The 114,946-nt window shown below is 73.5% G+C and carries 95 protein-coding genes and 1 pseudogene; 28 read left to right on the top strand and 68 right to left on the bottom strand.

Going from position 1 to position 114,946, the window contains the following annotated elements; all coding sequences use genetic code 11:
• Positions 1-305: 305 nt before the first annotated feature.
• Together LZG04_RS37560 and LZG04_RS37555 are read right to left on the bottom strand one after the other, a co-directional pair.
• Positions 306-1,505, bottom strand: coding sequence for a cysteine desulfurase-like protein (locus LZG04_RS37560; protein WP_233826339.1), 1,200 nt, complete (start codon positions 1,503-1,505; stop codon positions 306-308).
• A gap of 73 nt (positions 1,506-1,578) precedes the next feature.
• On the bottom strand, positions 1,579-2,226 hold the full coding sequence (locus tag LZG04_RS37555; RefSeq protein ID WP_233826337.1) for a dienelactone hydrolase family protein: 648 nt from the start codon (positions 2,224-2,226) through the stop codon (positions 1,579-1,581).
• Positions 2,227-2,332: 106 nt separating this feature from the next.
• Here LZG04_RS37555 and LZG04_RS37550 point away from each other — a divergent pair, with 106 nt between their 5' ends.
• Positions 2,333-2,569, top strand: coding sequence for a hypothetical protein (locus tag LZG04_RS37550; protein ID WP_233826336.1), 237 nt, complete (start codon positions 2,333-2,335; stop codon positions 2,567-2,569).
• 6 nt (positions 2,570-2,575) lie between these two features.
• Here LZG04_RS37550 and LZG04_RS37545 read toward each other — a convergent pair whose 3' ends face one another.
• Together LZG04_RS37545 and LZG04_RS37540 are read right to left on the bottom strand one after the other, a co-directional pair.
• Positions 2,576-3,544 carry a squalene cyclase gene (locus LZG04_RS37545; protein WP_374202972.1) on the bottom strand — a complete coding sequence of 323 codons (969 nt, stop codon included), beginning with the start codon at positions 3,542-3,544 and terminating at the stop codon, positions 2,576-2,578.
• 12 nt (positions 3,545-3,556) lie between these two features.
• Positions 3,557-4,870, bottom strand: a complete 1,314-nt coding sequence (locus LZG04_RS37540; RefSeq protein ID WP_233826333.1) for a PLP-dependent aminotransferase family protein — start codon at positions 4,868-4,870, stop codon at positions 3,557-3,559.
• Between the two features lie 93 nt (positions 4,871-4,963).
• Between LZG04_RS37540 and LZG04_RS37535 the strand changes: the two genes are divergently transcribed.
• Positions 4,964-5,746 (top strand): alpha/beta fold hydrolase, encoded by a 783-nt coding sequence (locus LZG04_RS37535; RefSeq protein WP_233826331.1) that lies wholly within the window; start codon positions 4,964-4,966, stop codon positions 5,744-5,746.
• 1 nt (position 5,747) lies between these two features.
• Here LZG04_RS37535 and LZG04_RS37530 read toward each other — a convergent pair whose 3' ends face one another.
• The 4 genes from LZG04_RS37530 to LZG04_RS37515 all read right to left on the bottom strand — a co-directional run bounded on the left by LZG04_RS37530 (position 5,748) and on the right by LZG04_RS37515 (position 8,225).
• Positions 5,748-6,590, bottom strand: coding sequence for a serine/threonine-protein kinase (locus tag LZG04_RS37530; RefSeq protein ID WP_233826329.1), 843 nt, complete (start codon positions 6,588-6,590; stop codon positions 5,748-5,750).
• 53 nt (positions 6,591-6,643) lie between these two features.
• Positions 6,644-6,946 carry a hypothetical protein gene (locus LZG04_RS37525; protein WP_233826327.1) on the bottom strand — a complete coding sequence of 101 codons (303 nt, stop codon included), beginning with the start codon at positions 6,944-6,946 and terminating at the stop codon, positions 6,644-6,646.
• Positions 6,921-7,193, bottom strand: coding sequence for a hypothetical protein (locus LZG04_RS37520; RefSeq protein ID WP_233826325.1), 273 nt, complete (start codon positions 7,191-7,193; stop codon positions 6,921-6,923). Before LZG04_RS37520 ends, LZG04_RS37525 begins: the two co-directional genes overlap by 26 nt.
• An 84-nt stretch (positions 7,194-7,277) precedes the next feature.
• A complete protein-coding gene (locus LZG04_RS37515; protein WP_233826323.1) occupies positions 7,278-8,225 on the bottom strand; it encodes a lysyl oxidase family protein in 948 nt (315 codons plus the stop codon).
• Between the two features lie 214 nt (positions 8,226-8,439).
• Between LZG04_RS37515 and wecB the strand changes: the two genes are divergently transcribed.
• The gene (gene wecB / locus LZG04_RS37510) at positions 8,440-9,612 is read left to right on the top strand and encodes a non-hydrolyzing UDP-N-acetylglucosamine 2-epimerase (RefSeq protein WP_233826343.1); all 1,173 of its coding nucleotides are present in this window, start codon (positions 8,440-8,442) and stop codon (positions 9,610-9,612) included.
• On the opposite strand, the gene LZG04_RS37505 is transcribed toward wecB, so the two are convergent.
• Both LZG04_RS37505 and LZG04_RS37500 read right to left on the bottom strand, forming a co-directional pair.
• Positions 9,530-10,840: an FAD-dependent oxidoreductase gene (locus LZG04_RS37505; protein ID WP_233826321.1), complete on the bottom strand. Its 1,311-nt coding sequence runs from the start codon at positions 10,838-10,840 to the stop codon at positions 9,530-9,532. The genes wecB and LZG04_RS37505 overlap by 83 nt on opposite strands.
• The gene (locus tag LZG04_RS37500) at positions 10,840-11,667 is read right to left on the bottom strand and encodes a glycosyltransferase (protein ID WP_233826319.1); all 828 of its coding nucleotides are present in this window, start codon (positions 11,665-11,667) and stop codon (positions 10,840-10,842) included. Before LZG04_RS37500 ends, LZG04_RS37505 begins: the two co-directional genes overlap by 1 nt.
• Positions 11,668-12,002: 335 nt before the next feature.
• On the opposite strand from LZG04_RS37500, the gene LZG04_RS37495 reads away from it, so the two are divergent.
• Positions 12,003-13,421: a sugar transferase gene (locus tag LZG04_RS37495; RefSeq protein ID WP_233826316.1), complete on the top strand. Its 1,419-nt coding sequence runs from the start codon at positions 12,003-12,005 to the stop codon at positions 13,419-13,421.
• Positions 13,403-14,983 carry a putative glycoside hydrolase family 15 protein gene (locus tag LZG04_RS42195; protein WP_308199649.1) on the top strand — a complete coding sequence of 527 codons (1,581 nt, stop codon included), beginning with the start codon at positions 13,403-13,405 and terminating at the stop codon, positions 14,981-14,983. The genes LZG04_RS37495 and LZG04_RS42195 overlap by 19 nt, the downstream gene beginning before the upstream one ends.
• Before the next feature lie 105 nt (positions 14,984-15,088).
• Here LZG04_RS42195 and LZG04_RS37485 read toward each other — a convergent pair whose 3' ends face one another.
• From LZG04_RS37485 to LZG04_RS37445, 9 genes are all read right to left on the bottom strand, one after another.
• Positions 15,089-16,225, bottom strand: coding sequence for a glycosyltransferase family 4 protein (locus tag LZG04_RS37485; protein ID WP_233826314.1), 1,137 nt, complete (start codon positions 16,223-16,225; stop codon positions 15,089-15,091).
• 265 nt (positions 16,226-16,490) lie between these two features.
• Entirely contained in the window at positions 16,491-17,573 is a 1,083-nt protein-coding gene (locus tag LZG04_RS42840; RefSeq protein WP_233826312.1) for a glycosyltransferase, read from the bottom strand.
• A complete protein-coding gene (locus tag LZG04_RS37475) occupies positions 17,570-19,048 on the bottom strand; it encodes an oligosaccharide flippase family protein (RefSeq protein WP_233826310.1) in 1,479 nt (492 codons plus the stop codon). Before LZG04_RS37475 ends, LZG04_RS42840 begins: the two co-directional genes overlap by 4 nt.
• A complete protein-coding gene (locus LZG04_RS37470) occupies positions 19,045-20,307 on the bottom strand; it encodes a glycosyltransferase 87 family protein (protein WP_233826309.1) in 1,263 nt (420 codons plus the stop codon). Before LZG04_RS37470 ends, LZG04_RS37475 begins: the two co-directional genes overlap by 4 nt.
• Positions 20,301-21,215, bottom strand: a complete 915-nt coding sequence (locus LZG04_RS37465) for a hypothetical protein (protein ID WP_233826308.1) — start codon at positions 21,213-21,215, stop codon at positions 20,301-20,303. The genes LZG04_RS37470 and LZG04_RS37465 overlap by 7 nt, the downstream gene beginning before the upstream one ends.
• Complete coding sequence (locus tag LZG04_RS37460) at positions 21,212-22,255, bottom strand: glycosyltransferase (protein WP_233826307.1); 1,044 nt, start codon at positions 22,253-22,255, stop codon at positions 21,212-21,214. Before LZG04_RS37460 ends, LZG04_RS37465 begins: the two co-directional genes overlap by 4 nt.
• Before the next feature lies 1 nt (position 22,256).
• Positions 22,257-23,426 carry an O-antigen ligase family protein gene (locus LZG04_RS37455; protein ID WP_233826305.1) on the bottom strand — a complete coding sequence of 390 codons (1,170 nt, stop codon included), beginning with the start codon at positions 23,424-23,426 and terminating at the stop codon, positions 22,257-22,259.
• Positions 23,423-24,376, bottom strand: coding sequence for a polysaccharide deacetylase family protein (locus tag LZG04_RS37450; RefSeq protein ID WP_233826303.1), 954 nt, complete (start codon positions 24,374-24,376; stop codon positions 23,423-23,425). Before LZG04_RS37450 ends, LZG04_RS37455 begins: the two co-directional genes overlap by 4 nt.
• Entirely contained in the window at positions 24,373-25,197 is an 825-nt protein-coding gene (locus LZG04_RS37445) for a hypothetical protein (protein WP_233826301.1), read from the bottom strand. The genes LZG04_RS37450 and LZG04_RS37445 overlap by 4 nt, the downstream gene beginning before the upstream one ends.
• Before the next feature lie 302 nt (positions 25,198-25,499).
• Here LZG04_RS37445 and LZG04_RS37440 point away from each other — a divergent pair, with 302 nt between their 5' ends.
• Positions 25,500-26,123 carry a cyclopropane-fatty-acyl-phospholipid synthase family protein gene (locus tag LZG04_RS37440; RefSeq protein ID WP_233826299.1) on the top strand — a complete coding sequence of 208 codons (624 nt, stop codon included), beginning with the start codon at positions 25,500-25,502 and terminating at the stop codon, positions 26,121-26,123.
• A 16-nt stretch (positions 26,124-26,139) separates the two neighbouring features.
• On the opposite strand, the gene LZG04_RS37435 is transcribed toward LZG04_RS37440, so the two are convergent.
• The 3 genes from LZG04_RS37435 to LZG04_RS37425 all read right to left on the bottom strand — a co-directional run bounded on the left by LZG04_RS37435 (position 26,140) and on the right by LZG04_RS37425 (position 29,043).
• Positions 26,140-27,030 (bottom strand): phenylalanine 4-monooxygenase, encoded by an 891-nt coding sequence (locus LZG04_RS37435; RefSeq protein WP_233826297.1) that lies wholly within the window; start codon positions 27,028-27,030, stop codon positions 26,140-26,142.
• A gap of 95 nt (positions 27,031-27,125) precedes the next feature.
• A complete protein-coding gene (locus tag LZG04_RS37430; RefSeq protein WP_233826296.1) occupies positions 27,126-27,998 on the bottom strand; it encodes an NAD-dependent protein deacetylase in 873 nt (290 codons plus the stop codon).
• Between the two features lie 10 nt (positions 27,999-28,008).
• Complete coding sequence (locus tag LZG04_RS37425) at positions 28,009-29,043, bottom strand: LacI family DNA-binding transcriptional regulator (RefSeq protein ID WP_233826294.1); 1,035 nt, start codon at positions 29,041-29,043, stop codon at positions 28,009-28,011.
• A 68-nt stretch (positions 29,044-29,111) separates the two neighbouring features.
• Between LZG04_RS37425 and LZG04_RS37420 the strand changes: the two genes are divergently transcribed.
• From LZG04_RS37420 to LZG04_RS37410, 3 genes are read left to right on the top strand one after another with little or no spacing between them, the layout of a single operon-like run.
• Entirely contained in the window at positions 29,112-31,046 is a 1,935-nt protein-coding gene (locus LZG04_RS37420) for a cellulase family glycosylhydrolase (protein ID WP_233826293.1), read from the top strand.
• Entirely contained in the window at positions 31,043-32,272 is a 1,230-nt protein-coding gene (gene manD / locus LZG04_RS37415) for a D-mannonate dehydratase ManD (protein WP_233826291.1), read from the top strand. Before LZG04_RS37420 ends, manD begins: the two co-directional genes overlap by 4 nt.
• 8 nt (positions 32,273-32,280) lie before the next feature.
• Complete coding sequence (locus LZG04_RS37410) at positions 32,281-32,853, top strand: dihydrofolate reductase family protein (RefSeq protein ID WP_233826290.1); 573 nt, start codon at positions 32,281-32,283, stop codon at positions 32,851-32,853.
• Between the two features lie 464 nt (positions 32,854-33,317).
• Here LZG04_RS37410 and LZG04_RS37405 read toward each other — a convergent pair whose 3' ends face one another.
• Positions 33,318-35,540 (bottom strand): M20/M25/M40 family metallo-hydrolase, encoded by a 2,223-nt coding sequence (locus LZG04_RS37405; protein ID WP_233826288.1) that lies wholly within the window; start codon positions 35,538-35,540, stop codon positions 33,318-33,320.
• Between the two features lie 66 nt (positions 35,541-35,606).
• Between LZG04_RS37405 and LZG04_RS37400 the strand changes: the two genes are divergently transcribed.
• The gene (locus tag LZG04_RS37400; RefSeq protein WP_233826287.1) at positions 35,607-36,548 is read left to right on the top strand and encodes a GNAT family N-acetyltransferase; all 942 of its coding nucleotides are present in this window, start codon (positions 35,607-35,609) and stop codon (positions 36,546-36,548) included.
• Between the two features lie 21 nt (positions 36,549-36,569).
• Here LZG04_RS37400 and LZG04_RS37395 read toward each other — a convergent pair whose 3' ends face one another.
• Both LZG04_RS37395 and LZG04_RS37390 read right to left on the bottom strand, forming a co-directional pair.
• Positions 36,570-38,141 carry a serine/threonine-protein kinase gene (locus LZG04_RS37395; protein ID WP_233826285.1) on the bottom strand — a complete coding sequence of 524 codons (1,572 nt, stop codon included), beginning with the start codon at positions 38,139-38,141 and terminating at the stop codon, positions 36,570-36,572.
• A 359-nt stretch (positions 38,142-38,500) separates the two neighbouring features.
• Positions 38,501-39,508, bottom strand: a complete 1,008-nt coding sequence (locus LZG04_RS37390; protein ID WP_233826283.1) for a hypothetical protein — start codon at positions 39,506-39,508, stop codon at positions 38,501-38,503.
• Positions 39,509-39,563: 55 nt separating this feature from the next.
• Between LZG04_RS37390 and LZG04_RS37385 the strand changes: the two genes are divergently transcribed.
• Positions 39,564-40,733 carry a cytochrome P450 gene (locus LZG04_RS37385; RefSeq protein WP_233826282.1) on the top strand — a complete coding sequence of 390 codons (1,170 nt, stop codon included), beginning with the start codon at positions 39,564-39,566 and terminating at the stop codon, positions 40,731-40,733.
• Between the two features lie 38 nt (positions 40,734-40,771).
• Here LZG04_RS37385 and LZG04_RS37380 read toward each other — a convergent pair whose 3' ends face one another.
• The 6 genes and pseudogenes from LZG04_RS37380 to LZG04_RS37355 all read right to left on the bottom strand — a co-directional run bounded on the left by LZG04_RS37380 (position 40,772) and on the right by LZG04_RS37355 (position 46,849).
• Positions 40,772-41,776: a sugar phosphate isomerase/epimerase gene (locus tag LZG04_RS37380; protein WP_233826280.1), complete on the bottom strand. Its 1,005-nt coding sequence runs from the start codon at positions 41,774-41,776 to the stop codon at positions 40,772-40,774.
• Complete coding sequence (locus LZG04_RS37375) at positions 41,773-42,912, bottom strand: Gfo/Idh/MocA family protein (protein WP_233826278.1); 1,140 nt, start codon at positions 42,910-42,912, stop codon at positions 41,773-41,775. The genes LZG04_RS37380 and LZG04_RS37375 overlap by 4 nt, the downstream gene beginning before the upstream one ends.
• A gap of 40 nt (positions 42,913-42,952) precedes the next feature.
• Complete coding sequence (locus LZG04_RS37370; RefSeq protein WP_233826277.1) at positions 42,953-44,113, bottom strand: ATP-binding cassette domain-containing protein; 1,161 nt, start codon at positions 44,111-44,113, stop codon at positions 42,953-42,955.
• Positions 44,110-45,321, bottom strand: a complete 1,212-nt coding sequence (locus tag LZG04_RS37365; protein WP_374202971.1) for an ROK family protein — start codon at positions 45,319-45,321, stop codon at positions 44,110-44,112. Before LZG04_RS37365 ends, LZG04_RS37370 begins: the two co-directional genes overlap by 4 nt.
• Positions 45,322-45,415: 94 nt before the next feature.
• Positions 45,416-45,583 (bottom strand): annotated as a pseudogene (locus LZG04_RS37360) (pentapeptide repeat-containing protein); the annotation flags it as partial.
• Between the two features lie 60 nt (positions 45,584-45,643).
• Positions 45,644-46,849, bottom strand: coding sequence for an ROK family transcriptional regulator (locus tag LZG04_RS37355; protein ID WP_233826272.1), 1,206 nt, complete (start codon positions 46,847-46,849; stop codon positions 45,644-45,646).
• Positions 46,850-46,967: 118 nt separating this feature from the next.
• Between LZG04_RS37355 and LZG04_RS37350 the strand changes: the two genes are divergently transcribed.
• From LZG04_RS37350 to LZG04_RS37330, 5 genes are all read left to right on the top strand, one after another.
• Positions 46,968-47,597 (top strand): LysE family translocator, encoded by a 630-nt coding sequence (locus LZG04_RS37350; protein ID WP_233826270.1) that lies wholly within the window; start codon positions 46,968-46,970, stop codon positions 47,595-47,597.
• Between the two features lie 212 nt (positions 47,598-47,809).
• Positions 47,810-48,895 (top strand): S-(hydroxymethyl)mycothiol dehydrogenase, encoded by a 1,086-nt coding sequence (locus LZG04_RS37345; protein WP_233826269.1) that lies wholly within the window; start codon positions 47,810-47,812, stop codon positions 48,893-48,895.
• Positions 48,892-49,521 (top strand): MBL fold metallo-hydrolase, encoded by a 630-nt coding sequence (locus tag LZG04_RS37340; RefSeq protein WP_233826341.1) that lies wholly within the window; start codon positions 48,892-48,894, stop codon positions 49,519-49,521. Before LZG04_RS37345 ends, LZG04_RS37340 begins: the two co-directional genes overlap by 4 nt.
• A 104-nt stretch (positions 49,522-49,625) precedes the next feature.
• On the top strand, positions 49,626-49,775 hold the full coding sequence (locus LZG04_RS37335; RefSeq protein ID WP_233826268.1) for a hypothetical protein: 150 nt from the start codon (positions 49,626-49,628) through the stop codon (positions 49,773-49,775).
• 801 nt (positions 49,776-50,576) lie between these two features.
• Positions 50,577-51,386 carry a transglycosylase SLT domain-containing protein gene (locus LZG04_RS37330; protein WP_233826266.1) on the top strand — a complete coding sequence of 270 codons (810 nt, stop codon included), beginning with the start codon at positions 50,577-50,579 and terminating at the stop codon, positions 51,384-51,386.
• Between the two features lie 36 nt (positions 51,387-51,422).
• Here the strand turns inward: LZG04_RS37330 and LZG04_RS37325 are convergent, their stop codons facing one another.
• Positions 51,423-52,817, bottom strand: a complete 1,395-nt coding sequence (locus tag LZG04_RS37325) for a BNR repeat-containing protein (protein WP_233826265.1) — start codon at positions 52,815-52,817, stop codon at positions 51,423-51,425.
• Between the two features lie 109 nt (positions 52,818-52,926).
• Between LZG04_RS37325 and LZG04_RS37320 the strand changes: the two genes are divergently transcribed.
• On the top strand, positions 52,927-53,466 hold the full coding sequence (locus LZG04_RS37320) for a hypothetical protein (RefSeq protein ID WP_233826264.1): 540 nt from the start codon (positions 52,927-52,929) through the stop codon (positions 53,464-53,466).
• 1 nt (position 53,467) lies between these two features.
• Here the strand turns inward: LZG04_RS37320 and LZG04_RS37315 are convergent, their stop codons facing one another.
• From LZG04_RS37315 to LZG04_RS37295, 5 genes are all read right to left on the bottom strand, one after another.
• On the bottom strand, positions 53,468-54,307 hold the full coding sequence (locus LZG04_RS37315; RefSeq protein WP_233826262.1) for a TauD/TfdA family dioxygenase: 840 nt from the start codon (positions 54,305-54,307) through the stop codon (positions 53,468-53,470).
• Positions 54,304-55,083, bottom strand: a complete 780-nt coding sequence (locus tag LZG04_RS37310) for an ABC transporter ATP-binding protein (RefSeq protein ID WP_233826260.1) — start codon at positions 55,081-55,083, stop codon at positions 54,304-54,306. Before LZG04_RS37310 ends, LZG04_RS37315 begins: the two co-directional genes overlap by 4 nt.
• A complete protein-coding gene (locus LZG04_RS37305; protein WP_233826259.1) occupies positions 55,076-56,092 on the bottom strand; it encodes a glycine betaine ABC transporter substrate-binding protein in 1,017 nt (338 codons plus the stop codon). Before LZG04_RS37305 ends, LZG04_RS37310 begins: the two co-directional genes overlap by 8 nt.
• 23 nt (positions 56,093-56,115) lie before the next feature.
• Positions 56,116-56,931, bottom strand: a complete 816-nt coding sequence (locus tag LZG04_RS37300) for an ABC transporter permease (protein WP_233826258.1) — start codon at positions 56,929-56,931, stop codon at positions 56,116-56,118.
• A 219-nt stretch (positions 56,932-57,150) separates the two neighbouring features.
• Positions 57,151-58,704 carry an MFS transporter gene (locus LZG04_RS37295; protein WP_233826257.1) on the bottom strand — a complete coding sequence of 518 codons (1,554 nt, stop codon included), beginning with the start codon at positions 58,702-58,704 and terminating at the stop codon, positions 57,151-57,153.
• A 244-nt stretch (positions 58,705-58,948) separates the two neighbouring features.
• On the opposite strand from LZG04_RS37295, the gene LZG04_RS37290 reads away from it, so the two are divergent.
• Positions 58,949-59,641, top strand: coding sequence for a response regulator transcription factor (locus tag LZG04_RS37290; RefSeq protein ID WP_233826255.1), 693 nt, complete (start codon positions 58,949-58,951; stop codon positions 59,639-59,641).
• 9 nt (positions 59,642-59,650) lie between these two features.
• Here the strand turns inward: LZG04_RS37290 and LZG04_RS37285 are convergent, their stop codons facing one another.
• From LZG04_RS37285 to LZG04_RS37175, 23 genes are all read right to left on the bottom strand, one after another.
• Positions 59,651-61,036 carry an NAD(P)/FAD-dependent oxidoreductase gene (locus LZG04_RS37285; protein WP_233826254.1) on the bottom strand — a complete coding sequence of 462 codons (1,386 nt, stop codon included), beginning with the start codon at positions 61,034-61,036 and terminating at the stop codon, positions 59,651-59,653.
• Positions 61,029-65,354, bottom strand: coding sequence for an amino acid adenylation domain-containing protein (locus LZG04_RS37280; protein ID WP_233826253.1), 4,326 nt, complete (start codon positions 65,352-65,354; stop codon positions 61,029-61,031). The genes LZG04_RS37285 and LZG04_RS37280 overlap by 8 nt, the downstream gene beginning before the upstream one ends.
• A 1-nt stretch (position 65,355) precedes the next feature.
• Positions 65,356-67,182 (bottom strand): non-ribosomal peptide synthetase, encoded by a 1,827-nt coding sequence (locus tag LZG04_RS37275; protein WP_233826252.1) that lies wholly within the window; start codon positions 67,180-67,182, stop codon positions 65,356-65,358.
• Positions 67,183-67,186: 4 nt separating this feature from the next.
• Positions 67,187-69,493, bottom strand: a complete 2,307-nt coding sequence (locus LZG04_RS37270; protein ID WP_233826251.1) for an excinuclease ABC subunit UvrA — start codon at positions 69,491-69,493, stop codon at positions 67,187-67,189.
• A 25-nt stretch (positions 69,494-69,518) separates the two neighbouring features.
• Positions 69,519-70,565: an FAD-dependent monooxygenase gene (locus LZG04_RS42835; RefSeq protein ID WP_233826250.1), complete on the bottom strand. Its 1,047-nt coding sequence runs from the start codon at positions 70,563-70,565 to the stop codon at positions 69,519-69,521.
• A complete protein-coding gene (locus tag LZG04_RS37260) occupies positions 70,562-71,749 on the bottom strand; it encodes a glycosyltransferase (protein ID WP_233826249.1) in 1,188 nt (395 codons plus the stop codon). The genes LZG04_RS42835 and LZG04_RS37260 overlap by 4 nt, the downstream gene beginning before the upstream one ends.
• Positions 71,746-72,591 carry an alpha/beta hydrolase gene (locus LZG04_RS37255; RefSeq protein ID WP_233826248.1) on the bottom strand — a complete coding sequence of 282 codons (846 nt, stop codon included), beginning with the start codon at positions 72,589-72,591 and terminating at the stop codon, positions 71,746-71,748. Before LZG04_RS37255 ends, LZG04_RS37260 begins: the two co-directional genes overlap by 4 nt.
• On the bottom strand, positions 72,584-73,627 hold the full coding sequence (locus tag LZG04_RS37250) for an acetylserotonin O-methyltransferase (protein WP_233826247.1): 1,044 nt from the start codon (positions 73,625-73,627) through the stop codon (positions 72,584-72,586). The genes LZG04_RS37255 and LZG04_RS37250 overlap by 8 nt, the downstream gene beginning before the upstream one ends.
• Positions 73,624-74,907: a class I SAM-dependent methyltransferase gene (locus tag LZG04_RS37245; protein WP_233826246.1), complete on the bottom strand. Its 1,284-nt coding sequence runs from the start codon at positions 74,905-74,907 to the stop codon at positions 73,624-73,626. Before LZG04_RS37245 ends, LZG04_RS37250 begins: the two co-directional genes overlap by 4 nt.
• Positions 74,908-74,943: 36 nt before the next feature.
• Positions 74,944-76,107, bottom strand: a complete 1,164-nt coding sequence (gene rffA / locus LZG04_RS37240; protein WP_233826245.1) for a dTDP-4-amino-4,6-dideoxygalactose transaminase — start codon at positions 76,105-76,107, stop codon at positions 74,944-74,946.
• The gene (locus LZG04_RS37235) at positions 76,104-76,844 is read right to left on the bottom strand and encodes a methyltransferase (protein WP_233826244.1); all 741 of its coding nucleotides are present in this window, start codon (positions 76,842-76,844) and stop codon (positions 76,104-76,106) included. The genes rffA and LZG04_RS37235 overlap by 4 nt, the downstream gene beginning before the upstream one ends.
• Positions 76,845-76,888: 44 nt before the next feature.
• Positions 76,889-77,674 (bottom strand): tryptophan 2,3-dioxygenase, encoded by a 786-nt coding sequence (locus LZG04_RS37230; protein WP_233826243.1) that lies wholly within the window; start codon positions 77,672-77,674, stop codon positions 76,889-76,891.
• Positions 77,671-78,867, bottom strand: coding sequence for an aminotransferase class V-fold PLP-dependent enzyme (locus LZG04_RS37225; protein ID WP_233826240.1), 1,197 nt, complete (start codon positions 78,865-78,867; stop codon positions 77,671-77,673). Before LZG04_RS37225 ends, LZG04_RS37230 begins: the two co-directional genes overlap by 4 nt.
• Before the next feature lie 129 nt (positions 78,868-78,996).
• A complete protein-coding gene (locus tag LZG04_RS37220) occupies positions 78,997-80,802 on the bottom strand; it encodes a gamma-glutamyltransferase family protein (RefSeq protein ID WP_233826238.1) in 1,806 nt (601 codons plus the stop codon).
• Positions 80,799-81,623, bottom strand: coding sequence for a PhzF family phenazine biosynthesis protein (locus tag LZG04_RS37215; RefSeq protein ID WP_233826236.1), 825 nt, complete (start codon positions 81,621-81,623; stop codon positions 80,799-80,801). Before LZG04_RS37215 ends, LZG04_RS37220 begins: the two co-directional genes overlap by 4 nt.
• A complete protein-coding gene (locus LZG04_RS37210) occupies positions 81,620-82,507 on the bottom strand; it encodes an LLM class flavin-dependent oxidoreductase (RefSeq protein ID WP_233826234.1) in 888 nt (295 codons plus the stop codon). The genes LZG04_RS37215 and LZG04_RS37210 overlap by 4 nt, the downstream gene beginning before the upstream one ends.
• Positions 82,504-83,406 carry an L-tyrosine 3-hydroxylase gene (locus LZG04_RS37205; protein ID WP_233826232.1) on the bottom strand — a complete coding sequence of 301 codons (903 nt, stop codon included), beginning with the start codon at positions 83,404-83,406 and terminating at the stop codon, positions 82,504-82,506. Before LZG04_RS37205 ends, LZG04_RS37210 begins: the two co-directional genes overlap by 4 nt.
• Positions 83,403-83,873 (bottom strand): VOC family protein, encoded by a 471-nt coding sequence (locus LZG04_RS37200; protein WP_233826230.1) that lies wholly within the window; start codon positions 83,871-83,873, stop codon positions 83,403-83,405. Before LZG04_RS37200 ends, LZG04_RS37205 begins: the two co-directional genes overlap by 4 nt.
• Before the next feature lie 62 nt (positions 83,874-83,935).
• Positions 83,936-85,405 carry an FAD-binding protein gene (locus tag LZG04_RS37195; protein WP_233826228.1) on the bottom strand — a complete coding sequence of 490 codons (1,470 nt, stop codon included), beginning with the start codon at positions 85,403-85,405 and terminating at the stop codon, positions 83,936-83,938.
• 476 nt (positions 85,406-85,881) lie between these two features.
• On the bottom strand, positions 85,882-88,074 hold the full coding sequence (locus tag LZG04_RS37190; RefSeq protein ID WP_308199650.1) for a TIR domain-containing protein: 2,193 nt from the start codon (positions 88,072-88,074) through the stop codon (positions 85,882-85,884).
• Positions 88,075-88,085: 11 nt separating this feature from the next.
• A complete protein-coding gene (locus LZG04_RS37185; RefSeq protein WP_233826224.1) occupies positions 88,086-89,936 on the bottom strand; it encodes a PQQ-like beta-propeller repeat protein in 1,851 nt (616 codons plus the stop codon).
• A 418-nt stretch (positions 89,937-90,354) separates the two neighbouring features.
• Entirely contained in the window at positions 90,355-92,127 is a 1,773-nt protein-coding gene (locus LZG04_RS37180; RefSeq protein ID WP_233826222.1) for a HAMP domain-containing sensor histidine kinase, read from the bottom strand.
• Positions 92,117-92,830 carry a response regulator transcription factor gene (locus LZG04_RS37175; protein WP_233826215.1) on the bottom strand — a complete coding sequence of 238 codons (714 nt, stop codon included), beginning with the start codon at positions 92,828-92,830 and terminating at the stop codon, positions 92,117-92,119. The genes LZG04_RS37180 and LZG04_RS37175 overlap by 11 nt, the downstream gene beginning before the upstream one ends.
• A gap of 101 nt (positions 92,831-92,931) precedes the next feature.
• Here LZG04_RS37175 and LZG04_RS37170 point away from each other — a divergent pair, with 101 nt between their 5' ends.
• The 4 genes from LZG04_RS37170 to LZG04_RS37155 all read left to right on the top strand — a co-directional run bounded on the left by LZG04_RS37170 (position 92,932) and on the right by LZG04_RS37155 (position 100,101).
• Positions 92,932-94,134 carry a serine hydrolase gene (locus LZG04_RS37170; RefSeq protein WP_233826213.1) on the top strand — a complete coding sequence of 401 codons (1,203 nt, stop codon included), beginning with the start codon at positions 92,932-92,934 and terminating at the stop codon, positions 94,132-94,134.
• Between the two features lie 90 nt (positions 94,135-94,224).
• The gene (locus tag LZG04_RS37165; protein ID WP_233826211.1) at positions 94,225-95,394 is read left to right on the top strand and encodes a serine hydrolase; all 1,170 of its coding nucleotides are present in this window, start codon (positions 94,225-94,227) and stop codon (positions 95,392-95,394) included.
• Positions 95,395-95,427: 33 nt separating this feature from the next.
• Positions 95,428-96,207, top strand: coding sequence for a MerR family transcriptional regulator (locus tag LZG04_RS37160; protein ID WP_233826210.1), 780 nt, complete (start codon positions 95,428-95,430; stop codon positions 96,205-96,207).
• A gap of 648 nt (positions 96,208-96,855) precedes the next feature.
• A complete protein-coding gene (locus LZG04_RS37155; RefSeq protein WP_233826209.1) occupies positions 96,856-100,101 on the top strand; it encodes a S8 family serine peptidase in 3,246 nt (1,081 codons plus the stop codon).
• Between the two features lie 39 nt (positions 100,102-100,140).
• Here the strand turns inward: LZG04_RS37155 and LZG04_RS37150 are convergent, their stop codons facing one another.
• From LZG04_RS37150 to LZG04_RS37130, 5 genes are all read right to left on the bottom strand, one after another.
• Positions 100,141-101,253 (bottom strand): choice-of-anchor A family protein, encoded by a 1,113-nt coding sequence (locus LZG04_RS37150; protein ID WP_233826208.1) that lies wholly within the window; start codon positions 101,251-101,253, stop codon positions 100,141-100,143.
• 199 nt (positions 101,254-101,452) lie between these two features.
• Positions 101,453-101,884, bottom strand: coding sequence for an SSI family serine proteinase inhibitor (locus LZG04_RS37145; protein WP_233826207.1), 432 nt, complete (start codon positions 101,882-101,884; stop codon positions 101,453-101,455).
• Positions 101,885-101,945: 61 nt separating this feature from the next.
• Positions 101,946-103,559: an ATP-dependent DNA helicase RecQ gene (locus LZG04_RS37140; protein ID WP_233826205.1), complete on the bottom strand. Its 1,614-nt coding sequence runs from the start codon at positions 103,557-103,559 to the stop codon at positions 101,946-101,948.
• Positions 103,556-103,978 carry a DUF2243 domain-containing protein gene (locus LZG04_RS37135; protein WP_233826204.1) on the bottom strand — a complete coding sequence of 141 codons (423 nt, stop codon included), beginning with the start codon at positions 103,976-103,978 and terminating at the stop codon, positions 103,556-103,558. The genes LZG04_RS37140 and LZG04_RS37135 overlap by 4 nt, the downstream gene beginning before the upstream one ends.
• 45 nt (positions 103,979-104,023) lie before the next feature.
• On the bottom strand, positions 104,024-104,875 hold the full coding sequence (locus LZG04_RS37130; protein ID WP_233826203.1) for a LysR family transcriptional regulator: 852 nt from the start codon (positions 104,873-104,875) through the stop codon (positions 104,024-104,026).
• Between the two features lie 70 nt (positions 104,876-104,945).
• Here LZG04_RS37130 and LZG04_RS37125 point away from each other — a divergent pair, with 70 nt between their 5' ends.
• The 5 genes from LZG04_RS37125 to LZG04_RS37105 all read left to right on the top strand — a co-directional run bounded on the left by LZG04_RS37125 (position 104,946) and on the right by LZG04_RS37105 (position 110,139).
• The gene (locus LZG04_RS37125) at positions 104,946-105,830 is read left to right on the top strand and encodes a DMT family transporter (RefSeq protein WP_233826201.1); all 885 of its coding nucleotides are present in this window, start codon (positions 104,946-104,948) and stop codon (positions 105,828-105,830) included.
• Positions 105,827-106,666, top strand: coding sequence for an alpha/beta fold hydrolase (locus tag LZG04_RS37120; protein ID WP_233826199.1), 840 nt, complete (start codon positions 105,827-105,829; stop codon positions 106,664-106,666). The genes LZG04_RS37125 and LZG04_RS37120 overlap by 4 nt, the downstream gene beginning before the upstream one ends.
• A 97-nt stretch (positions 106,667-106,763) precedes the next feature.
• Positions 106,764-108,425 (top strand): discoidin domain-containing protein, encoded by a 1,662-nt coding sequence (locus LZG04_RS37115; protein WP_233826198.1) that lies wholly within the window; start codon positions 106,764-106,766, stop codon positions 108,423-108,425.
• Positions 108,426-108,459: 34 nt separating this feature from the next.
• Positions 108,460-109,224: an SDR family NAD(P)-dependent oxidoreductase gene (locus tag LZG04_RS37110; RefSeq protein WP_233826196.1), complete on the top strand. Its 765-nt coding sequence runs from the start codon at positions 108,460-108,462 to the stop codon at positions 109,222-109,224.
• A gap of 48 nt (positions 109,225-109,272) precedes the next feature.
• Complete coding sequence (locus LZG04_RS37105; protein ID WP_233826194.1) at positions 109,273-110,139, top strand: TIGR02569 family protein; 867 nt, start codon at positions 109,273-109,275, stop codon at positions 110,137-110,139.
• Here LZG04_RS37105 and LZG04_RS37100 read toward each other — a convergent pair.
• From LZG04_RS37100 to LZG04_RS37090, 3 genes are all read right to left on the bottom strand, one after another.
• On the bottom strand, positions 110,028-111,533 hold the full coding sequence (locus LZG04_RS37100) for an NAD(P)/FAD-dependent oxidoreductase (protein WP_233826193.1): 1,506 nt from the start codon (positions 111,531-111,533) through the stop codon (positions 110,028-110,030). The two genes, LZG04_RS37105 and LZG04_RS37100, sit on opposite strands and share 112 nt — an antisense overlap.
• Before the next feature lie 782 nt (positions 111,534-112,315).
• Positions 112,316-113,050: a transglutaminase-like domain-containing protein gene (locus LZG04_RS37095; protein WP_233826191.1), complete on the bottom strand. Its 735-nt coding sequence runs from the start codon at positions 113,048-113,050 to the stop codon at positions 112,316-112,318.
• 58 nt (positions 113,051-113,108) lie between these two features.
• Complete coding sequence (locus LZG04_RS37090) at positions 113,109-113,792, bottom strand: class I SAM-dependent methyltransferase (RefSeq protein WP_233826189.1); 684 nt, start codon at positions 113,790-113,792, stop codon at positions 113,109-113,111.
• A gap of 78 nt (positions 113,793-113,870) precedes the next feature.
• Here LZG04_RS37090 and LZG04_RS37085 point away from each other — a divergent pair, with 78 nt between their 5' ends.
• Positions 113,871-114,905: a peroxidase family protein gene (locus tag LZG04_RS37085; RefSeq protein WP_233826188.1), complete on the top strand. Its 1,035-nt coding sequence runs from the start codon at positions 113,871-113,873 to the stop codon at positions 114,903-114,905.
• Positions 114,906-114,946: the final 41 nt, after the last annotated feature.

Here is a 114,946-nt window from a genome sequence, read left to right as displayed (position 1 = left end):
TGATCTGCCTGGCGCGGCGCCGCTGCGACGTGCTATTCGCCATGCTCCGCGACAAGACCTACTACCGGCACCCCGAACCCACTCCCGCCCCGGCTGCGGCTTGACAACCACATAGGGACACCCCCCGAAGGCCAGTTGCACCTGGAACAGCACGGCGGACGCACCATCGACGGCGTCGGAGTCCGCGTCGCACAACGACTACTGGCCTTGTCGCAATCCGGCACAACCGCGCCACCGGCCAACCCGTCACCCGATCCCCGACCTCCGACGACCACTGACCGACTTACGATTACTCGTCCAGACCGTCAGGCCGGACGCAGGAACGCGGCCAGGCCGGCGAGCAGCCGGTCCACCTCGGCCTCGGTCGAGTACGGCGCGAGGCCCACCCGCAGCCCGCCGGTGTCGCCGAGCCCGAGCCACCGGGACGTCTCGATCGCGTAGAAGGCGCCGGCCGGCGCGTTCACGCCCACCCCGGCCAGGTACCGGTACGCGTCGGCGGCCGCGTGGTCGGCGAACGTCACCAGCACGGTCGGCGTGCGCGACCCGGCCCTGGACCACACGGTGACGCCCGGCAGCTCGGACAGCCCCGCCTCGGCCCGTTCCCGCAACCGGTCCTCGTGCTCCCCCACCGCCGTCAACGACGCCACGATCCGCTCACGGCGCGTGCCGGTCGAGGGGACCAGGTCGGCGATGAAGTCGACCGCGGCCGTGCAGCCGGCCAGCAGCTCGTAGGGCAGCGTGCCCAGCTCGAACCGCTCCGGCACCGCGTCCGACGAGGGCAGCAGCTTGTCCGGCCGCAGGTCGGCCAGCACCTCGGGCCGCCCGGCGACCACACCGCAGTGCGGCCCGAAGAACTTGTACGGCGAGCACGCGAAGAAGTCCGCCCCGAACGCGGCCACGTCCACCGGGTGGTGCGCGGTCAGGTGCACGCCGTCCACGTAGCACAACGCGCCGCGCTCGTGCGCCAGGTCGGCGATCCGCGCCACCGCCGGACGGGTGCCGATCAGGTTGGACGCCGCCGTGACGGCCACCAGCCGGGTCCGCTCGGACAGCGCGTCGGCCACGTCGTCCAGCTCGCCGGTCGCGGGGTCGAACGCGACCCACCGCACGACCGCGCCGACCGCCTCGGCGGCCTGCACCCACGGCCGCACGTTGGCGTCGTGGTCGAGCCTGGTCACCACGACCTCGTCACCGGGCGACCAGGTGCGGGCGAGCGTGCGGGCGAAGTCGTAGGTCAGCTGGGTCATGCTGCGCCCGAACACCACGCCTTCCGGTGACGCGCCGAGCAGGTCGGCCAGCGCCCGTCGGGCGTCGAGCACGATCGCGTCGGCCGCGCGTTCGGCGGCGGTGACGACACCGCGGTTGGCCAGCGAGGACGTCATCGCGTCGCGCACGGCGTCCGCGACGGCGGCGGGCACCTGGGAGCCGCCCGGTCCGTCGAAGTGGGCGGTGCCGGTGGCCAGGGACGGGAAGCGGGCGCGGACGGACTCGACGTCGTAGGTCATGGCACCACTGTTACCGCCCGGCCGCGGCCGGTTCCAGCCCGCAAGTGGCTCGACCGCCCGCGGCGGCGCGCCGTCACAGGAAGTCGTGGAACCACGAGCCCGCCAGCCGGGCGACCTCGTCCAACGCGCCCGGCTCCTCGAACAGGTGCGTCGCGCCGTCGACGACCTCGATCCGCCACATCGCCGGCAGGTGCCCGGCCGCCGCGCGGTTGAGTTCGAGCACCTCCTCGTCACGGCTGCCGACGACCAGCAGCGTCGGCGCGCGCACGCGGGCCAGGGCGCGTCCCGCCAGGTCCGGCCGTCCGCCGCGCGACACGACCGCCCGCACCAGGTACGTCCCGGCCGCGGCCACCAGGGCCGCCGCGGCGCCCGTGCTCGCGCCGAACAGCCCGATCGGCAACCCCCGCGTGACAGGCGCGCGTGACGTCCACTCCACCGACCCCGCCACCCGTTCGGCCAGCAGCCCGATGTCGAACCGCAGCCGGCCGGTGACGCGGTCCTCCCGCTCCTCGCGCTCGGTGAGCAGGTCCAGCAGCAGGGTCGCGTACCCGTCGCGGCGCAGCGACCGCGCCACGGCCTGGTTGCGGCCGCTGTGCCGGGAGCTGCCCGACCCGTGCGCGAACACCACCACGCCCGCCGGGTCGGGCGGGACACCGAGGTCCGCGGCCAGTGCGACGCCCCAGGCGTCGACCGACACCGCCGTCGTGCCGCCCCTCGTCATGCCTTTCGGGGTTCACCGGCGCACGCGCGCACAAACGGGCCGTGTCCGCGCCGGCCGTCACGGGTAACCCGTCGGCGTGCCGTCCACCGGCGCGGGAGGAGCGACCATGGCCGATCACCGAGGACCGATGTCCGAGCAGCAGGAAGCGCTGGAGCCGCGTTGGGACGCCCGCGAGGGCCACGGCGCGCGGCCCGACCCCGAGGCGGTGGGCCCGCAGTTCACCGCACCGGACGAGGTCGTCGACGAGGAGTCCACGGCGATCGCCGAGGCGGCCGGGTCGCACTACCCCGTCGGCCCCGAGGACGCGGCCATGCACATCGAGGACGACCGGTCCGGCGACTGACGCCGACTAGGTCCGGGCGTCCCACCAGTCGAGCACGCGGGTGGCGTGCAGGGTCAGCCACTTCGACGGCTCCCCGGCGGGCGCGTCGACCTCGAACCACACGCGGCCGGGGTGGCGGCGGGCCTGGAGCCACGTGCCGTCCGGTTGGCGCTGGTCGCGGATCAGCTCGATCGCGTCGGCCATGCGCGGGTCCGGTGGCGTGCCGTCGAGCAGGGACGCCCGGCGGAAGTAGTCGGCCGCGTTGAGCACGCTGTAGAACCAGCGGAACGGGTAGGCGAAGCGCGTCACCCACGGCGCGACCGGCTCGCCGGTGGACAGGCGGCGGAACAGGCCGCGTTCCAGCAGGTACTCCTCGCCGCCGCGGCGGGCGGCCCGCGTCTCGTCCGTGCCGCCGGTCGCGGCCTCGTGGTCGAGGAGCCCTTTGAGCGAGTTCAGCGTGGAGTGGAACGACGACCGCGTCGACCCCTCGACCCACTCGCAGTTCCAGCCGCCGTCGGGCAGGCGGTGCGCCACGAACCAGTCGACGATGCCGGTGATGTCCGCGCCGAGCCACAGGCCGTTCTGGACGGTCCACGCGTTGATGCAGCAGTCGACCTCGCCGCCCCAGTACGGCAGGTCGTCGTACTCCCAGCGGCAGTGGCGCTCCAGCAGCTCGGCGGTCCGGCGTCCACGCAGGACCGCGGGGTCCATGCCCCACTCGCGCAACGAGTTCAGCGTCCACGTCGTCGCCGTCCACGGCTGCCCCCCGCCCTCGGCGGCCTCCGGACCGCGGAAGTCGAAGTCCGCGGGGAAGAACGCGCCGCCCGCCCACCGGCCGTCCGGGTCCTGCAACGCGAGCAGGCGCGCACCGAAGCCCTCGGTGGCGATCCTGGCGCGGGTCGCCTCCCACACCTCGGCCGGCGCGCCCACCAGGTCGCGTTCGACCTGCCAGCGCAGCGCCGGATCGGAGTCGAGGAGCCACGCGACGCTGCTCACCATGGCGCGACTCTAGTCGACCGGTTCGTCCTCCGGGCTGCCTTCGGCGAGGGTCGCGAGCACGTCCAGCGCGGCGGTCAAGGTCGGGGTCGGCGCGGAGGCCAGGGCGAGGCGGACGGCGTTCGGCGCGTGGCCGGGCACCACGGCGAACGCGGCGGCGGGCGTGACGGCGATGCCGCGCCGGGCCGCGGCGGCCACGAACGTCTCCGCCCGCCACCGGTCCGGCAGCCGCCACCAGCAGTGGTAGGCGCCGGGGTCGGCCCTGAGGTCGAAGCCCGCCAGGCGTTCACGCGCGAGCCGTTGCCGGTCCAGGGCCAGGGCGCGCTTGCGCTCCACCATGGAGTCGACGGTGCCGTCGGTGAGCCAGCCGGTGGCCGCGGCGAGCGCGAAGCGGCCCGCGGCCCAGCCCCCGGAGCGCGCGGCGGCGGCGACCCGGTCGACCAGGTGTCCGGGTGGGACGGCGAACCCGACGGTCAGGCCGGGCGCGAGGCGCTTGGACAGGCTGTCCACGACGGTGGTGCGCTCGGGGGCCAGCGGCGGCAGGTCGGGGCCCAGGAAGGCGTAGACGGCGTCCTCGATCACCTGCACGTCGAGGTCGCGGACGGTGTCGGCGAGGTCGGCGCGGCGGCGTTCGGGCATCGTGACGCCGAGGGGGTTGTGCAGGATCGGCTGGAGGTAGACCGCGCGCACGTCGGCCGCCCGGATCGCCCGCGGCAGCACGCCCTCCTCGTCCACCGCCAGCGGCACGAGCGTGACGCCCAGCCGGGCCGCGATCGCCTTCACCACCGGGTAGGTGACGGCTTCGACGCCGAGCCGCCCGCCGACCGGCGTCAGCGCCGACACGGCCGCGGCGATCGCCTGCCTGCCGTTGCCGGTGAACACGATCCGGCGCTCGTCGGGGGTCCACCCGCCGCGGGCCAGCACGCGGGCCGTGGCGGCGCGGGCTTCGGGCGTGCCGAGGACGCCCACGGGGGCGAGCGCGTCGGGCAGGCCGTGCCGGACGAGCCGGTCGAGACCGGGTGCGAGCAGGTCGGGCTGGTCGGGCAGCACGCAGAAGTTGAGCTCCAGGTCGACGCGTGCGCCACCCGGCTCGGCCGGCGCGGATTCGTCCGGCGGGCGTGCGGCCCGGACGAACGTGCCGCGGCCGACCTCGCCGACCGCGATCCCGCGCCGGACCAGCTCGCCGTAGACGCGGGCCGCCGTGGAGCCCGCGATGCCGTGGCGGCGGGCGAACGCGCGTTGCGGCGGCAGGCGGTCGCCGGGCTTGAGCCTGCCGGCCGCGACGTCGGCCGCGATCGCGTCGGCGATCAGGCGGTAGTCCGCCACGTGCACCCCACATTGCACCGAGAGCATTGTTTTGATTGCACCGAGCATGGTGACGTTCCTAGGCTGCTGACGTCAACGGAACGAGGGGGACGCATGCGGGTGGACGACATCGACATCGCCTACGACGACGAGGGCGACGGGCTCCCGGTCCTGCTCGTGCACGGCCACCCGTTCAGCCGCTCGATGTGGCGGCCGCAGGTCGACCGGCTCCGCTCCCGCTACCGGGTGATCGCGCCTGACCTGCGGGGATACGGTGAGACGACGGTGGTGCCCGGCAAGACGCCGTGGGCCGTCTTCGCCACCGACCTGATCGCGCTCCTGGACCGCCTCGACGTGGACCGGGCGGTGCTGTGCGGGCTGTCGATGGGCGGCCAGATCGTCATGGAACTGCACCGCGCGTTCCCGTCCCGGGTCCGTGCGCTCGTGCTGGCGGACACGTTCCCCGAGGCGGACACGCCGGACGCCGCCGAGGCGCGGCGGACGTTGGCGGCACGGGTGCGGCGCGAGGGCATGGGCCCCTATGCGGACGAGGTGCTGGACAAAATGATCTCGCCGCGCAACGTCGTGACGCAGCCGGCCGTCGCCGAGCACGTGCTGGGGATGATGCGCGGCACGTCGCCGGAGGGCGCGGCGGCGGGCTGGCGGGGCCGCGCGGAACGCCCCGACTACGTGGACTCGCTGTCCCGCGCCACCGTGCCCGCGCTCGTGATCGTCGGCGAGGACGACGAGTACACGCCGGTCACCGTGGCCGAGCGGATGCACGCCACCATCCCCGCCTCGACGCTCGCGGTGATCCCCGGCGCGGGCCACCTGCCGAACCTCGAACGGCCGCGGGAGTTCACCGACGCGCTGGAACGGTTCCTGGAAGGCGTCTGACTCAAGCGGGTCGCGCGCGGACACCGCAGAGCAACCGGCCGCGCGGCAGGGTGGTCGGTGCCGGGCGCAGCGCGTCGGCGACCTGGGCGGCGGTGGGGCGGCGAACCGGCGGCAGCGCGGTCATCGCCGCCAGCAGGCGGGCCAGGCGGGCGGGCACGTGGCGCGGGATGCCGGGCGGGCGGTGCAGGCGGGCGACGGCGGCCTCCACCCGGTCGCCCTGGTACTCGCGGTAGCCGGTCAGGCACTCCAGCAGGACCAGGCCGAGCGCGTAGACGTCCGCGGGCGGGCCGACCTCGTCGCCGCGCACCTGCTCCGGGGCCAGGTAGGCGGCGGTGCCGCGCGGCTCGCCGATCCTCGTGGTCCGGGGCGAGCCGAGCGAGCGCGCCAGGCCGAAGTCGGCCAGGTAGGCGGTGTCGGAGTCCTCGAGCAGGATGGTGGCCGGCGTCAGGTCCCGGTGCACGACGCGCTGCTCGTGCACGTGGGCCAGGATGTCGGCGACCTGGTGGCCGAGCGCGCGGGCCTGGGCGGGCGTGAACGTGCCGTCCACCAGCCGGTCGCGCAACGTCGTGCCCTCGACCAGCTGCATCACAACGAACGCCGTCCCACCGCACGTGCCGACGTCGTAGACCGACAGCAGCCCGGGGTGCGACAACCCGGCCAACGTGCGCACCTCGTCGTCGAACCGCCGCTCGTCCACCTCGTCCCCGTCGACCACCTTGACCGCGACGAACCGCCGCAGCAGCACGTCCCACCCCCGGTGCACCTCGGCCGCACCACCGGCCCGGAGCTTGCCCTTCAACTCGTAGCGACCGGCGAGGACGCGGCTTGCGGTGGCCAACGACATGGCCCCACCCTTCGGATCGCCTGTCCGGACGACCCCGAATTCCCGAACCGCCGCTACGCCAAACGCCCGAGGCACCCGTCAGAGGACGTCCAGGCTCGGCGGACCCGACCTGTGCCGCTCGGCCACGGCCAGCGCGCGTCGGCCAGGGCCGGCACCCGCTCCTCCGGGCGCAGGTGGCCGCTGACCGCGTCCGCGGTGTCGTGGCACTCCAGCACGTGGTCGTCGCCCAGTTCGGCCAGGAACTCCCGCCGCGGGTTCACCACCGTCACCCGCCGGTGGCTCAGCCGCTGGTGCAGGGCGTGCGTGTCGAGCCGGAACGGCACCGAGGCGTCACCGAGCTCCCGGACCCGGTCCATCGGCTCCAGCCGGCGTCTCGACCTCGGCCGCGAGCTGCCGACGTGTCGCGGTGAGCGTGCCGACCTCGTGCTCCCCCTGCTCCACCGCCGACCGCAGGCCACGCAGCTCGGCCTCCGACGCACCGGTCCCCGCGCCGCGCAGGTGGGCGACCCACCCCGGCGGCTCGGCGATCATGCCGTGCGCCGCGGCCAACCGCTGCTGGAGCGCGGTGACCTCCGCGCTCTCCTCGTTGCCGAACAGAGCCACCCCGGTCCTCTCCCGATGCCACGCCCGGGACCACACGCACGTGTGGTCCCGGGTCATGTCACCGTGGATCGCCCGCGTTGCACCTCAGCCGCGCGGGGTAGCGCACTGGAGCGCGCCCGGGCAGTTGCGGAGCAGGCGGACGTCCGGGGGGCGGGTGATCGTGGTCGGCGGGGTGGTGGCGTCGCCCGGCCAGCGGATCGAGATCGCCATGGACGAGGCGTTGTTCGCGTAGGACTTCTCCACCAGGGTGCGGTCGCCGTTGACGATGTTCACCACGTCGTACACGCCCGAGGGCACGGTGCTGATGTCGAGCCACTGGAAGTCGACCGTGTGCAGGTAGTCGTCGCCGTAGCCCACCGAGATGCCCTGCACCACGCTCAACGCCTCCGGCGCGTGGTGACCGCACCGGTTCTCCCGCAGGAACGCCGCCAACGCACCCTGCGGGCTCGAGGTCCCGACCGGGCGGTTCGCCAACCGGTCGGCGGTCGCGTAGCGGTCGCCCAGGCAGAAGCCGTTCTTCCGGTCGATCACCACCGTGTCGCCCGCCGGCGTGCGGAGCTGGAAGTGCTCGAACCCCAGCAGGTGCCAGTGCTGGTGCGCGGCCGCCGGTTCGTAGTACAGGGCCGCCGGGACGGCGTGCTGCGCCTGCTCGTAGGCCATCGGGATCGAACCGTCCACAGCGGACTGCAACGCCTGCCGCGCGGTCATCCGCTCCTGCCCGACGTCCGACCGCCGGCCGTGGATCACCAGCGGCCCGTCGCCGACGTTGTCCGCCGACGTGGTGAACCGCAGCCGGACCGCCCCGATCGGGCCGGACTGCACGCACGGGCCGTTCGGCGCGGCCGCGTCCGCGACCGGGCACACGTCCCAGTCGAGGCACCGCGCCGGGTCGCCGGGGTACCCGCCGGCGCACCCCACCGGGGCCTGCCGCAGGTCGGGCAGCAGCACCACCCCGACCGCCCGGGCCGGGGAAGGCCCCACCACCACCGCCACGAGCAGCGCCGCGGCGAACAGCGCCACGCGTCTTCGCATCATCGACATCCGTCCACTCCAGAATGATCCACTCACCAACCTACCGAGCCCCAACGACAACTCGGACCGACGACGGTCAAGTTCACTCGATCGACTGAGCCACAAGGGAAATCTCCCGCCGGGACTCTAACCTTCACCGCGATCGCGCCCCGGCGCGCGTCATCCGCGACTGGAGGTGGGTCCGATAGACCAGGGAGTTCCCGGCGCCGTCACGATGGTGTGCGGCACCAGGCCGGAACTGATCAAACTCGCGCCGCTGATCCGCGTGATGGGCGCCGACGCGACCGTCGTCTACACCGGACAGCACTACGACACCGCGATGTACCACCGCATCCGGCGGGACATCGGCCGACCCGGGCGGTTCCACGAGCTGGCCGTGGGCGGCGGCAGGCGGGGCGGCCAGCTCGGCGCGGCCATCTCCGCCGTGGACGAGGTGCTGGCCCGCCACCCCGCGAAGGCCGTCATCGTGCAGGGCGACACCACCTCGGCGCTCGCGGGCGCGCTGGCCGCCAACGCCAACGACGTGCCGCTCGTGCACGTCGAAGCGGGCCTGCGCAGCTTCGACCGGGCCATGCCGGAGGAGCACAACCGGGTGGCGATCGACCACCTCGCCGACCTGTGCTGCGCGCCGACGCCGCTCAACCGCACGAACCTGCTGGCCGAGAGCGTCCCCGACGAGCGCATCGCGATCACCGGCAACACCGTGGTCGAGGCCCTGGTGTCCGCGCTGCCCGACCGGGACGAGGAGGCGGTCGTCCTGGCCGCGCACGAGCTGGAGCGCGACGGCTACGTGCTGGCCACCGTGCACCGGCCGGAGAACGTGGACGACCCGGTCAACCTGGAGACGATCCTGCGCGAGCTCAACCGCCTGCCGCTGCCGGTGGTGCTGCCGCTGCACCCGCGCACGGCCAAGCGCGTGGAGGCGTTCGGCCTGACCGCGCTGCTGCGCCGGCTCAAGGTGGTCGAGCCGCAGGCGTACCCGGCGTTCCTGGCGCTGGCCCGGTGCGCCGCCGTGGTCGTGTCCGACTCCGGCGGCATCCAGGAGGAGGTCAGCGTCCTCAAACGGCCGGTCGTCGTGGTGCGCCGCAGCACCGAGCGACCCGAGATCGAGGGCACGTTCGGCACGCTCGTGCCGCCGGGGCCGCGGGTGTGCGCCGAGGTGCTGCGCTGGCTGGACGACGTGCCCGGCCACCGGGAGCGTTTGGAGCACATCCCCTCGCCGTACGGCACCGGCTCGCCGTCGGCCCGGATCGCCGCCGCGCTGCGGCAGCTGGTCCGCGGCGAGCCGGTGCACGCCCGCCGGCTCAGCCCGGAACAGGTTGTGGTGCCTGCGCCAGCGTCGCGGCGACCCGCCGCGCCAGTCCCACGCTCGAGTTCCAGCTCGTGACGTCCGGGTAGACGTGCGCGGTGGTCGCCAGCAGCAGCGGGGTGCCGGCGACCACCACGGGCGGCCGCAGCGACCGGTACCCCAACGGGTACACCGGTTCCACGAACGGCGCCTTGAACACCCGCACCTCGTCCACGTCCTCGTGGCTCAGCTCCGGGTGCAGCGCCAGCAGCTGAGAGGTCCACCGCGCCGCCACCGCCGCGTCGTCGTCCTCGAACAGCGCCGACTCCCGGTCGGTGTAGCGCATCGCGTAGACCAGGTGCCGCCCGCCGTAGGGCTCGACGCCCGCCAGCGGGGTCATCTGGATCAGCCCGTCGAACTCCGTGCCCGAGCGCACCACGGGCGTCCAGTAGTGCCCCGACAACGGCCGGCGCAGGAAGAACAGCGCGTTCACCACGCCCTGGTACGGCAGCCGCACGTCCGGCAGCCGCGCGGCCAGATCGTCGTCGGCGAGCTGCCGCAGCTGCGGCAACGGCAGCGTCGACACCACGCGGTCGGCGAGCACGACCTCGTCGCCGTCCAGGGCGATCCGCACCCGCTCCCCGGCCACGCCGACGCGCCGCACCGGGGCGTCGAGCCGCACCACGCCGCCGCCGGCCTCGATCGAGGCCCTCAGCGCGTCGATCACGGCCCGGTAGCCGCCGTCCGGGTACCCGCGCACCGACACCGCGCCCTCGCGCCCCAGGCGCTGCCACAGGTACAGCGCGGGCACGTCGCCGAACCGCGCGCCGAACTTCGCGCCGAACAGCGGCGCGAGCAGCAGCTCCCACACCCGGTCGCCGTACAGGCCGCGCAACCAGTCCTCGGTGCGCGTGCGGTCGAGGTCCCTGCCCCGGCCCAACCGCCGCAACAGCACCGACACCGCGCCGAACCGCAGCCGGTCGAGCACGCCCAACGGGGTGAACCTGAGCAGGTCCAGCGCCGTGTTGAACGGGAACGCGCGGCCGTCCACGACCATGCCCATCCGGGTGGGCCGCCACGTGACCCGCTCGCGCAGCCCCAGCTGGTCGAGCAGGTCGAGCAGGTGGTCGTCGGTCGGCATCACGCAGTGGTAGAACCGCTCGACCCAGCGGTCGCGCCAGGCGAAGAACGTGCCGAGCCCGCCGAGCTGGTCGCTGCCCTCCAGCAACGTCACCCGCGCCCCGGCGCGCACCAGCTCGTGCGCCGTGGCCAGGCCGCAGATGCCGCCGCCGACCACGACCACGTGCCCGGGGTCCGCCGCGCGCATCACAGCGCCCGGTACGGCGCGGGCGTGAGCCGGTCGCGCACGAGCAGCTTCGCGTACTGCCACACCGTGCGGGCGATCCGGATCTTGCTCGGGCCGCGCTTGCGGTCGTAGCGCAGGGCCAGCGGCACCTCGGTGACGACCGGTCGGCAGTGCCGCAGCTTGAGCAGCAGCTCCACCATGCAGGCGAACCCGCGTTCCTCGATCAGCCGTTCGCCCCAGTGCCGCTCGGCGCGGGCCAGCAGGCCGGCCCGGTAGGCGCGGAAGCCGCTGGTGAAGTCGCGGACGCCGTCGACCCGCAGCACCAGGCGGAACAGCGCGGCCGCGCCGCGGGAGAGCAGCCGGCGCAACGGCGGCGCGGTCGCGTCGTCGCCGCCGTCGACGAACCGGGAGCAGATCACCACGTCCGCGCCGGCCGCGATCTCGTCCTCCAGCCGCTGGATCAGCGCCGGGTCGTGGGTGTCGTCGGCGTCCATCACGACGACGACGTCCTCGTCGCCGGCCTCGGCCAGCGCGGCGCGCAGCCCCGACCGGACGGCCTGGCCGAGGCCGAGGTTGACCGGGTGGCTGACCAGCCGCACGTCCAGGCCGGGCCAGCCGCGGGCGACGACGTCGGCCGTGCCGTCGGACGAGCCGTCGTCCACGACCCAGGCGGTGAGCTTCTCGGTGCGGGCGACCTCGGCGAGCCGGGTGAGCAGCGGTGGCAGCGAGGCGGCCTCGTTGTAGGCGGGCAGCACGACGTGGGCACGGGTGTGGTCGCGCGCGTCGCCGGAAAGGGTCGGTCCGCCCTGTTCCGACGTGCCGCGCACGTCGCCTTCATCGACGCTCAATGGGCCCCATTTCACTGGATGGCGGATGACGGTCCAGAATTATTCGCCTCCGGACCGCGACGGGATTGCGCCACCCCGGCGCCTTCTCGTCGCACGTCTGGATGAATTACGGAAAGGCCAGGAACCGAGCGCCACCAGGAAGGGGAACGATGATCACCGAAAGAGTGAATTAGCGCCAATGAATCACGCTTGATGCACACCGAGTGAGCACAGATTCCCGTTCGGATGATCTCGAACGGGTGACCAAATAATCGGGTTCATGGTGGGAAGGACGTCGTCCGGATGTGGTGTGGCGAGGACGGGACGCGCTCGGTCCCTGGCAAGGGCGGTCCGCGGTGAACGGGGTCGGCTCGGCGACCACCCCGGCGGCCCTGGTGTCGCGGTGGCGGCACCCGCGGCCGCGCGAGGCATCGGGCTCTGACCTGCTGCGGCGGGTGAACGCGGTGGCGGTGCTGCTCGTCGCGGTCGACGTGACGGCGGTGGCCGCGGTGGCGGCCCGGCACTCGCCGGGCGCGCGATGGACGGCGGTCGTGGCCGTGGCCCTGCTGGGCGTGCGGGCCGCGTGCCGGCTGTACCGGCGGCGGCTGTGGCTGTCCTGGTTCCACGACCTGCCGCGCTCGGTCGGCGCAACGGCCATCGCGTTCGCGCTGGTCACGCTGGCCGGGCTGCTCAGCGGCGCGCCGCCGGGCACCACCGCGCCCGCGCAGTGGGCGGTGCTGGAGTTCGCCGCGCTGAGCGAACCGGCCCGGCTGTTCGTGTTCGCGTTCGGCCGCTGGTGCCGCCGCCGGTTCCACCGCTGCGACCGCACGATCGTCGTGGGCGCGGGCAAGGTCGGCATCGACCTGGTCGGGGCGATGCTGGCGCACCCGGAGTTCGGCCTGCGCCCGGTCGGGTTCGTCGACCCGGAACCCGCCGTGGACCGCGACGCCCTGCCGGTCGGGCTGATGGACGAGGACCTGGCCGCCGCGATCACCCGGTTGGGCGTCGGCACGGTGGTGCTGGCGTTCTCCCACGCCCGCGAGTCGTCGGTGGTCGACTCGGCCATCACCGCGCACCGGCTCGGCTGCACCACCCTGGTCGTGCCCCGGATGTTCGAGCTCTACCAGGACGGGCCGGACATCGAGCGGCTGCGCAGCTACCCGCTCATGCGCCTGGGCACCGCGCCGACCAGCAGGCCGAGCTGGTGGGTCAAGCGCGGGATGGACGTGCTGCTGGCGGCCGTGGCGCTGGTCGTGCTCTCACCGGTGATCGCGCTGTGCGCGCTGGCCGTGCTGCTGGAGAGCGGCCGCCCGGTGATCTTCCGCCAGGTCCGGGTCGGGATGGACGATCAGCCGTTCGTGCTCTACAAACTGCGCAGCGTGAGAATGAACGGCGAAGACGATTCCCAAGTCACCTGGTCGGTGGTCGGGGATCGCCGTGTCGGGCCAGTCGGCCGATTCCTCAGGAGCACTTCGCTGGACGAACTGCCGCAGTTGTGGAACATCATCCGGGGCGACATGTCGATCGTCGGACCGCGCCCGGAGAGGCCGGGTTTCGTCCGCGAATTCTCGGCGATCCACGAGCTATACTGGGCCCGGCACCGCGTTCCCACGGGGCTGACCGGGCTTGCGCAGGTGCACGGCCTGCGGGGTGACACTTCGATTGTCGACAGGTCTCGGTACGACAACTACTACATAGCCAACTGGTCGTTGTGGCTGGACGTGAAAATCCTGTTGCAGACGGTGGGTGAGCTGGTGTGCCGAAGGAACCGCTGAACGGACGGCCCCGTCGCGTCGTCGGCCTGCTGTGCGCCGCCGCGCTCCTGGTGGCCGGCACGGCGTGCACCGTGGTCTCGGCCGTCGGCAGACCCGCACCACCGGGTGACCCCCTGGGCCCGCTGCCCAAGCCGCTCGCGCCCTGCGGCTGGTGGTACGGCATCGGCGAGCCGCCCACCAACCAGGAGATCGCGTTCGCCGCCGAGCACTACAGCCTGGTGGTGCTCAACGCGACCGAGACCGCCGCGCTGCGCCGGCTCAAGCAGCTCAACCCGAAGATCAAGGTGCTGGTGTACAAGGACTTCGCCAGCGCGCGCAACTACCCCGGCGCGGTCCAGGGCGACGTCGACGCGCCGCTGCTGCCGACCGGCATCGGCTACTTCAAGGCCCACCGCGAGAGCCCGCAGTGGTTCGCGGTGGACACGAAGAATCACCGGATCGAGTGGAACTCCTACCCGAAGCACTGGCAGATGACCGTGTGGGACCCGGCCTACCAGAAGGCGTGGAGCGACGCCGTCACCGCCGAGGTCGTGCGCGAGGGGTGGGACGGCGTGCTGGCGGACAACGACTTCAGCTCCCTGAAGTACTACTCCTCGGCCGTGCTGAAGGGCACCGCGAACGCCGCCGAGTCCGACCGGCTGATCCGCGAGGGCATGGACACCTTCCTCACCATCGCCGGTGACTCCCTGCACAAGGCCGGGAAGATGCTGATCCCGAACGTGTCCGAATCCCACCTGACCGCGGGACGGTGGACGGCTCACTCCCGCTACGACGGCGCGATGGAGGAGAACTTCGGCCTGCGCGACACCGGCACGGGTGAACTGCTCACCTTCAAGGGCAACGAGTGGAAGGAACTGCGCTCGCAGGCCGCGCTCGGCGAGACGTGGCTCCTGCTGATCACCCACACCAAGGGCGCCCGCGAGGAACGCGTCGGCTACGCCACCGCCGCCCTGCTGGCGAGCCCCTACACGTGCTGGTCCGGCGCCACCACCAAGGACTACCGCCACCCCGACTGGTCCCGCTACCAGCAAGCCGAGCTGGGCGAGGCCACCGAAACCGCCAACCGCCTCCCCACCGGCGTCTGGGACCGCCGCTTCACCGGCGGCTACGTCGCCGTCAACCCGACGAGCAAACCGGCCCAGATCACCCCACCACCGGGCCTGGTCAACATCGACGGTGGCGCGCCGGCCGCCTCCACCCTGAACATCGCCGCCGGCGACGCCGTCATCCTGATAAACCAGACCAACCCCACCACCACCGCAACGACCACCACCCCCAGCACAACCACCCCCACCACCACCGAGCCGACCACCACCCCCTCAACCACCACCACGAAACCCACAACCACCACCCAACCGACCCCCACTACCACCACCACTACCCCAACAACCACCACCACGACCACCACGACCACCACGACCACCACGACACCGCCGACCTCAACCTCAACCACCACCACAACACCGCCACCAGCCCCAGCCCTGACCCCCGCCCTCGCCACACCTCGCCACTTACCCGCACCCGCACCCGCAGCCCTCAACCCGACCAACCGGGCCCCTTGACCTGACCAACCAAGTCACCCCAGACCGAGCCCCACCTCCCTGAGCCAACAGGCGCATCATTCGACGATCCGCACCGATCTCGCTCGTGGATCTCAGCGATGCGGCTCAGTTGGCCTGAGGAACATCAGTCGGCGATGAACGCTTGGCGATGAGGTCGTAATAGAGGTCGAGGTGTCGTCGGGCGCACACGTCGGGCGCGAACCGCTCCCGCGCCCGCTCCGCGAGCGACAACCCGATCCGCGCCGGATCAGGCTCGGCGAACAACGCGCGCAACCGCTCAGCCAACCGCTCGACATCACCGGGCGGGGCCAACGCCCCGGCCGCACCGACCTCCCCGAGCATGTCCGCCACCCCACCGGTGTCCGTCGCCACCACAGGCTTGCCCGCCGCCATCGCCTCGGCCACCACCAGCGGCTGCTGCTCCATTGTGGACGGCAGCACGAGCGCGTCGTGGTGGCGCAACAGGTCCGGCACATCGGCCCGGAAGCCCAAGAACCTGACCCGCCGACCCAACGCGCGCGCCAACGCTTCCGCCTTCACCCGCTCCGGCCCGTCACCGACCACGGTCAACGTGGCGTCCTCGGGCATCACCCCGGGCAATGCCAGGGCCGCCAGCAACGTCGCCAGCCCTTTGCGCTCGACCAACAACCCGACGAACACCAACCGCCGCACCGGCCCGACCGGCGGCAGCACGTGCGCGGGCTCCACGCAGTTGTCGATGTGCGCCAACCGCGCCGCGGGCACCTTCAACCGGGACGTCAGGAACCGCCCCATGGCCCGCGCCGGCACCACGGTCCGGTGCACGGCCCGCGCCACCACGGCGTCCGCCGCGAGCACGACCCTCGTGTACGCCGAGGGCGGCTCCGCCCGGTGCACCCCTCGGAACCACTCCTCCCCCACGTCGTCGGGCACACCGTGGTAGGTCTGGACGACCTTGTGGCGCCACCGCAGTCCCGCGCTGACCAACCCGGCGCGCCGATCCTGCGCGTGCACCACGTCGGGCCGCCACGCCCGCACCACCTCGCGGGCCCGCCGCCCAGCGCGGACGTCCGCCTTGTCCCCGACCTCGACCACCTCGTGGTGCCCGTCCAGCACCTCCGCGCCTCGCCGTGGCACCGGGCCGAACACCCGGACGTCCGCCTCCCCCGACGCGATCAGCGCCCGCGCCAACCGAACGGTGACGTCGACGGGCCCTCCGCTGTCCTGCGTCAACAGGTACGCCACCCGCAACCGACCGCTCACCGGACACCGTCCAACTGTTGCTCCGCCAAAGTCCCGCCCGCTGTGGCCGCCGGGCCGGGCCGATTCATCCGGCTAACGTGAGAGATGCGGTTCAGGTTGTCAAAGGTTGCACTATTCGCCCACCTGAGTGACCCCCAGGAGTGACCACATCGGACCCGCAGCGCACCCACCGAGGCCCGATTTGACATGGGTTCGACCAGCCTGGAGTGCCCGTAAGGGCCCCATGTCAAATCGAGCCGGGCTTGAGGAACCCAACCGCTGCCCCTCACCTCGCCCCCACCAACAGCTTGTCCACCAACGTCGCGATCTGATCCGCCACCTGCCTCCGGTCGAACAGCAGCTCCACCCGCCGCCGCCCGTGCGCCCCCTCCAGGTCAGCCGCCGAAGGATCGGCCAGCCGCACCGCGACCGCTTCCGCCAACCCCTCCACGTCCCCGGCCGCGAGCACCGCCCCCGCCTCACCGACGCTCTGCCGCACGCCGCTGACGTCGAACGCCACCACGGACCGCCCGCACGCCATCGCCTCCAACGGCACGAGGGCCATCCCCTCGGACCGCGACGGCAGCACCACCACGTCCGCCGCCGCGTAGAAGTCGGCGACCGCGTCGTCGTGCCCCCACCACAGCACCGAGTCGTCCTCCCCCCGCCACCGCTGCGCCATCGGCCCGTCGCCGACGAGCACCAACCGCGCGTCCGGGACCTGCGCCCGCACGGACGGCCAGGCCGCGAGCAGCTGGTCCTGCCCCTTGTACGGCACCAGCCGCCCGACGCACACCGCCGTGGGCACGTCCGGCAGCCCCAGTCGTCGCCGGGCCGCGGCCCGGTCGTCGGGTCGGAACCGGTCGATGTCCACGCCGTTGCACACGACCTCCGCGGGCCCGCGAACACCGGCGGCTCGTCCGGCGGCCAGTTCGTCGTCGCTGACGCACACGAGTTGGTGCGTCCACCGCGCCCCTTTCCGCTCCCACAGCCGTGCCGCCCGCCCGACCGCTCCGCCGGCGCTCTGGAACGACCACATGTGCGGCTGGAACAGGGTCGGCCGTCGTCCGCGCACGACGAGCCGTCCGACGAGCCCGGCCTTGGAGCTGTGCAGGTGCACGACGTCCGGGTCGACGTCCCGCAGCACGCGCCGCAGCCGCACGACCTCGCCGGCCGTCGCGATCCCGGGGTGTCGGCGGGCGTGCCACGTCCGCACGTCGACGCCCAGGTCGCGGGCCCGTTCGGCGAGGGGACCGGGCGGGCACGCCACGGTCACCGTCCAGCCGAGGTCCCGTTGGGCGCGGGCCAGGTCCAGCACCACCGCCGCCACGCCCGCCGTGACGGGTTGGCTCACGTGCACGACCTTCACCGGCGCACCACCTCCCGGTTCGCCGCCAGCACGACCACGCCGCACACCACTGCCAACACGACCCCTTCACCGAGTGCGGCCACCACCGATCCGGGTGGCCCGAACGCGTCACCGACCAGGTGGGCGACCGCCGCGCAGCAGCCGGTCGCCACGACGACTCCCGCGACGCCGCGGGTGAGTGCCGGCAGCGGCGGTCCGATGCCCTTTCGCGCCATCGCCCACCAGGTGCAGGGCACGAGCAGCCACGCGGCCGTGACCTGGACCAGTGCGACCGCGACCACGCCGTGCCGGGTGAACAGGAGCAGCCCGCCGGTGAGCAGGACGAGGTGGCTGACTTCCAGCGCGAGGTACCGGCGCGCGTGCCCGGCGGCCTTGAGCACCTGGTACCAGACGTGCAGGAGGCTGATCCCCAGCCCGTACAGGCAGAGCAGGGCCAGGGGCACGGCGGCTTCGGACCACCGCTCGCCGAACACCACGACCCGTTCGGCGAGCGCCGCCGTGACCGCGTACAGCCCGCCGGTCACGACGAGCACCGCCGAGGTGGCGCGTCCGACCACTTCGGACAGTGCCGCGCCGTCGCGGACGAGTTTGGCGCACAACGGCAGCACCACGCCGCCGATGACCACCGCCACCAGGATGTAGGGCACCCAGGCGATCCGGTAGGCCAGCGAGTACACGCCGACCGCGTCGGGTCCGTGGACGCGCGCGATCGCCAGGTAGTCGACGTTGATCAGCAGCACGGCGACCAGCGCGCCGGGTCCGACCACCGCGATCCACCGCAGCGCCTCGCCGGCCGCCTCGGCGTCCCACGCCGGGCGGACCCGGACTCCGACCGCGACGCCGAGCGCGGGTTGGGCGACGGCCGTGCACAGCAGCCCGATGACCAGGGAGTGCGGTCCGGCTCCGGTGACCGCGAGCGCGATGGTGACGGCCGCGCCGAGCACCGCCGCGCCCGCGTCGGGCACCAGTCGTCGGCGGAAGTCGAGGTCGCGGTGCAGCAGTCCCATCTGCACGCCGGCTGTCGCCGAGAACGGCAGGCTCAGCGCCGCGAGCCGGATGAGCGGGGCGACCGCCGGGGCGTCCAGCGCGTGCGCGATCGCGTCCGCCGCGAGGACCAGCGCGACCGCCAGTGCCAGGCCGGTGCCGGCGCTGAGCACGAGCAGGGTGCCCGCCATGCGGCGGGGGTCGCGGTCGGTGCGGCTGACGACGTCGTACACGCCCATCGACTGGACGACCTGGCCGATGTTGACCAGCGCGACGGCGAGCGCGACGAGCCCGAGCCCTTCTTCGGTGAGGAACGCGGCGAGGACGAGCGTGACGGCCATCTGGCTGCCCTTGCCGACGAGGTTGACCAGGAACAGCCACAGCGACCCGCGCACGGCCCGCCGCCCGACCGGCGCGGCCTCGGACCCGACGCCCGACCCGTCCCGACCGACCGGTGTCACCCCGGCGCCGTCCCCGCCGGCCGGTGTCACGTCCGGACCGTGCCGACGGCGGAGCACCGGCGGGTGGCCGCGAACGCCGCCGCCAGCGCCCACGCCACCACGACCGCGACCCCGTCGACCGTCACGTCGACCCGCGCGGTGGTCACGGCGCGGATCGCCTGGCTGACGAAGTGCAGGTGCGCGAACGGCACGAGCAGCAGCACCGCCGACAGGCCGAGCCGCCAGTCCCGTTCGCACCCGCCCCGCCACCACACGACCCCCACCGCGGCCAGCGACGGCACGGCGATCAGCACGTCGCCCGGTTGGTGCACGATCGCGGCCACCACCGCGAGGCACGTAAGCAGGTCGGCCGCGGCGGGTTGGCCCATGCGGTCCAGTCGGCGCACCAGGATGGCGCTGGCCACGAGCACGCCGACGAGCACGACGGGTTCCGCGCCGTCGGGCAGCCAGCCGGTGATGCGGTAGAGGACGGCGGCGACGTCGACCCGTTGGGCGGTCATGGAGTCCACCGCGCCGTACGCGGTCTCGCCGGCGTGCGCGAGGTTCGCCGCGATGACGTCGAGGAACGGTCCGATGCCACCGCCGCGCACGACCAGCGGCACCACCACGACGGTGCTGGCCGCCGCCGCGATCGCGGTGCCGGTCAAGGCGACCCGGTGTGATCCGCGCACGGACAGCAGCACGGCCAGCGGCAGGCCGAACTGGGGTTTGAGCCAGGCCAGCGCGAGCGCGACCGCCGCCCACTTCGGGGCGTCGCGCCGGGCCAGCAGCGCGCCCGCCGCGCCGACCGCGATGAGCGGGTTGACCTGGCCGACGTACAGCTGGGCCTTGCCGACTTGGCTGAGCACGAGCAGCGTGGCGATCACCGCGGTGCCCAGGACCAGCGGCACGTGGGGCCGCAGCCGGCCCGCGGCCAGCAGGGCGAGCGCGCCCAGCAGCACCAGCGAGGCGAGGGTGAACGCCACCGCGCCGACCCGGTAGCCGGGGAGCGCGAACGGTGCGTGCAGCACGAGGTGGTAGGGCTGGTAGAGGTTGAACGCCTGCCGCACGGGCCAGTGCTCGAACATGGTGGCCGGGTGGTAGGGGTTGCCGCCGGCGAGGAACTCGCGGATGGGGAAGTACAGCGCGTCCCGGAAGTCCTGGAGGCGTTCCTCGGGCAGGTTGGTCCACGTCGGGATCGGCGCTTGCCAGGACGGTCGCACGGCGCGCCAGGCGGCGGCCGCGCCGATCGCGGTGACCAGTGCGGTGAGCACCCGCGCCTTGTCCTTGGTCGTCACGGTCTTCAGCACGTCACCACCGCCACCAGGGTCGCCGTGGTGGGCAGCGCGCCGACCACGGCCGCCAGCTCGTCCTGCGGTCCGCGGTCGGGGACGAGGGCGATGACGGCGTCGCCGTCGGCGGGTTCGCAGGTCTTGTCGGGCAGTTCGGCGGCGAGTTCCTCGGCGCGTTCGGTCAGGCGGGGGACGACGGCGACGACGCGCGCGGGTCGGGCGGACGCCTCGCACAGCAGCGCGAGCCGTGGGGTGAGGTCGGGGTCGTCGTCGGGGAGCACGGTGACGGGGTGGCGGACGCCGCCGGCGGTGAGGGCGGCGCGCACGAGGTCGCGGGGTCGGGTGCGGCGCAGGTGGCCGACGGCGTGGGCGGCGAGGCCGGCGAGCACGCCGGCGATGAGCGCGAGGCCGTAGGCCAGCGGCCGGTCGGGTGCGACCTGGGTGGTCTCGGGCCGGTCGAGCAGGCGCAGGCGGGCGACGGGTGCGAACAGGTCGGCGTCGACCACGGTCTGCGCGATGCGGGTCGCGGCTTGGGCGGCCTGGTCGGCGGTGTCGGCGCGGACGGACAGCCGGGCGAGGCCGGAGGCGGGCACGAGTTCGACGGACACGCGGCGGGCGAGGTCGTCGGTGGTGGTGCCGAGGTCCTCGGCGGTGGCGCGCAGCACCGTGGGGGTGCGGGCGACTTCGACGAGCGCGGGCAGGGAGAGGGCGACGACTTCGCCGAAGCTGGCTTCGCGGGGTTGGTCGGGGTCGCCGACGGCGGGGACGGCGAGGACGCCGACGCGGCTCTCGTACTCCTTGCCGGCGATCTCGACGGCGACCACCACGACGGTCGCGACGAGCAGCGCGATCGTGAGGCTGAGCACGAGTGGGCGGGTGAGGGCGGCGGGGACGCGCACGTCCCGCCACCGGCGCAGGTGGATCATGACGCTCCTATCGCGGTGCGCAGCAGTTCGTCGTAGGACCGCATCAGCAGGCGGGGGTCGTGTTCGCGGCGCACGGCCGCGCGGCCTTCCTCGGCGAGTTCGGCTCGGGTTCGGGGGTCGAACAGCAGGGTCCGCAGGGCGTCGGCGGTCGCGCCGGGGTCGCGGCGGGGCACGATCAGGCCGCCGCCTCCGGCGAGGGCTTGGCGCACGCCGTCGACGTCGGTCGCGACGACGGGGCGTCCGGCGGCGAGGGATTCGAGCACGGCGATGGGCATGCCTTCCCAGTCGCTGGTGAGGACGGTGACGTCGGCGGCGGCGAGGAGGTCGGGCACGTCGCACCGGTTGCCGAGGAAGTGGACGCGGTCGGTGATGCCGAGTTCGGCGGCGCGCAGGAGGAGGTCGTCGTGGAGGCTGCCGTCGCCGGCGAGCCACAGCACGGCGTCGCCGTCGAGCTTGGCCCACGCTTCGAGCAGCACGTCGTGGCGTTTCTGCGGTTCGAGTCGGGCGGGGCACAGGGCGACGGGCACGTCGGGTGCGATGCCGTGCACGGCGCGGACCGCGTCGCGGTCGACCCGTTCGGGTTGGGGGAACACGGCGTTGGGGATGACGACGGGGTCGGGGACGCCGGCGGCGCGCAGCCGGTGGGCGGTGGCGTCGGCGACCGCGACGACGGTGCGGGAGGTGTGCTTGAGGATGCGGGCGGCGCCGGTGTAGTCGGTGTCCGCGACGCCGTGGAACACGGTGAGCACCGGCAGTCGGCGGGGCAGCACGGCCAGGCGTGCGACGAGGCTGGCGGACACGTTGTGCGCCAGCACGACCTGGGGTCGGAAGCTGCGGATGGCGGCCCTGGTGGCCAGGGTCGCGCGCAGCACGCCGGTCGCCCTGCGGCGGGCCACGGGCACGGTGAACGTCGGCACGCCGCACGCGCGCAACGCCTCGGCGCGGTGGCCGCCGCCGCTGGCCACGGCCGACTGCCAGCCGTACCGGGTGCCGGACCTGGCCATGCCGGCGACGAGCGCTTCGGCGCCGCCGGTTCCCATCTCACTGATCACGTGGAGCACGCGCAACGTCGTTCGCTCTCCTCAGACGCAGGTCGGCCGCGGCGACGACCGCGACCAGCGACCACAACGGCAGGTAGTACTGCTGGGACAGGAAGGTGGAGGCGACCACGACGGCGATCAGGGACGCCTGGGCGGCGAGGATCGGCAGCGGGTCGGGGGTGGTGCGGCGGACGCGTTCGCTGGTGACGGCGGTGAGCGCGAGGAGGGCGAGGAACAGGGTGAGGCCGGGCACGCCGAGTTCGGCGGCGACTTCGAGGTACATGTTGTGGGCGACCGGGGTCTGTTCGTCGATCTCGGCGTTCTTCGAGGCGGCGGGGTAGCCCTCGCGGAAGCCGCCCGGTCCGACGCCGAGCGCTGGGTGCTGGGCGACCATGCGGGCGGCGGCCTGCCAGCGCAGTTCGCGGGTGTCCACGTTGGTCTCGGCGACGTGGGTCTTCTCGCGCACGGCCCGGTCGAGGGTCGGTCCGGCGACGAGGACGGCGGCGACGCCGAGCACGGCCAGGGCGGCGACGCCGCCCGCGAGGGCTTTGAGCGGCAGGGCGCGGCGGGCGAGCAGCCAGGCGAGGGCGGCGGTGAGGGCGAGCGCGCCTCCTCGGGAGAACGTCGCCGCCGCGCCGGCCGCGAGGATGACGGCGGTGACGGCGGTGAGGAGGGTGCGGCGGCGCAGCGCGAGGAGCAGGGGCAGGGCGGCGACCAGGAAGTAGGCCAGGTCGTTGGGGTCCTCCAGCGGTCCGGCGGCGCGGGTCTGGCCTTCGGCGGCCATGCCGAGCAGTGCGCCGACGGCGGCGACCACGGCTCCGGCCGCGGTCGCGGCGAGTATCGCGCGGAGGGGCACCTCGCGGGCGGCGACGTCGATCAGCACGACGGTGACGAGCAGGAACGGCAGCCAGCGCAGGGCGTACGTGGTGGCGTAGGGGCCGCCGGCGTGCACCGCCCAGGACGCGAGCAGGACGATGGCGAGCGCGGCGAGGACCAGGTGCGCGGGGTGGGGTTCGGGTGCTCGGCGTTGCCGCGCGCGCAGGGCGGCCCAGGTGAGGACGAGCAGCGCGGGTGGCGCCTTGGCCAGGTGGTCGTGGGCTTGGAGGAGGTAGCCCTCCAGCGGCGCGACGAACACCGTCGCGCACGTGAGGGCCCGCACCAGCCAGGTCATCCGCCGCACCGCGCCAGGAGTCCGGTGTCGTGCTCGCGCAGGCCCGCGTCGAGCCGGTCGACGTGCGCGCCGGTGCCGACGACCTCGAAGTGGTGGGCGCGCAGCGCGCCGAGGACCCAGCCGAGGAACTCGACCTTCCGCGCGCCGGGGACCGCCATGCCGGGGAAGAACTCCATGCCGGGTGCTTCGGCCGCGCCGAGCACGTCGGTGGGGTGCAGCAGCAGGGACGGCTGCACGCCGCGGGCCCGGCACAGGCGCAGGGCGGCGGTGAAGTAGCCGCGGGCCAGGCGTGGCGAGACCTGGTGGAGTTGGAGCAGGTAGGAGCCGTGGATGGGGACGCGCAGCAGCGGCATGGTGGTGACCGGCAGCTCGACCAGGCCCGGGCCGACGCGCCAGCGGTAGGCGGCGTTGGGTGCGCGGACGCGGGCGAAGCCGCCGAACAGGTCGCGGTCGCCGCCGGTCGGGGCGGTGCGGTTGTGGTAGGCGCGGGCGAGCGGGCCGATCCAGGTGGGCAGGGTGCTGGCGTCGTAGCGGTAGCCGCGGTCGGCGAGCAGTTCGAGCAGGTCGCGGGTGACGCTGTAGCCGGGGCCGCGGAAGCCGGTGGGGCGTGGTGCGCCGGCCGCGACGATGGCGTTCTCGGTGCGGGCGAGCTCGGTGTCGAGCCGGTCGCGGGTGTAGCGGTGCAGCCAGGGTTCGTGGCCGTAGGAGTGGTTGCCGATCTCGTGGCCGGCGGCGGCGAGGTCGGCGACGGCCCGTGCGCCGTCGTCGCGCTCGGCGTCCGCGCCGACGACGAACACGGTGGTGGTGAGGCCGTGGGTGCCGAAGACCTCGAGCAGGCGTGGCACGGCGGTGGGCAGGAAGCTCGGTCGGCGTTCCCATTCGGGGTCGCCGTGGGTCTTGAGGTAGGCCCAGAGGTTGTCGAGGTCGAGGGAGACGCTGGCGGTGTTCACCGGGTGGCCTCCGCGGTGGCCTTGGCGAAGCGGTCGGCGTAGCCGAGCAGGAGCACGCCGGACACGACGAGGGCGACGCCGAGGGCGACCCACCACTCGCGGCCGGGGGTGATCCGGTCGCCGAGGGCGGCGATGCCGATGATGGAGGTGACCACGACGGTGGTGGCGTCCATGGTGGCGACGGTGGAGGTGGCGGAGCCGCGGCGCAGGGCCAGCGCGAGGTAGGACTGGCCGACGAGGGCGGCGGCGATCATGAGCCACGCGAGGGGATACAGCGGGAGGGTGGGCAGCGGTTCGTCGGCCAGGGTGCGGCTGGTCATGGCGACCACGGCGAACGCGAGGCCGGCGAGGGCGGCGAGCGGCACGACGCCGCCGACGCGCCGCTGCGCCAGGACGAGCGCGACGACGGGGAGTCCGAACAGGACGATGCCCGTGCCTTGGGGCACGTCGTGCGCGGTCGAGGGGGTGGCCGCCCCGACGAGCAGGAGCAGGCCGGTGGCCATGACGACGAGCACCACGACCTCGATCGCGCGGACCCGCCAGCCGAGCACGGCGATGCCGAACAGGGTGGCCAGGCCGACCGCGCAGGACGAGCCGGCCTGCACGAGGTAGAGCGGCAGTCGGGCGCGGGCGAGGAAGGCCAGCGCGAACCCGCCGACCTGGCCCGCGAAGCCGAGCAGGTAGAGCCGGTCGCGGGCGAGCCGGGCGAGCAGGCCGAGGCCGCCGCCGCCTTCGTCGGCGCGCCGGGAGGCGATCGACTGGGCGACGATGCCCAGCGCGTAGAGCACCGCGGAGGCGGCGAGTGCGAGGTAGCCAGTCACGCGACCCTTCCCAGGGAGATACGGCCCGTGGAGACAGCCGCCGCGTGGAAGCGGTCGGTGTGATCCGGATATCGGATGGGCAGCGTAGAACCCGAAAAACCTCGACTCGTTCGAGCGATGGGTGACTACACGATCGAGCGATTTTGCTGACTACACAACGACATGCGCTTGCGGGTGGCCAGGCGTGGCCGACGGCCGGGAGACGATCCCGGTCACTCTCCCGTGATCGACAGCGACCGTCCGGGTTGCCGGTTCGGCAACTTTCTTTGCCGATCGACCGGTCCGGTCCGCAGGATCGGGGCATGAACGCCACTGAGGAGTACTGGGAGACCTTCTACCGCGACCGCGACCAGGTGTGGACCGGCAAGCCGAACGAGCTGCTGGTCCGGCAGGTCGCGCACCTGGAGCCGGGCACGGCGCTGGACCTGGGCTGCGGCGAGGGCGGTGACGCGTTGTGGCTGGCCGAACAGGGCTGGCGGGTGACCGCCGTCGACGTGTCGGCCGTCGCGCTGGCCAGGGGCGCGGCCCGCGCCACGGAGCTGGGCCTGGCCGCGCGCGTGGACTGGCAGCGGCACGACCTGGCGCGCTCGTTCCCGACCGGGGTGTTCGACCTGGTGTCGGCGCAGTTCCTGCACTCGTCGGTGGCCGTCGAGGGCGAGCGCGAGGGCATCCTGGCGCGGGCGGCCGAGGCCGTGGCGCGCGGCGGGGTGCTGCTCGTGGTGGGGCACGCCGACTGGCCGACCTGGTTGCGCGACAACCCCCCGGTGGACTACCGGTTCCCCACCAACGCCGACGTGCTGGCCTCGCTGCGGCTGGGTCCGGAGTGGGTGGTGGAGGTGGACGAGTCGGTCGAGCGGGAGATCACCGGCCCGGAGGGTCAGCACGGGACCCGGTGGGACGTCGTGCTGCGGATCCGGCGCGGCTAGCGGTCGGGGGCGGTGGTCACGCGACCGCGCCGCGCTCGTGCAGCGCGGGCAGGCGCAGGCGGTCGCGGGTCGTCTCGTCGAACTCGTCCAGGAAGTCGTGCAGCACGTCGGCGAGGTGGTCCAGCGAGCGCACCGCGTACAGCACCGGCTGGTACCCGGCCGCCACGTAGGCGGTGTCCACGACGCGTTCGACGGACCACGGCCTGATCTCGGCGCGGTGCAGTCGGCCCAGTTCGCCGTACGAGGACAGCAGCGCCGCCCCGTACGCCCTGGGCCGCCCGCGTTCGTGCGCGACGCCGTACTCCAGGGTGAACCAGTACACGCGGCTGATCAGGTCCAGGGCGTCCGCGCTGTCCACTCGGGACGCCGCCGCGCCGACCAGGCGGTAGAGGTCGGCGAACCACGGCGAGGACAGGTGCGTGCCGTGGCCGTACACGTCGTGCACGACGTCGGGCTCGGGCGTGTAGAGGGGCATGGCGGGGTGCCGCACGTACTGCACCGCGTGGAAGTAGCCGCGGGCCATCGCGCCGAGGAACCGCTTGTCCGGCACGAGCCCGCCGGCGAGGGTGAACCGGAACTCGGTCAGCGCGTGGAGGCGGTCGCCGACCTCGGCGTGCTGCGGCACGTGGTCGGCGGGGATGGGCGCGGCGTCGCGGGCGTGCAGCACCTCCCGGCACACCGTGTGCTCCTGGACCGCGGTCAGCGCGGCGTGGACGTGCCGCCAGGTGGCGTGCTCCTGGTCGGTGTAGGTGACGGGCGGCGAGGGCGCACCCACCTCGTGCCCCTCGGCCGCGGCCACGATCGCGTCACGGCGGCGCAGGTACGCGGGATCGCTCAGGCCGGGGTGCGGCCTCGCGTCGTCGACCCTCCCGTCCCGGGCCGGCGCCTCGATGGTTTCACTGGTCATGCACGGGGCGTACCCGGGCCGTCCGGCCGGCACGCGACGGAGGGAGGTCGCTCACTCCGTCAGGTGACCTTTCCTCGCCGGAGGCGGACAGGGTGTCAGAGGCAGGCGAGCAGGGAGGTCAGGGCTTGGCCCAGGGGCAGGTCGACGCGGACGGTCGCGTGGACGTCGCCCCTGGTCTCGCCCTGGTTGACGATGAGGACCGGCTTGCCGGCCGCGGCGGCGCGGCGGACGAACCGCAGGCCGGACATGACGGTCAGGGACGAGCCGAGCACGAGCAGGGCGTGGGCGGAGTCCACCAGCCGGTAGCACCGCTCGACGCGGGGCCGGGGCACGTTCTCGCCGAAGAACACCACGTCCGGCTTGAGCACGCCGTCGCCGCAGGCGGCGCAGTCGACCAGCCGGAACGACCGCACGTCGTGCTCGGGCAGGTCCACGTCGCCGTCGGGGTTGATCCGGGTGGCGGTGGCCTCGAACGCGGGGTTGGCGGCGCGCAGCCGGCGGTCGAGGTCCTCGCGGGCGCTCACCGCGCCGCAGTCCAGGCAGACGACCCGGTCGAGGCTGCCGTGCAGCTCGACCACGTCGGGTGTGCCCGCGGCCTGGTGCAGGCCGTCGACGTTCTGCGTGATCACGCCGGCGAGGTGGCCGCGGGCGTGCAGCCGCGTCACGGCGCGGTGGCCGGTGTTGGGTGCGGCGCGGGCGATGGTCCGCCAGCCGAGGTGGCTGCGCGCCCAGTACCGGCGCCGGCCCTCGACGCTGCCGGTGAACTCGTCGTAGGTCATCGGGGTGTGCTTGCGCAGGCTGCCGGACGCGCCCCGGTAGTCGGGGATGCCGGACTCGGTGGACAGGCCCGCGCCGCTGAGCACGAGCACCCGCCCGTCGGCGACCACGCGCACGACCTCGTCGAGGCTGGTGGTGCGGGGCAGCGGCGCGCCGGTCGGCGTCCAGCTCAACGTCGGCCGCGTGCGCATGCGGTCCACTCTACGTGCGGCCCGGGGCGGGGGCGGTGGACTCGCGGACGACCAGCTCGGGTGGGCGGATGTCGGTCGGGGTGCCCTCGACCTCGCCGAGGGCGGCGAGCAGCACGCGGGCCGCGGCGCGGCCGAGGCCGACGAGGTCCTGGCGCACGGTGGTGAGCCGCGGGTGGACCAGCTCGCCCAGCGGCAGGTCGTCGTGGCCGATGACGGACAGCTCGCCGGGCACGTCGACGCCGAGCCGGCGGGCCGCGCTCATCCCGGCCACGGCCATGGAGTCGTTGGCGAACAGCACGGCGGTGGGCCGGCGGTGGCCGGTCAGCAGGGTGCCGATCGCGTGGGCCGCGCCGGCGGCGGTGAAGTCGGACACGAGCGAGTGGCTGGGTGTGAGGCCGTGGGCGGCCAGGGCGTCCTCGAACACGCGGCGGCGGTGCAGCGTGTGGACGCGGTCCTCGGGGCCGGAGACGTAGGCGATGTGCCGGTGGCCGTGCCCGACGAGGTGCTCGACGGCGGCTCGGATGCCGTCGGCGGGTCCGGTCGCCTGCACGGAGGGCACGGGGTCGTCGCGCCACGGCGTGCCGACGAGCACCGCGGTGAGGTCGAGGGCGCGCAGCAGCTCGAACCGGGTGTCGCCGATGCGGCTCTCGGTGAGCACGACGCCGTCGACCCGGCGTTCGTCGGCGAGCCTGCGGTAGGCGGCCTCCTCGGCGGTGGGTTCCTCGCCGACGATGTGCAGCAGCAGGCCGTAGCCGAGCGGGGACAGCTCGTCCTCGATGCCGGAGATCAGCAGGGTGAAGTGGGGGTCGGCGCTGAGCAGGTCCGGTGAGCGCTTGGCGACCATGCCGATGGCCCGGGTCTTGGCCGAGCGCAGCGCCACGGCGGCGGCGGACGGGGTCCAGCGGAGTTTGCTCGCGGCGGTCAGGACCCGGTCGCGGGTGGCGGCGGAGATGCTGCCCTTGCCGTTGACGACCTTCGACACGGCCGCCACCGACACGCCGGCGAGGGCGGCGACGTCGGTGATCGTCGGCTTGCGGCTTACCACCCGGCAAACGTTACACCGGCTGAGCAGCGGACCTCGACAGACATCAGGTTAAACGATATACCTGTGCCATGCGGCGCAACTCTGCCAAGCTCGCCGGCCCCGACGTCTGGGTCGGGGTCAACTACTGGTCGCGGACCGGCGGCCCGGCCATGTGGCGCGACTACGACCCGGCCGTGGTGGACCAGGAGCTGCGGGTGATGCGCGCGCACGGCATCGGCCTGACCCGCAGCTTCTTCCACTGGCCCGACTTCATGCCGACCGAGGACGAGCTGGACGGCGAGCTGCCGGCCCGCTACCACGACTTCCTCGACCGGCACGTGGCCCTGGGGATGCGCACGATCCCGACGTTCGTCGTCGGGCACATGTCGGGCCAGAACTGGGACCCGGCGTGGCGCGGCGGCCGGGACGTGTTCGCCGACGAGTGGTTCCTGGACCGGCAGCGCTGGTACGTGCGCGAGCTGACCGACCGGTGGAAGGACCACCCGGCGGTGGCGGGGTGGCTGCTGAGCAACGAGATCCCGATCTACGCCGACTGGCGGTCGCGGGGCGTCGGCACGCTGGACGCGGACGCGGTGACGGCGTGGGCGGCGGCGTTGATCTCCGAGATCCGGGCGGCGGGCGCCACGCAGCCGGTGTCGATCGGCGACGGCGCGTGGGGCGTGGAGGTCACCGGGCTGGACAACGGGTTCCGGGTCCGCGACCTCGCGCCGCTGGTCGACTTCCACGGACCGCACGTGTACCGGATGGAGGACGACCAGCTGCGGCTGCACCTCGGCGCGGCGTTCGTGTGCGAGCTGCTCGACATCGGCGGCAAGCCGGTGATCATGGAGGAGTTCGGCGTGACGTCGGACTACGTGTCGGAGGAGAACGCCGCGCACTACTACCGGCAGGTGCTGCACACGACGTTGCTGGCCGGCGCGACCGGCTGGATCCCGTGGAACAACACCGACTTCGACGACCTGGCCGACCGCGACCCCTACCGGCACCACCCGTTCGAGATGCACTTCGGGTTGACCGACTCCGCCGGGCGGCCGAAGGCGCAACTGCTGGAGGTGCGGGCGTTCACGGAGGTGCTGCGGCGCACGGACTTCGCCCGGCTGCGGCGGCCGGACACGTCGATCGCGCTGCTGGTGTCGTCGTTCCTGGAGGCGCGCTACCCGTTCACGCAGCCCGAGGACGCGACGAGCGTGGCCGACAACGCGCGGCAGGCCTACGTCGCGGCACGGGAGGCGGACCTGCCGGTGGGGGTGGCGCGCGAGCTGGACGGCGTGCCGGACGACTGCGCGCTGTACCTCGTGCCGTCGGTGAAGCAGCTCACCGCGCCGACGTGGCGGACCTTGGTGGAGCGCGCGTCGGCGGGCGCGGTGGTGTACGCGTCGTACTTCGTCGGTGAGCACCGGACGCAGCGGGGGCCGTGGTGGCCGGGGCTGGACGGGATGTTCGGCGTGGTGAAGCAGCTGCGGTACGGGTTGGTCGACCCGATCGAGGACGACGTGCTGCGGATGGTGTTCCAGCGGGACTTCGGCGGCATCGGCGCGGGCGAGGAGCTGGTGTTCCGGGTCGGCGGCACGGCCGAGTCGCGGGCGTTCCTGCCGGTCGTGCCGGACGGGGCGGAGGTGGTCGCGGTGGACGGGCACGGGCGGCCCGCGTTGCTGCGCCACCGGGTCGGCGACGGGTGGATGGTGCTGTGCACGTACCCGGTGGAGCACATGGCCGCGCGGACGCCCCGGGTGAACCCGGAGCCGACGTGGCGGCTGTACGCGGCGCTGGCCGTGGTCGCCGGTGTCCCGCCGCGGGTGCGGGTGGACGACCCGCTGGTGATGACCGGGGTGATGGAGCACTCGGTCGACGGGCGGGTGTTCGCGTGGTTCGTGAGCCAGCACGCGTCGCCGGTGGTGGTGCGGCCGGTGGTGGACGGTGTGCTGGTGGGGTTGGACGGCTCGCCGTTGGACGCGGTGGAGCTGGGTGCGTTCGGCGTGCTGGTCGGGGAGGTGCTGGGGTGAGGATCGCGGCGGTGGACGTGGTGGTGACCTGTCCGGGGCGGAACTTCGTGACGCTGCGCATCACCACCGAGGACGGGATCACCGGTCTGGGCGACGGGACGCTCAACGGGCGTGAGCTGGCGGTGGAGGCGTACCTGCGGGAGCACGTCGTGCCGCTGCTGGTCGGGCGGGACGCGTCGGCGATCGAGGACACCTGGCAGTACCTGTACCGGGGCGCGTACTGGCGGCGGGGCCCGGTGACGATGGCCGCGATCGCCGCCGTCGACACCGCCCTGTGGGACATCAAGGCGCGGGCCGCGGGGATGCCGCTGTACCAGTTGCTGGGCGGGGCGTGCCGGGTCGGCGCGCTGGCGTACGGGCACGCGTCCGGGCGGGACCTGCCGGAGCTGTTCGACTCGATCCGGGCGCACCTGGAGCTGGGGTTCCGGGCGATCCGCGTGCAGACCGGCATCCCGGGCCTGGCCACCGTGTACGGGGTGGCGGCGTCGGCGGCCGGCGGCGGCGACCGGTACGACTACGAGCCGGCGCGGCCCACGGCGCTGCCGGTGGAGGAGAGCTGGGACACGCGGGCCTACCTGCGGCACGTGCCGTCGGTGTTCGAGGCGGTGCGGTCAGAGTTCGGCCCGGCGCTGCCACTGCTGCACGACGGCCACCACCGGATGACCCCGATCGAGGCGGCACGGCTGGGCAAGGCGTTGGAGCCGTACGACCTGTTCTGGCTGGAGGACGCCACACCCGGCGAGGACCAGGCGGCGTTGCGGCTGATCAGGCAGCACACCACCACGCCGTTGGCGATCGGTGAGGTGTTCAACTCCATCCACGACTACACGACGTTGCTGAGCGAGCGCCTGATCGACTACGTCCGTTCGGCGGTCACCCACACCGGTGGTGTCACGGCGTTGAAGAAGGTGCTCGACTTCGCCGCCGTGTACGGGGTCAAGTCGGGGATGCACGGGCCGACGGACATCTCGCCGGTCGGCATGGCCGCCGCGCTGCACCTCGACCTGGCCGTGCACAACTTCGGCATCCAGGAGTACATGCGGCACTCGGAGCGGACGCTGGAGGTGTTCCGGACGTCCTACACGTTCGTGGACGGCCTGCTGCACCCGTCCGACGCGCCCGGGCTGGGGGTGGAGCTCGATGTGGACGCGGCGGACCGGTTCCCCTACCGTGCCGCGTACCTGCCGGTGAACCGGTTGGCGGACGGCACACTCCACGACTGGTGAGGTGGGCGTTGCGGAAGATCGTGGTCTGGCTGTCGGTGTCGTTGGACGGCTTCTTCGAGGCGCCGGACGGGTCGATCGACTGGCACCTGGTGGACGACGAGCTGCACGAGCACATGAACGCCGAGCTGTCGCGGATGGGCGCGTTCCTGGAGGGGCGGCGGACCTACGAGCTGATGGCGGACGTGTGGCCGGAGGTCGGGCAGGACCCGGCCTACTCCGCGCCGATGGTGGAGTTCGCGCGGATCTGGCTGCGGATGCCGAAGGTCGTGTACTCGCGGACGTTGGCGTCGGCCGGGTGGAACGCGACGATCGCGCGTTCGGTCGTGCCGGAGGAGGTGCGCGCTCTCCAGTCCTCGGCCGACGGTGACCTGGTGGTGGGCGGCCCGAACCTGACCTCCACGTTCCGCCGGCTGGACCTGGTCGACGAGTACCGCCTCTACGTCCACCCGGTCCTGCTGGGCCGGGGTCGGCCGCTGTTCGGGCCGGAGGACCGCAAGACCGACCTGGACCTGGTCGAGTCGAGGGCGTTCGGCAACGGCGTCGCCCTGCTCCGCTACGCCGTCCACCACCCTCCGCTGTAGCACTATCGGGTGAACCTGGCCGGGGAATGTACGGAAACACCGTTACCGCACCTCGGTTGAAAACGAGCGGAGCCCCCGAACCACCCACCCCCCGCTCCCCCAGCCGCGACCGCGGATGTCGCGCGGCGACGAGAACGGAGGTGGCCGATGGCTTAGAGCTCGGCGGACGCGGCCACCGGCCGCCGACATACCGGCCGCCGCGCCGGATGCCGCCGCGCCGACCGGTGCCGATCCCGGGTCAGACGGGTGCGCGCGGCCGGGCGGGGGCGCGTGGCTGGGCGACGGGCCGCGCGGCCGGGCACGGGCGGGTCGGGCGCAGGCGGGTCGGGCGCAGGCGGGTCGGGCGAGGGGGACGTGCGGCTGGGCCGGGGACGCCTGGCCGGGCGGCGCGTCGGTCGGCGCGATCACGGCCCGACGCGCGGTGGGTCGGCCGGTCGCGGACGCGACCCGGGTCAGGCGGCGGGTCAGAGCTGGAACGTCGCGCGCACGACCGCGCCGTCGAACGGGCGGTTGCCGGACTGGACCGGCATGGTGTCCGGTGGGCGGGGGCCCACCAGGGCGGCGGCTTCGGCGGGCAGCCCCACCCACTGGTCCGCCACCGTCACCTCCAGCGGTGTGCCGGGGGCCAGGTGGCAGGTGAGGTCGCGGCTGGACGGGCCGTACAGCTCCAGCGTGGTGCTCGGCAGGTCGGTCGGGCCGATGCGGCAGCCCCGCAGGCCCCGTTCGGACAGCGTCACGTGCGTCCGCCACGCCCGCGCGGTCGGGGTGATGCGGAAGGTGACCGTTCGCGCGGGGCCGTCGGGCGAGGTCAGGTCGGGCGAGGGCGGGATGGGCGAGGTCAGGGCGGTCGCGGTGGGGGTGGGCAGGTCCAGGTCCGGGGCGTCGGCGCGCATCACCGGGCCGGTGGACACCGGGTGCGCCGACGCCAGTCGTTCCGGGTTCGCCCCCAGCACGCGCGAGGTCCACGCGTCGGGCGCGGGGTCGGGGGACAGCCAGCTCGACCGGCCCGTGGCGGTGTCGCGCAGGTAGATCAGCGAGTCCGGGCGCGGTTGGTCGGGGGTGAAGCCGAAGCGGGCGGTCCCCGTCGCGAGCAGCGCCACCGCGACCGCCGTGACGCCGACCGCCGGCCACCACGACCCCGAGGGCAGCAACGGCAGCAGCAGGACGCCCGCCAGCGCGCCGAACACCACCGCCACCGCGCTCAACGGCATGCCCAGCGCCACCATCATCGTGCCCACCAACGGCGGGAAGATCGCCGCGGCCACCAGCGGCGGCAGGGAGGCGGCACGGGGCGTGGCCAGCGCGGGCAGGCCGGTCAGCAACGTCCACTGGAACAGGAAGCTCGCGCCCGGCACCGCCACCGCGGACGCCACCAGCAACACGGCCGTCACCACCAGCGCACCGGCGACCACCTCCGCGGTCGACCACCGCCGCGCCACCCGGGCCGCCGCGACCAGCGCCGCCAACCCCAGCAGGCAGGACCCGGCCACGAACCAGCCCCGCTCGGGCGGCTCCGACAACGCCAGGAAACCCAGCCCCGGCCGCGCCGCCGCCACCAGCAGCCACGCCCCGAACGACACCGCGCCGGCCACGACCACCGCGCCGACCGCCACCCCGGCCACCGCGAGCACGGCCCGCCACCGCAACCGTCCACTCCGGACACCCAGCACCAGCAGCGACGCCAACGCGACCACCGTCACGGCGGCCAGCGCTACGGCGAACCACGTCGGGTAGCGCACCAGCACGCGGGAGAACAGGTCGAAGTACACCGCGTCGCCGCCACCGGCCCGCAGGTCGCGGTCGCCCAGCGCGCGCACCAGCCCCACCATCGTCTCGCCGTGGTGCTGGAGGCTGCCCCGGTCCAGCCGCTCCACGTCGTCGTGAGGCGAGTGGTAGTCGCGCACGTGCTCGATGAACGCGCTGTCCAACCCCCGCGCGCCCGCCTCCTGGAACACGGTGAAGTCGCTGTAGTTCGGCATCCGCCGGTACACCTCGTAGGCGAACGAGTTCGCGATCGGCCTGCTGCTCGCCCCGCCGAACGCCGACACCAACGGCCCGTTGCCCGGCCCCGTCTGGAACATCCACACCGGCCCGCCGCTGCCCCGCGCCTCCCAGTTCAGCACCGCGCCGACCCCGTCGACCCCGTGACGCCGCACGTAGGCGCGCGCGCCGAGCGACCCGGCCTCCTCGCCGTCGGTGAACAGGAACACCACGTCGTTGCGCACCCCGCCGGTGGTCAGGGCGCGCAGCGTCTCCAGCATCGCCGCGACCGCCGCGCCGTCGTCGGCCGCGCCGGGCCCGGTGGGCACCGAGTCGTGGTGCGCCACCAGCAGCAACGCCTTGCCGGCGCTCACCGACGGGTCCGTGCCCCGCACTCGGGCCACCACGTTGTGGGCGGTCGCGACCCGGGCCACGCCCCGCCACGGCACCACGACCTCGTCGGACTCCACCGTCACCTCCGCGCCCAGGCGGCGGGCGGTGTCGGCGACGTAGTCGCGGACGCGCTCGCCGTCCGCCGAACCGATCGGGTGCGGCCGTTGCGCGACGGCTTCCAGGTGCCGCTCGGCGCGCCCGGCGGCGAACTCCGCCGGCGGGGCGTCCGCCACCGGGGCGGGCGGCCGGAACGCCAGCACGGCCAGGGCTCCCACCGCGGCGAGCACCAGGAGGACCACCACCCGAGGGATCATCCGCAGACCCTAAGCCGGCCGAAACCCGATCGACAGGCCCCGCGGCCGGGACGCACCATGTGCGCCATGAACGCCCTGCCCGCCGGCCACACCGCCCGGCCGCCCCGCCCGGACGACGCCGAGCTGATCCTCGGCCTGGTGCACGCCTACACCACGGCGGTGATCGGGTTCGCCGACTACACCCTCGACGACATGCGCGACGAGCTGACGCGGCCCGGTTTCGACCTGGAGCGCGACGCGTGGCTGGTGCTCGACGCGGCGGGTGCGCCGGTCGGGTACGCGACGGCGAACGGCAAGAGCGGCAGCGACGAGGTCGACGTGGACGTGGTGTCGGCCGACCCGGTGATCGCGGACTGGCTGTTCACCAGGGTGCTGGACCGGGCGCGGGAGCTCGGGCGCGCGGGCGGGCACGAGAAGGTGGTCGTCGACCAGGGCGTCTACCGCGACGACACGGCGTTGCGGGAGCGGGTGGCGGCGCTGGGGTTCGAGGCGGCCACGACGTTCCACCGGATGCGGATCGACCACGTCGGCGAGGTGCCGCCGCCCGCGCCGGTGCCGGGGCTGGTGCTGCGCCAGGGCCTGGACGAGGAGGTGCGGCGCACCGCGCACGAGGTGCGCAACGCGTCGTTCGCCGGGCACTTCGGGTTCGTGCCGAAGACCTACCAGGAGTGGCACGAGCAGCTGGACCGCAAGTCGACCTTCGACTGGTCGGGGCTGTGGCTCGCGGAGCTGGACGGGCGGCCGGCCGGGTTCATGGAGTGCACCGACCAGTTCGCCGACGAGAACCGCGGCTACGTCGGGCACCTGGGCGTGCTGCCCGCGGCACGGGGTCGCGGGGTGGCCAAGCACCTGCTGGGTCAGGCGTTCCACCTGGACGCGGCGGCCGGGCGGGTGGGCACGGTCCTGCACGTCGACTCGAACAACCCGACGCCCGCGCTGGGCCTGTACGAGTCGGTGGGGATGCGACCGGTGCTGGTGATCGACGTGTGGCGCGGCCGCTTCGCCTGACCGCGCCCGGTCCCCCGGTCGTCACGCGTTGCGCTGGCCGTCGATCATCCACTGCCCGTCGACCTGGACCAGCGCGTACACGTGCCGCTCGGACTGGGTGCCGCCGCCCTTGAACGTGTACGACACGGTCGCCGACACCTGCTGCGGCCCGTCGGCCCGCACGTCGCTCACGCTCACCGCGCTCATCCGCCCCCACCAGGACTGGTAGTCGGCGAAGGTCCGCGCCCGCGCGGCCTTGAAGCCGTCGGTGAGGCGCCCGTAGGCGGTTTCCAGGTCGTTCGGCAGCAGGGCGTAGTAGTCGCTCAGCGCCTGGTCCGGGCCGACCTGGGCGGGCGGCTGCGCCGTGCTCGGCTCGGTCGTCTCCGACGTCGTGGTCGTGGGCGGCGCGCCGGTGGTGGTCGGTTCGGCCGCGCCGGTGGTCCCGGCGGGCGGGTTCTCGGCGGCGGTGGTCGGCTGGGTGGTGGCCTCGCCGGTGGTGCCCGACCCGGCCGAGGGCGAGCCGTTCTCGTCACCGCGGTTGAGCAGGTAGGCCACGGCGGCGATGGCGATCATGGCGACGACGGCGAGCGCGATGAGCGCCTTGCGGTCGCCGCGCTTCTCCTCGGCCCGGGGCGCCACCTCGGCGGGCGCCGGCGTCGGCGCCGGCCGGGGAGGGGGCACGGGCGTGGGCTTGACCGGCTCGGGTTCGGGTCGGGCGGCGGCCGGTTCCGGTTCCGGGTCGGCCGCGGGTTCCAGGGGCGCGGCCAGGATCGCGGTCGGTGCGGGCTTGGCCGGCACGGGCGGTGCCGTGCCGTCGAACCGCACGTCGCGCAGCATGTCCGCCGCCTCGGCCATGGTCGGCCGGGTCTCGGGGTCCGGGTCGAGCAGGCGCATCAGCACCGGCGTCAACGGGCCGGCGTGGCGCGGCGGCGGGAACCGGCCCTCGGCGACCCGGTGCAGCAGGGCGATGGTGTTGCCGTCCACGCCGAACGGCGGCGTGCCCTCCAGCGCCGCGTAGAGCGTCGCGCCCAGCGCGAACACGTCGGCCGGGAACTCGCCCTTGCCGCCGCGCGCCACCTCCGGGGCCAGGTAGGCGGGGGTGCCGACGAGCATCCCGGACGCGGTGACGGTCGCCTCGTCGGCCGCGCGGGAGGTGCCGAAGTCGGTGACCTTGACCGTGCCGAACTCGGTGACGAGGACGTTGCCCGGCTTCACGTCCCGGTGGGTGACGCCCGCGGTGTGCGCGGCGGCCAGCCCGGACGCGAGCTGCGCGCCCAGCCGGGCCACCTCCTCGGGCGGCAGGGTGCCCTGCTCGGCCATCACGGTGGCGAGGCTGCGCGAGGGCAGGTACTCCATGATCAGCCACGGGTGGCCGTCGTGCTCGACCACGTCGTACAGCGCGATCACGTTGGGGTGCGACAGGCGGGCCGCGAGGCGGCCCTCGCGGACCGCGCGGTCGATCGACTCCTGGTCGAAGCCCGTGCGGGACAGCAGTTCCTTGGCGGCGACGACGCGGCGCAGCCGCTGGTCCTCGGCGCGCCACACCACCCCCATCCCACCCGTGCCGATCCTCTCCGTCAGCCGGTACCGGCCTGCGATAGTGCGGTCCTCCACCCGTGCTCCCAACGTCGCGCGCACGTCCGGCGACCGGGTACCCGATCGGGTGACCCCTCGAACGTCCGTTTCAGTCGTAACACTTCGGGTGGCGGTTTGTCCCTTCACCACGCGGGACGGCCGCACAGGTGAGCCGAGGGCCACTTCGGGCGGCGACCACCTCAGTCCTTTGTGGACTTGCGCGGGTCGGTGCGGCCGAACGGCGGCACGCGCACCGGCCGCGGGCTGGGCCGACCGCCTCGCCGGACCACCTCTCGCGGCGGAGAACAGCGACTGGGTGCCCGCGGACCTCGACACCGGACGGCCCTCCGCCGCGCCGCGCGCACGCCGGGATCGGCCGGGTCGCGCCGGGCCACGACCTAGGTCGGACGCCTCAGGCCCGACCACGCCCGGCCGTCGACCAGCGTCGGCGGGATCCCGATCGGTTCGTCGCCGACCTCCGCGCGCACCGGGCCACCGGGCAGCAGCACGCCGTGGTCGGTGACGACGAGGACGTACCCGCCGGCCCGGAAGTCGCCGACGACGGTGGCCGGGAACAGGTCGGCCGCCGGCGGGGTGGCCGCGTAGAGGTCGATCGAGGCGCTCGCCGCGAGGACGTCGGGTGCCCGCGCGTCCTCCGGCCGCAGGACGATGGCGTCGAGCGGCACCGACGCCACCTGCCCGCGGTGCCGGTCCGCGGTGTGCACGGTCAGGCGCGACCCCGGGTGGAAGGTGACCGTCACCCGCACGGCGGGCGCGGGACGGCCGAGCAGCCGGCGCGGCGCGAGCCGTGCGGCGGTGAGGCGGGCGAGCTGGACGACGACCACGGACCCGAGCACGCCCGCCGCCGCCCACAGGGTCGGGTGCTCGCCCAGCCACGCCCACACCGCGAGCACGGCGGCCGTGATCAGCATCGTCCAGATCAGGCCCAGCCGCAGGCGCGGCGTGTGCCGCACCAGCGGGTCGCCCTCGGGCAGGGTGACCGTCACGGGCACGGCGAGCTCGGCGAACACGCGCCGTTGCCGCACAGCGCCGATCACGAGCCGCGCCAGCGAGTACGTGCAGTACGCGGCGTGCACGGCGAACGGGACGACGACCGTCGGCGGTTCACCGGCCGCCGCCAGCAGGGCCGCCGCGCCGATCGCGACGGCACAGCCCAGCCGGGGCCTGGCGACCAGCACGACCGGGGTGGCCAGCACGACCAACGTGACCGGCAGGGGGACGCCCAAGCCGTCCGTGCTCAGCGCGATCACCAACGCGACCACCCAGAGCACGACGGTCAGCACCACCCGGCCGACCCGCCACGCCGGTCCCGCCCACCGCCGCACCGACTCCCACTCCAGCACCGGCGCGGAAGTCCCACCCACCAGCCCTGCCCCCCGGCTCATGGTCGAGATGCTCGCACGATCGACACGCGGTCCGGCGGCGATAGTGTCGAGCACCATGGACTACCCGATCACGCGTCGTCCCGGGTTCGACCCGCCCGCCGAGTTCGCGCGGCTGCGGGAGCGGGCACCCGTGTGCCCGGTGTCGTTGCGGCACGGCCAGCAGGCGCACCTCGTGACGCGGTACGACGACGTGCGGGCGGTGCTGCGCGACCACGGCCGGTTCTCGTCGGACCCGGGCACGCCGGGGTTCCCGCAGCTGCGGCCGGTGGTGGACCGCAAGGCCGCGCCGGGCAGCTTCCTGGTCACCGACCCGCCCGAGCACACCCGGTACCGGCGGCTGCTCACCGGCGAGTTCACCGTGCGGCGGATGCGGGCGCTGCGGCCCGACGTGGAGCGGATCACCCGGGAGCGGTTGGCCGCGCTGCGGTCCGGGCCGCGACCCGCGGACCTGGTGGCGGCGTTCGCGCTGCCCGTGCCGTCGGACGTGATCTGCCTGCTGCTCGGCGTGCCGGTGTCCGACCAGGCGTTCTTCTCCACCCGCAGCCGCACCCACCTGGACCGGTCGCGGCCGGCCGAGCAGGTGCGGGAGGCGTTGGACGAGCTGCACGCCTACCTGGCCGACCTGATCCGGTCCCGCCGCCGCACGCCCCGGGACGACCTGATCAGCCGCCTGGTGCGGGAGCCGGGGCTCAGCGACGAGGAGGCGGTCGGGATGACCGTGCTGCTGCTCGTCGGCGGGCACGAGACGACGGCCAACTCGATCGCGCTGTCGGTGCTGGCGCTGCTGCGGGACCGGCAGTGGTGGCAGGCCCTGGTCGCCTCGCCCGACCTGGTGGACGACGCCGTGGAGGAGCTGCTGCGGTTCCTCAGCCCCGTGCACCACGGTGTGGTGCGGGCGGTCGCGGGCGCGGCCACGGTCGGCGGGACGGCGCTCGCTGCGGGCGAGGGCGTGATCGCGTCGCTGTTCGCCGCCAACCGGGATCCGGCCGCGTTCCCCGACCCGGACCGGCTCGACCTGCGGCGCGACGCGCGGGCGCACCTGGCGTTCGGCAGCGGGGTGCACCAGTGCGTCGGGCACCTGTTGGCGCGCCTGGAGATGCGGGTCGCGCTGCGCACCCTGGTGACCGAACTGCCGGACCTGCGCCTGGCCGTGCCGTTCGAGGAGGTCGAGTTCGCCTTCGACGCCCCGATCTACGGCCTGCGCGCGCTGCCGGTCACCTGGTAGGTCGGGCGCCCGCCGGGCGGGGCGGGCGCCCGACCCGGTCACTCCCCCGTGCTGAACGCGGCGTCGAACGGGGCCGCGGGCGGGTCGAACAGGTGCCGCCGGATGAACCCGACCGCCTCCTCCGCGCCGCGCAGCCGGTCCATGCCGGCGTCCTCCCACTCCACCGAGACGGGCCCGGTGTAGCCGATCGCGTTCAACGCCCGGAACGACTCCTCCCACGGCACGTCACCGTGCCCGGTGGAGACGAAGTCCCAGCCGCGCCGCGGGTCCGCCCACGCCAGGTGCGACCCCAGCCGGCCGTTGCGCCCGTCGAACCGCTTCTTCGTGTCCTTGCAGTCCACGTGGTAGATCCGGTCGGCGAAGTCGAGGATGAACCCGACCGGGTCCAGGTCCTGCCACACGAAGTGCGACGGATCCCAGTTCAGGCCGAACGCCGGCCGGTCGCCCACCGCGGCCAGCGCCCGCCGCGTCGTCCAGTAGTCGTACGCGATCTCCGACGGGTGCACCTCGTGCGCGAACCGCACCCCCACCTCGTCGAACACGTCCAGGATCGGGTTCCACCGGCGGGCGAAGTCGGCGTACCCCTCGTCGATCACCGCCCGCGACACCGGCGGGAACATCGCCACGTACTTCCAGATCGACGAGCCGGTGAACCCGACCACGGTGCCCACGCCCAGCCGTGCCGCCGCGCGGGCCGTGTCGGCCATCTCCGCGGCCGCCCGCTCCCGCACACCCTCCGGCGAGCCGTCACCCCAGATCCGGGCGGGCAGGATCGCCTGGTGGCGGAAGTCGATCGGGTCGTCGCACACCGCCTGCCCGACCAGGTGGTTCGAGATCGCCCACACGCCCAGCCCGTACTTCTCCAACACCGCCCGCTTCGCGGGCACGTAGTCGTCGTCCGCCAACGCCCTGTCCACCTCGAAGTGGTCACCCGAGCAGGCGATCTCCAGCCCGTCGTAACCCCACCCGGAAGCCAGCCGGCACACCTCCTCGAACGGCAGGTCGGCCCACTGGCCGGTGAACAGCGTGACCGGTCGGCTCATCGCGACTCTCCAATCGTGGTCCAGGTCGACCTCTGCGCGGCGCTCTCCTCCACGGCGGCCAGCACCCGCTGCACCCGCAGCCCGTCGGCGAAGCTCGGCGCCGGGTCGACACCGTCGCCGACAGCCGTCAGGAAGTCCGCCGCCTCGTGCGTGAACGTGTGCTCGTAGCCGAGCAGGTGACCCGGCGGCCACCACGCGCCCACGTACGGGTGGTCGGCCTCGGTGACCAGGATCCGCCGGAACCCGGCCGCCGGGCCGTCGTCGGCCGAGAACACCGACAGCTCGTTCATCGACTCGAAGTCGAACGCCAGGCTGCCGCGCGTGCCGTTGACCTCCAGCCGCATCGCGTTCTTGCGGCCCAGCGCGTACCGGGTCGCCTCGAACGTGCCCAGCGCGCCGGACGAGAAGCGGGCCAGGAACACGGCCGCGTCGTCCACGGTCACCTCGCCGACCCCGTCGCCGTCGGGCCGCGACCGGACGAACGTCTCGGTGGTGGCGCCGACCCCGGTGATCAGGTCGCCGGTGACGTACTGCGCGGCGTCCACGATGTGCGCGCCCAGGTCGCCCAACGCGCCGGACCCGGCCTTCTCCTTGCGCAACCGCCAGGTCATCGGCGACGCCGGGTCTGACAGCCAGTCCTGCAGGTACACCGCCCGCACGTGCCGGACCTCGCCGATCCGGCCCTCCTCGACCAGCCTGCGGGCCAACGCGATCGCGGGCACCCGCCGGTAGTTGAACGCCACCATCGAGCGGACACCGCGCGCGGCGGCCTCCCGTGCCGCCGCGGCCATCGCCTCGGCCTCGGCCACCGTGTTGGCCAGCGGCTTCTCGCACAGCACGTGCTTGCCGGCGGCGAGCGCGGCCAGCGCGATCTCGGCGTGCGTGTCACCGGGCGTGCAGATGTCGACGAGGTGCACGTCGTCCCGGGCCACGAGCGCGCGCCAGTCGGTCTCCACGGCCGCCCAGCCGTACTTCGCCGCGGCTTCCTTGGTGCGCGCCGGGTCACGGCCGCCGAGCACGGCCAGGCGGGGCGTCAGGGGCACGTCGAAGAACCGGTGGACGTTGCGCCAGGCGTGCGAGTGCACCGCGCCCATGAACGCGTGGCCGACCATGCCCACGCCGATCTCTTCCGTCATCAGCAGCCTTTCGCAGCAGCGGTGTCGAACCAGCCCGTGATCAGGAGTCGAAGCCGACGTCGAGGTACTGGTCGACGTTCTCCTTGGTCACCACGGCGGAGTAGGTGGTGATGGACGCGGGGATGTCGTGCTCGGCCACGTCCCCGATGCCCTTGGCCTGGCCGAGCAGGCGGGCCAGGGCGATCGCGGAGGACGCCATCGACGGGCTGTAGAGCACGGTCGCCTTCACCACGCCGCTGTCGGCCTTGATCAGGTCCATCATGTTGCGCGAGCCCGCGCCGCCGACCATGACGAACTCCTCGCGGCCGGCGCTGTCGATCGCCGCCATCACGCCGATGCCCTGGTCGTCGTCGTGGTCCCACAGCGCGTCCAGCTCCGGCGCGGACTGGAGCAGGTTGGCCGTCTGCTGCTCGCCGGACTCCGAGGTGAACGACGCCGAGACGCGCGGGCCGACGGAGAAGCCGGCGCGCTGCGACGCGTCGCGGAAGCCCTGGCTGCGTTCCTGGGTGAGTGGCAGCGAGTCGATGCCCGCGACCTCGCCGATGATCGGGTCGGCGATGTTCCCGGCCTTCATCCGGGCGGCGATGTACTCGCCCGCGTTGACGCCCCTGCGGTAGTTGTCACCGCCGATCCACAGCCGGTAGGCCAGCGGGGTGACGCGGAACAGGTTGTCCACCTCGTCGGCGGCCGGCGCGGCGGTCGGCTCGTCCATCACGATCAACCGGGCGTCGCGCGCGAGGGCGCGGGCCATGGACACCAGCTGCTGTCCGGCGGCCGACAACCGCCCCACCTCGCGGTCCGGCCCGATCTCCGGGTGGCCCAGGCGTGCCATCAACGCCCGGGCGAGGTCGCGGGCCGCCCGGCGGCGGGTGAAGCCGAACCGGGCCGGCTCGTGGCCCAGCACCACGTTCTCCGCCACCGGGAGGTCCGGCACCAGGTCCAGCTCCTGGTACATGGTCGCGATGCCCAGCCGCAGCGCCGCCACCGGCGACGGCAGCGCGGTCTTCGCGCCACGCCACGTGATTTCGCCGTCGTCGGGCTGGTGCGCGCCCGCGAGCACCTTGATCAGGGTCGACTTGCCCGCACCGTTCTGGCCGAGCAGGCGGTGCACCTCGCCCTCGGCGACCTCCAGGTCCACCCGGTCCGGCGTCCGCACGCCGGGGAACACCTTGCCGATGCCGGTCATCCGGAGCAACGTCACGCCGGACCCCCGCCGCGTGGACCGCCGGCCTCGACCGGCAGTGCGGCCGGGTCGTCCAGCACCCGGCGCACCGCGGCCAGTGCCGCGCCCACGCCACCGGCCGCGAAGCCGAGCGTGGAGGCGGTGACCGCGGTCCCGCCGTGCCGCGGCGGCGGGACCAGCCAGTCCCGCAGGGCGGCGAAGTAGCCGCCGAGCACGATCTTGCCCGGGTCCAGCAGCGTGGTGAGGACCGCCAGCCCGCGGGCCAGGGCCTCGGCCGTGCGGTGCAGCGCGTCGAGGGTGCGGGCGTCACCGCGTTCGGCCCGGGTGCGCACGATCGTCATGCGCTCGCCCGGCGACAGCGCGGGGTCGTGCACCCGGTCGTGGTGGGGCGCGCAGGCGTGCAGGAACGCGTCCAACCCCACCTGCGTCGCCCAGCAGCCGCGCCGGCCGCACGCGCAGTACGTGCCGCCGAGCGGGTCCAGCGCCAGGTGGCCCACCTCGCCCGCGTGGTCGTCCGCGCCGCGCACCAGCGCGCCGTTGGCGATCACGGCCGCGGTCACGTCGTGGTCGCCGGTCAGGTAGACGAGGTCGTCGACCGGGTCGCGGTCGTGCTCGGCGCAGGCGGCGAGGTTGGCCTCGGTGTCGAGGTCGAGCCGGCCGATCGGCAGGCCGGTCCGCGCGGCCAGCCCGTCGACCACGGCCACGTCGCGCCAGCGCAGCCGGGCGGAGGTGGCCGTGCCCGTGACGCGGTCGACCCGGCCGGGGATCGCGACCGTGACCCCGGCCCAGCCCGCCCGCGGCACGTCGTCGAGCACGCGGCGGGTCAGGTCGGCGAGCCGGTCCAAGGCGTGCTCGGGGACGCCGGTGTCGCACGCGACCTGACGGCGCACGCGCGTCTCGCCGGTCAGGTCGGTGACCGTCACGCCGAGGTGCCCGGGCCGCACGTCCAGCCCGATCCCGCACACCGCCCCCGGCCGCAGCCGCACCAGCCGCCCGGGCCTGCCCTGGGTGGTCGTGGTGCCCGCCCGTTCCACCAGGCCGCGGTGTTCGAGGTCGGTCAGCAGCGGGGCGACGGTGGCCTTGGACAGGCCCGACCAGTCGGCCAGCTGGGTGCGCGACAGGGGGCCCCGGGCGCGCAGGGCGCGCAGGAGGAGGGCGAGGTTGGCGTCGCGCCTGCCTTCGGTCTGCGCCTGCATCGCGGCTCCGACTTCGTCGAGGGAGTCGATCGAACCAGGTGGCCCAGCTCACGTTCGAAGGGTGAGTTGCGGCAGATCCTGACAGTTGGGCGCGCGACCTGACAAGAACTTCCGTCGACTTTTGTCAGTTCGTTGCGAAAGTACGTTCGGTACAGACAGAAGCGGAGGAAACCGGATCGACGTCATGACCGAGGGCCGCGTCGGCGAAGTCGGCGCTCCTCGCCCTGACGCCGGTCAGGTCGGCACCGGTCAGGTCGGCGGCGCACAGCACCGCGTCGGCGAACACCGCGGCACGGGCGTCCGCACCGGCCGTTCGAGGGCGTGGACGCCGCCGAGGCGAGCCGACCCGGGGTCAGCCCGCCGGGGAGAAAGCGCGGTCGGTGGCGGACCAGGCCGCGCCCGTGACGCCGGCCAGCTCGCCCAGCTCCGACAGCACGATCGGCAGGTTGCCGGTGGCCAGCGGCAGCGAGCGGCGGTAGACGGCGCTGCGCACCTCGGCCAGCAGGGAGTGGCCCAACCGCGACACGCCGCCGCCGATGACGACCATGCCCGGGTTCAGGAAGCTGACCAGGGACGCGACCACGTGCCCCAACCGCCGGCCGCCCTCGCGCACCAGGTTGGCCGCGGCGAAGTCGCCCGACGTGGCGGCCGCGCCGACGTCCTCGGCGGTGAGCACGCCCTTGTCGTGCAGGGCGGTGGCCAGCGCGACGGAACGGCCGCTGCGCGCCAGCGTGGTGGCGTCACGGGCCAGCGCCGCACCGCCGAAGTACGCCTCCAGGCAGCCGACCTCGCCGCACGCGCACGCCGGGCCGAAGTCGTCCAGCCTGATGTGCCCGATGTCGCCCGCCGTGCCCGCCACGCCCCGGTACACCTTGCCGCCCAGCACGATGCCGCAGCCGATGCCCGTGCCGACCTTGACGAAGATCAGGTCCTCCAACGACCGCGCCACGCCCGCGTGCCGCTCGCCCAGCGCCATGGCGTTCACGTCGTTGTCCACCGTGACCGGGCAGCCCCACCGGCCCGCCAGCTCGTCGCGGACGGGGTAGCGGTCCCAGCCGGGCATGATCGGCGGCGCGACCGGCATCCCGTCGCGGAAGCTCACCGGACCCGGCAGGCCGACGCCCGCGCCGATGAGCCGGCCCGGGGCCTTGGCGTAGACGACGTCGGCCAGCTCGGCCACGCGGCCGAGCACCTGAGCCGGGCCGCTGCGCACGTCGCAGTCCTCGCTGCGGCTCTCCAGCACCTCGCACCGACCGTCGGTCACCGCGACCGTCACCGACGTCGCGCCCACGTCCACGCCCAGCACGCGCAGGTCGTCGGCGAGGTGGACGAGCGTCGACCGCCGCCCGCCGCGACTGGCCGCCGGTCCGCCGATCTGGGCCAGGCCGACGTCCACCAGCCGGGCCAGCTCGGCGGTCAGCTTGGCGCGCGGCAGCCCCAGGCGTTCGCCCAGCGCGACCCGGGACATCGCGCCCTCGTCGCGGAGCAGGCCGAGCAGCTCCGACTGCCTGCCCGAGACCACCCGCGGCTGCTGGCCGCTGCCCGTCGCGCTGCTCATGGCCTTAATTTACGGCCGGTCTGCCGTCCGGCCGTACCCGCGGGCGCGTCACCGGGAGGATCCCGGTCATCGGGAATTCGGAGGCGGCGCGGGCCGGGCGGGTGGTTGCATCCGGCCCATGCCGATCGACCCGCACCTGCTCGCCCTGTTCACGGTGACCACCCTCGTCGCGATGATCACCCCCGGCCCGGACATGCTGTTCGTCCTCGGCTGCGGGATGCGCGGAGGGCCGAGGGCCGGGTTGCTGGCCACCGCGGGCGTGGCGGTGAGCGAGGCGGTCCACGTCGTGGTGGCCGCGGCGGGGCTGGCGGCGTTGTTCGCGGCGGTGCCGGTGGCGTTCACGGTGGTCCGCACGGTCGGCGCGGCCTACCTCGTCTACCTGGGCGTGCAGGCCATCCGCCACCGCGGGCGGACCGTGCTCGGCGAGACCCCGGCGGGCGGCATGTCCGGTCGCCGTGCCTTCTTCACCGGCATGGCGACCAACCTGCTGAACCCGAAGATGGTCACTTTCACCATCGCGTTCCTGCCCCAGTTCATCGACCCCGACCTGGGCCGGGTGTGGCTGCAGTTCGCCCTCCTCGGCGCGATCCTGATCGCGCTGGAGTTCCTGGTCGACGGCGCGGTCGGCGTACTGGCCGGCCGGATCGGCGGCTGGCTGCGCCGCAGGCACGCCGCCCGCCGCCGGATCGACGTGGCCACCGGCGGGGTGTTCATCGGGCTGGGCGTGCGGCTGGCCGTCGAGCGCTGACCGGGGCACCCGGTGTGACACCCGATCGCGCCCGGCGTCCACATCGGACGGGGCGGTGGGCCGCGGTTGCGGGCCGGGCCGCGCCTTGCCAGGGTGGCGTGACGGGGTCGCGCGGCACGGTCCCCTGCGCGCCGAAGATCCTCACGTTCCTCGCGGACCGCCTCGAACCGGCAGGATGGTCGGACCGGCAGGTACGACGAGAAAGGGTTCACGTGACTCAGACGGTTCGTGGCGTGGTGGCCCGGGGCAAAGGGGCCCCGGTCGAGGTGACCGACGTCGTGGTGCCCGACCCGGGTCCGGACGAGGCGGTGGTGCGGGTGCAGGCCTGCGGCGTGTGCCACACCGACCTGCACTACCGGGAAGGCGGCATCAACGACGAGTTCCCGTTCCTGCTCGGCCACGAGGCCGCCGGGGTGGTGGAGCAGGTCGGCGACGGCGTCACCGGTGTCGCGCCCGGCGACTTCGTGGTGCTGAACTGGCGCGCGGTGTGCGGCGCGTGCCGGGCGTGCCTGAAGGGCAAGCCCTGGTACTGCTTCGACACCCACAACGCCGCCCAGCCCATGACCCTGGCCGACGGCACCCCGCTGTCCCCCGCGCTCGGGATCGGCGCGTTCGCCGAGAAGACCCTCGTGCACGCCGGCCAGTGCACCAAGGTCGACCCCGAAGCGTCCCCGGCCGTGGCCGGCCTGCTCGGCTGCGGCGTGATGGCCGGGTTCGGCGCGGCGGTCAACACCGGCAACGTCGGCCGCGGCGACTCGGTGGCCGTGATCGGCTGCGGCGGCGTCGGCGCGGCGGCCGTGGCCGGTGCCCACCTGGCCGGCGCGACCACGATCATCGCCGTCGACCTCGACCCGCGGAAGCTGGAGTGGGCCCGCGGCCTGGGCGCGACGCACACCGTGGACGCGAAGTCGGAGGACGTCGTGGCGCGGGTGCGGGAGCTGACCGGCGGGTTCGGCGCGGACGTGGTGATCGACGCGGTCGGACGGCCGGAGACGTGGAAGCAGGCGTTCTACGCCCGCGACCTCGCCGGCACGGTCGTCCTGGTCGGCGTGCCGACACCGGACATGCGGCTGGAGATGCCGCTGATCGACCTGTTCTCCCGGGGCGGGGCGCTCAAGTCCTCCTGGTACGGCGACTGCCTGCCCTCCCGCGACTTCCCCTACCTCATCGACCTGCACCGGCAGGGCCGCCTCGACCTCGACGCGTTCGTCACCGAGACCATCGCGCTCGACCAGGTCGAGGAGGCGTTCGCCAAGATGCACCACGGCGACGTGCTGCGCTCGGTGGTGGTCCTCTGATGGCCCGGGTCGACCACGCCGTCACGCGGGGCACGTTCAGCCTCGACGGCCAGACGTTCGCCGTGGACAACAACGTGTGGGTCGTCGGCGACGACACCGAGTGCGTGGTGATCGACGCACCGCACGACGTGGAGGCGATCCTGCGGGTCGTCGACGGCCGCGCGGTGAAGGCGATCCTCGCCACCCACGCCCACGACGACCACGTGCGCGTCGCGCCCGACCTGGCCCGCGCGACCGGCGCGCCCGTGCTGCTGCACCCCGCCGACCACGTGCTGTGGAAGCTGACCCACCCGGACGTGAAGCCGGACGGCGACCTGGCCGACGGCCAGGTGGTGGAGGTGGCGGGCACGTCGCTGCACGTGCTGCACACACCCGGCCACGCGCCCGGCGCGGTCTGCTTCCACGCGCCCGACCTGGGTGCGGTGTTCACCGGCGACACCCTGTTCCACGGCGGTCCGGGCGCGACCGGGCGGTCCCACTCCGACTTCGACACCATCATCGACTCGATCTCGCGCCGGCTGCTGACCCTGCCCGGGGACACCGTCGTGCACACCGGTCACGGTGACGACACCACGATCGGCGCGGAAGCCCCGCACCTCGGCGACTGGATCACGCGGGCCCGCTGACCGCACGAGTGGCCGGCCCCTCGGCGCTCGCCGCCGAGTGGCCGGCCCAACGGGTGACCTCGGGCCCCTTTCCGCGGCCGCCGCGACCGACCGAACAGGAAGGTATGGCGAACGTCGACCTCGCGGTCGTGGGCAACGGGGCGCTCGGCCTGTCCGTGGCGGTCGAGGTGGCCCGGCGCGCGCCCGAGCCGCGGATCGCCGTGATCGGGCCGGCATGGCGGCGGGCGCGATGCTCAACTGCTTCGGCGAGGTGACCCGGCACACCGACCGGCACCCGGCGGCACGCGCGAAGTTCGCGCCGGGCCGGGCCGCGCTGGACTCGCACGTCCCGGGCACGTTCGTCGTGCTCGGCGGCGGGGCCGGGACGATCGCCGAGGACGACTTCGCCGCGCTGTGCCGCGCCGCCGCGGACTGCCGTGAGCGCACGACCTGCTCGACGCCGCCGAGGTGCCCGGCCTGGCCCCCGCGCCGCACACGCGCCCCCCCGGCGCGCGCTGCACCCGCACCCGTCGCCGCCTTCGTGCGCCAGCCCGCACACCGGCTGTTCGAGCGGCTGGGCGAACGCGTCGCCCTGCCGCCGGAGGTCCTGCTGCTCGCCTTCGTGCCCGGCCACGCCCGAAGCCGACCCGGGCGACGCCCTCGCCGCCTACCTCCACGCCGCCCGCGCCCACCAGGCCGTAACCCGCGCATCGCGACGGTCCACCGGCCACGTCCGAGGGGTCGGCGTGCGCGGGCACCCCGAGAAGATCCGAGCGGGTCGGGACGTCGTTCGCGCCGTTCGAGGCCGGTCGTGACCACGTCCGCCGCCGTTTCGACACGATCGGGGGACACGAACCACACACAGTAGTCAAAACTCCAGTGAAACGTGACGAGAGTCACCCAAACCCGCCCATGCCTTGCCTCTGCAAAACACGAACGGTTACGTTCTCGGCCGCAGATCACGGTTCCATCACCGAAGGGACACGGGCCCGACATCCCCCGAGACGGCCAGTGTCCACCTGGATCCCCCGCCAGGTTCCGGTGACGGAGTTCCCCGACCGCAGGAGGCTGCACCCTTGGCTCGGCACGTCCGTCACAAGAACAAACCCGGGCAGACCACGTTCCAGGTGCCCCCGCCGCCCCCCGGCTACAAGGGCGCGCACCGGGCCGAGGCGGAGCGGATCCTCCCCCGACGCCTCGCCAGCGTGGCCGTGGCCGTGGGCATCGTCTCCGGCGCCGGGGCCGCGGCCCACGCGATGACCGGGACGTTCAGCCCCGTGGCCGGCGGCGCCGACCTCGGTGGCGTGCCGGACGAGACGGCCCGCACGGGCAAGGTCGACACGGTCCACGCCGTCGACCTCGGCTCGGAGACCGCCCGCATCATCCGCCAGGAGCAACTGGCCGCGCTGCACACCTTCAACCAGGCCAGCGGCATCGCGCAGGACGGCTACGCGGCGCGCAAGGCGGCCGAGGAGCAGGCGGCGCGGGAAGCGCGCGAGGCCGAGGAGGCGCGCAAGCCGCCCAAGCAGCGCCAGGTCGAGGGCTGGATCCGCGAGGCGATCGCCGTCCTGGCCGCCAACGGCACCGCGATCGACGAGAGCAGCGTCGACGAGATCTACACGATCATCATCAAGGAGTCCAACGGCAACCCGAACGCCGTCAACACCTGGGACTCCAACGCCGCCCGCGGCACACCGTCCAAGGGCCTGATGCAGTGCATCGACCCGACGTTCCAGACGTACAAGCTGCCGGGTTACGACGACATCTACGCGCCGGTGGACAACATCATCGCCGGTGTCCGCTACACCTACGCCCGCTACGGCGGCTTCGGCAGGCACCCCGGCCTGGTCGGCATCAGCGCGGGCACCGGGTACGTCGGCTACTGAGGTCCCGCGGGGGCGAGCCCCGCGGGACGGGCGCGATCAGCCCAGGCGGAAGTCGGCCACCCGGATCGGCGACGGCGTCGTGCCGCTGGAGCGCTGCTGGTACTGCAAGGACAGGACGCCGTCCACCGCCAGCCTGGACGTGTCCACGTTGACCTCGCCGAACGCGTTCATGGCCGGCCGGTCGAACACCAGGGTCCAGTCGGTCCACCCACTGGCCTTGCTCGCCGACACGATCCGCCCGCGCGGCATCACCAGGTAGGCGTTGTCGGCGCGGTCGAACACGAGCTTCGTCCGCTGGGTGCTGCCCGGCGGCACCGGGACCTCCCGCTTGGTCCACGTGCCGTTCGAGTTCCGCACGACGTGGAACGCGCGGCCGTACTGGGTGCGCTGCTGGGCGTAGTTCGAGACGCACTGCGTGAACCTGCCCGGCACGTAGCTGATCACCACGTGCGGCGTGCCCGTCGAGTCAGCGCCCTGGCCCTCCTGGTTCATCAGGCCGTGGTTGGGGTCCAGCGGGTCGGCGACCAGGCCCGGCGAGCTCACCGACACCCGCGTGCCGCCGGTCGTGCCGACGACCGCGCCCGCCGCGTTGCGCCACGTCCGGCCCCGGTCGTCGCTGTGGACGTACCCGGTGTCGTGGTTGGTCAGGCCGCCCGAGGCGCACAACACGCCCGCGTTGCCCTCACGCCAGGTGAACGCCGCGTGCAGCCGGCCCCTCCGGTCGTAGGTCAGGCCGTGCAGGTACATGTTGCGGGTAGTGGACACCACGCCGTTCGGGCCCGTGTAGTCGCCGGTGGCCGACGACCACGCGCCCAGCCGCCGCCACGCCCCGCCGGCGTACTCGGCCAGCTCGTTCACCCCGTTGCCGGACCCGCCGGTGCGGTAGCTGAACTGCAACGCGCCCTCGGGCGTGACGACGAACTGGGGGTACGTCATGGAGCCCAGCTCCACGCCGCCCAGGGTGCGCTGCACGGACCCGAACACCGACGACGACCACGCGAACGACCCCGGCTGCGACGCCAGGCCCGCGACCGACTTCGTGTAGTGGACCCGCGTGTTGTGCGTGTCCATGGCGACGTGCAGCGTGCCGTCCTGGGGCGAGATGCCCAGCGAGATCACGTTGTGCGAGTCGTTGGTGCTCAACTGGTGCGGCAGCACCGCCTTCTCCCACGCCCCGCCCAACGCCCGCCGCGCGACCACGGCGCTGCGGCTGGACGTGTACCAGGCCGCGTACTGGTGGCCGTTGTAGGTGATCAGGGCGTCCTGGAACGCGTTGTTGTTGACCAGGCCGTCGTAGGACACGAAGTACAGCGCCGACTGGTCCAGCAGCGTGTCGGACAACAGGGTGACCCCCGGTGCCGCGTGCGCGACCCCGGGCTGGGCCAGCGACGCGGCCAGCACGACGGCCGCCGCGAGTGGTGCCTTCCTCATCGAAGACCTCGGCAGAGTTGTGGGTGAGGGCGGCGGACCACGACTCTGACACAGGAATGAAACGTTTCACAACCCCGCTCACGGCCGGTCGGGTGCTTGGATCACCGGCATGGGTGACGCCGAACAGATGTGGATCACCGTCGTGCCCGCGCTGGAGACCGGCGAGGACGACGAAGCCGAGCTGGTCCTGATCGCGATCGACCCGACGTCCGACGACCCCGGTCAGCAGGTGGTGAACGTCCTGCTGGACCGGGGCCACGAGCTTCAGGAGGGCGTGTTCTACCTGCTCCCGTTCGACCTGGGGCTGCGCTACGAGCGCGGCGGCGACCGGCTGGGCGTGCTCGTGCTGACCTCGCCCGAGGTGCTGGACGACGTGGTGCCCCGGTACGGCGGGGACCTGGCCGCCGCCGCGGCCGAGCTGCGCACGGCGCCACTGGTCGACGGCGGGGTGCTCCTGCTGCGCCGCGGGATCGCCACCGACTTCGACCCCGCCGCGGCGGACGGCGACCAGCCCGTGGTCCTCCTGGTCCAGGACGGACCCGCGACGGAGGCGGACCTGTTCTCCGCCTTCACGGCGGGCGAGGCGGCCCTCGCCGTCATCGGCCCCTACGCCGACGAAGAGGAGGAGGACGAGGACGGCGAGCAGTGAGTCAGACGCCGACCGGCACGTCGCCGCGCAGGGTGATCCGGTGCATCACGCGGCGCTGGTCGCCGTAGTCGTCCACCGCGTAGTGCGCCGTGCTCCGGTTGTCCCAGACCACCACGTCACCCTCGCTCCACCGGTGGCGCACGGTGAACTCCGGTCGTCCCACGGCGGCGAAGAAGACGTCCAGCAGGGCCTTGCTCTCCGCTTCCGTCACGCCCAGCAGCCGGGTGGTGAAGCCGGGGTTGACGAACAGGCTGCGCCGGCCCGACTCGGGGTGCACGCGCACCACGGGGTGCTCCACGGGCTCCAGCGAACGGATGCGCCGCCCCTCCCACGTGTTGCCCTCGCCGCCCAGCCGTTCGTGCAGGTACTCCTCGAAGTCCTTGCGCCCGTCGTGCAGCGCGGTCAGCTTGTCCGCCAACGCGCGCAGCGGCTCGGACAGGGACGAGTACGCCGCCTCCAGGTCCGTCCAGCACGTGTCGCCACCGTTCGGCGGCAGCGTGACCGCCCGCAGCACCGACCCCAGCGGCGGGCGGGCCATGAAGGTGACGTCGGTGTGCCACACCGGGGCCTTGCCGCCGTCGCCCGCGTCCAGGACGTAGATCTCGGGGTGGTCGGCGTCCAGGCCGGGAACGACGGGGTGCGCGGGCGTCAGCTCGCCCAGCGCGCCGGCGAACGCCCGGTGCGCGGTCGGGGTCAACGACTGGCCGGGGAACACCAGCACCTTGTGCTCGACCAGGGCGGCCCGCAGCGGCGCGGCCGCCGAGGTGGAGCGGATGTCGTTGAGGTCCACCCCGGTGACCCGGGCGCCCAGGGTCGGGGTCAACGGCTCGATCTGCGTCACGTTCTCTCCCTCACGGTCAGGCCGCGGACGGCGGCCGCCACCTCGCCGCGCAGCGCGGCGAAGTCCGCCGACCCGCGCAGCTCGTCGGCCGGCACCCCCGACCGGGGCAGCGGAACGGCCAGGTCCAGCGCCACCCGACCCGGTCGGTCGGACAGCACGACCACGCGGTCGGCCAGGAACACCGCCTCGTCCACGCTGTGCGTCACGAACACCACGCCCCGCTCACCGTCGGTCAGCGAGCGGACGTCCTCCTGGAGCCGTTCGCGGGTCAGCGCGTCCAGCGCGGCGAACGGCTCGTCCATCAGCAGCAGCCGCGGCCGGGCGGCGAGCGCCCGGGCGATCGCCACCCGTTGCTGCTGCCCGCCGGAGATCTCCCACGTCCGGCGCGGACCCAGCTCGGCCAGGCCGACCTGGTCGAGCAGCTCGCGGGTCCGGCGCGGGCGGTCGGCGCGCGGCACGCCCGCCCAGCGCAGCGCGGTGGCGATGTTGCCGCCCGCGGTCTGCCACGGGAACAGCCGGGGCTGCTGGAACACCGTGCCGACGTCACGGCCCGCCACCGGCGTCCCGCCGAGCACCCGGACGACGCCGGCGGTGGGCCGTTCGAACCCGCCGACCAGCCGCAGCAGGGTGCTCTTGCCCGACCCGGAGGGGCCCACCACGACCAGGAACTCCCCCGCGTCGACGCGCAGGTCCAACGGCCCGAGGGCGGGGACGTCGGCACCCTTGGCCCGGTACCGGTGCTCGACGTCGACCAGCTCCACCAGCGGCTCACCCACGGGGTGCCCGCAGGGCCGCGCGGAACGTCGCCAGGTCCGGCACCGCCTCGACCTTCTTCTGGCCGTGCAGGAACTCGGCCGCGGCGCGCAGCTGCTCGGCGAGCTTGCCGGGCGCGTCGGCGGTGCCGAAGTACTCGGGACCGAGCTGTTCGGCGTGGTCGACGTAGATGTTCTGCTTGAGCTGCGACAACGCGTCGTCCACGCTCGCGCCGATCTGCCGCGCCACGGCCTCGGCGACCACCCGCGGCTCGTTCTTGATCTTCTTGAGGGCGTCGTCGGTGGCGGCCAACCACGCGTCCAGCACGTCGCCGTTCTGGTCGACGAACTCCTTGCGCGCCACGGTGAACGTCAAGGTCGGCTTGCCCGCGGCGGCCAGCTTCGCGCTGTCGGTGAGGGTCAGGCCGTCCTGCTGGAGCACGCTGAGCACGGGCGTCCACACGTAGGCGGCGTCGACGTCACCGCGTTGCCAGGCGGCCTGGATGTTCTGCGGTTCCAGGTCCACCAGCGTCACCGACGCCGGGTCGACGCCGGCCTGCTGGAAGGCGGCCAGGAGGCTGTAGTGCGCGGTGGAGCTGAACGGCGCGGCGACCTTGCGGCCCACCAGGCCCTTGATGTCGGTGACGCCGCTGGCCTTGCGCACCACCAGCGCTTCGCTGTCGCCGATCACGTTGAGCAGCTCGACGACCTGGTAGGGGATGTTCAGCGGCGGGCACAGCCCGGCCGCCGCGGGACTGGACCCGATGACCGCGAGGTCGATCGCGCCGCCCAGGAACGCGGTGTTGATGCTCGCGCCGGAGTCGAACGAGGTCCAGGCGATCCTGTGGTCGGGCAGGGCCTTCTCCAGCACGCCCTGGTCCTTCACCAGCAGCGTGCTGTCGGCGAAGTTCTGGTAGGCGATGCGGACCTGGCGCCCACCGGACTCGCCGGTGGACGAGCCGCCGACCCCGCAGGCGGCCAGCACGGGTGCGGCGGCGAGCAGGGACAGGACCGATCTGCGGGTGACGGACATGGTGGTGCTCCCGGTGTCGGCGCTCAGGCCCGCCCGCGCCACGGCGAGACGGCGCGTTGCAGCGCGAGGATGGCGGTGTCGATGAGCAGCCCGGTCACGCCGATGACGACGAGCCCGAGCAGGACGACCGCGGTCTGGTTGTAGCGCTGGGCGTTGAGGACCATGCCCCCGATGCCGTCCGCGCCGTTGACGGTCTCGGCGGCCACGACCGAGCTGTAGGCCACGCCCACGGCCAGCCGGACGCCGGTGAGGATCTCGGGCGCGGACGCGGGCAGCACCACCGTGCCGACCACGCCGAGCCGGGACGCGCCCAGCGCGTGCGCGGCCTCCACGTACTGCCTGTTCACTCCGGTCACGGCCGCCGCGGTGGCCACCGCGACCGGCGGGAAGGCGGCCACCACGAGCAGGTAGACCTTGGGTTCCTCGTCGATGCCGAACCAGATGACCAGCAGGCTCAGGTAGGCCAGCGGCGGCAGCGCGCGCAGGAACGTCACGAACGGCTCGGCCACCGCGCGGATCAGCGGGACCAGGCCCATCAGCAGCCCGAGCCCCACCCCGACCAGGATGCCGTAGGCGGAGCCGTACCCGACCCGCCGCAGGCTGACGCCGAGCCGTTCGACCACAGTGGACCCCGCGTACCCGCCCTGGCCGTTGGCGCTGTCGGAGGCGGCGAGCAACTGGTCCCACACCTGCACGGGCCCGGGCAGGACCGCGGGCGGCCAGAACCCGGCCAGCACCAACAACTCCCACACCGCGACCAACGCGGCCACCGCCGCCACCCGCACCGCGACCGCGTGCGTGACGGACAGCGCGGCGCGCCGCGGTTGTTTCTGCGCCATGGAACAGCTCCGTGCGAACGGCGAGGTGAGCGAGACGGTGGTGAATGTACAGAAATGCGCCTGCCGCGATCATCCGTCCCGAGCAGTGGACACCTTCGCCCAAAGTCCTTGCGTCGCAAGGTGTTTCATGACATCAGCGCGCGCGGATCACCCCAATTCCTCTGCCTCCGAACAACTCTGCGTTCGACTGGTCGGACCGCCGGGAGCGGCTCTTCCCGGTCAGCCGGTCCCGGTCTGGTCCGCCGGGGTGTGGGCCTTGCGCAGGAGGGTGAGGGCCAGGGTGACGCAGACCGCCATGGCGACGGCGGCAGCGGCGGCGGACCAGGACAGGCCCGCGTCGAAGGCGTTGCTCATGGTGTCCAGGACGCGGGCGGGGTCGGGCGAGTCGTCGGCGACGGCGCGGGCGGTCGTGACGGACTCGGCGACGGCGGCGCGGGTGGCGGGGTCCAGGGCGGCCGGGTCGTCCACGACGGTGGTGCGGTAGGCGAAGACGGAGATGGAGCCCATGACGGCGACGCCCAGCGCCACGCCCAGCTCCCCCGCGGTCTCGGACATGCCCGCCGCCGCGCCCGCGTGTTCCGGCGGGGCGACGCCGACGACGAGGTCCGTCATGACGACCCCCAGGGCGCTGATCCCCGCCACGATCACACACCCCAGCGCGGTCAGGGCGACCGCCGACAGCGGCCCCGACCACAGGGCCAGCAGCACGAAACCCGCGCCCGACAGGGCGGCGCACCCCGCGACCAGCAGCGGCGGGCGGACCAGGCCCAGCAGCGGGGGCGTCACCAGGGACGCCACCACGGCGGTGAGGGCCAACGGCAGCAGGAGCAGGCCGGTGGACGAGGCGGAGCGGCCTTGGACGTGCTGGAAGTACTGGGGTGCCAGGAAGTAGAACCCGTTCATCGCGCTGACGCCCATCAGCAGCAGCGCCAGCGCGCCGAGCACCCGCCGGTTGGTCAGCAGCGCGGGTTCGATCAGCGGACCGGTCACGCGGAACTGGCGGCGGACCGCGACCACGCCGGCGATCACGGAGGCGGCGAACACGGCCGCGGTGACCACGCCGAGATCACCGACGGCGAGGGACTTGATCGTGTAAGCGAGCCCCAGCATGGCGGGCGCGATGAGCGCGACGCTCGCCAGGTCCAGCGGCTGCGGGCGCTCGGCGCGCTGCTCGGGCAGGAAGCGGTGGGCCAGCAGCGCGAACACCACCAGGAACGGCACGGGGAACAGGAACACCGCACCCCACCAGAGCTGGTCGATGACGATCCCGCCGAGCACCGGGCCGACCGCCACCGACGCGGAGAACGCGGTCATCCAGACCGCGATCGCCTTCTGCCGCTGGGCTTCGTCGGGGAACAGCACCCGGATCAGGGCCAGGGTGGACGGCATCAGCGTGGCGCCGGCGAGGCCGAGCAGGGCCCTGGCGGCGATGAGGACCGCCGGCGTCGGGGCGAAGGCGGTGAGCACGGACGCCGCCGCGAACGACAGGCAGCCCACGACCAGCAGCTTGCGCCGCCCGACCCGGTCACCGACCGCGCCCATGACGATGAGGAAACCGGCGATGACGAAGCTGTAGACGTCGGTGATCCACAGCAGCTCGGTGGGGCCCGCGCCGAGATCGCGGCCCAGCACCGGGGCGGCCAGGAACAGCACGCTGACGTCGAGGGCCAGGACGATCAGGGGGAAGGTCAGCAGGGCCAGGCCGCGCCACGGACCGGCGGGCAGGCGGCGTGGCGCCGCGCGGTCGGTCCCGTTGCTCTGTTCGCCGCCCATCACTCATCCTTTCGCGCTGGGATAATCGCCCTCATGGGCTGTTGCACTCCGATCGGGGGACGCGGCACGCCACCCGTGGCCGACAACCCTCGTGAAGTGCGGGTTTCGTTGGAATGAAGCCGGGTACGTGGAGACTTCAGAGTCGACGTGCTCGAACCAGGATGGGGGTAGAGAAGTGATCGGTGGTGGACACCGAGTATTAGTCGTCGCCGACTGTGACGGCACCGAGGAGACCCTCAACGACTTGCGCAGGCACGGGTACGACCCGGTGCACGTGGCCACGGCGGCCGAGACGATGGTCGCCCACCGCGCCGCGGACGTGGTGTTCATCGACCTGGACCTGGCCGAGTTCGACGGCCTCACGCTGTGCCGGGAGCTGCGCGCCGTCAGCGACGTCCCGATGATCGCCTTCGCGTCGTTCTCCCAGCTCGAACGCGTGCTCGCGCTCGAGGCGGGCTGCGACGACTGCGTCGAGAAGCCGTACCACAGCCGTGAGCTGGTCGCCCGCCTGGGCGCGCTGCTGCGGCGGGCCAAGGTGTTGTCGCCACCCGTGATCACCTTCGGAGAGCTGCGCATCCACCCCACGCTGAGGGAGGTGCGGGTCGGCGACCGGGTGGTCGAGACCACCCGCAAGGAGTTCGAGTTGCTGCACCTGCTCGCCGCGGAGCCGGACAGGGTGTTCACCCGCGCCGAGCTGCTGCGCCGCGTCTGGGGGTACGACAGCGTCGAGGACGACGTCACCCCGCTGGCCAGCCGCACCATCGACACGCACGTCAGCAGCCTGCGCCGCAAGCTGGGCGCGGGCCACTGGATCGTCACGGTGCGCGGGGTGGGTTTCCGCTTCACCGACGTGGGCCGGGAGGACCACGCCGACGGCGGGGGTGGGGCCCCGGTCGAGACCGCCGGGGCTCCCACCCCCTTCCCACTGTCGAGGTGACGCGGCCGGTCAGCAGGCATGGCTCGCCCGGCTGCCCGCGCCGCCGTACAGGCGCGCGAAGTCGCCGATGATCGCGTCCCGTTCCGCCACCGGGTCCCGGCCCGCGCACACCTCGTCCAGGGCCGCGCTGAGCTCGGCGTGCACCCGCTGCGCGGTGTCGTAGGACATCGTGGTGAACGCGACCAACTGGTACAGGGGCGTGAACAGGTCGGGGTGGACTTCGTGCAACCGCCGCTCCAGGGCCCGCCGCGCCAGGAAGGAGGAGCTGTCCACCCGGTCGGACAGCTCCTCCAGGTTGCGCAGTGACAACTCGGCCAGCGCGTGGCCCGCGCGCACCCGGATGTCGCTGTACTCGGCGACGACCGCCCCGGCGGTGTCGCCGGCGTGGGCGCCCGCGGTGAACCGGGCCTTCTCCACCAGCGCGGCCAGGGTGGCGGTGTCCTCGAAACTGCAGTTCACGCCCTGCCCGAAGAACGGCACGACGGCGTGGGCGGCGTCACCGACGAGCACCACGCGCCCGTGGTGGTACGGCGCGCACGTGACGATGCGCAGCCTGCCCGGCCGCCTGCCCGCCAGGTCCCGCTCGACCCCCGCCATCCGGTCGAAGACGTCCGGGAACTCGGTGGCGCAGTAGTCGGCGACCGCGTCGGGCGAGCCCAGCCCCGCGAAGCGGGGGCTGCGGGCGTCACCGTCCAGCGGCCGGAAGAGGCTGGTGGTGAACGTGCGGTCCCGGTTGGGCTGCGCTTGCAGGAAGTGGTCGCCGCGCGGCCACAGGTGCATGCCGGTGGGGTCGGCGTCGGCGTAGTCCATGGTGATCTCGGCGTGGCCGTGGGCGATCGTCTCGCTGGTCACGAGCAGCTCGCCGGGGTGCTTCGCGGCGATCGCCTCCCGCACGGCGCTGTTGGCGCCGTCGCAGCCGACCACCAGGTCCGCCTCCACCCACGACGTCGCGCCGTCGCGGTCGCGCAGCAGCACGGCCGGGCGCGCGGTGTCCACGTCGACGCACGCGCGTTCGTAGTGGATCTCCGCTCCCGAGCGCAGCGCCTGGTCGCGCAGCAGGTCCTGCAGGACGCGGCGCGGGATGGACACCAGGTGGTGGGCGTCGGCGGTGCCGTAGGGCTGCGTCGAGATGGCCCCGTCGCGGTGGTGGATGATCCGCTTGGTGAGCACCGCGCCCTGCAGGTACAGGCGGCGCTTCACCGAGCGCGGCAGGCAGTCCAGCCCGCGCGAGGTGAGGGTGAGGTTGAACGAGTGCCCGCTGCCCCCGCCCGCCGACTCCGGCCGGCGTTCGAAGACGTCGACGGTCAGCCCCTGTCGGCGCAGCAACGTGGCCAGGGCGCAGCCCACGGGTCCCGCGCCGATGATCGCCACCGAACGTATCGCCCGGTCAGACATGGTGCCTCCCCTCCGGCGACGGGACGGCCCCGATGTCCTGGAAGTAGTCGAACATCCGGTGGACCCACCCCGTGTCCGGTCCTGGTTGCGGGCAGCCGACCGCCGCCAACGCGCGCCTGGTCCGCTCGTTGTCGAAGGTGTGCCTCCCCAGGCGCATCACGCCCTCGCGCATGAGGGGGACCAGCGAGCCGAGGCCGCCGCCCTGGTCGTCGTGCTCGGCCTGGCGCTCCAGGGCCGAGAGCCAGTCGGCGCGGCTGGTCGGCTCCACGGCGTAACCGCGCTCGCGGAGCACGTCGATGATCTCGGGCCAGCCCAGGCCGACGGCGTGGTGGATGTGCCACGTGCGGTCGTCCGGTTCGTGCTCGGAGAGCCGCACGACGGCCTCGGCGACGTGGTCGACGGGCAGCAGGTCGACCGGGGCGGCCTCGGTGATATCGGCCGGGTAGCGGCCGAGCAGGGCGAAGCCCTTGAGCTGCAACCAGAAGAAGTCGTCGTTGCGGCACGCGCCGGTGCGGCTGTGCCCGCCGATGCGGCCCACCCGGTGGACGGTGACCGGCAACCCGGCTTCGCGGGCTTGGAGCGCCAACCGGTCGGCGACCCACTTGCTCTGCGAGTACCCGATGCCCAGCGAGTCCGGGTCGCCCGGCACGGTCCCCTCGGTGACGGTGTCCGGGGTGGAGTCCGGCGGGAAGACGCCGAGGGTGGAGATCAGCCGCAGCGGCGTGCGGTTGACCGCGCACAGGTCGAGCACGCGCCGCAGGCCGTCGACGTTGCCGCGCTTGACCGTGTGGTACGGGGCGGCGAAGTTGATGTGCGCCGCGGCGTGGTAGACCTCCCGCACCCCGAGCGCCAGCCGCTCGAAGTCGTCGCCGAGCCCGAGCCGCGGTTCGGCCAGGTCGCCCACGACGACCTCGACCTCGTCCAGCCGCGACGAGTCGAGGGCGAACTTGGCGTACGCGTCCCGCAGGCGTTGCCGCGCCTGGTCGACGCCGTCGGCGCGGACCAGGCAGGTCACCCGGCGGCCGGTGCGGTGCAGCTCGTCGAGCAGGTGGCTGCCGAGGAAACCGGTGGCGCCGGTCAGCAGCACGGTGCCGTCCGCCGGCTCGCGACGCCGCCCCACGACCAGGTGGTGCAGCCGCGCGTCGGCCCGCAGGTCGGGCGCCTGGGGCGTGGTCGAGCCCGCCAGGCTCGCCGCCATGCCGCGCACGGTGGGCGTGGCGAGCAGCGCCGACAGCGGCACGTCGGTGGAGAAGCGCCGGCGCACCAGCCGGTGCAGGCGGGCGGCCAGCAGCGAGTGGCCGCCGAGGGTGAAGAAGTCGTCGTCGGGCGTGGCGGGCCGGTGGCCGAGCACCTCGCCCCACACCTCGGCCACGGCCTGCTCGGACCGCGACCAGGTCGCCTCGACCGCGGGTCGCGGCGCGGCGGCGTCGTGGCCCTCCGCCAGGGCGCGCAGGGCGCGGCGGTCGGTCTTGCCGTTGGAGGTGATCGGGAGGGCGTCGAGCCGGGTGACCTCCCGCGGGATCATGTACCCGGGCAGCTCGGCGGCCACCCGGGCGCGCCAGTCGTCCGGGGGTTCCGCCGTGGAGCGCACGAAGCCGTGCAGCACGCGGTCCGCGCCCGCGGGCACGTCCACCACGACCGCCGCCTCGACGTCGAGCAGCCGCTCCAGGACGGCCTCCACCTCGGCGGGCTCCACCCGGTAGCCGCGGATCTTGACCTGGTCGTCGGCCCGGCCCCGGTAGTGCAGCCTGCCGTCGGGGGTGAGCACGACGACGTCCCCGGTGCGGTACATCCGCTGCCCGGGCGTGAACGGGTCGTCCACCATGGCCTGGCGGGTCTTCTCCGGCAGGCCGAGGTAGCCCGGGGAGACCACGGGTCCGGCCACGCACAGCTCGCCCTCGACGCCGAACGGTGCCCACCGGTCGCCGTCGACGAGCACCCTGGCGTCGACGCCCGCGACCACCCGCCCGATGGGCGGCAGCGTCGGCCACGCGGTCGGGTCGGCGGCCAGCTCCTCACCGGTGCACAGGTGCGCCTCGGAGGGCCCGTAGATGTTGCTCAGGCGCGCGTTCGGGTAGCGCCGGAACATCGCGCGCAGGTCGTCGGTGATGGTCAGCCGCTCCCCCGTAACGTACACCTCCCGCAGGCAGCTCAGGTCCACTGTGGACGAGGCCAGCACGGCCGCGAGCTCGCGCAGCGCCACGTACGGGAAGAACGCCCGCTCGACGCGCTGCTCGGCGAGGAACCGGGCCAGCGCGGGGAAGTCGGTGCGGATGTCGGTGGGCGGGACGACGAGCGTGCCGCCCGTGCAGAGGGTGCCGAACACCTCTTCGGCGATGACGTCGAAGGCGGGCGACATGTACTGCAACGTCCGCATCCGCCGGCCGGAGGACAGCACGTCCTGGTTGCGCACCAGGTTGGTCAGCGTGACCTCCGGCAGCACGACCCCCTTGGGCCTGCCGGTGGAGCCGGAGGTGTAGACGGTGTAGACGGGATCGGTGGGCGACTTGCGGGCGGCGGTCGGGAACGGCCGCCCGGTGTCCAGGTCGGACACCGCGACCACGTCCAGGCCGTCGGGGAGCGTGACGCCCTCCAGGTCGGCGCTCGTGGCCGCGACGAGCAGCCGGGCCCCGCAGTCGGCCAACGCGAAGGAGAGCCGGTCGCGCGGTTGGCCGAGGTCGAAGGTGACGTAGCTGCCCCCGGCCCGCAGGACGGCCAGCATGGTGGTCACCAGGTCCAGGCCGGGGCGCAGCAGCACGGCGACCGGGCGCGCCTGGCCCACCCCGAGGTCGGCCAGGCCCGCGGCGACGGAGTCGACCCGGCGGTCGAGCTCGGCGTGGCTGAGCACGCGGCCGTCGGCGACGATGGCGGGGTCGGAACCGCCGGTGGCCGCGCCCGCCCGGACCAGGTCGTCGGTCACCTCGGTGCCGAGGGTGGGCGCGTCGGCCAGGCGCGCGCAGTGCCGCACGAGCGCCCGCTGCTCCTCGTCGCCGATCCAGCGCAGGTCCCGCACGGGGGTGTCCGGTGCGGCGAGCACGCTCTCGGCCAGCGTCCTGAGCCGCTGCGCCAGGTAGGCGGCGAACGGGCCGCCCTCCGGCGAGGCCGTGGTGTGCTCGACGACGAGGGTGAACCGGTCGGTGCCCTCGTCCACGACGAGCGCCAGGTCGTACTTGGCGCCACCGGGGGTGTAGTCCCAGGTCCGCACACCCCACTCGGGGAGGTCGAGGACGCGCGCGCTGGCCGGCATCACCGTGATCATGGCGGTGAACAGGTCCGCGGACCGGCCCTGGTCGCGCAGTTGCCCGACGACCGCCTCCAGCGGGGTGTGCCGGTGGCGCAGCACCGCGAGCAGCTCGCGGCGCACCGCGGCCAGCACGTCGCGGGCGGTGGCGCCGTCGGCGAGGCGGTGGCGCAGCACCGCGGTGTTGGTGAGGTGCCCGACGACCCCGGCGTCGGCGGCTTCGCGCACCGTCACCGGCATGCCGACCAGGATGTCGTCCTGCCGGGTGTGCCGGTGCAGCAGCACGAAGTACAGGGCGGTGAAGAACATGCTGGTGGTGACGCCTTCGGCCAGGCAGAAGGCGCGCACCGCGGCCGACAGGTCCTCGTCGAGGACCAGTTCGCGGGTGACGTTGCGGGGCCGGCCCTCGGCGGGCAGCCCCACCGGCGGGGCGGCGGGCGCGTCGCCGAGCTTGTCGCGCCAGTACGCCAACGCCGTCGCGTTCTCGGCGGCGCCGGCCCAGCGCGCGTACGCCTCCACGGCCTGCCGCGCGGGCGGGGGCGGGGGCGCGTCGCCGCGCGCGATCGCGGTGTAGGCCGCCTCCAGGTGGCTGAGGTACGGCTTCCACGACATGCCGTCGAAGACGGTGTGGTGCACGTTGAACACCAGCACGCTGCGGGCCCCGCCGGCCGTCCGCAGGTGCCGCACCCGGGCCAGCGGGCCCCGGCGCAGGTCGAAGACGGTGCCCGCGACCTCGGCGACCTGCTCGGCCACCCAGTCGTCCGACTGCCCCTCGGGCTGGTCGCGGACGTCGACGATCGGCGGCAGGTCCGGGTGCACGACCTGCCGGACCTCGCCGTCGTCGGTCATCTCGAAGGTGGTCCGCAACGCCGAGTGGTCGCGGTGCACCACGCGCAGCGCCTCGACCAGCACGTCGTGGTCGAGGGCCGAGGTCGGGCGCAGGACCAGCGGTTGGTTGTAGGCGGTGGGGTCGGCGCCGTAGGTGCTGTCGAACCACAGGCCGCCCTGCGCGGGGGACGGCGGGAAGTGCTCGAAGCCGGGCGCGTCCCCGAGGGTCTTCTCGTGGGTGGCGGTCATGTCAGCCTCGCGCCCTCCTCGTGCGGACCAGGTCGGCGATCCCGCGGGCCGAACCGGCGTCGGCGATCTCGTCGGGGGCCAGGGCGACGCCGGTGACCTCCTCCAGCCGGGCGCCCAGGTCGATCAGGTGCAGCGAGGTCGCGCCCGCCTCGATGAGGCCGGTGTCGGCGTCGACGGCGGGGTCGCCGATGACCTCGGCGAGCAGGTCGCGGACGATCCGGACCAGGCCGCCACCCGGTGCTGCGGCGGCGTCCGGTGGGCCGTCCGCGCCCTTCGCCAGCCGGGCGGCTAGTTCCGCGCGGTCGACCTTGCCGTTGGCGTTGAGCGGGAACTCGTCGAGGACGTCGACGACGGACGGGACCAGGTAGTCGGGCAGGTGCGCGCGCAGGTGCTCCAGCAGCTCGGCCTCGGTGACGTCGTGCCCGGAGGCGCGCAGGCACGCCAGCGCCAGGCGGGTGGCGGCGCCGCCGTCGGGCACGGCCTGGGCCACCGCGCGCTGCACGCCGGGCAGCTCCTCGGCGCACACCTCGACCTGCCGGGGCTCGACGCGGAAGCCGCGGATCTTCAGCATCTGGTCGGCGCGCCCGGCCAGGACGATCGCGCCGTCGGCGGTCCGCTTGGCCAGGTCGCCGGTGCGCAGCAACCGCTTGCCGTCGCGCACGGCGAACTTGCGGTCGGTCAGCGCGGGGTCGCCGAGGTAACCCAGGGCCAGGCCCTCACCGGCGATGCACAGCTCCCCGACGCGGCCCGGCGGGCACTCGCGCAGGTCCTCGTCGCGCACGCTCAGCTCCACGGTGGGCATGGCGTGGCCGACCGGCACCTCCGGGCTGTCGAGGTCGGCGGGGGTCAGCCTGTGCACGGCGGTCAGCGCGGAGTTCTCCGTGCAGCCGAAGGCGTTGAAGACCTCGCCGCCCGCCACCTCCAGCGCCCGCGCCAGGTGCGGCACGGACGGGAAGTCACCGCTGACGATCACCCAGCGGGCCCGGGCGATGGTCTCCGGGTGGTGCTCGACGAGCAGGTTGAACAGCCCCACGGGCAGGTTGAGCACGGTGGTGCCCTCGCGGGCGGCGAGGCGGGCCAGCTCGCCCAGCGGCGGCACCCGCTGGGGTGCGACGGTGAGCCTGCCGCCGCGCAGCAGGCAGGTCCAGATGTCGGTGGTCGACGCGGCGAACGACGGCTGCGCCAACTGCAGGAACCGGTCCCCCGGCCCCGGGGTGTAGCCCGTCAGGTGCCGCGACACCCGCGCGATGCCCCGGTGCGCGATGACGACGCCCTTCGGCTCGCCGGTGGACCCGGAGGTGAACAGCACGAACGCCGGGTCGTCCGGGCCCACGCCCGAGGCCACCGGGCCGGCCGGCGCCGACCGCGCGGCGGCGGTCAGCTCCGCCACCGGCAGGCAGTCACGCCCGGGCAGGCCGTCGACGGGATCCGCCGAGTCGGTGAGCACGAGCGCGGGCTCGGCCACGCGGTGCATCCGCGCCTTGTGCCCGCCCGGGTGGTCCGGGTTGAACGGCACCACGACCAGGCCCGCCTTCAACGCGCCGAGGAACACCTCGTAGAGGGGCAGCGAGCGGTCGAGGTGCACGCCCAGCCGGTCGCCCGGTCCCAGGCCGCGCCCGCGCAGCGCGTGGGCGAGCCGGTCGGTGCGGGCGTCCAGCTCGGCGTAGGTCAGCGTGGTCGTCCCGTCGGACAGCGCCTCGCGCCCGGCGTGCTCGCGCGCGGTGCGGGTGAACGCCTCGGCGATGGTCTCGGTGGTGACGGCCCGGGCGACGGGAGCCGTCGCGGGGGTGGTGGTCCTGGGCGTCGCCGTCGTGCTCGACGCGGTCATGCTGTCAGCTCCTCTCCTTGGCGAGGTAGCGGCCGGTGAGGCTCTCCTTGTGTCGGGCGAGGTCGGCGGGCGTGCCCTCGAAGACCACGCGGCCGCCCTCGGTGCCCGCGTCGGGCCCGAGGTCGATCACCCAGTCGGCGATCTTCACGACGTCCAGGTCGTGTTCGATGACGATGACGGTGTTGCCCGCGTCGATGATCCGGTCGAACAGCTCCACGAGGTGCCTGACGTCGGCCATGTGCAGGCCGGAGGTGGGTTCGTCGAACACCACCACCGTGCCCTTGACCGACAGCCTGCTGGCCAGCTTCACCCGCTGGCGCTCGCCGCCGGACAGCTCCGACAGCGACCTGCCCAGGGTGAGGTACCCCAGGCCGACGTCGAGGAACGGCTTGAGCCGGTCGGTCACGGCGACGTCGTGGAACTGCTCGACGGCCTCCTCGATCGTGGTCTCCAGCACGTCGGCGATCGAGCGGGCGCCGATCTTGTAGTCGAGCACGGCGGGGTCGAACCGGCGGCCGCGGCAGGTCTCGCAGACCACGGTGACCGGGTCCAGGTAGGCCATGTCGCTGGTGACGGTGCCCCGACCCTTGCAGGTGGGGCAGGCGCCCTCGGCGTTGAAGCTGAACAGGCCGGGCTTGACGCCGTGCTCCTGGGCGAACCGCTGCCGGATGAGGTCCCAGACCTTGGCGTAGGTCGCCGGGGTGGAGCGCGGGTTGATGCCCACGGCGCTCTGGTCGATCACCACGATGTCCGGGTGCTGCCGCGGCAGCACCTTGGTGGCCAGCGTGCTCTTGCCCGAACCCGCCACCCCGGTCACCGCGGTGAGCACGCCGAGCGGGAAGTCCACGTCGACGTCGCGCAGGTTGTTCAGCGACGCCTTGCGCACCTTCAGGGTGTCGGTGAACGGGCGCGGCTCGCGCGTGGTGATCGGCGCGCGCAGCTCCCGGCCGGTCGCCGTGTCGCTCTTGGCCAGCGCGGCCGGGGTGCCCTCGAAGGTCACCGTGCCGCCGTGGGCGCCCGCGCCCGGCCCGATGTCGATGACGTGGTCGGCGGCCTCGATGACGGCGCGGTTGTGCTCGACGACGAGCACGATGTTGCCCTTGTCCCGCAACTGGAACAGCAGCGAGATCAACCGCTCGACGTCACGCGGGTGCAGCCCCACGCTGGGCTCGTCGAACACGTAGGTCATGCCGGTGAGGCTGGAGCCGAGGTGGCGCACCGTCTTCAGCCGCTGGCCCTCGCCGCCGGAGAGGCTGGTGGAGGACCGGTCCAACGACAGGTACCCGAGCCCGACCTCCTCCATGCGGCGCAGCGCGGCCAGCGGGGGTTGCAGCACCGAGCTGTCGCCGACGGCCTTCTCCAGCTTCCGCAGGGTCTCGATGAGGTCGGTCACCTGCATGGCGCACAGGTCGGCGATGTTGTAACCGTCTATCTTGGACTTGAGCACCGCGGGCGCGAGCCGGGTGCCCTTGCAGGCGCGGCAGCGCTGCTTGTCCACGAGCGGCTCGACGTGCTTGCGGTCCTTGGGCTTGAGCGAGTCGAGCCCCGGCTTGACGAAGCGGCGGGTGAACCGGTCCACCAGGCCCTCGTAATCGTTGACCGCGACGTTGCCGAGGTCGTCGAGCCGGTCGGTCTGGAAGCCACCGCCGTACAGCAGCAGTTCGAGCTTGTCCTCGGGGTAGTCCCGCACCGGCAGGTCCGGGTCGAACAGCGGCTCGCCCAGTCCCTTGCCGGGCTGCTCGACGTGGTAGTGCGCGGTGGCGTAGCGCTTCCAGTAGTTGGTGCCCACGGCGAACGACGGGTGTTGGATGGCGCCCTCGTTGAGCGACTTCGACCGGTCCAGCAGGCGGTCGACGACGACGGACAGCACCTCCCCCAGCCCTTCGCACTCCGGGCACATGCCCTCGGGCGCGTTGAACGAGTACGCGGTGGACTCACCCGCGCTGGGCTTGCCGTGCCGCGAGAACAGCACCCGCAACATCGGCTGGATCTCGGTCAGCGTGCCGACGGTGGAACGGGCGCTGCGCCCCAGGTTGCGCTGGTCGACCACGATCGCGGGCGCCAGGTTCTCGATCCGCTCGAAGTCGGGCCGCTCGAACTTCGGCAGCCGGTTGCGGATGAACAGCGGGAACACCTCGTTGAGCTGCCGTTGCGACTCCTTGGCGATCGTCTCGAACACCAGGGAGGACTTGCCGGAACCCGAGACCCCGGTGACGACCGTCAACGCGGGCGACGGGATCCGCACCGTCACACCGGTGAGGTTGTTCGTGCGCGCGTCGTGGACGACCAGCGGCGGCCGAGCGCTCTTCACTGCTGCATCCTTCCGGTTGGGGGTTTCAGACGGCCGCGGACGACTGCGGTGCGTGGCCGCGCACCAGGCGGCCGCCTCTCGTCACCAGGCTAATGGCGAACGCGCGCAGGGGTCTGTCGAACTCTTCCGCCGCTCGGGTGAACCACTCGGCGCTCGTCCGACCCAGCCGCTGGGCCCGTTCCACCTCGGGCCTGCGCCCGTCCTCGTAGGCGCGCAACGCCGTGCTCGGCGAATCCCCGCCGGCGAGGGCCGTGACCAACGCCTCGGCGTCGGCGAAGGCGAGGTGGGTGCCGTGGCCGATCGAGTAGTGGGTGGTGTGGGCGGCGTCGCCGACGAGCACCACGTTGTCCAGCGACCACGGCCGCACGGTCCGCTCCCGGAACGTGCGCCAGGTGTAGGTGTCGCCGGCGGGCCCGGTGTCCACCCGCACCCCGAACAGCTCCTCGACCTCTTCCCGGTCCAGCGCGCGGGGCCCCTCCACCAGGAACGTGCTGGCCCGGTCGGAGAACGGGTAGGCGTGGGCCAGGTAGAGGCCGTCGGCCGCCGGCGCGGTCAGGAAGGTCAACCCGTCCAGCGCCCGGTCCAGGCCGAGCCAGGTGTACTGCGGGCCGACGTTGCGCGTGGTCACGTCGAACCCGGACCGGTCGGCGAGCGAGCCCGCGCCGTCGGCGCACACCACGAGGTCGTGGGAGGTCGACAGCGCGGTCAGCCGGGGTGCGACGCGCTCGCGCAGCACCACGCCGGCCTCGGCGCACTCCTGCCACAGCAGCCGGTTCAGCGTGGCCCGCGCGATGGCGCCCAGGCCCGGCACCGCGGACGTGGTCCACTTCTCGTCGCCGCGTCGCACGGTCGTCTCGGTCCAGCGCACCAGGTGCGCGGTGACCTCGTCGGCCAGCCGGGGTGACGCCCGCCGGAGCAGGTCTTCGGCCTCCGCCGGCAGGATCACCCCGAACCCGGCGTGCTCCGCGCGGTCGCGTTCCCACAGGGTGACCTCGCGGGCGACGCCGCGCCGCATCAGCAGCAGCGCGGTCATCAGCCCGGCCGGGCCACCGCCGACGACGGCCGCCCTCACCGCCGCCTCCCGGTCCGCTCGCCCACGATCGCGCCGAGCCGGGTGGCGACCTCCCGCACCGACGGCAGGTCCCACAGCTCCCGCTGGAGCGCCAGCGCCGCGTCCTTCTGCTCCTGCGAGGTCAGCGCGGCCAGCACGGCCTTGGCCAGCTCACCCCGGTCGAGCGCGTCCAGGTCGAGCATCGTCCCCGCGCCGACCGCCTCGATCGAGCGCGCGTTGCCGACGCTGACCGTGCCCGGCGTCGGGATGCCCACCTGCGGCAGCCCCGCCGCGATCGAGGACATCACGGTCCCCGAACCGGCGTGGTGCACGATCGCGTCGGAGTGGTCGAGCGCGAACTTCAACGGCAGCCACTTCTCCACCCGCACCCACGAGGGCAGCGGGTCGGGCAGCCGGTCCAGCCGCGCGCTGCCCGCGAGCACCACCGCCTCGCACGGCGTGCCGTCCAGCGCCTCGATCACCTCCCGGTAGGTCTGCCCGCCGCGCGCCTGCGTCTCGGTGGACCCGCAGGTCAGCACCACTCGGGGCACCTCGCGTGCGCCGAGCAGCCAGCGCGGGACGTCGGCGGCGCCGTTGAACGAGCCGTAGCGCATCCGCAGGCGGTGCGCGGGCTCGCCGTTGGTCCACGGCAGCTGGGCGAAGTTGGTCAGCGACGGCGGGAAGACGTCGATCTCCACCTCCGCCTCCGGCACCCGGTCCGGCAGGTCGTCACGCGAGGCGAGGATGTGCGCCAACGCGGGGTCGAACGTCGGCAGCGGCGAGCCGTAGCCGTGCAGGACGCCGACCGCGCCGAGCTGGTGGGCGGCGACCAGGGCCGCCGAGTGGATGCCCGGGTAGACCACCGCGTCCGCGCCCCAGGCGCGGCCGATGTCGAGCAGGTCGTCGAGCATCCGCAGGCCGACCTCGCCGAAGTACTCGCCGTGCAGCCGCATCGAGTCCTCGTCGACCGGGCCCTTGCCCGCGTCGCCTGCGTCGATGATGCGCAACAAGCGGTCGTAGGGCTCTCTGGCGTCGAGCCTGGCACCCGCCTCGACGGTGGTCAGCCCGGCCCGCCGAGCGGCGTCGGCCGCCGCGCCGGTGGTGGCGACGAGGACGTCCTCGCCGTCCAGCACGAGCTGCTGGGCCAGGGGCACCAGGGGCAGGAAGTGGGCCAGCACTGGCATGGACGTGAACAGGTACTTCATCCGGTCACCGTTCCCTCCCGGGTCGTGGCGCCCGTGTGGCGCGTGGTGAGCAGGCCGAACGGGGTCGTCGGGTCCACCAGGTCGAGCGGCAGGTCGAAGTGGTCGCGTTCGGGCACGACCACGTCGGTCACCGGCACCCCCGACCGCGCCAGGTGCGCGGCGTACTCGGCGTGTTGGCGCAGGTAGGTGGCCGTCTCGTGCTCCCCGGCGGCCAGCAGCACCGCCTCGCAGCGCGGCGCCGGCATCCGCAGCGGGCTCAGCCGAGCGGCCTGCCCGTCGGTGAGCCCCAGTTTGTCGTTGACGTAGGTGCGCGGGATCTCGCTCAGGTCGTAGAGGCCGCTGAGCAGGCACGCGGTGCGCACCGGCGGGGTCGTGGGCCGGGCCAGGGCGGCGGCGAGCAGGTGCGCGCCCGCGCTGCTGCCCGCCACGTGCAGCCGGTCCGGGTCGATCCCGTGGTCGGGCCCGGCCGCGTGGAGCCAGGCGATGGCCCGCGCGACCGAGTCGACCATGTCGGGCAGGGTCCGCCGCGGGGCGAGCCCGTACCCGACGGCGACGAACGCCATGCCCAGCGCCACGGCGTTCGCGGCGGCGAAGCAGGCGTCGTCGACGCCGGACTCCTGCCAGTGCCCGCCGTGCACGAACACCAGCGCGGGGGCCGCCGGGCCCGCGGGGAACACGTGGCACCGCTCACCGTCGCCCGTGCCGTAGGGCACGTGCTCGCGCACGGTGAGCCGGGACCGCGCTTCGTCCCCGCGGGTCCGGTAGCGCCGCAAGGTCCCCGCCGGGTCGCGGGCGACCGTGCTCGGCGAGTACTCGCGGTCCAGCGGGTCGTGCTCACGCATCGGGCTTGCTCCCGAGCAGCACGCCGTGCGGCGTCCACCCGGAGCCGCGGACCCGCCGGACATCGGTGAAACCGGCCGAGGTGAGCCACTCCTCGTGCTCGCGCCACTCGTAGATCGTCGAGTCCTCGCACGGCAGCGTGGTGAAGTAGACGTTGTCCAGGGCCGCGTAGAGCGGACCGCGGCCGTCGTCGTCGGCGAAGGCGTTGAACACCGCGACCCGGCCGCCGGGCGGCAGCGCGTCGTAGGCGCGCTTGAGCAGGGCCTGGTTCTGCTCCGGCGACCAGATCACGAACTGGTGGGCGAACAGGACCAGGTCGTGCCCGTCGGGCATGGGGTCGGCGAACATGTCGCCGACCACCACGTCGAGCCGGTCGGCCAGGCCCGCGGCGGCGATGTTGTCCCGGGCCACCTCGACGGCGCCCTCCAGGTCGAACACCGTGATCCGCAGGTGCGGGTGCGCCTTGGCCAGCGCGATGGCGTTGACCGCGTCGCCGCCGCCCACGTCGAGCACCGACCGCACCCCGGCGTAGTCGACCCCGTGCAGCAGCACCGGGTTCGTCAGCTCGGACCACGAGTGCATGCCCCGGAAGAACAGGTTCTCCAGGTCCGGGCTCTGCTCCAGCCGGGTGTACATGTCCGCGCCCGTGCCGGGCAGGTGACGCAACCCCTCGTTCTTGCCGGTGCGCAGCGACTCGGCGTACTCCTTGGCGGGCAGGTACGACAGCCGGTGCTGGAAGTCGACGATGTTGCGGATCAACGGCCACGTGCCGTCGTCGATCGCGTCGCGCAGCGCGCCGGTGGGCGCGTACCGGTCGTCCGCCCGCTCGGTGAGGCCGAGGGCGGTGGTGCCCAGCAGCAGCTTGCGGGCCGACTTGAGCGGCAGCCGCAGGCCGTCGGCGACCTGCTCGGTGGTCGACGGCCCGTTCTGGACCAGGTACTCGAACAACTGCAGCTCGGCGGCGGCGCGCAGTTGCTGGAAGGCCGCGAAGCCGAACAGCACCGGCACCAGCGGCCCGAGATCGGCCCGCGGGGTCATGACCGCGCCGCCGAGGAGATCGCGGCCCGCTCGCCGCCGACGAGCTGCGGTTCGGGGATGGGGATGAAGAACCTGCCGCCCCTGGCCAGGAAGTCCGCCTCCTTGGCCAGGATCTCGTCGCGGTAGTTCCAGGCCAGCAGCACGTACACGTCGGGTTCGCGCTCCCGTGCCTCCTCAGGCGAGATCACCGGGATGCCCAGGCCCGGGACCAGGGTGCCCTGCTTCTCCGGGGTGGTGTCGCTGCAGAACTCCAGCGACCCCGGCGGCACCTGGCTGGTGGTGAGCAGGGTGACGCCCTTGGCGGAGGCGCCGTAGCCCGCCAGCCGCAGCCCTTCCTCCCGCAGGTCGAGCAGGCTGGAACGCAGCGAGGCGCGCAGCCGGTCGACGATGTCGGCGAACCCGTCGTAGGCCTCGTCGCGGAACAGGCCCGCCTCCTCCTCGGCGCGCACCCGCGCGTCCACGGTCTCGGGGTTGACGCGGTGGCGCGAGTCGGCGTGCGCGATCGTCACGACGATGGAGCCGCCGTGCACGTCGAACTCCGCGACGTCGACCACGCGCATCCCGAACCGCTCGAACAGCCGCTGCAACGTGCTGACCAGGAAGTACGACAGGTGCTCGTGGTAGACGGTGTCGAACGCGCGGCGGTTGATCAGCTCGACCAGGTACGGCACCTCCAGGACGAACAGCCCGTCCGGCGCGAGCAGCTCCCGCACGCCCGCGACGACGTCGTGCAGGTCGTCGATGTGGGCGATGACGTGCCGGGCCATCATCAGGTCCGCCCGGCCGTGCCCGGCGCGCACGCGCTTGGCCACCTCGGCGGTGAAGAAGTCGGTGACGGTGTCGATACCGCGGGCGCGGGCCTGGGCGGTGATGTTGCGCGCCGGGTCGATGCCCAGCACCGCGCAGCCGAACTCGCGGAACTTCGACAGCTGGTCGCCGTTGTTGCTGCCGATCTCCACCACCAGCGAGTCCGGGCCCAGGTCGAGCCGGGAGCGGTAGTGGGCGGCCAGACCCTCCATGTGCCAGTGGATCAGGCGCGACGGCGAGCTGACGTAGAAGTAGTGCTCGTACAGGTCGTGCTCGTCCACGACGTGGGTCAGCGACATCAGCCTGCAACTGCGGCAGGACATCAGCGCCAGCGGGAAGATCTGCTCGGGGACCGACTCGTCGGTGACGAACGAGTTGGCCAGCGGGACGCGGCCCAGCTCGAGGAAGGTGTGCCAGTCCTCGGCGCCGCAGACCCGGCAGGACCGGACCGGTGTCACACGGGTGCGCTGCATCGTCTCTCCGTTCAGCGGTCGGTGTCGGTGGTGGGGTCAGGGGTGGAAGCCGGTGATCGCGTCGATGACGCGCCGGTGGTAGTCGTCGCTCATGCCCGCGTGCATCGGCAGGCGGACCAGCCTGCGCGGCAGGTCGCCGGCGACCGCGCACCCGCCGGGGCCCTCGCGGCCGAACCGGCGTCCGGCGGGCGAGTCGTGCAGGGCGAGGTAGTGGATCGCGGCCGTCAGCCCCCGGTCTGCCAAATGCCGCAGGAGGCCCGCCTTGGCGTCCTGCGTGGGCAGCACCAGGTAGTACAGGTGCGCCGAGTGGGTGGTGTGGGCGGGCACGTGCGGCGTCCGCACGCCGTGCTCGCGCGCCCACTCGGGCAACGTCGCGTCGTAGCCGTCCCAGAAGCGGGCGCGGCGGGCCTGGACGTCGTCGAAGGTCTCCAGCTGGGCGGCCAGGAGCGCGGCCAGCACCTCGTTGAGCAGGTAGCTCGACCCGAGGTCGACCCACTGGTACTCCTCGACCAGGCCCCGGAAGTACAGGTGCCGGTCGGTGCCGCGGTCCTGGATGGTCTTGGCCCGGTCGAGGTCGGAGGGCTCGTTGACCAGCAGCGCCCCGCCCTTGGCGCAGTGCACGTTCTTGGTGGCGTGGAAGCTCAACGCGGCGAAGCGGCCGAAGCTGCCCGTCGGCCTGCCCCGGTAGCGGCTGCCGAACGCCTGCGCGGAGTCCTCGACCACGGCCAGGCCGTGCCGCCGCGCGATGTCCATGATCGGGTCCATCTCGCACGGCACGCCCGCGTAGTGCAGCACCACGATCGCCTTGGTGCGGTCGGTCACCGCGGCCTCGATGTGGTCGGCGCGGACGTTGAGCGTGTCGGGGTGGCTGTCGACGAACACCAGGCGCGCACCGCGCAACGCGAAGGCGGCTGCGGTCGGCGCGTAGGAGAACGCGGGCACGATCACCTCGTCGCCCGGTTCGAGGTCGAGGGCGATCGCGCTCAGCTCCAGCGCGTGCGTGCACGACGGGGTCAGCAGCACCTCGGCGGCGGCGGTGACGCGGCGCACCACCGCGGCGGCCTGCCTGCTGTAGGGCCCGTTGCCGTCCAGGGCGCCCTGTTCCAGCGCGTCGCGCACGTACTCCCACTGGCGCGGCGCCACGTGCGGCTCGGTGAACGGCGGCTGCGCGGCGGAGGGCTTGAGCAGGATCTCGCTCATCGGACCAGCTCCATCAGGGACAGGTCGATGGCGACCCGGCCCTGCTCGTCGGCCGCGCGGCGGAACACCTCCGCGGCGCCCATCTCCTCGTGCGGCACCGTGAAGCTCTCCGAGCGGAACGGGCGCAGCTCCAGGCCGTGCCGCCGGGCCATGGCGGCGACCTCGTCGAGCTCGCCCATGGCGGCGCTGAAGCCGAGGAAGGCACGCCCCTGGTCGGTCAGCCGCTTGGGCAGCTCGCTCAGGAAGCGGTCGTGCAGCCGGTAGCCGGGGTCGAAGAAGTGGTCGGCGAAGTAGTCCCCCTCGGCGCGGGGCACGTCGTGGTCGATGAACGGCGAGTTCCAGAACACCAGGTCGAACGTGGCCTGCGGGTCGACCTCGGTGAACAGGTCGCTCTGCACGCAGTGGACCCGGTCGGCCACGCCGTGGCGCTCGGCGTTGAGCCGGGCGCTGGCCACCGCGTGCGGGTTGATGTCGACGGCGACGACCTCGGTGCAGCCCGCCGCGGCGGCCGTGACGGCGGCGACTCCGCAGCCGCAGCCCATCTCCAGCATCGACTTCGCGCCCTCGTAGGGCAGCCACTCGGCGAACAACCCGGTGGAGGTGTTGTACTCGCTGCCGACGACACCGGCCAACTGGTGCCACCGCCTGCCGTTCAGGGTGAACTCCCGGTCCTGCGCGCACCGCTCGCGCGCCTCCCGGAGGGCGCCCGCGGCCATCTCCCGTCCGAGCTCTCTCATCACGTCACTCCTCGTCGGGTCGTAGGGGTTGGGCGGCGCCGGTCTCAGAGCCGGGTGCGGAACGTCCACAGCTCGGGGAAGAACCGGTGCTCGTTGATCGCGCGCAGCCAGGGGGCGCCGTCGGTGCCGCCGGTGCCGTTCTTGCCGCCGAGCATGCGCTCGACGACGAGCAGGTGCGTGGCCCGCCAGTGCGAGAACTGGTAGGCGACCTCCAGCAGCGCCTCGGCGAGCCGGTGCGCGGTGTGGTGCTTGGCCGGGTCGCGGTAGATCTCCAGCCAGACCTCCTCCACGCCCTCGTTCGGCTCGTGCTGCCGGGCGGGGGCGCGGTCCAGGCAGGCCGTCGGCACCGGGTAGCCCTGCCGCGCCAGGTAGGCCAGGACGGCGTCGTAGAGCGAGGGCTTGGCCAGCTCGCGGCGCAGCAGCGGGTGACCGTTGTCGTGCGCCGCTTCCACCTGGTTGCGCGGGCGGTTGCCCAGGAGGAACTCCAACGCGCGGTAGGCGAAGGACTGCACGCCGGAGGCGTCGTTGAGGACGTGCCGGAACTCGGCGAACTCGTCGGCCGACATGCCGTTCATCGCCTCCCAGCAGGCCACGAGCACCCGCTGGGTGCGCGTCGCGCGGGACAGCGCCAGGCACGCGCCGGCGGCGTCGTCCTCGTCCAGTGCCGCGCGGGCGTGGTCGAGGTCGTCGGCGATCGCGCGGAACAGCAGTTCCTTGACGTGGCTGAGCAGGATGAAGTTCAACTCGCCCCGGGCCTCGCTGCGCGGCTTCTGCAGTTCGTGCAGCTTGTCCATCTGGGCGTAGGAGACGTACTCGGGCGCCCGGGTCATCGCACTCCCCTTCCGGCGTCGCTTGCTGGGTCGGCATCACCACCGATGACGTCGTGGAGCACCGCGACGGCGCGGCGCACGTCGTCGCGGGTGGTGCAGAGCGGCGCGAACGCCACCCGGAGCAGGTCGGGCGGGCGGGCGTCGACCAGGACGCCGCGCTCGGCCAGGGCGCGCTCGACCTTGTCCGCGCCCGCGATCCGCAGCGCCACGTGCCCGCCCCGGCGGTCCGGGTCGCGCGGCGAGGCGAGGACCGCGCCCGGGACGTCGCGCTCGACCAGCTCCACGAACAGCTCCCCCAGTTCCCGCGCCCGCGCCCGCAACGCGTCGATCCCGGCCTCCAGCAACGGGTCCAGCGCGTGGTCGAGGGCGACGAGGCTCAGCAGCGGCGGCGTGCCGGTGCGCGCCCGGTCGATGCCGTCGGCCGCGGTGAACTCCCCCGACATCGCGAACGGGTCGGCGTGACCGTGCCACCCCGTCAACGGGAAGTCCACAGTGGACTGCAACCGTTCGGCGACGTACAGGAACGCGGGCGCGCCGGGCCCGCCGCCGAGGTACTTGTACCCGCAGCCGACGGCGAGGTCGACGCCGTTGGCGTCCAGGTCGGTGGGCAGCACCCCGGCCGCGTGGCTGAGGTCCCACACCGAGACCGCCCCGACCGAGTGGCACAGCGCGGTCGTCTCGCCGATGTCGCGGCGCTCACCGGTGCGGAAGTCCACCGGGGACGCCACCGCCACGGCGACGTCCTCACCGCGGTGCGCCAGGTGGTGGTCGAAGCCGTCCCGGGTCTCGACCACGAGCTCGCGGTCCAGCAGCCGGGCGACCGACGCGGCGATGTAGAGGTCCGTGGGGAACGACTCGGCCTCCACCAGCAGCACCGGCCGGTCGGCGCGCAGCCTGCACGCCGCCACCATCGCGTTGAACAGCACCGTCGACGTCGTCTCGCCCGCGATCACGACCTGACCGGGCGCGGCGCCCAGCAGCCGGGCCAGCTTGTCGCCCACCACGCGGGGCAGGTCGAGCCACCCGTCCTGGAACCAGGCCCGCACCTGGCGGTGCGCCCACTGCTCGTCCACGACCCGCGTCAGCTCCGCCGCCAACGTGCGCCTCGGCGGCCCGAGGGAGTTGCCGTTGAGGTGCACCAGGCCCCCGGTGGCGTAGTCCGCCGGTCGGCCGGTACCAGGCTCGTCGAGCACCCGAACACCCTCCTTTCCGGGAATTACCGCCTGCTCCCAACGTATCCGGGCCGCCGGCCCGGCACCATCAAGCGACTGTCAGATCGTCTACAAGATTTGCTGTGCCCGTCGTGGCACGGGATTTCGCGGTCACCGCGCGATCGCGTACGCCTGGTTCCCTTTAGGACTGGCCGCGGCGCGGCAGGATCCGGGCTCGTCGGTGGCGGCGAAGCACACCTTGCCGAGGGTCCGGTCGGCCACCACTTTCACGGTGTGGCCGCGTGCTTCGAGCGCGTCGACCGTCCGCTGCCCCACACCGGCTTCGACCGTGACCGTGCCGGGTGCGGCGCGGCGGGGCGCGAAGGACGTCGGGACGTGGTCGGTGTGGAACGCCGGGGCGTCCACGCTCTCCTGCAAGCCGAGCCCGAAGACGGTGTGGGCCAGGAACGCGTGCAACGTCCACTGGTCCTGCTGGTCGCCGCCGGGGGTGCCGAACGCCAGCTCGCCCCGGCCGTCGCGCTCGACGATCGTCGGGCTGAGCGTGGTGCGCGGCCGCTTGCCGCCCGCCAGCGCGTTGGGGTGCCCGGCGTCCAGCCAGGCCATCTGGCCCCGGGTGCCCAGCGGGAAGCCGAGGCCGGGCAGCACGGGTGAGCTCTTGAGCCACCCGCCGCTGGGTGTGGCGGCCACCAGGGTGCCCCGGGCGTCGACCGCCGTCGTGCAGCAGGTGTCTCCGCTGGTCTGCGTCGCCGTCAACGCCATCTGCACGGTGACGGGGACGCCTTCGCGCAGCTGCACCAGCCACGGCGGCTCGGTCGCCGCCAGCTCCACCAGCGGCAGGTCCGGCAGGCGTGCCGGACGGCCGGCCACCGCGCCGGGCCGCAGGTCCAGCGAGGCGGTGTCGCCCAGCAGCCGGGCGCGGGCGCGGGTGTAGTCGGGGTCGAGCAGCGCCGCGGTGACGTCCTCGGCGAACCGGGGGTCGCCGTACCAGGCCTCGCGGTCGGCGAAGGCGAGCTTGGCGACCTCGGTGACGCGGTGGACGTGGTCGGGGCCGAGGAACTCCGTGCGCGGGTCCAGGTCCGCCAGCAGCGCCAACTGCTGCAGGAACACCGGTCCCTGGCTCCACGGGCCCGCCTTGTGCACGACCCGGTCGCCGAAGGCCAGCGACACCGTGGCCTCCGCCTCGGGGTACCACCGGGCCAGGTCCTGCCCGGTCAGCAGCCCCGCGTGCGCCTCGCCGGTGGCGTCGAGCTCGGCGCGCCGGGTGACGTAACCGTCGACGACCTCCGCGACGAACCCGCGGTAGAAGGCGTCGCTCGCCGCTTCGACCACGCCCTCGCGGGACTTGCCGCGCGCCTCGCCCTCGGCCAGCAGCCGCCGGTAGGTGGCGGCCAGGTCCGGGTTGGCCCAGCGCTGCCCCGCCCGCGGCGCGGCGCCGTCCCGGTCGAGGAACACCCGCGCCGACTCGTGCCAGTGGCCGGTGAAGACGGGCCGCACGGCGGCGATCATCTCCGCGGCCTTGGGCAGCAGCGGCACGCCGGTCTCGGCGTAGTGGATGGCGGGCTCCATCACGGTGCGCAGCGGCAGCCTCCCGTGCTCGGCCAGCAGCCGCATCCACGCGCCGAACGCGCCGGGCACCGTCGCCGCCAGCAGGCCGCTGCCGGGCACGCTGTCCAGGCCGAGCCCCTGGTAGTGCTCGATGGTGGCGGTCGCGGGCATCGGGCCCTGGCCGCACACCGCCGTCGTCTGGCCGGTGTCCGCGTCGCGGACCAGGATGGTGACGTCGCCGCCGAGCCCGTTGAGGTGCGGTTCGACGACCTGCAACACCAGGCCCGCGGCCACCGCGGCGTCGGCGGCGGTGCCGCCCTGGTCGTACATCGCCGCGCCCGCCGAGCTGGCCAGCCAGTGCGTCGAGGACACCGCGCCCCGGCTGCCCCAGACCTCCGGTCGGGTTGTCACGTGGTCCCTCCCCGTTCGTCGTCCGTTGCCATCCACACCCGCCCGTCCACGCGCACCCGCGCCGCGTCACCGCGCACCGCGGCGGTGCAGGTGAACACCGACTCCGTGCCCCGACCGGTCACCTGCCGGACCACGATCGGCGCCTCGCGCGCGGCCGGGTCGAGGGTGGCGGCGGCCAGGGCCAGCGCGGCGGCCACCGGCAGGCAGCCCGCGTCCTCGGGGATGCCGAAGCCGGGCGCGAACACCCGGGCCCGCACCTCGGCGCGACCGGCGTCCCAGGCGAACAGCGTGAGGTCGGTCCGGTCCAGCCGCGCCAGGTCCGGCACGGGTGGGGCGAGCGGGTCGTCCGCGACCCGGACCAGGGTGAACCCCCGGCCCACGCCCGCGGTGACCGCCGCGCCGAGGGACGCGAGGCCACCCGGGAGGCGGCCGACCCGCTCGAACACCGCCGGGCCCGCCAGGGGCACGCGCACTTCGTGGCCGTCGGTCCACAGCCGCTGCCGCCCGGTGTCGGAGTCCCGCTCGACGTCACCGGGCTCGAGCAGACCCCGGCGGACCAGGCACGCGGCCGCACCGGCCAGCGAGTGCGTGGCGAACGGCGTCTCGCCGCCGGAGTTGAACACCCGCGTCCCGAAGGTCCGGCCCGCCCGGTCGTGGCCGGTGACCAGCACGGTCTCGTCGGCCGCGGACCCGCGGGCGTGCGCGGCGGCGGCGTTCGCGTCGACTTCGGGTTCGGCCAGGAGCACGTCCAAGGCGCTCCCCCGGCCCGGCCGCACGCCGAACATGTCGACGATCACCACCCCGGTCCTGGTCGACGTCACGGCGCACCCGCCAGGTGCTTCTCGGCGAAGCGCACCAGGACCTCCTCGTCGCCCTGGTAGGGGTGGTCGGGGCGCGGCCAGTGCACGACCAGGTCGGTGAACCCCGCGTCGGCCAGCTCGCCCACCGCGTCCTCGTAGGCGGCGAGGGACGCGGTGACCCCGCCGACGGCGGCGTCGGCCAGCAGCAGCCGCCGCAGCGTCGCCGGATCCCGGCCCGCCCGCTCGCAGGCGGCGTCCACGGCCGCCTGCTGGCGCCTGAGCACGGGCAGCACGTCGCGCAGCGGCTTGGGCTCGAAGTCGTTGGGCGGCCCCGAGGTCACCCAGTAGCGGCCGTGCCGGGCGGCGAGGTCCATGCCCCTGGGCCCGGCGGCGGCCACGGCGAACGGCAGCCGCTCGCCCGTGCCCGCGCGCGGGTGGAACGTGGCGCCCGCCGCGGTGTACCAGGGGTTGCGCTCGTCCACGTCGCCCTCGACCAGCACCCGGTCCAGCAGGTCGACGAACGCGGCGAACCGGTCGGCCCGTTCCCGCGGCCCCAGCGGGGCCTGGCCGAGCAGGCGGGCGTCGTGGCCGGGCGCGCCCGCGCCCAGCCCGCAGACCAGCCTGCCCCGGGCGATGTCGTCCACGGTGACCAGGTCCTTGGCCAGCGCCACGGGGTGCCGGAAGTTCGGCGTGGCCACGAGCAGGCCGAGCCCGATGGTGTCGGTGACCGCGGCCGCCGCGGCGAGGGTCGGGATGGAGCCGTACCAGCGGCGGTCGGCGAACCACCGCCACATGAGGTGGTCGTAGGTCCAGGCGTGGTGGAAGCCGAGGGCGTCGGCCGCGCGCCAGCGGCCCGCCGCGGTCTTCCACTCGTGCTCGGGCAGCAGGACGACGCCGTGCCTCATGCGCGCACCTCTTCGCGCACGTCCGCCGCGAGCCGGGTGGCCCGGGCCACCGCCGTGACGACGTCGGTGATCAGCGGCCGCATCACCGGGTCCGACCTGCTGGTGACCACCGGGTGGTGTCGGCCGTCGACCTCCGGGAACAGCCCGTTCTCGGCCAGGTCGGACGCCAGCTCCACCACGCGCTCCCGCAGTTGCGCCAGGAACTCGGCGTGGCTCACCGGGCGGCGGATCGTCAGGAAGAAGTTGTCGTACAGGTCTTCCTTGTCCGGCGTGACACCGGCCTTGGTGACCCCCGCCGTCTTCTGCAGCAACGACTTGCCGTCGGGCACCAAGTGGTCGGCGATGTGGTCGTGGGTGCGGTGGTTGCGGTCCACCGCGTCGGCGAGCGCGCTGCCGGACCTGTCCGCCTGCCATCCGAACCTGCCGCGCAGCAGCAGGCGGACGGGTCGGTAGTCCGGGGCCCACGCGCCGCTGAACGCCGGGTGCTGCAACGCCATCCTCGGCCGGAGGTGGGCGTGGTAGTGCTCGCGCGGAACGGTGGAGGAGTACAGCAGCATCGCGCTGTAGCCGTCGACGCACGCCACGAGGGTGTCGATCTCGCGCTCGGACGGCGCGTCGTCGCCGTGCCGCAGCACGATGTCGGAGATGACCCGCCACAGGGAGAACGAGATCTGGTGCCCGGCGATCCAGCGGTACCAGAACAGCCTCCGGGCCTCGACCGGGCGCGCGCCGAACACCTGGTAGCCGGGCAGCCCGTCCAGGTCGGCGGGCCGCGCGGCGAAGCGGTCGCGCCCGTCCTCGGCGTAGGGGCCGCCCGCCGGGGGCAGGAACAGCAGCCTCGGTTGCAGCGCGCGGGCGGGCTCCCGGCGCGGCCCGGTGCGCAGCCCGCCCCGGGTCACGACGCCGCCCCGGGCAGGTACAGGAACTCGAACTCCAGGCCGTTGGGGTCCAGCACGTAGAGGCTCTGCATGCCGTCGGCGTCGGTGACGATCTCCGACGGCGGGTCGTCGCGCAGCCACTTCAGGTCGGTGGCCTCCCGTGCGCGCAGCCACTGCTCGCGCAACCGCACCAGCTCCCGCGGGTCGTCGACGAGGATGCCGACGTGCTGGAACTGGTAGTCGCGCTCGCCGGGGCCGCGCAGGCTGTGGTCGGTGCGGTCGAACACGTGCAGCCGCACGTCCCCGGCGCGCAGCTCGACGAGCCGCTTGATGCCGGGCAGGCGGGCGTGGGTCAGCTCGGAGAAGGTGTCGAGCTCCCACTCCACGGTCGTGCCGAGGAACTCCCGGTACCAGGTGATGGTCGCGTCGACGTCGTCGGTCTGGATGGCGATGTGGTTGAACTTCATCGCGATGTCCGGTCGGTTCACCGTTTCCCCTTCGTCGCCGGTGTTGGTCGCAGCGAGGCCGGATTGCCGTGGACCGCGACGGCCTAGGCGAAGATGCCCGGCCCCGGGGTCAGCACGCCCTTCGGGTCGTAGCGGCGCTTGGCATCGAGGAACGCCTGCCACCGCTCGCCGTACTGGAGCCGCCAGTCCCGGGCGGTGAACGGCACCGAGCCGATCGGGTACAGCGTGGCCCCGAACGCGTCGCGGGCGCGGGCGAACATCCGCGCGTTGCGGGCCAGCATCTCCTCGACGAAGGCCGGGTCCGGTCCCGCCTGCGAGGCCACGGTGTTGATGTCGAGCACGAACGCCCACCCCGTCGCGTCCGGCTTCGGCAGCCGGGGGAAGGGCCTCGTGGCCAGCGAGCGCCGCTGCGGGTAGATCAGGCCCGCGCCGTACGGGCCGATGTCCCTCGGGGTCAGCGTGGGCACGACCTCGGCGAGGTAGCGCTCGAAGGTCGACCCGGGCAGCCAGATGTCGTACCAGGGCTTGAGGAGCCGGTCCCAGCCCATCGTCTCGCTCAGCTCGTCGATGGCGTTGTCGATGGTGAAGACGTAGTCCAGGTAGCCCGCGTCGGTGACCTGCGGCGTGGTGCCCAGGTCGCGGGTGAGGGTCGCGTCGTCGGGCGGGGTGCGGTCGAAGAAGGCCGTCGCGTAGATCTTGTAGGTGGCGTCGGTGCCCGGCGGGAACAGCTCGGCGTAGACGTGGTCGACGCCGGGCCGTTCGACGAGCGTGCGCAGGTCGCGGGCGAACACCGCGGTGTCGCGGTACTCCAGGGCGTAGGTGCGCGCGTTCTCCTTGGCGGGCACCAGGTCCAGGGTGACCTCGGTGATGACGCCGCACTGGCCGAGCCCGCCGAGCACGGCGTGGAACAGGTCGGGCTTGCGCGTCGCGGAGCACCGCTCGACCGCGCCGGTCCCGGTGACGACCTCCACCTCGCGCACGTGGTCGACCTGGAGGCCGCTGCGCAGCCCGCCGACCAGGCCGCCGATGCCGCCCACCGAGAGCGTGCCGCCGACGGACAGCCCCGTGTAGGCGGTGAGCGTGGGCGGGGTGCGCCGGTCCGTCCGCGCGAAGGTGGTCTTGGTGAGCTCCTTCCACGTGATGCCCGACTCGACCACGGCCGAGGTGTCGTTGACGGAGAGCACGCGAGCGCGGTGCCGGTTCTCGATGAGCAGGCCGGCCGACAGCCCTTGGCCGTTGGTGGTGTGCGCCTGCCCGCGCGTGGCCACGCTGACGCCGTGCTCGGCGCAGAACCGCACCACGGCCGCGATGTCGGCGGTGGACCCCGGCCGCAGGACCGCGCGCGGCTTGCGGTGCACGAGGTTGCCCAGGTCGGTGGCGACCGCCGTGCGCGCGTCGTCGTCGAGCACGAGTTCCCCGTCCAGCGGCGGCAGCCGGTGGAACGACGGCACGCTCTCCGCCTCCGCCGCCGTGACCCACCGTGAACCGGCGAGGTCGAGCCCGAGGACAAGTGCGGCAGACCCCGCCCCCAAGAACCCGCGCCTACTCAACATCCCGCCTCCTCGATCACCGCCGTGACGACTCCTCTCGACGAAAGCACGAACCCCCCGCCGCGTTCATCCAGCTCAGTGTCAACTTCTTGTCAGAGCACTTCAAAGATCAAGTAAATGCCCTCTGACCTGCCCAAACAGCGGTACCACGCCGTGCGCACACCCGACGCGGCCCGGTCCTCGGACGGTCACGATCCGGCTGTCATGCGGACACTCCGGCCACCTGCGGTGATCGAAGCACCGACGTGGTCGACGACGCTGACCTGGCAGCACGCAACGCTGTGCGCAGCCCGATGGTGTTCCGCACGGCAGCGGGTCGGGTGACTTCGCCACGGGAGTTGTCGGGCGTCGCACGCGACGATTCCGAGGTCATCGAATCTGCAGTTTTCCCCGTCACTTCGCCGCCATCGAAATCCGGTTACGACACATTCGAGAACACGGTCCGCCGCCGTCGACCAATGCCGAACCTCGAAGATGATTCAGTTGCCACCAAGACCGAGAGCGGTTGCGCGACTGAACGCACCGGCTGCTTGTTGAGCCAGAGCAGCGTTCGAAAGGCATTTTTCGCACCACGGTATCGCCTGCAAGATGCCGGCGCGGGAGGCGACGTAAAGGGTGTCTTCGATGAGCAGCATCGAGCGCACGCCGCCTGCGACATCCTGGACGGTCACGATCGGCGCGAGGTTGTCCGAGGGCTGTATCACCACCGAGCCATCGGCGTAACCGACGGCGAAAGCGAAGCCCGATGGGCTGAACGTGCCCGACAGGGCGGCGAGAGTGAGCGACGGGCGGGTGCCTTCGGTGGGTGCGGCACCCACGTTGGTGTTCCACTCCCAGTCACCGTCGATCATCCGCGCCACCCGGGAGCAGCCGATCTGCGCTGATCCCACGCCGATCGGAGCGATGCGGTCTTCCTCCTGAGGAACGAGGACAGCTGTCATGCTCACGCCGCAGAGGTTCGTCATGAGTGTGCGCACGGCATCCGATCCGTGCTCGATCCAGTAGACCTCTCCGTCGCGGCCGCCGATGACGATGTCACCGCGGCCCGTGATCGTCGCGGCTCCCGGACCATGTCCGGTCACGTGCACGGTTCGTGCGATTCGGCCGTCCGCCAGGGAAACAACGGCGACCGAGTCGTCACATGGGAGAAGTGCCACGTCAGCGTCCAGCGACAGGTTCCCGGCGCGTGCCCCGCAGTTTGCCGGCAACTCGAAACGCCGGGCACTTCCGTCCCCCAGGTCCACGAGCCAGTTGCCGGCGAGCCCGCGGATCACTGCCGTGGTTGCGTTGCCCCCTACTGCCACCACCGTGTCGTCCACATGGATTTCACGCGTGATCGTCCCGTCCCTGAGCGACACCAACCGCAGGGTGCCCAACCGTTCGACGAGCCACGCGTGATCGCCGGAGCGGGCCGGGAGGACGCCCTGGAACCAGCTCCTCGGCTCGTTCACCAACACCGCGCCGGTCGTCCACCGCCATGAGACGACCTTGGTGCCCGCCGCGGCCCACAGCCGAGTGCCATCAGCCGACCACGCCAGGTCGGCGACCTCGACCGGCGCGCCGATCAGCTCGCGGCGCAGAGCCCCGGCCTCGACGTCCACGACCGACGCTCCCGAACCGGAGCCGACGGCCAGCCAGCGCGCATCCGGGGACACGGCGAAAACCGGACGCGCACCGGAGACCTGGACCTTGCGGTGGACCTTGCCTTCCGACCACACCGTCACGACCTCACCATCCAGTGAAACGGTGTAAGGCGAGGAGGCACGGCCCGTTCCCGCTGGACCCTGGTTGGCGGTTCGCCGTTCCCCTGCCGACGCGGCACGCGACCACACGCCGTGGCTGACGTCCTCCACCGAGACGTCGGCACCGATCGGAGTGGTCGCGAAGCGGGCAGCGGGGACAGGCAGGTCGAACGCGTCGTCGGGCACCGGAGTGGCCAGCACACCTCGCAGCAGGTCGGCCTGGATGGCGGACTCGTTGTCTCCCAGGCCACTCGCGATGCGCAGCCCTCGGTACGGGTCGCGCGCGATCTCGGCTTTGGCTTGCAGCACCCTCCGGTACGCGGCGGCCTGCTGTGCGTTGTTCCTCTCGACAGTCGACCGCACGACCACGAGCAGCACGCCGAACAGCACGGCGACCACCGCGATCAGTACGCCCATGAACAACGCGGCCCTGCGGCGCGTGTGCCGTCGCGAGCTCGCCGCGAGGAACGCGCGGTCGAGCGGAGCGGCCACGGCAACGTGAGACCCGCTGCGGACGTGCTGTTCCTTGGAAGCGAGCAGTCGGTTGGGGCGGCCTGCCGCGTGCCAAGCGCGCGCTTGCGCGTGAAGCTCTCGTAGCGGGTACGACTCCGCCGGCACAGTGCGCAGTGCGGCGATGACCTCGGTCGCCACGTCATGGACCCGCTGTCCCACCGTGACGACGACCCGCGCCGTCCCCGAACCGGCCGCGACTGCGTCCTCCGCGGCGCACGGTCCCGAGGTCGCCCAGAACGGCGAATCACACACGAGGAACAACGTCGCGTCTTCGATCGCCTCGGTCACCTCGTCGATCCACGGCACGCTGACGGAGATGTCCCGCTGGTCCAACCACGTGCGAACTTCCCGTTCCGCCAGCACCGCACGCAGGTCGAACACCCAGCCCTCGTCACGGCGGCTGTATGAGATGAACACGTGGTGCACGACTACCTCCCGCTCGGGGCCGGCACAGGGCCGCACAGGTGCACACCGAGGCTCGCCCGAGTGTCCGCGTCCAGGTTCTCGATCTGCGTCTCTTTCCAACAGCCGTGCATTCGCTCCCGGAGCAAATCGAGCAGGTGACCATCGTCGGCGTAGTCCGAAACGACCGGAGTAGGGCCCGACGGCAGGGACCACAGGGAGTTCTGCCTGGGACCGACGCACGACACCGCCGCACCGTCGTGGGTCACCCGGATGTCCTTGATCAGAGGCGTTTCCCGGCACACCACACCGAGCTCCACCCCGGACGGGAGCTGCACGACCCGGGGCCGTTGAGCCTCACCGCCCACGACGATCCGGCCTGCGTGACCGCTGCGGATCAAGGTGGTGCGGTCGCTCACGGCGACACCGGTCGGGGTGGCCTGTTCGTTCGGCGCGAGGCGCCACACCTGGTGGTCCGCACCGACGACGAACGCCGCCACCTCGTCGGCAGCGACACCGCCGGCAGTCGCCAGCGGCTCCGGGACCGCGCCCGTGGCGAGAACTCCGCCGGTGGTCGCGTCGACGACCGCATACTCCCCGGGTCGTCGGCGGATCAGCGCCCTCACCCCACCGTCCTCCGTGGCTTGCACGTCCAGCACCCGGTCGTCGTAATCGCCGGTGGCCCGGGACCCGCCTCCGGGGTCGAGGTCCACCACGTGCGCACGCAGCTCTCGGTCCACGACGACGGCGCGGTGTGCGTCGAGCGCCGCGACCCACCACGGCTCCGAACCGAAAGCCGCTTTCCGGAAGCTGTGGTCCCGAAGGTCGAACACACCGATGCCCGCCGGACCACCCACCACGACGACGCTCTCGTCCGCAGGGGTGTCGAAGTAGAGGTACTCCCCCGGCAGTTGCACCCGCCAGGTCAACCGCCCGGTCTTCACCTCTGTGCCGACCAGGCTCGACCTGCCTTCCTGAGTGCTGTAGGACAGGGCAACGGCGGAACGCAGGCCCGACAGGGGCGTCGATGCCTCCAGCGATCGCCCCGGGCCGAGGTCGATCGAACCGAGCGACCACTCAGCCGCCAGGCTGCGTCTCAGGGTCAACCTCGCCAATTGCCGCTGTTCCTCGGTGCCGTTGAGCAACTGGGCTCCGGACAGCAGGGCGGACCACTCCGGGTACTCACGTGCCAACGTGTCCTCACCGCTGGTCACGATCGCGTTCCGGTTGGTGCGCCCCGCGTTCTGCACGACCGGGATCAGTACGGCCGTGATGACGCCGACCACGACCAGAGCGGCCACGACCGTCAGCCACCGCCGCCGTTGTTTTCTCGCTTTGGTGGTGGCGACCACGATGGACGCGGTCACGAACTCCTCGAGCTTGTCGAAGTCCTCGCGTTTGTCGATCGCCTGGCGCAGGCTCTCCAGCACATCCTTGTACTCCAAAGCCCTGGGCAGTTCGGAGTTCAGCAGGGTGGGACTGCGATCGGCCTCATGCCACGCATTTGCCTCGACACGCAGACCGCGCAAAGTGCGCCATTCGCCCTGCCGGGTGGACACGGCGACGAGCAGGGTCGCGAGCGACGCTTCCGGGTTGTCGGGCTCCCAGAACGTCCAGTTGATCGCTGCCACTGCCTCTGGCACTGGATACCGGGGCCCGCGCTCCATCGCGAGCGGGACCAGGCGCTTGTCGGCGAGACCGGGGCGCTGCGCCCATACTTCGAGAAGCTTCGACGTCACCAGCACCACGCACGTCTCGGCGAGTGCCACGTCAGGCTGCACCTCCACGCCGTTGTGCGCCAGGAAGTCGGCGATCGTGCACATCAGGTCGTGATGGTCGGGCGGTGCGACGATTCCGATACCGGACAGCGTGGTCACGACTTCCTCCTCCCTCCGCACGGCGAGATGGACAGTCGATGCCGTATTCATCGCCTGTCGCCGCGAGTCGTTAGCAGAACGCGGCGTCACGAAACGACGACAGTTGCCTTGCCAACGGCCGACGTCCGCGTCCCGCACCCCGGCGTACCGGACGCGCGAAGTCAATGCCGCTGGAGCGACGCCGACGCAGTCGGACGACCGGTCACCAGTCGACTACATTCTGTTGCGCACCGATGAATGGTGATACATGCGGTTCGCTGCCGCACAGGGCGGTGTCGATGATTTGCGCGTCGAACGCGAAACCTGCCGACCGCTGGAGCCACAGATCGATGGGGCGAATGCTCGGGATCCGTGCCTTCTCCGGCGCCGTCGTATCGGTTCGAGATGAGGAGAGCAGGTCACCCTGTCGAACGAGGCATCACTCGACGGCAGCACCCGGCCGGCACGTCGGGCCGGCGGTCGGCGGCTTCGGCAGGCGGATCGCGAAGGTGGAGCCGGTGCCCTGCGTGCTCTCGGCGGTGAGGGTGCCGGAGTGGGCTTCGACCAGGTGCTTGGCGATGGCGAGGCCCAGGCCGCTGCCGCCGGTGGCGCCGGCGCGGTAGAAGCGGTCGAAGATGTGGGGCAGGTCGGCGGCGGGGATGCCCGACCCGGTGTCGGTCACGGTGAACTCCACGGCGTCGGGGTGGGCGCGCACCGCGACGACCACGTTGCCGCCCGGCGGGGTGTGCCGGATCGCGTTGGACACGAGGTTGCCCAGCGCCTGGCGCAGCCGGGCCGGGTCGGCGTGCACGAGCAGGGGCCGGTCACCCGCCTCGACGCGCAGGTCCACCGCCGACGCCACGGCCCGCGCGCGGTGGGCGGTGACGGCCTGCTCGGCGAGGTCGGCCGCCTGGCGTTCCTCCGGGTGGACCCGCAGCGCCCCCGCGTCCGCCAGCGCCAGGTCGTGCAGGTCGGCGACGAGGTGTTCGAGCAGCTCCTGCTCCTCCAGCAGCGACCTGACCAGCGCCGGGTCCGCCGCGAGGACCCCGTCCCGCACCGCCTCCAGGTGGCCGCGGAGGTTGGCCAGCGGGGTGCGCAGCTCGTGGGCCACGTCACCGACCAGCGCCCGGCGTCGCTCGTCGGTCCGCGCGAGGGCGTCGGCCATCGTGTTGAACGCGGTGGCGAGGCGGGTGACCTCGTCGTCGCCGCGCACCGGGACGCGGGTCGCGCGGTCGCCGTCGGCCAGCCGCCGCGCCGCGACGGTCAGCACGCCGATCGGGTGCGCCAGCCGCCGCCCGGCCGGCACCGCGACCGCCACCGCGACGAGCAGCACGGCCACCACCGCCGCCGCGGTCCGCCACCGGCCGTCCGGCGAGAACGGGTCGAACCGGTCGCTCTCGCCGAGGTACAGGTCCGCGGGCACGGCCACGTGCGGTCGTTTCGCCCGGGCCCGCGCGTCGTCCACGCACTCGTTCCACTGTGGACTCACGGCCTGTCGGGGGCGCAGCGCTCGTGCACCGGCCGAACCCGTCACGACCTCGAACGCCAGCCCGTGCTCGGTCAGGCACGGCACGGCCAGGTCGACGACGCGCTCGTCGAGCGCACGGGTGGCGGCCGAGGGCGCGGACAGCTCGGCGGGCAGGCAGGGGTCCGCCGGCGCGCCCCCGGCACGCTCGCTGATCTGCCGGTGGGGACGCGTGCGTTCCCCGGCGGTCCGCCGCACGCAGTCGAGCGCGCTGTTGACGTACTCCTGCCGCTGCCGCGATTCCTGCTCGGTGAGCTGCCAGACGTAGAACCCGACGTCCACGCCGAGCGACGGTTCCCGCACCACGACGTTCGGCTTCGCCCCACCGACGCCGGGCGGCGGCCTGGTCGCGTCGACCGTCGCCACCGGGGCCGGCGGCAGACCGGCGGCCCCGGTCCGCAGCAGCGCCGCCGAGTCGACGAACGGCTCGCCACCGGGCGCGGCCAGCGCGATCCGGCGGCCGGTCCGCTCCGCCAGCTCCCGCACCAGCGCCTCGACGCCGTCCCAGTCGCGGTGTTCGTTGGCGTAGGTGTAGAGGTGGGCGAGGATGTCGCTGTCGGTCGACAGCGACGACGCGTCGACGGCCGGCCGGCTGCCCCAGGTGACGAGCACGGCGGTCGCGCCCACCGCGAGCACCCCCACCGCCGACGACAGCCCGACCAGCCTCGACCGCAGGCTACGGCGCACCGCCGGTCTCCTCCTCGGGCGGCTCGACCAGCTTGTAGCCGACGCCGAACACGGTCAGCAGGTACCGCGGTCGGCTGGGGACCGGCTCGACCTTGCGGCGCAGGTTCAGCACGTGCGTGTCGATCGTGCGGTCGGTGACGTCCCGGCCGAACCCGCCGACCCGCTCCAGCAGCAGCCGGCGCGTGAACGGCCGGCCCGGCGCGGCCGCGAGGCAGGCCAGGACGGCGAACTCGCCCGGCGTGGTGTCGACCGGCCGGCCACCGACGCGGACCTCGTGGCGGGCGAGGTCCACGACCAGGTCGCCGACGTGGTAGCGCTCCGGCTCGGCCCGCGCGGCGCGGGCGGCGCGCCGGAGCACCGCGGCCACCCTGGCGACCAGCTCCTTCGGCCGGTACGGCTTGGTGAGGTAGTCGTCCGCGCCGAGCGCGAGGCCGAGCAGCAGGTCGTCCTCACCGGCCCGCGCGGTCAGCATGATGATCGGGACGTCGTGCTCGGACCGCAACGACCGGCACACGTCCAGGCCGTCCACGCCCGGCAGCACGACGTCGAGCAGCACCAGGTCCGGTACGCGCCTGCGCGCGTGGTCGAGCGCGGCCCGCCCGTCGTGCACCACCGCGGCCTCGTGCCCCTCGCGTTCGAGGTAGCGGCGGATCAGCGCCGCCTGCTTGCGATCGTCCTCGGCGACCAGGATGCGTGCCGGCATGGCGGGGAGTCTCGCCCACGGACCTGTGGACCGGCTGTGAAAACGCCACCACCACCCGATCCTGACAAGATCCTGACCGGCGCCGGGCACGCTCGGGTGCCATGACAACGCACCACGCACCGCGGCCCGACCGCACCGAGACCTCGCCGACCCGCGCGTCCCGCCGCACCGTGCTCGCCGCGCTGGGCGTCGGCCCGCTGGCCGCCAGCGCGCTCCTGGGGGCCGGCCCCGCGCGGGCCGCCACCGAGTCGGGCCGGATCCCCGACGGCCTCCGGCCGGGTGGCGAGTTCGACCGGTACCTCGCCCAGCTCGCCGAACAGGACGCGTTCTCCGGCACCGTGCTGCTGAGCCAGGGCGACCGGACCGTCCTGGCCCGCTCGCACGGGATGGCGGACAAGGCACGGGGCATCCCCAACGGCCCGGACACGGTGTTCAACCTCGGCTCGATCACCAAGCTCTTCACCGCGACCGCCATCCACCAGCTCGCCGAGCAGGGTCGGCTGGCTTACAACACGCCCCTCAAGGCGTACCTGTCGGGTCTCCGACCCGAGGTCGCCGAGTCCGTCACCGTGCACCAGCTCCTCACCCACACCTCCGGCTTCGGCCGCCCGGCGGTCAACCCGCCGCGCCCGCCCGGCCAGGACCAGTGGACGACCCTCGACGAGATGTTCGCCGGCACGATGGATTACCTCCGCGGGCTCTCGTTGACCTTCACCCCGGGCACCAGGAACGTCTACAGCAACGACGGCTACTACGTGCTGGGCGCGATCGTGGCCGAGCTGTCGGGGCGCAGCTACTACGACTACGTGCGCGAGCACGTGTTCGCGCCGGCCGGCATGGCTACCGCCGGTTTCCCCACCGCCGCCCAGTGGCGCGAGGACCGCCGCACGGCCCGCCCCTACGACAAGCTCGACGGCGGCACGTGGACCGAGGTGATCCACCTGTTCGACGCCGGCCTGCTCGGCAGCCCGGCGGGCGGCGCGTTCGCGAGCGCCGCCGACCTGGTGCGCTACGCGAACGCGTTCCAGCGGAACAGGTTGCACTCAGCGGCGTACGTGCACCTCGCGGCGAGCCCGAAGTGGCCGATGGCGGCGGACAACACGTTCTTCGAGGGGTACGGGCCGAGCACGCACTACCTCAACGGGCAGCGGATCAACGGCCACAACGGCGGCGCGAGGGGCGTGTCGACCAACGTGGACTGGTTCCCCGACTCCGGGTGGACCACGGTGGTGCTCGCCAACTACGGCATGGCGGCCGTGGGCGTCAACCGCAAGGTCCGCCAGTTGATCGCCGGCGTGCGCTGACCAGCACCGCGAGCAACCCCTTCCGCCGCCTGGGGATCCGGCGGCGGAAGGGGTTGACCTTGACCCGAGGTCAGGCCGGAGCCTGGCCGCATGACGGACAACAGCAGGGCGAGGGTTCGGCGGCGGGTGGTGGGCGTGGCGCTCGGCGTGGCGCTGGTGGCCGCGCCGGGAACGGCCACAGGCACCGGGGCGGAGCGACGCACCGAGGTCCGGGAGGCCGTCCAGGCGTTCGTCGACATCGGGTTCGCCGGGATGCAGGCGCGCGTGCACGACGAGCGGGGCGAGTGGGTCGGCAGTGCCGGGGTGCGCGAGCTGGGCGAGGCCACGCCGCCGTCGACCGAGGGGCGCTTCCGGATCGGGAGCAACACCAAGACCTTCGTGGCCACCTTGGTGCTCCAGTTGGTGGAGGAAGGCAAGGTCGGGCTGGACGCGCCGGTGGACGACTACCTGCCGAGGTTCGGGCTGGACCGGCGGATCACGGTGCGGATGCTGTTGCAGCACACCAGCGGGGTGTTCAACCACACCGGCGACCTCTACCCGGACGGGACGGTGGTGGCGGGGTTCCCCTCGACCGGCCCCGAGTGGGTGGACCAGCGGCTGCGCACCTACCGGCCCGACGAGCTGGTGCGGTTCGCGCTGACCAAGCCGGCGTTGTTCGCGCCGGGGACGGACTGGAACTACTCCAACACCAACTACACGGTGGCGGCGCTGCTGGTCGAAGGGGTCACCGGCCGTTCGTACGCCGAGGAGCTGCGACGGCGGATCCTGGGACCGTTGGGGCTGCGGGGCACCGTGGTGCCGGGCACCCGGACGGGCATCCCCGGGCCGCACGCCCACGCCTACTACCACTACCAGGACGCCGGTCAGTGGAAGACGGTCGACGTCACGCGCCAGAACCCGTCCCTGGTGTTCGGCGCCGGTGACCTGATCTCGACCACCAGGGACCTGCGGACGTTCTTCGCCGCGCTGAACAGCGGGAAGCTGCTGCCCGCCAGACTGCTGGCCCAGATGCGCACGCCCCACCCGGAAGTCGGTTACGGCCTCGGCCTGTTCGTGGAGACGGCGAGCTGCGGTATCACCGTCGTGCGCCACAACGGCAGCACGATCGGTTCCGGCGCGTTGATGTACAGCACGCTCGACGGCCGCACGACCCTGACCGCCTCCGTGACGGGCGGTGACGCCGACGTCGACCTGGTCGGGGATTTCCCCCGGGTGCTGCGACGGCTGGTCGACGCGGTGTTCTGCCCCGCCCGGGGTTGACCTTGACCTCGGGTCAGGCCGCACACTCGGCGCATGGCTGTCTCGACCAACGGGGTCACGATCGGGCAGGCGGCGGCGTTCGCCGGGGTCACCGTGAAGACCGTGCGGCACTACCACCGGCACGGCCTGCTCGACGAACCGCCCCGGGACGGCTCCGGCTACCGCCGGTACGGCTCAGCGGACCTGCTGCGGCTGGTCCAGGTCCGGACCCTGGCCGCCGCCGGCGTGCCGCTGGCGGAGGTGGGGCCGTTGCTGGACGCCGACGCGGAGCGGTTCACCGCCGCCCTGACCGTCGTCGAGCAGCGGCTCGACGACCGCATCGCCGAGCTGGTCGCCCGGCGGGCCCGGCTGCGGCGGCTCGCCGACGGCGACCGGCTCCTGCTGCCCGACCGCGCCCTGGCGGTCCTGGACCGGTTCGCCGACCTCGGCTTCAGCGCCGAGTACGTGGCCGGCCAACGAGAAGCGCTGGTGCTCGCCAGGGCGTTCTCGCCGGACTTCTTCGAGCTGTTCCTGACCAAGCTCGAACACCGGCTGGACCACCCGGGGTTCGTCGGGCTGGTCAAGCGGGCCTGGAACGCGCGCTCTTGGGATCCCGACGACCCGCGGCTCGCCGAGCTGGCGTCCGCGCTGGTGGACGCCCTGCTGTCCGACGACGAGCTGCTGGCGGTGCCGACGGGTCTGCGGCTGCCACCCGACGCCGCCACCCACTACGGCTTGATCAACCACCACCGCGAGGAGCGGGCCTGGGTGCGGTTGAACGCGCTCGTGGAAGCCGGACTGCGTGCCGCGGGCGTGCCCATCCCCCACCAGTAGGCATGTCGGCCGCACCGGCGCGGCCGTCCGGCGGCCGAGCGCGGAGGAGGCCGGGGTGGGGCGGACCGATTGCACCTCAACGGTGAGCGGCGCGACGTGGACCTGCCCGCGCGGACGCCGCTGCTGTCCCCGTGCTGCACCCGTCCGGGTTGCGGGCGCAGGTCAGGGCCGGGTGATGGACGCGTTCGTCGACCGTGTCGGGTGCGCAGGTCACCGTGCAGGACGGCCGGGTCGTGCGGTCGTCGTTCCGGGACTGCGCGTGGGCGCGCGTCGACCGGGCACCCGGGATCGACGTGGTGCTCGTTCGGTCCGACGCGCCGATCGGCGGCCTCGATCGCGTTCGCCGCCGGCAGGCCCGTCACCGGGATGCCGGTGCACGCCGAGGTGGGCCGGCCGGGAAAGCGCGTGGTCACGCGGTTGTGGGGGCGGGGCGAGCACTCGGTGGGGAGTTCCGGTGACCACGCGCACGAGCCGCCGATGGTGCATTCGGGTGGCCGAACACCCCGCCAACAGCCGCTGACCGCGCGGGGCGGTGATGGCTAGCGTCGAGGCCGTTGGGGGCTTCGACACTTCCGGTCCACCGCCACCGCGGGTCTGCGACGCCCCCCGGAGTGCGCGATGCACGCGCACCGGACTCGGGAGGTACGTGTGTCCAGACCACGAAAGCGCGGCACCGCCCTGGGAGCGCTCCTAGTCGCATCCGGGCTGCTCACCGCGTCGCTGACGGGCGTCGCCCGCGCGGAACCCGCGGTGGTGGGCGGTGGCGGGACCGGGGTGGTCGGCGGTGCGGGGTCCGGGTCGGCGGCGGCCGTTCAGCCGCGCACCGTCACGCTCATCACCGGCGACCGGGTCGTGGTGACCGGTGAGGCGGTCGGGTCGTTCCAGCCCGGCCCCGGCCGCGACCGGGTCACCTTCCACTCCACCCACCGGGACGGGCGGCTCAGCGTCGTGCCCGAGGACGCGGTCAGAGGGCTCGCCGCGGGCCGGTTGGACCCCCGGTTGTTCGACGTGACGGGCCTGATCGAGGCCGGGTACGACGACGCGCGCAGCGACCACCTGCCGCTGATCGTCACCGGCACGCCCACCACCGCCTTGCGCTCCGCCCGCGCGCTGCCCGGAGCGCTGGCCCTGCGCACACCCAAGGCCGATGCCGGCACCGCGTTCCGCGACCTGCTCGCCGACCCCGGCGTGACCAAGGTCTGGCTCGACGCCGTGCTCCGCCCCACCCTCGACCGCTCCACCGCCCAGATCGGCGCGCCCACCGCGTGGCGCTCCGGCCTGACCGGCAAGGGCGTGAAGGTGGCCGTGCTCGACGGCGGCGTCGACGGCGACCACCCCGACCTGCGGGGCAAGGAGGTCGCCGAGCGCAACTTCACCGACGAGCCCGACGCCACCGACCGCGACGGCCACGGCACGCACGTCGCCGCGACCATCGCGAGCGGTGACCGGACCTACCGGGGTGTCGCGCCCGACGCCCGGATCCTGGACGGCAAGGTGTGCGGCCGCGGCGGCTGCCCGGAGTCGGCGATCCTGGCGGGCGTGCAGTGGGCCGTGGACGAGGGCGCGGACATCGTCAACCTCAGCCTCGGCGGCTACGACTCCCCCGGCGTCGACCCGCTGGAGGACGCGATCAACCAGGTGACGGCGAAGACGGGCACGCTGTTCGTCGTCGCGGCGGGCAACGGCGGGCGGCCGAGGTCGATCGACTCGCCGGGCAGCGCGGACGCCGCGCTCACCGTCGGCGCGGTCCGGCACGACGACGACCTCGCCCACTTCTCCAGCCGCGGCCCCCGCAACGGCGACGACGCGGTGAAGCCCGACATCACCGCGCCCGGCCTGAACATCGTCGCCGCCAAGGCCGCCGAGGGCTTCCTCGGCACACCGGTCGGCCGGCGGCACACGGCCCTGTCCGGCACGTCGATGGCCACCCCGCACGTCGCGGGCGCGGCCGCGCTGCTGGCCCAACGGCACCCGGACTGGACCGGCGCGCAGCTCAAGGCCGCCCTCATGGCCTCCGCCGAGCCGAACCCGAACCTGGGCGTGTTCGACCAGGGCGCGGGTCGGGTCGACCTGACCCGCGCGATCACGGCCACCGTCGGTGCCGACCCGGTCAGCGTCACGTTCGAAGAGCAGTTGTGGCCCCACCACGACGACACACCGGTCACCAAGACCGTCACCTACCGCAACAACGGCCTGGAACCGGTCACCTTCGACCTCGCGGTGGAGCTGCGCGGCCCGAACGGCGCCGCGCCCGCCGGCCTGGTCACGGTGAACCCGGCGCACGTCACCGTGCCCGCCGGTGGCACGGCCGCCGTCGAGGTCACCGCGGACACCAGGGTCGGCGGGGTGGACGGCGTCTTCTCCGGCGTGCTGGTCGGCGGCCCCACGCGCGTCCCGGTCAGCCTGGCCCGCGAGGTGGAGAGCTACGACATCGCGCTCGAGCACGTCGACGCCGACGGCAACCCCGCGCTGGACAACTCGACCTCGCTCGTCGGCATGGACAACGACGTCTACGAGACGTTGTACGGCCCGGACGGCACGGCGACCGCACGCGTGCCCAAGGGCGAGTACATGGCCCGGACGGTGATCCGCAACTGGCCCAAGACCTGGGTGCTGGCCCGGCCGACGCTGACCGTGGACGCCGAGCACACCCGCTACACCTTCGACGCGCGGGTGGCCAAGCCGCTCAGCATCACCGCGCCGGACCCGACCGCGACGCCCATGATCGGCGACATCAACGTCTCCCGGCTGCTCAACGGCAGGCGGGTCGTGCTCAACACCGCGTTCATCGGCGGCTTCGGCGACATGGCGATCGGCCACGTCGGCCCCGCGCTGACCGACCAGGAGCTGACCGTCTCGTTCGGGGCCCAGTTCCAGAGCCCGCCGGTGGACGGGACGCCGACGCACTACCGGTTCCGCTGGATGGAGCAGGGCGCGGTGCCCACCGGGTACACCCGCGCGCCCACCCTGGCCGAGCTGACCGAGGTGCGCACGACGTTCGCGCCCGGCCCGGCCGACCGCCAGTACCTGCACAGCGGCAACGCCAGCCCGCCGGACGGCTCGGGCGGCTGGGCGGTGGGCCTGCCGGTGCCCTCGGGCGGCGCGGTGGTCGACCGGATCACCCCCGACCAGCTCACCTGGAGCTGGGGCTTCCAGCGGCTGTCGCCGCAGTACCGGATGGAGGCGGACTACTCGTCGTTCAACCGCCGCTACCGGCTGGGCGAGCGGTACTCGGAGCGGTTCGTGCGCCCGGTGCTCGGGCCGGGCCTGGCCGGGTACTCGGCGACCTACCTCGGCGTGCACGAGGACCGCGTCACGGCCCAGGTGCCGCTGATCAACGACCGCGACGGCAACCTGGGCCGGGGCGACTACCAGTCGGCGCGCACGTCGGTTCACCGGGACGGGCGGTTGGTGGGCCAGGTGCTCGACCAGTGGGGCGAGTTCTCCGTGCCGGAGGGTGAGGGCCGCTACCGGGTGGAGCACGACCTGGTCCGCGACCCGGCGGCGCACGAGCTGACCACGCGGGTGAGCGGTGCGTGGACGTTCCGGATGCGAACCCTGCCGGACGGGCAGGGCCGCCGGCTGCCGCTGTCGGTGGTGCGGTTCACCCCGGAGCTCGACGCGTCCGGCGGCACCCCGGCCGGGCGGCTGCTGCGCGTGCCGCTGACCGTGGAGCAGCAGGACGGCGCGGACAACGGCGAGGTGGGCCAGGTCCGGGTCGACGTGTCGTTCGACGACGGCAGGACGTGGCGGCGGGTGCCGGTCGCGGGTGGCGCGGCGTTCGTGCGGCACCCCCCGGTGGCCGGCTACGTCTCGCTGCGCGCGTCCGGGGCCGACAGCGACGGCAACACGTTCGAGCACTCGGTGATCCGCGCCTACAAGATCACCCGCTAGTCGCGCCCGGCCGGTGCCCCGGGCCGGTGGTCCGGGGCATCAGCCGCGCCGCCTGCGGGCGACCACGGCCAGCGCCGTCGTCCCCGCGACGAGCAGCAGGCCGCCGATCGCCACGCCGAGGCCGACGTCCGCGCCGGTGCCGGCCAGGCCCGCCTGTCCCGTGACGCGGTGGGTCGTCGTGGTCGGGGTGGCCGGCGTGGTGATGACGGTGGTGGTGGCCGTCGTGGTCTGGCCGACCGTCGTGGTGGTCGTGGACGACGTCGTGGTGGTCGACTGCGTGGTGGTGGTCGGCTCGGTCGTGGTGGTGGGCACGTGGCACGCGGGGAGGTCGCCGGTGAACGGGTAGGCGTGGAACTCGTTGCCCGTGCCGCCGCCGGTGCCGCCGTGGGTCAGCGAGCCGGTGGTGAAGAACCGGCCGGCCAGGCCGGGCACGGTCACCGTCGTCGTGCTCGCCGGGTGGCCCACCAACACGCTGCCCTGGAACTGGGCCGTGCCGCCGATCTCGGCGGAGGTGGCGTCGGGGAAGTTCCACAGCAGCCGCTCACGCATCCGGTTCAGCGGCCCCTCGTCGGTCAGCTCGCCGGTGTAGGTGACGATCCGCCGCGCGGCGCCGACCAGGTTCACCAGGACCGTGGCGCCCTCCGGCACGCCCGCGAACACCAGCCCCTGCTGGCCGCCGCTCGCGCCGGCCAGGTCGAAGTCGACGGTGAACACCTGGAGCGTCGACGTGCCGTCGCCGGTGAACAGGGTCTGGTAGCCCTGGTTGACCGCCGTGCCGGTGGTGGCCGCCGCCGCGTAGCAGGTGCTCGCGGCGGTCAGTTGCGCGGACAGCCCCGCGTACGGGGTGAACGCGGCGGGGTCGGGCCGGTCGACGCCGGTGATCGCGCCGGTCAGCGGTCCCGCGTGGTGCACGACACCGCCCTCGGCGAGCAGGGCCTGGCCGGGCGCGACGGTCACCGCGCCGCCGGTGACCAGGAAGTCCGTCCCGTCCGGCGGCGGCACGCGGGAGCCGACGCCGACGACGCCCACGTTGTAGACCGACGACGCGCCCGGCGCCTTGGCCAGGTCGAAACCGCCGCCCACGACCACCCGGCCCTCGGCCTCGGCCGCGCTCTGCCGGACCAGGAAGTCGCCGCCGACGAAGACGTTCACCGCCTCGTCCCGCCCGGCAGTGGGTCGGCGGCACCGACGCCGTGCAGCGCGACGACCGCGAGCAGCACCGCCGCGCCGACGGCTCCGAGCAGGTGGGTCCGTGCCATGCGATCCATGCTCGGCGGGCGACGGCCCGGCGCACGCCGAAACACCTCGGGCTACCCGCTCGGGGTGACGGACAGCCCTCGACGGGGTGAACTCACCCCCAGACCGGCAGCCACGCCTGCCAGCGGTCCTCCTCGCACGAGTTCACCCGGCTGAAGGTGGACGCGACCTCGACGCCGGACAGCACCCCGGACACCTTGGCGCGCTGCGGGCCGAAGACCCGGTCGTAGCAGTTCGCGGTCGGCGGTGGCGGCTTGACGGCGTCGGGCGACTTCCGGATGGCCTCGCACGCCTCCGTCGGCCGCGGGTGCGTGCCGCCGTCCGGGTCGCAGGTCAGGCGGTACTCCCGCACGGCCGGTGCGAGCGGGTCGTGCACGGACACGGTGAGGTCGGTGGTCGGCGACGCGGTCGCGACGGGGGCGAGCGCGCCGCCGAGGGCGGTCGCGACGGCCAGTGCGGCGAGCAAGCCGCGGGTCGACCTGGCGATGGGCACGGTGGTCTCCTCCAGCTGATCGGCGTTGATCACGGGGAATCCGAGCGGCGGCGCACCACCAGTGAACCACATGTCCACAGTGGACCGTGCCCGGTCAGAGGTCCGGGTGGCGACCCAGCACGTCGGCCTCGTGCACCGCTTCCAGCGACAACGTCTTGTAGCCGACGTCCTCGAACAGCACGGTGATCCGGTCGGCTTCGCTCTGCACCACGGTGCCCGCGCCGAACTCCGCGTGCCGCACGCGCGACTGCGCCGGGTACTCGGGGTTGGCCGACACACCGGTGCCCGCCTCGCCCCGCTCGCACGTGTCGCAGTTGCCGCACGCCCGCTCCAGCACCTCGCCGAAGTAGCCCAGCAGGTGCTGCCGGCGGCACGCCCTAGTCTCCGCGTAGGCCCGCACCACCTCGATCCGGGACTTGTCCAGGCGTTGCAGCCGCAGCGCCTCCTCCACGGCCAGGTCCGCCGCCCGCCGCGGCTCGGTCACCAGCCGGAACCGGGACTTGACCGCCTCGACCGCGTCGACCCGTTCCAGCAGGTTCACCCCGGAGGTGACCTTGCGGCGCGACTGCCCCATCTCCCGCGCCAGCTCGGTGACCCGCAGCCCGGGGTGCTGGCGCAGGAACCCGGCCAGCTCCACGAACGCCTCCCGGTCGACGTGCCGCGACTGGAGGAACCGCTGGAGCCCGAGGTCCTGCGGCCGGTGGAACAGCACCGCGCGGGCCGGTTCGCCGTCGCGCCCGGCGCGGCCGATCTCCTGGTAGTAGGCGTCCAGCGAACCGGGCGCGGAGGCGTGCGCGACGAACCGCACGTCCGGCTTGTCGATGCCCATGCCGAACGCCGAGGTCGCCACGACGACGTCCACCCGGCCGCGCATGAACGCGTCCTGCACGCGTTCCCGTTCGGCGGCCTTCATCCCGGCGTGGAACGGCTCGGCGTCCACGCCCGCCGCGACCAGCTCGTCCGCGTAACGACGGGCGTCCTTGCGCGTGGCCACGTAGACCAGGCCGGGCTTCGGCGCGTCACGCACCCAGTCGCGCACCGCGCGCCGCTTGTCGTCGTCCTCGACGAACGCGCGCACCTCCAGCGACAGGTTGGGCCGGTCGAACCCGACCGCCACCACGACGGTGTCGCGCATGCCCAGCTGGGTGATCACGTCCTCGCGCACGGTCGTGCCCGCGGTGGCGGTGAGCGCGAGCACGGGCGGGCGGCCGACCTTCTCCACCGCGGCGCTCAGCCGCAGGTAGTCGGGCCGGAAGTCGTGGCCCCACGCGGACACGCAGTGCGCCTCGTCCACCACGAACAACGCCGGTTCGCCCAGCCGTTCCAGCACGTCGGGCTTGGCCAGCTGCTCGGGCGAGACGAACAGGTACCGCACCTCGCCGCGCGCCACCGCCTCCCACGTGGCCTGGTTGTCCACTTCGGACTGGGCCGAGTTGACCAGCGCGGCGGGCGGCGCGCCGTGGTCGCGCAGGGCGGCGACCTGGTCGCGCTGCAACGCGATCAACGGCGACACCACGACGACCAGCCCGTCCAGCAGCACGCCGGGCACCTGGTAGACGGCCGACTTGCCCGCGCCGGTGGGCAGCACGACGAACACGTCCCGCCCCGCCAGCACCTGCTCCATGGCGTCGATCTGCTCGTCGCGCAGCTCTGCCCACCCGAACACGTCCCCGGCGGCCTCGCGCAGCCGTTCCCGCACCGTGCTCACCGGCCCACCCGCTCCCGCGCCACGAGCGCGCCGACCGCGACCAGCACCGCGCCCAGCGCGAGGAACCCGAGGTCGTAGGCCAGTTCGTGCGGCCCGGTGCGGACGTGGTGCACACCCAGCACCAGGTGGTCCACCACCCCTTCGACCAGGTTGAACACGCCCCAGCCGGCCAGCACCCCGCCCCACAGCGCGCGGGCGGGCACCGTGCCCGCCCGGTTGAGCAGCGCCACGCCGACCAGCACGAGCAGCAGGCACAACAGGTGGAACAGCCCGTCACCGACCATGTTCCGGTGCGGGTCGTCCGGGTACCAGCCGGACAGCATGTGGTGCCAACCCAGGAGCTGGTGGATGACGATGCCGTCCACGAACCCACCGATCCCCGAGCCGAGCACCAGCGCCGCTCGCGCGCCTCTCGTCATGGCCCGGGAGTTGCCCGCGCGCCCGAGCTCAAACTCCGGCCCGCGTCACACCGGGCGCGCGGAGTCGACCAGTGCGGTGACGGCGGGGTGCCACTCGCGTCCCGGAGGTCCGGCGGCCACCAGCCGGCGCACCACCCGCGGCCGCAGCGGCACCAGGGTCAGCCCCGGCACCAGCATCGAGGCCACCAGGCCCGGCACGATCGAGACGCCGACGCCGGCCCGCACCATCGCCAGCAGCGTGCCCAGCTCGCGCACCCGGTGCAGCGGGTCGAACGGCAGGCCCGCGTGCACCTGCCGCACGTGCCGCTCGCACCCGCCGCACGACAGCAGGAACGGGTCGTCGGCCAGGTCGGCCACGTGCACCTCGCCCACCCCGGCCAACGGGTGGTCGGTGCGCACCAAGGCGTGGAACGCGTCCTCGCCCACCAGCACGCCGTCACCGGGCGGCGGGTCGACCACCACGGCCATCTCCACCGTGCCGTTGGCCAGCCACTCGGCCACCTCGTCGTCCTCGCCCTCGAACACCCGCACGCGCACGTGCGGGAACTCCACCTCCCACCGGGCCATCAGGTCGGGCAGCAGCCCTTGGCACACGGTCGGCGGCGCGGCCAGCTTGATCGTGCCCCGGGCCGCGCCGCCGCGCCGCGCGGCCAGGTCGGTGATCGCCACCGACGCGGCCACGGCGACCCGCGCGTGCGCCACGACCTCCGCGCCGAACGCGGTCGGCCGGGGTTTGCCGCGCCGGATGAGCACCGGGTGGCCGAGCGCGCGTTCGAGCGCGGCCACGGCGTGCGACACGGCGGACTGCGTGACGCCCAACGCCTCGGCGGCCGTGCCGAAGCCGCCCTCGTCCACCACGGCGAGGAACGCGCGGAGCTGCGCGAGGTTCAGGGCCATGAACAACTCTCATGAGCAGGTGCGGGTCACTTGTTGGACTCATCCTCGCAGGCCCGGCGATCCTCGCCCGGTGCAGACCTCCGGGAAGTTCGTGCTGCTGTCCGCGATCTGGGGCGGCAGCTTCGCGTTGATCAAGGTGGCGGTGGACGCGGGCGTGCCCCCGGTGTGGGTGGCGTTGTCCCGCTGCCTGTTCGGGGCGCTCGCGCTGTGGGCGATCTGCCTGGCGCAGGGCGCGGCCGTGCCGCGGGACCGCCGCACCTGGGGTCACGCGGCGGTGGTCGCGGTGCTGCTCAACGCCGCGCCGTTCACGCTGCTCGCGCACGGCGAGACGCGGATCAGCTCCGTGCTGGCCGGCGTGTTCAACGCCACCACGCCGTTGACCACGCTGGTGTTCGTGCTGCTGATCGTGCCGAGCGAGCGGATGACGCGGGCGCGGGTGGCCGGGCTGCTGGTCGGCTTCACGGGGGTGCTGGTGGTGCTGGGCGCGTGGCGCGGGCTCGGGGATGACGTCGTCGAAGGCAGCCTCGCGTGCCTGGCCGCGACCGCGTGCTACGGCGCGGGTTTCGCCTACACCCGCCGGTTCTTCTCCGGTGGCGACCACAGCGCGAGCGCGCTGTCGGCCGTGCAGATCACGTGCGCGACGCTGCAACTGGCCCTGGTCGCGCCCGCGTTGGGCGGGGTGCCGTCGTGGCCGGGCGTGCCGGCGGCGGTGGCGTTGCTCGTGCTGGGCGCGGTGGGCACGGGGCTGGCGTACGTGCTGAACCTCGACGTGATCCGGGCGGCCGGGCCCGCGGTGGCCTCGACGGTCACCTACGTCACGCCGTTGTGGTCGACGGCGGTCGGCGTGGTGCTGCTCGGCGAGCCCGCGGGCTGGACCACGCTGGTCGGCGGCGCGGTCGTGATCGCGGGTGTGCTGCTGGCCCGGTCGAAGCCGAATGTGAGGATCTCCGCATGAACGCGATCTTCGTCTTCGTGCCCGGCTCCAACAGCAACTCGTTCCACTTCTCGCCCCTGCTGCGCGAACTGGCCCTGCTCGGCCACCGCGCGCTCGCCGTCGACCTGCCCGGGCACGGCTTCGACGCCACGTTCGCCGCGTCCTACCAGGCGCCTCAGGACCCGGCGGCGCTGGCCGTCGAGCCGGCCGGGCTGACGGGCGCGACGCACGCCGACAACGTCGCGCACGTGGTCGACGTGGTGCGGCGGGCGGGCGAGCACGGGCCGGTGGTCCTCGTCGGGCACAGCCGGGGCGGGATGACCGTGACCGGGGTGGCGAACGCCGTGCCCGAGCTGCTGCACCGGGTCGTGTACGTGTCCGCGTGGTGCTGCGTCGACCTGAGCGCCGGCGGGTACATGGCGGAGCCGGAGTACGCGTCGAGCGCGCTCAACGACCTCGGTGCGGGCCTGCTCGCCGGCGACCCGGCGGCGCTGGGCGTGCTGCGGATGAACTGGCGCACCGCCGACCCGGACCTGCTGGCCAAGCTGAAGACCGCGATGCTGGCCGACGGCACGGACGCGCAGTTCCTGGCCGCGCTGAACACCCTGGAGCCGGACGAGGGCCTGGACGCGGGCAGCGACCGCGTCGACCCGGGTGCCTGGGCACGCCTGCCGCACACCTACGTCCGGCTGAGCGGCGACCGCTCGATCCCGGTCGAGTTGCAGGACCGGTTCATCCGCGAGGCCGACGCCCTGCTGCCCGACAACCCGTTCGACGTGCGCACGCTCGACACCAGCCACCTGGGCTTCCTGGTCCGCCCGCAGCGGACGGCCGCGCTGCTGGCCGAGCTGGCGTAGTTCCCGGTCCGACCCGAGAATCCGGTCTGTCGACTTATTGCGTGATGCTGCTCACTTCTTGCATCCTGGTGTCGTCCCTCCAACGAAGGAGCGTGCGGTGCCCCTGTCACGCAGGACGTTTCTCGGGTCGGCCCTGGCCGCCTCCGCCCTGGCCGCCACGTCGAGCCCCGCGACCGCGGCGAGCCCTCCCGGCGACGTGGTCGGCAAGATCACCGTCGGCTACCAGGGCTGGTTCGCCGCCCGGGGCGACAACTCCCCGATCGACGGCTGGTGGCACTGGAGCGACGACTGGAGCAGGCCGCCGTCGCCGACCAACCACGCGCTCCAGTCGTGGCCGGACATGACCGACTACGCGGCGAGGTACCCGACCGCGTTCGGCGCCCTGGGCGACGGTCGACCGGCGACCGTGTTCTCCAACCACGACTACCAGACCGTGGACGTGCACTTCCGCTGGATGCGCGAGTACGGCTGCGACACCGCCGCGCTCCAGCGGTTCGACCCGACCGGCGGCGAGGGCCCGATCCGCGACGCCGTCACCGCGCACGTGCGGCGGGCCGCCGAGGCGCACGGCGTGAAGTTCTACGTCATGTACGACGTCACGAACTGGACGAACATGCAGTCGGAGATCAAAGCCGACTGGACGGGCAAGATGCGGGCGCACACCTCGTCCCCCATGTACGCCCGCCAGAACGGCAAGCCCGTGGTCTGCGTGTGGGGCTTCGGCTTCAACGACCCCGGCCGGCCGTTCACCCCGCAGCAGTGCCAGGACGTGGTCGACTGGTTCAAGGGCCAGGGCGTCTACCTGATCGGCGGCGTGCCCACGCACTGGCGGCGCGAGGTCGAGGACTCGCGGCCCGGGTTCGGCGGCGTCTACCGCAGCTTCCACATGCTCTCGCCGTGGATGGTGGGCCGGATCGGCAACGCCGCCGACTCCGACCACTTCTACGCGAACGTGAACTCACCCGACCAGGCGGAGTGCGACCGCCTCGGCATCGACTACCAGCCGTGCGTCCTGCCCGGCGACCTCTCCCGGAGGCAGCGGGCGCACGGCGACTTCATGTGGCGGCAGTTCTACAACATGGTCCGCCTGGGCGCACAGGGCCTCTACATCTCCATGTTCGACGAGTACAACGAGGCCAACCAGATCGCCAAGACACCGGAGACGCAGGCGGGCATCCCGGTCGGCTCCGGGTTCCTGGCATTGGACGAGGACGGCACGCGCTGCTCGTCGGACTACTACCTGCGGCTCACCGGGGACGGCGGCCGGATGCTCAAGGGGCAGCTCGCGCTGACCGCCGTCCGCCCCACCAAGCCGATGCCCACCGACACCCCGCCGGTCGAGCGCGACCTGGCCGCGGGCCGGCCCACCACGCAGAGCAGCCAGACCCAGCACTACGGCAGCCAGTACGCGGTGGACGCCGACCCGAACAGCTACTGGGAGAGCGCGAACGGCGCGTTCCCGCAGTGGATCGGGGTGGACCTCGGCACGGTGGCCGCGCCCCGCCGGATGACGTTGAGCCTGCCGCCGAACCCGGCGTGGGGCAGGCGGACCCAGACCATCGCGGTGGAGGCGAGCGCGGACGGCTCGGCGTTCACCACGGCCGTCGGCGCGACCGGGTACGTGTTCGACCCGGCGACCGGCAACGCGGTCACCGTCGCCCTGCCCGCCGGGCTGAGCGCGCGGCACGTGCGGCTGCGGTTCAGCGGGAACACCGGGTGGCCCGCCGGGCAGCTCGCGCGGTGGCAGGTGCACGGCTGAGCCGTGGGAACGCTCCCAGGATAGGCTCCGGCGCATGGTGAGCGTTCTGGTCACGGGGTCGGCGGACGGTATCGGGCGCGAGACGGCGGCGACGCTGGTGGCGCAGGGCCACCGGGTCGTGCTGCACGCGCGGGACGAGGCGAGGGCCGAGGACGCGACGGCCGCCGTGCCCGGCGCGGCCGGCGTGCTGGTCGGCGACCTCGCGTCCCTCGCGCAGACCAGGGCGCTCGCGGCCGCCGCCGCCGAGGGCTTCGACGTGGTCGTCCACAACGCGGGGCTGGGCGGCGGGCTGCCCCAGCGGACCGTCACCGAGGACGGACTGGAGCTGTTGTTCCAGGTCAACGTGCTCGCGCCCTACCTGCTCACGGCCCTGGTGCCCCGGCCTCGGCGCGTGGTGTACCTGACGTCGGGGCTGGAGGCGCGGGGCGTGGCCGACCTCGACGACCTCCAGCACGAGCGCGGCCCGTGGGACGGCATGCAGGCGTACTCGGACTCCAAGCTGCTGGACGTGGTGCTGGCGTTCGCGGTGGCGCGCCGGTGGCCGGACGTGCTGAGCAACGCCGTCGACCCGGGCTGGATCAAGACCAAGCTCGGCGGCCCGGACGCCACCGACGAGCTGCCGATCGGCGCGGACACCCAGGTGTGGCTGGCCACCGCCGACGAGCCCGCCGCCACCGTGACCGGCCGCTACTTCAAGTGGCGCCGGGAGCTGCGGGCCAACCCCGCCGCCTACGACGTGGACGTGCAGGAACGCCTGCTGGACGCGTGCGCGGAGCTGACCGGCGTCAAGCTCCCGTAACCGGCCGCCAGGCGAACGCCGGCGGCGGGGTTGCTTACGATCTCGTCCGTGCCGAGGCCCCCGCAGACCGTGTTGGCCGCGTTCGGCGTCACCGCCGAGCCCGTCGTGCTGCCGGGCGGTCGGGGCGGCACGTGGCGTGCCGGTGAGCTCGTCCTCAAGCCGGTGGACTTCGAGCCGGAGACGCGGTGGCGGTCCGACGTGCTCGCCGCGCTGCCGCCGTCGCCCGCGTTCCGGGTCGCGCCGCCCGTGCGGTCGGTGTCCGGTGACTGGGTGGCCGACGGGTGGGAGGCGTGCCGGTTCGTGGCCGGCGAGCCGGACGTCGGCCGGCCGGACGACGTGCTGCGGGCCGGGATCGCGTTCCACGACGCCGTGCGCGACCTGCCCCGACCCGCCTACCTCGACCTGCGGGACGACCCGTGGTCGTTCGGCGACCGGGTCGCCTGGGAGGAGTCGCCCGCCGACGTGGGCCCCGCGGCCCTAGAGCTGCTGGAACCGCTGGTCGCGGCCCGCCGCCCGGTGGAGCTGCCCGCCCAGGTCGTGCACGGCGACCTGCCCGGCAACGTGCTGTTCGCCCCCGGCCTGGCGCCCGCCGTGATCGACTGGCCGCCGTACTGGCGGCCCGCGTCGTGGGCGGCGGCGGTCGCGGTGGCGGACTGCCTGTGCTGGTACGGCGCCCCGCCGGGCCTGGTCGACCGGTGGTCGCACCTGCCGGCGTGGGACCAGGTGCTGCTGAGGGCCTTGATCTACCGGATCGCCACGCACGACCGGGCCGTCGGTGACCCGCCCGCGGACCGGCTGCGCGCCTACCGGCCCGTGGTCGACCTGGTCGTGGCCCGGCTCAGCCGCGCGCGGGGCGTGCCGACGAGCTCCCGGCCGAGGTCGCCGCGCAACGTCGACACCGCGTCGAGCACGTAGTTCTGCCGCACCCGCCACGGGCCGCGGTCACCCTGCCGGGGGAAGGCGTCGACGGCCCGCTGGATGTACCCGGAGGCCAGGTCGAGCAGCGGGCGGCGGGCCAGGGGGCGGTCGGGCTCCGGCACGACGGACGCGTACCCGTGCCGGTCCATGTGCCTGACCACCCGGCACACCAGGCGTGAGGTCAGGTCGGCGCGCAACGTCCAGGAGGCGTTGGTGTAGCCGACGCAGACGGCGAGGTTCGGCAGCCCGGTGATCATCGCGCCACGCCAGATGACCTGCTCGGACAGCTCCACCCGCCGCCCGTCCACGCTGGGCGCGATGCCGCCGAGCGCGAGCAGGCGCAGGCCGGTGGCCGTGACGACGATGTCCGCGGGCAGCTCCCGGCCCGACCGCAGCCGCACGCCGTCGGGCGTGAACGTGTCGACGTGGTCGGTGACGACCGACGCGCGGCCGGTCTTGAGCGCCCGGAACAGGTCGGCGTCCGGGATCGCGCACAGCCGCTGGTCCCACGGGTCGTAGGTGGGCGTGAAGTGCTCGCGGACGGTGTCCGCGTCCCGCAGCGCCTTGGTGTTGAGGCGGGTGAGCAGCTTGCGCGCGGCCCGCGGCCGGCGGCGGCAGAACTGGTAGAACGCCAGCCCGAACAGGATGTTCTTGGTGCGGATCAGCCGGTGCGCGGCGGCGGCGGGCAGCAGCGCGCGGGCCCGGTCGGCGAGCTTGTCGCGGCCGGGCACCACCCCGATCCACGTCGGCGACCGTTGCAGCATGGTGACGTGCGCGGCGGTCGCGGCCATCGCCGGCACCAGCGTCACCGCCGTCGCCCCGCTCCCGATGACGACCACCCGCTTGCCCGCGTGGTCGAGGTTTTCGGGCCAGAACTGCGGCCGCACGACCTCGCCGCGGAACGACTCGACGCCGGGGAACACCGGGTCGTGGCCCTGCGCGTAGTCGTAGTAGCCGGTGCAGGAGTAGAGGAAGTCGCAGGTGATCACGTCCTCCGAGACGCCGCCGTCCTCCTCGTGGCGGCGGACCGTCACCGTCCACCGGGCGGTCTCGGTGGAGAAGTCGGCGGCGACCACCCTGGTCCGGTAGCGCACGAGCCGGTCGATGCCGAACTCCGCCGCGGTCCGGCGGATGTAGTCGAGGATCGACGGGCCGTCCGCGATCGACTGCGCCTCGCGCCACGGCTTGAACGGGTAGCCGAGGGTGAACATGTCCGAGTCCGACCGGATGCCCGGGTAGCGGAAGAGGTCCCACGTCCCGCCCATCGCGTCGCGGGCCTCGAGGATCGCGACGGACTTGTCCGGGCACTCGGTGCGCAGCCGGCAGGCCGCGCCGACACCGGACAGTCCGGCGCCCACGATCACGACGTCGAGGTGCTCGGGAGTGGTCATGCCCCTCAGTGTGGTGGACCGGCCGGGGACGTTCTTGACCGGGGACGACAAGTACTGCCCCTGGACGACCTGACGGTGGTCCGCTCGGCGGGGTCGACCTGCTGGTGTCGGACCGGGCGGTCGCGGCCGTGCTGGAGCCGGCCGCCGCCGGGTTTGGGGCTGCCCGGACCTCGCCTGCGCGTGGCGGCGCGGCAGGACTTCGGCATGCTCGGCCCGCCGGCGCCGGCCATCGGAGAACTCGCCGACCGCGGCGGACGCGCTGGCGTGCTCCCTGTCCGTGCACGCCCGGTCGTTGAGCCTGGCACTGGTGGACGACCCCTACGGCACGCCGCACTACGGCGTGCCGCCCGAGCTTCCGGTCTCGCCGCAGGCGATCGACCTGGGCCTGGGTTTCCCGCACCGGTCGATCACCTACCTGGTGGGCGGACCGTACGGGTCGCGCAGCGTGGAGCTGCCGTACCCCCCGGCGGCCCCGCCCGCGGTGCACGAGAGTTTTTCGGGGCGACGTCCACACCGGACGGGACGCGCCGCTGCCACGCGCCCTGCTGGACCGGGAGCCGGCGGGCGGCGACGAACGGGCGTGGCGGTTGGCGCCGGCGTTCCTCGCCGAGCGGACCGCCTCCTACCTGGCCGTGATGCACCGCCTCGGCCCCGGTACGCGGCTCAGCGCAGCACGACCTCCACCGGCGACTGAGCGGCCTGGTCGAGCGACGTGATCACGGGTGGCACGCGGTAGGGTCCGGCCTCGAAGAGCGCCGCCAGGTCCGTGCCGGGAGCCCGCATCAGGGCGGCCAGCTCGTCGGCGGCGGTGATGTCCTCTCGGACAGTTCGGGCGCGTCGCTCAACGGGCCCCACAGGTCCCAGAGGATCATCTCGTGCTTGTTCAGCGACGCGAGGTCCTGCACGAGGTCGTGCCGCACCTGGGTCAGCCCGCGCGTGCCGGGCACGGTCAGCTCCGGCGACACCGCGAACCGGTCCGGGGCGATCGCACCCGACCGCGCCGCCCGCCACGCGTCGGCCCCGACCAGGAACCGGTCGCGCGGCACGTCCATCAGGTCCACCTCCCCGTCGGCGAACTGCGGGTCGACCAACCGCCACCGCTCTCCGTCCCACACCTCGGCCACCACGTGGTCCAAGTACCACCCGGGCACGAGGTACCCGGCGAACCCGACCCGCGACCGCGCCGGCACGCCGTGGTGGCGTGCCATCGACACGAACAGCAACGTGAAGTCGCGGCAGCACCCCACGATCCGCTCCGTCGTCGCGCGCCGCTGCCCCAACGGCGCCGGGTTGAGCTCGTGCAACCGGGCGAACATGTCCGCCGCGTACCGGAGGTCGACCTCCGCCAGCCGCTCCACCGGGAACCCGTGCTCGGTGATGGGCCCGTTGCCCCAGTAGTGGAACACCAACCCGGACGCGACCCGCCGCCACTGCGCCGAACCCGTCCCGACCTCGTCCAGCCACCCGGCCAACGGACCGGGATCGCTGAACCGGCTGTGCGTGGTGTAGTCGATCATGCGCGCTCCCCCTCGGTACTGTCTCGCCGCCTGTTTAACGCGTGCCCCAGGGGCACGGTCAAGCGGTGACGGTGAACAGCACGTAGCCGTAGCTCAACTCCCGCCGACCGGGGTGGGCGCGGACCCAGCCGTCCACCACCTCGCCGGGGAACTCGATGCGCAGCACGGCTTCCAGTTCCGCCGCGTCACGGCACCGCCACGACGACATCACCTCGGTCCGCGCCGCGCCCCGCGCCCGCCACCACGCGTCGGTCGTGCCGGCGGTCCCCTGCGCGGACGCCCACGGCGAGGCGGCGAGCAGGTCGGCGAACTCGCCGTGCCGCCAGTCGTTGTCGATCACGACCAACGTGCCGCCGGGGCGCAGCACGCGGCGCACCTCGGCCAGACCGGGCCCGCAGTCCGGCGGGAAGAAGTAGGCGAACCGGGCGTGCACGACGTCCACGCTCGCGTCGGGCAACGGCAGGTGCTCGGCCGAACCGTGCCGCGCGCTCCCCCGGCCCGCGGCCCTGGCCAGCAGGTCCGGGTCCGGCTCGACCCCGATCACCTCGGCCGCGTCCGCCGCGTACCGCGGCAGCCAGAACCCCGTGCCGCAGCCGAGGTCGAGCAGCGTCCGCCCGCTCCAGTCGGCCTGCTCGCGCAGCGCGCGCCACAACCGCCCGTCAGGGTCGATCGCCTCGTTCTCCCGCTCGTAGAGGTCGGGGTGGTCGGCGATGTTGGGCGCGCGGTGGAAGTCGGGGAACACGCCGTCACGGTAAGGGATGAGGCAGGGCGGCACGCGGCGGAATTCACAGGTTCTCTCAGGAAGGGCCCGACCTGCGGGTTGCCCGGCCGGGTCGTGGACGAGCTGGCGCTGCGCGGGCTCACCGGGCAGCGGTTGTTCGCCGCGGCGCGGGAGCAGGTGGTGCGCCACTACCAGTGGATGCTGCGCACCGACTTCCTGCCGCGCATCGTGGACCCGGCGATCGTGGACGACGTCTTCACCCGCGGCCGGCGGTTCTTCGAGGCACCCGGCCGCGGCACGCCGCACGGCCTGCACCCGACGATGCCGCTGGAGTTCTCGGTGGCCGCGTACCGGTTGGGGCACAGCATGATCCGGGACGCCTACCAGTGGAACCGGGTGTTCACCACGACCGGTCCGGCCACGCTGTTCCTGCTGTTCGCCTTCACCGGCACGTCCGGCAACTTCGACCCGGGGTCGGCGCTGCCGGACCTGGACGACCCGAACTCGGGAGCGGTCGACACCCTGCCGACGAACTGGATCGCCGACTTCCGCCGGCTGTACGACTTCACCGAGGCCGACCGGCCGGACCTCGCGCCGCCCACCGCCGACGGCGGCAACGTGACCAAGCGGGTGGACAGCCTGCTGGTCAACCCGCTGACGCGGCTGCCGGCGGGCACGTTCGACGGTCGTGGCAGCGAGATCCCGGAGATCCAGCGCAACCTGGCGTTCCGCAACCTGACCCGGGCGGACATGGTGCGGCTGGCCGGCGGGCAGCAGATGGCCGGGTTCCTGGGCGTGCCCGCGTTGACCGAGGAGCAGATCCTCGTCGGCGACCGGGGCGCGTCGCTGGAGTCGTTGACCGACGCGCAGAAGGCCGCGGTGACCGCCGCGACCCCGTTGTGGCTGTACGTGCTGCGCGAGGCGGAGTTCCACGGCGGCAGGCTCGGGCCGGTCGGCGGCCGGATCGTGGCCGAGGTGTTCCACCGCGCCATCGAGGGCAGCCGCACGTCGATCGTGCGCGAGCCGTCGTGGCGGCCGGAGTTCGGGCCGGACGCGCGGACGTTCCGGATGACGGACCTGCTGCTGTTCGCGTTCGAGGGCAAGGCCGACCTGCTCAACCCGCTCGGCGACTGACCCCGGTGGTGGGGGGCCCCCCGGGGCGCCCCCCCCCCAAC

The organism is Saccharothrix sp. S26 (genome assembly GCF_021390395.1).
Taxonomy (GTDB): Bacteria; Actinomycetota; Actinomycetes; order Mycobacteriales; family Pseudonocardiaceae; genus Actinosynnema.
This window is presented reverse-complemented; position numbering and strand designations above follow the sequence as displayed.

What these genes read in the sequence shown, in the direction of transcription:
- LZG04_RS37110 (WP_233826196.1), top strand. Translation starts at nt 108,460, where the DNA reads ATGGTGAGCGTTCTGGTCACGGGGTCGGCGGACGGTATCGGGCGCGAG.
- LZG04_RS37285 (WP_233826254.1), bottom strand. Translation starts at nt 61,036, where the DNA reads ATGTCTGACCGGGCGATACGTTCGGTGGCGATCATCGGCGCGGGACCC.
- LZG04_RS37230 (WP_233826243.1), bottom strand. Translation starts at nt 77,674, where the DNA reads ATGACCCGGGCGCCCGAGTACGTCTCCTACGCCCAGATGGACAAGCTG.
- LZG04_RS37120 (WP_233826199.1), top strand. Translation starts at nt 105,827, where the DNA reads ATGAACGCGATCTTCGTCTTCGTGCCCGGCTCCAACAGCAACTCGTTC.
- LZG04_RS37535 (WP_233826331.1), top strand. Translation starts at nt 4,964, where the DNA reads ATGCGGGTGGACGACATCGACATCGCCTACGACGACGAGGGCGACGGG.
- LZG04_RS37165 (WP_233826211.1), top strand. Translation starts at nt 94,225, where the DNA reads ATGACGGACAACAGCAGGGCGAGGGTTCGGCGGCGGGTGGTGGGCGTG.
- LZG04_RS37280 (WP_233826253.1), bottom strand. Translation starts at nt 65,354, where the DNA reads ATGACCGCCACCCACGAGAAGACCCTCGGGGACGCGCCCGGCTTCGAG.
- LZG04_RS37255 (WP_233826248.1), bottom strand. Translation starts at nt 72,591, where the DNA reads ATGCGTGAGCACGACCCGCTGGACCGCGAGTACTCGCCGAGCACGGTC.
- LZG04_RS37135 (WP_233826204.1), bottom strand. Translation starts at nt 103,978, where the DNA reads ATGACGAGAGGCGCGCGAGCGGCGCTGGTGCTCGGCTCGGGGATCGGT.
- LZG04_RS37375 (WP_233826278.1), bottom strand. Translation starts at nt 42,912, where the DNA reads ATGACGGAAGAGATCGGCGTGGGCATGGTCGGCCACGCGTTCATGGGC.
- LZG04_RS37530 (WP_233826329.1), bottom strand. Translation starts at nt 6,590, where the DNA reads ATGTCGTTGGCCACCGCAAGCCGCGTCCTCGCCGGTCGCTACGAGTTG.
- LZG04_RS37465 (WP_233826308.1), bottom strand. Translation starts at nt 21,215, where the DNA reads ATGATCCACCTGCGCCGGTGGCGGGACGTGCGCGTCCCCGCCGCCCTC.
- LZG04_RS37560 (WP_233826339.1), bottom strand. Translation starts at nt 1,505, where the DNA reads ATGACCTACGACGTCGAGTCCGTCCGCGCCCGCTTCCCGTCCCTGGCC.
- LZG04_RS37555 (WP_233826337.1), bottom strand. Translation starts at nt 2,226, where the DNA reads ATGACGAGGGGCGGCACGACGGCGGTGTCGGTCGACGCCTGGGGCGTC.
- LZG04_RS37320 (WP_233826264.1), top strand. Translation starts at nt 52,927, where the DNA reads ATGGGTGACGCCGAACAGATGTGGATCACCGTCGTGCCCGCGCTGGAG.
- LZG04_RS37235 (WP_233826244.1), bottom strand. Translation starts at nt 76,844, where the DNA reads ATGAGAGAGCTCGGACGGGAGATGGCCGCGGGCGCCCTCCGGGAGGCG.
- LZG04_RS37440 (WP_233826299.1), top strand. Translation starts at nt 25,500, where the DNA reads ATGAACGCCACTGAGGAGTACTGGGAGACCTTCTACCGCGACCGCGAC.
- LZG04_RS37250 (WP_233826247.1), bottom strand. Translation starts at nt 73,627, where the DNA reads ATGACCCCGCGGGCCGATCTCGGGCCGCTGGTGCCGGTGCTGTTCGGC.
- LZG04_RS37350 (WP_233826270.1), top strand. Translation starts at nt 46,968, where the DNA reads ATGCCGATCGACCCGCACCTGCTCGCCCTGTTCACGGTGACCACCCTC.
- LZG04_RS37260 (WP_233826249.1), bottom strand. Translation starts at nt 71,749, where the DNA reads ATGAAGTACCTGTTCACGTCCATGCCAGTGCTGGCCCACTTCCTGCCC.
- LZG04_RS37525 (WP_233826327.1), bottom strand. Translation starts at nt 6,946, where the DNA reads ATGGACCGGGTCCGGGAGCTCGGTGACGCCTCGGTGCCGTTCCGGCTC.
- LZG04_RS37245 (WP_233826246.1), bottom strand. Translation starts at nt 74,907, where the DNA reads ATGCAGCGCACCCGTGTGACACCGGTCCGGTCCTGCCGGGTCTGCGGC.
- LZG04_RS37430 (WP_233826296.1), bottom strand. Translation starts at nt 27,998, where the DNA reads ATGCGCACGCGGCCGACGTTGAGCTGGACGCCGACCGGCGCGCCGCTG.
- LZG04_RS37160 (WP_233826210.1), top strand. Translation starts at nt 95,428, where the DNA reads ATGGCTGTCTCGACCAACGGGGTCACGATCGGGCAGGCGGCGGCGTTC.
- LZG04_RS37455 (WP_233826305.1), bottom strand. Translation starts at nt 23,426, where the DNA reads ATGACCTGGCTGGTGCGGGCCCTCACGTGCGCGACGGTGTTCGTCGCG.
- LZG04_RS37400 (WP_233826287.1), top strand. Translation starts at nt 35,607, where the DNA reads ATGAACGCCCTGCCCGCCGGCCACACCGCCCGGCCGCCCCGCCCGGAC.
- LZG04_RS37390 (WP_233826283.1), bottom strand. Translation starts at nt 39,508, where the DNA reads ATGAGCCGGGGGGCAGGGCTGGTGGGTGGGACTTCCGCGCCGGTGCTG.
- LZG04_RS37550 (WP_233826336.1), top strand. Translation starts at nt 2,333, where the DNA reads ATGGCCGATCACCGAGGACCGATGTCCGAGCAGCAGGAAGCGCTGGAG.
- LZG04_RS37095 (WP_233826191.1), bottom strand. Translation starts at nt 113,050, where the DNA reads ATGATCGACTACACCACGCACAGCCGGTTCAGCGATCCCGGTCCGTTG.
- LZG04_RS37300 (WP_233826258.1), bottom strand. Translation starts at nt 56,931, where the DNA reads ATGGCGCAGAAACAACCGCGGCGCGCCGCGCTGTCCGTCACGCACGCG.
- LZG04_RS37385 (WP_233826282.1), top strand. Translation starts at nt 39,564, where the DNA reads ATGGACTACCCGATCACGCGTCGTCCCGGGTTCGACCCGCCCGCCGAG.
- LZG04_RS37335 (WP_233826268.1), top strand. Translation starts at nt 49,626, where the DNA reads ATGGCGAACGTCGACCTCGCGGTCGTGGGCAACGGGGCGCTCGGCCTG.
- LZG04_RS37420 (WP_233826293.1), top strand. Translation starts at nt 29,112, where the DNA reads ATGCGGCGCAACTCTGCCAAGCTCGCCGGCCCCGACGTCTGGGTCGGG.
- LZG04_RS37325 (WP_233826265.1), bottom strand. Translation starts at nt 52,817, where the DNA reads ATGAGGAAGGCACCACTCGCGGCGGCCGTCGTGCTGGCCGCGTCGCTG.
- LZG04_RS37295 (WP_233826257.1), bottom strand. Translation starts at nt 58,704, where the DNA reads ATGGGCGGCGAACAGAGCAACGGGACCGACCGCGCGGCGCCACGCCGC.
- LZG04_RS37355 (WP_233826272.1), bottom strand. Translation starts at nt 46,849, where the DNA reads ATGAGCAGCGCGACGGGCAGCGGCCAGCAGCCGCGGGTGGTCTCGGGC.
- rffA (WP_233826245.1), bottom strand. Translation starts at nt 76,107, where the DNA reads ATGAGCGAGATCCTGCTCAAGCCCTCCGCCGCGCAGCCGCCGTTCACC.
- LZG04_RS37305 (WP_233826259.1), bottom strand. Translation starts at nt 56,092, where the DNA reads ATGTCCGTCACCCGCAGATCGGTCCTGTCCCTGCTCGCCGCCGCACCC.
- LZG04_RS37275 (WP_233826252.1), bottom strand. Translation starts at nt 67,182, where the DNA reads ATGACCGCGTCGAGCACGACGGCGACGCCCAGGACCACCACCCCCGCG.
- LZG04_RS37460 (WP_233826307.1), bottom strand. Translation starts at nt 22,255, where the DNA reads ATGGGAACCGGCGGCGCCGAAGCGCTCGTCGCCGGCATGGCCAGGTCC.
- LZG04_RS37170 (WP_233826213.1), top strand. Translation starts at nt 92,932, where the DNA reads ATGACAACGCACCACGCACCGCGGCCCGACCGCACCGAGACCTCGCCG.
- wecB (WP_233826343.1), top strand. Translation starts at nt 8,440, where the DNA reads ATGGTGTGCGGCACCAGGCCGGAACTGATCAAACTCGCGCCGCTGATC.
- LZG04_RS37210 (WP_233826234.1), bottom strand. Translation starts at nt 82,507, where the DNA reads ATGAGGCACGGCGTCGTCCTGCTGCCCGAGCACGAGTGGAAGACCGCG.
- LZG04_RS37195 (WP_233826228.1), bottom strand. Translation starts at nt 85,405, where the DNA reads ATGTTGAGTAGGCGCGGGTTCTTGGGGGCGGGGTCTGCCGCACTTGTC.
- LZG04_RS37405 (WP_233826288.1), bottom strand. Translation starts at nt 35,540, where the DNA reads ATGATCCCTCGGGTGGTGGTCCTCCTGGTGCTCGCCGCGGTGGGAGCC.
- LZG04_RS37515 (WP_233826323.1), bottom strand. Translation starts at nt 8,225, where the DNA reads ATGCGAAGACGCGTGGCGCTGTTCGCCGCGGCGCTGCTCGTGGCGGTG.
- LZG04_RS37505 (WP_233826321.1), bottom strand. Translation starts at nt 10,840, where the DNA reads ATGCGCGCGGCGGACCCCGGGCACGTGGTCGTGGTCGGCGGCGGCATC.
- LZG04_RS37175 (WP_233826215.1), bottom strand. Translation starts at nt 92,830, where the DNA reads ATGCCGGCACGCATCCTGGTCGCCGAGGACGATCGCAAGCAGGCGGCG.
- LZG04_RS37380 (WP_233826280.1), bottom strand. Translation starts at nt 41,776, where the DNA reads ATGAGCCGACCGGTCACGCTGTTCACCGGCCAGTGGGCCGACCTGCCG.
- LZG04_RS37435 (WP_233826297.1), bottom strand. Translation starts at nt 27,030, where the DNA reads ATGACCAGTGAAACCATCGAGGCGCCGGCCCGGGACGGGAGGGTCGAC.
- LZG04_RS37100 (WP_233826193.1), bottom strand. Translation starts at nt 111,533, where the DNA reads ATGACCACTCCCGAGCACCTCGACGTCGTGATCGTGGGCGCCGGACTG.
- LZG04_RS37130 (WP_233826203.1), bottom strand. Translation starts at nt 104,875, where the DNA reads ATGGCCCTGAACCTCGCGCAGCTCCGCGCGTTCCTCGCCGTGGTGGAC.